Source organism: Lacrimispora brassicae, from assembly GCF_054772055.1.
The window spans coordinates 1-115,343 of record NZ_BRYH01000049.1; the positions used below are offsets into that span (position 1 = coordinate 1).

A 115,343-nucleotide genomic window follows, 5' to 3' on the forward strand; every position below is an offset into this window, starting at 1 on the left:
GGTGTCGCCAGTAAGTCCAATGGGTCCGGTATCACCAGTAGGCCCGGTAGGTCCAGTAAGTCCAATGGGTCCAGTAGGCCCAGTATCACCAGTAGGTCCAATAGGCCCGGTATCACCAGTAAGTCCGATAGGTCCGGTATCACCAGTAGGCCCAATGGGTCCGGTATTGCCAGTAGGTCCTATAGGCCCGGTGTCGCCAGTAAGTCCGATAGGTCCGGTAGGTCCAGTATCGCCAGTAGGCCCAATGGGTCCAGTAGGTCCAATAGGTCCAGGAGGTCCGGTAGGCCCAGTATCGCCAGTAAGTCCGATAGGTCCAGTAGGCCCGGTGTCGCCAGTAGGTCCAATAGACCCGGTAGGCCCAGTAGGTCCGATATCACCAGTAGGTCCTGTAGATCCGATAGGCCCGGTAGCACCGATAGGTCCGGTAGGTCCAGTGGGTCCAGTAGCCCCTACAGGCCCCGTAGGCCCGGTAGGTCCCGTAGGCCCAGTAATTTCGTTTAGTTCATCTTCTTCGACAACCAAAGTTCCTCTTAGCGGAACATTTTGAGAGAAGTATACAATTGATGTACTAATATTCACAAGTGAAAAAGTAACAGGCGGAGCTGTGACCTCAATAATTCCAACCCCATATACCTCTCCTGTTTTTAATGGAGAATTTCCTATTATAGAATCCCCCTGTGATGAAGATATAGTGAAGGCAGCCCCATTTAAAGATGAAGAAGATTGTGTTGCCAGCCACCAATGGATAATATATCTTCCAGACTCAAGAATAAGAACAGTACCAGTTGATGGATCATAGCTGATATTTCCTGAAAGGTATTCGATTGAATCAAAGAGGACATTTGATCCGGTTCCAATTGACATGGCAACATTTAAGTTTATTTGTAGTGCGGAATTGCTCATTGTAATTCCTCCCTATAGTTTACTAATTAACATGAACACAGCGCAAAATAATGCCTGCCATATATTTTATGCGGAAAAGTGAAGTTAGGAAACTTCTGGCGTTTTACATGCATTCAGAGAACTTTCCCCCTGTTTTTTCCACGGAAGTTATTTTATAAAAGCAAGTCAGGATACTGAAAAGAACTGAGTTAGAATAATTGATTGCAATTAGATATCTTTATGAAGTAGCCACAAAGAGGATTTTTCTATAATAAACTAAAAACATCATTTTGAAAGAAAATCAACTATGAATGTGTTTTGCATAAACAGCTTAAGACGTAGAGAAAGACGTAAGCGCTTGTAACTGGTGCAAAGATAATTCGCATGGTTGCAAGGGATATACGTCTTGTTTCTATGGGGGGTTGTTCATAGTTGATAGGAGAACCGTAATTGATTTAGCATATGCTGATCTTTTGCAATTCTTTTTAATTCTTTTCGTGACATATAAGAAGATAAGAGGTTTCAATATGAAGGAAAAAATCTGTAAATGTATTGCAAAGAGCCTGGGGAATATAAGTGAGTGCGAGGTGACGGAGTTAATAGAAATTCCTCCTGAAGACAAAATGAAAGATTTTACCCGTCCTTATTTTTTTCAAGAATATTGCATAAGGAAGATACTTGTAGTTTGCTTGGAATGTTGTGCCCGGAAGAAATGTAGAAGAGAAGTCGCCAGGTCTAAAGTTCTATGATATAATTTGGGAAAACAGGTGTTTAGAGATACAAGAGGGATGATAAAAAAGATCCTGGTTTATTTTAAAAGAAGTATTGCGTAATTTAGGCATCATTATCACAACATCAACACATGCAGAAGTAATTGCCGAAATATATCCAAATGATGAGTGATATTAATATTAAATTTTTGGCGAGATGAAAAGTGGATTTACCAGAATGGCAGAAGAATATAGGCAGAAAAGGTTGTTTCATTCTCATTCTCATGGCAAAGAGCGGTTTGATAACAGCTTTCGGGGGATGTGAATGGAATAAAGTATCTGCTGGTTTCATCGGACTTCTTGAAGTTTAAGCCGGTAAAGATTTTGAATTTGATAAGGAGATGATATTAGAATGAATTTAACTGATACGAGTAGATACATTAGCCTGATACTAAGGCATAAGCCGGATGTCATAGGAATTACAGTGGATGAGCATGGCTGGGCAAATGTAAATGAAATGATTGAGGGTGTAAACAGGACGCATCCTATAAACATGGAAACATTGGAAGAAATTGTACGGACGGATAACAAAAAGAGATATTCTTTCAACGAGGATAAGACACTGATTCGTGCAAATCAGGGACATTCCATTCCTGTAGATGTAGAATTGAAAGAAAAAATTCCACCTGAATATTTATGGCATGGAACCGGCGAAAAATATGTGAAATCCATTGATGAAATAGGGCTGATTCCAAAGAGTCGACTATATGTTCATTTATCAACAGATATGGAAACTGCCGTTAAAGTAGGTAACAGACATGGAAGGCCTGTTGTATATCAGGTTAATGCCGGTGCTATGGCAAAGGCTGGTTATATATTCTATTGTTCTGTAAATGGTGTGTGGCTTATAAAAAAAGTGCCTACAGAATTTCTTAAGAAGGCAGAATAAGATCTTTTTTGTTGGCATGATGAGGAGGAAAAAATAAATGGAGATTTATGTGGATGCAGATGCCTGTCCGGTAGTTCGTATTGTGGAAAAGGTAGCCAAAGAGAATAAGATAAAAGTATATCTCCTATGTGATACAAATCATGTGTTACAGTCTGATTATAGTGAGATAAAGATTATTGGTGCAGGGGCAGATGCAGTCGATTTCGCATTGGTAAACCTGTGTAAATCTGGTGATATTGTGGTAACACAGGATTATGGTGTGGCAGCAATGACACTGGGAAAAAATGCATATGCAATTCATCAATCTGGAAGATGGTATACCAATGACAACATAAACCAGCTTCTCATGGAGAGGCACATAGCAAAAGCCGCAAGGAGAGCAAAATCTAAAAATCATCTGTGTCGGTCAAGAAAAAGAACTGTGGAAGATGACAAGCATTTTGAAGAATCGTTCCGAAAATTAATTACCCATGCTGGAGAAAAATAATCATCAGATTTTTGAAACGAAAAATAATACGGACATTGTGCCGGCATATGAAATTAAGAGCTTAAAAGAGTTATATAAACAATTGTTTAAATAAATCGGAAATATATTCAACACTTAGATATATAAGTCTCAAATGGTATCTTTTTTATCTTCTCAAGTAGAATATTTAATGATGACATGAAATTACTTTCCATTCATTCAGAAGATGAAGCGTAAAATTCAAATAATAAACCCATTATTAAATATGAATTAGATAAAAATATTGATAAAGTAGAAAATAGAAATAAAGGGGAACAATTCATGTAATTCAATTATTGACAATGCAGAAATCTATATTAACGCATTTCTTAATAGTAGAGTGTTAGGAATAAGAAGTATCAGTCGAGTCCTTTGACTCACATATACTTTTTTCAACTTTAAAAAATGAAATATACATTAAGAAAGATGGTGGAAAGAGAAAACTTAATTCTTTTGAAATACAACAAGAATTACGAATTCGTTTAAGCAGCTAAATATAAGTGTATAACTATTCACGGAGAGGGAAGTGGTGAAATTTATGGAAAAGCAATTTTATGAAGAAATTAGCAGAATTCTATTAGAAGCCAGAAATAGAGTTTATCAGACTGCTAATTTTGCAATGGTAGAAGCATATTGGAATATAGGCAGAAGTATAGTGGAGCAACAAGGTGGTGAAGAAAAGGCAGAGTATGGAATTGGCCTTATAAAAGAATTATCGAAGCAGATGTCAAAAGATTTTGGAAAAGGGTTTACAGCAGCCAATCTGAAAAATATGCGTCAGTTTTATCTGACTTTTCCAAAAGGCTACGCACTGCGTAGCGAATTGAGTTGGACTCATTATCGTTTACTCATGCGTGTGGAAAATAAAAATGCAAGAGAGTTTTATCTTGAAGAGTCTATAAAAGCGAATTGGAGTACAAGACAATTAGAACGCCAAATCAACTCCTTCTTTTATGAAAGGTTACTGTCTAGCCAGAATAAAGATAACGTCTCTGAAGAAATCAAAATTTTGGAACCGGCTAAAATGCCAGAAGATATTATTCGCGACCCATATGTGTTGGAATTTCTTGGATTGAATCCGAATGATGATTTTTATGAAAATGATTTGGAACAAGCGCTTATTACGCATCTTCAGAAATTTCTTTTGGAACTTGGTAGAGGATTTTCTTTTGTTGCCAGACAGAAGAGAATTACTTTTGATGGGCGTCACTTTAGGATTGACCTCGTTTTTTATAATTATATCCTAAAATGTTTTGTTCTAATAGATTTGAAAATAGGCGATTTAACACATCAAGATTTAGGGCAAATGCAGATGTATGTACACTACTATGAGCGGCAGTTGATGAATGAAGGGGACAATCCTCCAATAGGAATTGTATTGTGTGCTGATAAGAGTGAGTCTGTAGTGAAATTTACGCTTCCAGAAAATGAAACACAGATTTTTGCTTCTAAATATAAACTATATCTTCCAAGTGAAGAAGAATTGTTACAGGAGTTAAGAAGAGAGTATAATGTGTTGGAAGCAAGCCGACAAGAAGAATAGTATGGAATTATTGCAGATTTTTCACCAGGCGGGTGCAAAATTTATTAAGATAAGTTTTTAGTTGTTGTGAACACTATACTTTTATGCGGAACAAGTTACTTTCGCCATGTAGTATAAAACTTCCGTCCCACTGCATATGGAAACTACCGTATTGCTGGAGCAGAAAACTTATTAAATCAAAGGGTTCCAGGGTTCTGAGAGTAATATGTAGGTGTGCTTTTATATTTGGTTGTACTGAATTATGTTTCCGGTTACTGTAGTGAGGTAAGAGAAATGAATGTTTTGGCAAAAGAGAAAGAAGGGATAGAGATGGAAAAGACATCACCAAGAGAAGCAGTAAAGGAACTGACGCTGGCATTGATGTATTTGACAAGATTTAGCAGCCAGGACAGATTTTCTGCATCAGAAAATAATGCCTGGAAGGGATATCCTTTTAAAGTACTAGATGAGTTGGGAGAACAAGGAATGATTAATCAGGGCAGCCACCGCTCTAAGTCTGTACACATTTATGATAAAGGGATAGAACAGGCAAAACGCCTGCTTGAAAAATACGGTATAGAAGATTGGGAATAATTATAGCTATAAAATTCAGAGTTGGTTTAATAAAGTGCTGGTTTTATCCGGTATTGTAAAAGATAACTCATATGAATTTTAGAAATTTATCATAAAATTTAGTCTAATTGCATAAAAAGCTGCACAGAACTATTTCCATTAGAATAAACTGAACTGAGAATAAAAATGCGTTGCAATTTAAGCAGTTTGCAGGAGTCTATATGGACAATATCAGTTATAGTGAGGAAGCAATGGCAAGTGCAGGAGTACCTTATAATGATATAAACTGGTATAATATTGAAGGTCAGCCTTTTGGTCTTGCCTCCAGATTTAATGTTATTGTATTTAACGATGCCAATAATATTATAGATGTGGAAGGGCCTGTAGCGATAGGTGGAAGTTTTTACAGCCCAAGAGGTTTGAGCGTTGGATTTGCCAGAGATAGTGGCTACAGAGAGGCCAATTACTCCCCGGATTTAGTACGCTTTTTAGTTGGCGGTAATGTATCTATGACAGGCCCTTTGGTTGTAATCGGCCATGTGGTTGTAGGTGGCGGATTCCGGGCAGCCAAGGGAAGTACCTATTTAATTGGAAAAGAGGGTATGACTGATGGAATACAGGAACTAAAGTTTCTGTACCAGGCCAATGGAGGCAGCCAATATTGGACACCAACAGATAAAGATAATCACTACGTGATTTCCAGTTATGATGTACCAAGATATATACCTGCAAGCAGGATCGGTGCTGACTTACCAAGATTTTTTAATGATGCCAGGGAAAGCATCGGATACTACAAAAGCTGTATTGAAGCTTTAGCTCCTAATGGAAGAGTCGTGGATAATAATTACGAATGGATTTTAATGGGCAATGATCCAGTACAGAACGTATTCCTTATTGATGTAAGGCAAAATGGTTTAATCAACAAAGGAATACGTGCAGAAGTTCCACAGGGAAGCAGGGTTATTGTAAGGTTGAGAACCGGAGCAAATGCCCATTTGCAATACGGTGTTTATGGGGAAAAAAGCAAGGCTAATGAAACATTGTATGTATTTGAGGATGCAACGAATATTTATATGGAAAAATCCTCTGATATCTGGGGAAGTATACTGGCACCTCAGGCTATGTTCCATGCACATCCTACAGGCGGCCATGTAAGCGGTAATGCGGCCTTAGGAACTTTTGCCGTAAATGCTGCCAGCGGCTTTGAATTTCATTATTTTCCTTTTGTTGGAGGAGTGATATGTCAAGCCATAGCACCAGCACCAGCTCCCGTGATTCCAGTTCCGGAAGTACCTCAGATATTACCGGAAAGGGAGGAACAGCCTGTTCAGGAATGCCCGGAATGCCCTGTATGTCCGGCACCAACTCCTTGTCCACTGCCAGAGCCCTGCCCGGCGCCCATCCCTTGTCCACCGGCGGAACCCTGCCCGGCACCACCCCCTTGTCCAGCACCAGAGCCCTGCCCGACGTGTCCGGCACCACCCCCTTGTCCACAGCCAGAGCCTTGCCCAACGTGTCCGACACCGCCCCCTTGTCCACAGCCAGAGCCTTGCCCGACGTGTCCGGCACCACCCCCTTGTCCACAGCCGGAGCCCTGCCCAACGTGCCCGACACCACCCCCTTGCCCGACGTGCCCGGAACCACCCCCTTGCCCGACGTGTCCGACACCACCTCCTTGCCCGACGTGCCCGGAACCACCCCCTTGCCCAACATGTCCGGTACCGCCCCCTTGTCCCCCACCGGAACCCTGCCCAACGTGTCCGGAACCTATACCCTGTCCCGCACCGGTTCCATGCCCAGTCTGTCCGGAATGCCCAGCCTGCCCAGAACCGGAAAAAGAATATATTTTCATTCCAATGCCAATTCCTGCAGAGTGTCCGGAACAGGAATCATGCCCTGTATGCCAGGACTGCCTGATCAAACCTTGTATTATTAGGGGATGTATCTGGGGATGCCGCTGCTGTAATTTCCATGAATGGGATGTAAAATTATATATGAGATGCAACGACAACGATATTCTTCTGTGCTGTGTACAGATTTGTGATTGTGGCTGCTTTGAATTTGCAGTTCCTTACGAAGGCTTTTATATCTTAAAGGTAAGGATGTCTGAAAACTGCTGCGAGACATTCCGGTGCAAACCAATCATTGCGTTGAATAATATTGGCGTAGCCAATTTTATGGTTGAATAATTTTATATCAATTTGCTGTGTATTAAATTTTACCAGAGCTGCTGCAAGCGGGGTATACCTTAATTGCAGCAGCTTTTTATTATATAGATAATTCCATGATATTCAATTTAATAAGGAATTTCAGGAAAAGTTACAATTATCAATAAATTCAACTATCTCGATGTTCCAGTTAAAATTACATAATATAGAAAGCAATAAACTTCTTTTTCAATGCGTATATGCTTGATTATAATAAAAAATCATTGAGAAAAACCGCAAAAGATAATATTGCGGCTAGCAGCAATTTAGCGGAAATATTAACAAAGGAATATCTTGCAATAGCAGAGGGTTCATGGCGGCTTTTTCAGTGCCATGAGTGCTGAAAATATCTCATGAAAAAATACTAAACCATATTCTTGACAAAATATAAAAAAAGGAGTAGTGTTTATATAATATGTCTTAACGACATATATAGACTATGATTTCATAAAGGAGTAATTGCATGATAGAGTTGATTATTTTAGGATTTTTATCTTATAATTATCCACTCACCTTATACGACATAAAAAAGGGAATGGAAAGAAGCACTGAATATTTTGCAAGTACAAGTCAAGGCGCAATACATCCGGCCTTAGTGAAACTTGAGAAAAACGGATATGTAACATCAAAAGAAGAAGTTAAGAATAACAGGGCAAAAAAGCTATATAGAATTACCGATTCTGGAAGAGAGCGATTCAGCAAGCTAATGAGACAGGATTTGGGTTCTGATAAATATAAGTCCACACAATTACTAAAGATGTTTTTCTTCAATGAGTTAACCAAAGATGAACAGTTGGAATCGATTAATACCCATATTAAGAACTTTAAGGATATGCAGCAAGATCTCGTTAACATTAGAGAGGGGGGTAAGCTGCGGCTTGAGGGAATGGGGTTATCTTTAGAAAACTGCAAGCCGGCAAAATATGAAGATGATGCACTTGAGTTTGGCCTTGCATATTCCAACTTTGTTATAAAATGGTTTCAGGATTATTTAAAAAAGATTGAGGAGGAATCATGAAGATATCAATTTTTGATTTAGGGAAAGATATAGGAAATGAATCACTGGCTCAAGAAATTCAGAATTATTATAGGAAAATCAATAAAGAAAACGAAGTGATTATTTATAATTCCAATGATACTGAAATAAAGGATTGTATAGGCTGTTGGAGCTGTTGGTGGAAGAGCCCTGGAAAATGTGCTTTGAACGATAATGCTTATCAATTGTATAAGGACTATATAAATAGTGATGAAGTAGTTATTATCTTTCATACAGAAAATGGCTTTATTGATGGCAAGGGAAAAACATTTCTGGATAGATTAATACAACATTATTTACCCTACATTAAATTAAGAAACGGCGAATGTAATCATTTGAAAAGATATGATAAATATCCCGTTATTAATTTCTATTTTGAAAAAAGTGGGTTGAGTAATGAGGAAGTAAATGTCATAAAGAATTATCTTGCCCGGACAGCATACCATTTTCAAAGCATTTGTAAAGAACTTTTGTATGAAAACAAACGCGTACAAACAGCTAACTTAAAAAGCACAAAGCCTATGGAAGAGGTTTTATCAAAGGAAGTTATTGAAAGAAAGCCAAATGGTAAATGGGTGATTTATAATGGCTCTCCCAGAGGCAATCATTCCAACAGTAAGCTGATCATTGAAAAGATACTTGTGGGAATGAAAGCGCAGGGAGTAGGAAATATAGAGGTAAGGAACCTGATAAATATAAAAGAACATAAAATGTGGGCTGAGAATTTCAGTGGCGCTGAAAATAATTTATTTGTTTTTCCCCTTTATGTTCATGCTATGCCGGGTTCAGTAATGAAATTTTTCCAACAACTAAAACCAATAAACAATAAAGAGATACATATGGCATTTTTAGTTCAGTCCGGCTTTCCGGAGGCCGGTCAGTCCTACTATTTGAGACCTTATCTTGAACTGATTACAAAAAGGCTGGGGGTATCCTTTGATGGAACAATTATAAAAGGCGGTGTGGAAGGCATTCAAATGAAACCGGAAAAAGCTAACAAAAAGTTCTTTGATCAAATGGAGTTAATAGGCAGAACCTATGCCGGCAAAGGAATTATGGATTTAACCTTGAAAAAAGAATATGCAAAATCTGAATACCTGCCAAAAGGTACACAATTACTATTTACTATACTTTCATTAACCGGATTGACAAACTACTATTGGGATTTTAATCTTAAGAAAAATGGTGCTTATGAAAAAAGATTTGCAAAACCATATACGGAATGAAAGCAAGGGGGGAGAACTATAGTGAGGCTTGAGAATCCTTCATTCCACTTGTATAGACAAAAATACTCAAGAATGGTATTGAATAGTCAAGTATATTTGCTATAATAGGAATAGCAGAATGATAAGTGAGAGTGATTTCTTTGAATAAATATTATGATATATATTTGGATTTAGTAAAGGATATAAAAGAAAAGAAATATTTGCCGGGAGATTTTTTGCCTGTTGAAATGAAGTTAGTTGAAAAATATCATGTTTCCAGAGAGACGGTCAGAAAGGCTCAGGCACTTTTGATGGAGAATGGCCTTATTCAAAAAAAACAAGGCCGTGGAGCCATTGTTCTGGATATTAATAAGCTTAAATTTTCCAGTTCCGGTCTGGTCAGCTTTAATGAAATGCAAAAAGAGCAGCATTTAAAAAGCGAAACAGCCATCTTAAAAAATAAGAGAGAGAAAATTTCAGGAGAATTAGCTAAAAAACTTAACTTGAGTAAAAAAACGGAAGTGCTTTCCCTTGAAAGATTGCGAAAAATAAATGGAGAAGCTATTATTTTAGATAAGGATTATTTAATTGCTGAAATTATTCCGGAGATTCCATTATCTGCAGCACAACTTTCCATTTACAATTATATTGAAAATGATCTGGGTCTGAATATTGGATACGCCAACAAAGAAATTACCGTTGAACCTGTGACAGAAGAAGACAAAATACTGCTGGATATTCATAATGATACCCATGTGGCGGTTGTCAGAAGTGAAGTTTATTTAGAAGATACAAGATTTTTCCAATATCATGAAGCAAGGCAGCGTGTGGATACATTCCGGTTTGTGGACTTTGCAAGAAGAAAAAATATAGTGGATTTTTAAATGAAATAAGGCTATGAAAAAAATAATTATTTTTTTCATAGCCTTATTTTATTTGCTGAGCATAATATTATTCATCTTGTAATTGCTTCTCAAAAATTTTCATTTTAGAAAATACAATTGTAAGAACAATAGTAATGGTAATGGAGGTTCCCATTGCCAGGAAATACACACCCCAATATTCCGTAAAGATAGAAAGAAATGCAGGTAATCCGGAGATTCCAATGGATCCGGCTTTTACTCCCGCAAGTGAAACAATTCCTCCTGCGACTCCGGCACCAATCATTGATGCAATGAATGGGAAGCGGTAGCGTAAATTCACCCCGAAAATAGCAGGCTCTGTAATTCCCAACCACGCTGAAATAGCGGCTGATACTGCAACGCCTTTCATTTTTTTATTTTTACAGATGAAGAATATTGCCAAAGCTGCTGCGCCCTGTCCAAGACTGGCCATTACCTGGATTGGCCAAAGTGTTGCATAACCAAGTGCCCCAATCATTTGTAAATTAACTCCTAAGAATAAATGATGCATTCCGGTAACAACAAGGGGAGACACAAGAGCTCCAAATACAACTCCGGCTATTACTGGAGAAATATCAAATAAACCAACAACTCCGCCTGTGATCAAGTTTGCGAACCACATTGTAACAGGTCCGATAATTGTAAAAGTAAAGAATCCGGTGATTAACAGTGTCAGAGGAGCAAGAAAAATCAGTTGGACCATATCCGGAATTTTCTTTGATAAGAACTGTTCAGTTTTTGCTAAAAGGAACGATGAGAATAAAATAGGAATTACTTGCCCCTGATATCCGATTTTCGCAATATTCAGCCCCAAAATATTCCAATATTGAACGTCCTCAGGTGTTCTCGCATATTGTGCGCCTGGCATCAATGCAGGGTTTATTAAAATAAGTCCAAGAACAATACCTAAAACAGGATTTCCACCAAACTTTTTAACCGCCGACCAGCCAACTAATGCAGGTAAAAATGAAAATGATGTACTGGCAATAACATTTATCATATTAGAAATGCCGGCCCAGCCAGGATGAACTTCTAAAACAGGCTGTTTATAAAAAATTCCCGGATTGGCAAGAAGATTGTTCAATCCCATTAATATACCGGCGGCAACAATGGCCGGTAAAATCGGGATGAAAATATCAGCCAGGACTTTTACACCTTTTTGAACAGGGTGCAATTTTTTATCACTCTCTTGCTTTACTTCTTCCTTGCTGGCTTCCTTTAATCCTGTTTCCTCAATAAGCGCAGCATATGCTTTGTTTACCAATCCCGGGCCAACAATGACTTGAAATTGTCCATTGGCAGAAAAGCTGCCTTTTACAATTTCTATTTTTTCCAATTCTTTTGTGTCAACCGCTTTCTCATCTTTTAAAATAAATCTTAACCGGGTGACACAGTGGGTTGCGGATGTTATGTTGGAAAGTCCGCCAATAGCATTAATGATTTGTTTGACTTGCTCATTTAAATCCATCGAAACTACCTCCTCCTTATTTATATGTCCTTTGAAATTTGACTAGACAAATTATAAACATAATTTAACATGATTGAATCATGTATGTCAAGATATACTTTCAAAAAAACATTGTAATATATGGATTTTTACTAATGTATTTTTTTGCCTTGCATAAAAGTATTGCTTTTTTTGAAAATAGTGAATATAATTACTATTAAGATTTGTCTAGTCAAATTTCAGGCGAACACCTTTGGAAATAAAAACATTTTAATTTCAGTTAAGAAAAGAAAGATAGAGAAGGAGATTGCAATGAAGCCAAATATTCTATTGATGATTTCTCATGATAGCGGAAGGAAATTTAGCAGCTACGGATACAAAGTAGATACTCCTGCGATTCAACAAATGTCAGAGGAGGGTATTCAATTTAATCAATACTTCTGCACCGCTCCCCAATGCAGTCCTAGCAGGGCGAGCATTCTAACGGGTCTGTATCCCCACAATAATGGAATGATGGGACTGGCACACTTAGGCTTCTGCATTGACGGAAGGCATACAACGTTACCTAAAGAAATGCAGAAGAACGGATATGAAACAACATTGATTGGATTAAGCCATGAAACGATCAACGAAGCCCCCCCTATTGAAAAACGGGTTTTTTCTTCAACTTATGATTTAGGATATGACAACTTTATTCCTGTTCCAGGTGACAGAGCTCCCAGAGTTGCAGAAGAAGTGATTACGTTCTTAGAAAACCATAAGGGTAATCAGGAACAGCCATTTTATCTTAATGTGGGTTTTTTTGAAACTCACAGGAGCTTTGATGAGTATGCACCGTATGCAGACAAATCGGAAGAAGTCAAGGTATTTGACTTTTTGCCGGATACGCCTAATGTAAGAAAAGATATTACATTATTTAACGGTTCTGCGAAAGCATTGGATGCAGCCATTGGAAAGATCAATCATACATTGTCAGAAACAGGATTAGATAAAAATACAATTGTTATTCTTACAACAGATCATGGAGTGGATTTTCCGGGAGCAAAAGGAACTCTAAAGAAAGCAGGTTTGGAAACCGCCTTAATTGTTGTTTTGCCCGGTAGTGAAGAAAAAAATACTCAAAAAGAAGCGCTGCTGTGTAATATTGATTTGCTGCCAACGATTTTAGATTTAATTGGAGCGGAAATTCCTGATAATCTGGATGGAAAAAGCTTTGCTCATTTGTTGAAATCAAATGAGGATGTTGGAAGAGAATCATTTTTTTCAGAGCTGACTTGGCATGACAGATATCATCCAATGAGAGGAATAAGAACCAGGGAATTCAGTTATGTAAAAAACTTCGCAGATGGTCCCAACGTGTACTTGCCCATAGATTCCCATTTGAGTTTATCTGGTGTTGATACCAGAGATAAATATTATATCCCCAATAATGAGGAAGAATTGTATGATTTACAAAAAGATCCTCTGGAGGAAAATAATCTCATCAATCATCCGGAATATCAGCATATTGCTGCTGAGCTTAGAAAGAAAGTAATGGATTGGATGGTTCAGACAAAGGATCCCCTTTTAAAAGGACCTATTGCCGGGACAGGATCAAAAAGATGGGAGAAGGAGATCGAAGAGGGACGGGCATACCCTGGAAGAAAGAAGTATTATGAGCTGCATCCGGAAGAGGAAGGAGTTCAATCATGAAAGATTTCAAAAAAAGTGTTGTGTATCAAATCTATCCAAAGTCATTTAACGATTCAAATGGGGATGGATTTGGAGATTTAAAAGGTGTAACAGAAAAGTTGGATTATTTACAGGAGTTGGGTGTAGATTACATTTGGCTGACTCCATTCTATGTATCACCGCAAAATGACAACGGCTATGATGTTGCGGATTACCGAAATATTGATCCTGCTTTCGGGACGATGGAAGATTTTGAAGAAATGGTAGCTGCCGCCAGGGAAAGAAATATCGATATTATGCTTGATATGGTATTTAATCACACCTCTTCTGAACATGCATGGTTTAAAAAGGCAATTGCAGGAGAGAAGAAATACCGGGACTACTATATCTTTAAAAAGAGTAAAGGCGGTAAGGAACCAACCAACTGGGTATCTAAGTTCGGCGGTTCTGTCTGGGAGCCTGTTGAAGGAACTGATGAGTTTTACCTGCATCTGTTTGACAAGACTCAACCGGACTTAAACTGGGAGAATCAAGAATTAAGAAAAGAAATCTTCGATGTTGTAAACTTCTGGATTGAAAAAGGGATTAAAGGATTCCGCTTAGATGTAATTAACCTTATTTCTAAGCCTGATGATTGGATGGACGATCATAGGGGGGACGGAAGACGTTTCTACACAGACGGTCTGAGGATTCATGAATATTTAAAGGAATTGAACAAAGAAACATTTGGAAAATATGATGATATTATCACAGTAGGGGAAATGTCATCCACAACTATAGATCACTGCAGCCGCTACTCCAATCCAGAGGAAAAAGAATTATCAATGGTGTTTAATTTCCATCATTTAAAAATTGATTATAAAGATGGAGAAAAATGGTCATTAATGGATTTTGACTTTGGGGAGCTTAAAAACATCTTTGATTCATGGCAAAAAGGAATGGCAGAAGGTAATGGATGGAATGCAGTATTCTGGTGCAACCACGATCAACCCCGCATTGTTTCGCGAATCGGGAATGATAAGGAATACCATAAGCAATCTGCAAAAATGCTTGCCACAGCCATTCATATGCTAAGAGGAACTCCGTACATTTATCAAGGCGAGGAAATTGGAATGAAAAACCCTTACTTTGATTCCATTGAACAATATAAAGATGTGGAAAGCTTAAATTATTATGAGATTTTACGGGCACAAGGAGTGCCAAAAGAAGAAGTATTAAATATCTTAAGCGTAAAATCCAGAGATAACTCTCGTACCCCCATGCAATGGAATGATAAAGAAAATGGTGGTTTTACAACAGGAACTCCATGGTTGTCCGTTGGAAAAAGCTATCAATCAATCAACGCCGAAACTGCTTTGGGTGATAAGGATTCTGTGTTCTATCACTATAAGAAGCTTATTAAGCTTCGCAAACAGTATGACATTATTGCATACGGAAGGTATGAAACTTTAGCAAAAGAGCATCCCAAAGTTTACGCATACATGAGAAGTTTTGAGGAGCAGAAATTAATTGTTGTAAATAACTTCTACGGAGAAATTGCCGAATTCCAATTACCCCAGGAAATAGATATAACCGGATATCAATCTAAAATTTTATTATCCAACTATGAAGATTCTCCTGAAGTTGCCCGTTCTATTTCCTTGCGTCCGTATGAATCAATCTGTTATCTGCTTGAGAAATAAAAAACAGAATAAAGAATAGACAAAATAAAACCGCAATTCCTTATAAAAAAGGACTGCGGTTTTTACTTGCAGTTTTGTATCAGGTTATAAAATCTGTGGTGAAGGTTATTTCCATTCCGAAAGCCAGGTCTTGTCATTTGCAATAGCAGTTACGACTTCCTCTCCGGATTTGAAATTATCAAAGGTTCCTTTGCTGATTTCGCTGATAGCCATACCTAACAGGTTTTCATAATAAGCTTCAGGTGTTATATCGGTTGTGGTCTGATGGAAGTGCTGCTGGGATTCCGTAGAGGCTATTCGCGCATATTCATTTTTAACTTGGGCTATGAGCTTATCACGATTCATGGCTTTTGCTCCTTTGCAAAAAAGATTGTTATTTATCGTTACCGGGTTTGTGGCGGCTGCCGGACTGCTTCTTCGTGTTTCGGCTTTCCCCATCTAATGCGCTCTCTGCCATGGTAGGGCCGCCATTGGCTTTTTTCTTTCGAATGGATTTTGGATCAAGTTGCGAGTCTTTTGACATAATGATTCTCCTTCATATTAGTAGGGTTATTATTTGCAGGTAAAAGGATATTATTCAGAAATATATTTGTGAGATTTAATACTCTTGTGTATACTTATATCAAGCAATCTTGTTAATCCAATACCCATATTTTAAGAGATCAAATAACAATACAAAAAAATCAGGAGGTTTATAGGATGCAGAAAATAATTCCACATTTATGGTACGACAAAGAAGCCATTGAAGCTGCCAAATGGTATGTAGAGCTTTTTGAAGATTCAAGAATCATCCATATCGGCACGATCCAGGATACTCCCTCAGGCGATGCGCAAACCGTTGACTTTCAGCTTGCAGGCATGAGGTTTTCCGCCATCAGCGCCGGGCCTTATTTCTCTCTCAACCCCTCCATTTCCCTTATGGTGGCCTGCAGCAGCCCGGAAGAGGTGGATATCCTGCATTCCCGTTTGTCCCAGGGCGGGATCGAGCTTATGCCTTTGGGAGAGTATCCATTCAGCAGACGGTATGTCTGGCTTCAGGACAAGTATGGTCTTAGCTGGCAGCTCATGCTGGATGAGGCGGTGGAAGAGCACCAGAAGATCAGGCCGACGCTGCTGTTTGCAGGAGATGCTTGCGGCAAAGGGGAAGAAGCCATGAATTACTACCTTTCCGTGTTCCAAGGCTCTGCTAAAGGATATGTGAACTACTATCAGGCGGGAGAGGCCATGGATGACAGGGCAAAAGTAAATTACGGTGAACTGAATATTCTGGGAGACCAGATGATCGCCATGGATCATGGACAAGGAGGGGATTTTACGTTCAATGAGGCGTTTTCCTTTATGATTCCTTGTAAAGACCAGGAGGAGATCGATTATTTCTGGGGCAAGCTTTCCTTTGTTCCTGAGGCCGAGCAGTGCGGATGGGTCAAAGACCAGTTTGGTTTATCATGGCAGATCGTGCCTGAGGATATGGATGAGGTTTTGGCTAACGGAACCGAAGAAGAAGTAAGACGAATCACAGCGGCATTTCTGAAAATGAAAAAGCTGGATATGGCTGCCCTTGAAAGGGCCCGGTCAGGGAAATAAGATAATAAAAACTATTTGCTTTCAAAGAGAAAATGGGGGAATTTCCATGGATATGGAATTCGGTATGCCTGCCTTAATTGAGCTTTCCGGCCGGAACCATTGCAGATGTGTGATCGAAACAAAAACCGCTGCAGCGCTTTGGCAGTCCTGCCGTTGGCTGGAAACTCATTTTAAATAATGTTCTTGACAAATAGTCAGCGCTGAGTATAATTATAGTCAGTACTGACTATTTTGTTTTCAGAAAGGTGAACCATATGATCCCTCTTTATATTATTGGATTACTTCAAAGATTCGGCCCCCAGCATGGCTACCAGATCAAGAAAATCATTGCAGAACAGCTTTCCGACTTTACCCAGATCAAGCTGCCTACCATTTATTATCATCTGGAGAAAATGGAAGCAGACGGCCTCCTTTCCGCAAACAGGGAAAAGCCTGGGGGCAGACCGGAAAAGACCATCTACGCAATTACGGATAAAGGAATCGTGGCATTTAAGAACATGATGGTAGGACTCCTGGAATTTGAATACCGGCCAACCTTCCCTTCAGACGGTGTTTTCTATTTTTCCGATTCTATTGAAAAAGCAGAGATCATAAGTCATTTAACGGCTTATACCCACAAACTGAAAACAGCCATATCCCATATAAAAATCCACAAGGAAGAAACCATGAATTTTGTACCGGATGAGCACAGAACAATGGTCCATATTATATTCAGCCATCATGAGCATCATTACCAGGCGGAACTGGATTGGGCGGAAGAATCAATAAAACGTTTGAATCAATAGGGGGAATGTATTATGACAAAGCAAAGGATCATAGAAACAAACGAAGGCATTCAGGATAAGCTGACCGTTGAGATTTTCGACAATTTTGCCAGAATCATGCGGGATAAAAGCTGGAACAATGTAGACAGCTTCATCAAAGCAGGGATCACAAAGGGAAAGGTACTGGAGATCGGCCCTGGTCCCGGATATGTGGGCCTTGAGTGGTTAAAGCGGTTTCCTGATGCCTCCCTTACGGGATGTGAAATAAGCCGTGAGATGATCCGGCTTGCAGAGAAAAACGCAAGGGAGTACGGATTTGAGAAGAGAGCAGACTACGTGGAAGGCAATTGCATGGAGATGCCGTTTTCAGACAATGTTTTTGATGCTGTTTTTTCCAATGGATCCCTTCATGAATGGGAAGACCCTGTGAAGGTGTTTCATGAAATAAACAGGGTCTTAAAGCAGGGAGGACTTTTTTGCATTACAGACATGCGGCGGGATGTCAATCCCCTGATCAAATGGCTTATTTATTTTTCAACCAAACCAAAGGAAATCCGCCCGGGATTTTTAACCTCATTTAATGCAGCCTATACGGTTGGTGAGATGGAACCATTGCTTTGCCGGTCAGAATTAAAAAATACGGTTGTCAGCAAGGAATTTTTCGGCTTATGTGTGACAGGAGAGAAGGCTGTTTCAGGTGGTGCCTGAAAATGATTGTGTTTTCCTTGCGAAAGCCATGAGCGGTCGGGGAGTATGGCAGGCCAGATAGGCCGGAACCGTCTGCCAGTAATGCATGGGAACCGGGCAGCAGGGCCGGATTTCTATTGAATATGATATAAGGCAGAGGGAAAGGTGATTGTGCATCCGCGCAATCACCTTTCCCTCTGCCTTAATTGTAACACACAGAATCAACAACAACAAGACTGTTTTTCTGATTTCAGTTGTGCTAGACTTTTTGAATGGCGGTTTAGGAAACAGCTTTTCTGCCGATTCTAAAAGAGAGGTGGTATTGGTGATGGAAAATAGCCAGTTAGAATTAGAATTTGAAAATACCAGGTTAGAACAGACCATAGCATTGGCAAAGGAACAGCTTGATCAGGCAAGGGAGCGCAACGAGGGAAATAAGTCGGCCATTATTTCTGCCAAGCAGGAATTGCGGGAGAATACTTCACACTCTATATCAAGCCTTTGGAGCAGCGAAGGCTTTGAGGCCCTTGCAGAATTGAACCAGTATGCCAATCCGATTACAGATAAAATCGCAGATTATGAAGCGGTGGAAAACAAGATCCTGCTGTTGGAGAGCATGATCCAATCTCCTTATTTTGCCCGGATTGATTTTCGGTTTGACGATGAGGATACATTTGAAAACATCTATATCGGGCGTTCTTCCCTGAAGAAAGACAGCACAAACCAATTCTATGTGTATGACTGGAGATCGCCCATAGCAAGTGTCTTTTACCGTTTCGTATTGGGGCAGGTATTTTATGATGCACCTGGCGGAAGGATAACTGGAGAAGTCAATTTAAAGCGCCAGTATGAAATTAACAAAGGAAAGCTGGATTATTTTTTCGATGCTGATGTACAGATCGTGGATGAATTTTTAAGAAAGCTTCTGTCCCAAAACACTTCTCCTAAAATGAAAACCATCGTTGAAACCATTCAAAGGGAACAGGATATTGTAATAAGGGATATGGAGAATGATTTGATGATGGTGCAGGGGGTGGCAGGCAGCGGGAAAACTTCCATTGCCCTTCACAGGGCTGCGTACCTGATGTACCAGGGCTTGTCCTCTAAGCTGTCCGCCGATAATATATTGATTATTTCCCCTAACTCTTTCTTTGAGCAATACATTTCCAACGTGCTGCCTGAGCTGGGAGAGGATCATGTGGTTTCCATGGTATTTGAAGATATTATTGCTTCTGTCCTGGTAAATGAACAGGTGCAGTCAAGAAATCAATTTCTGGAAAACTTGATCTCCAATTCCCTGTACAGGGATATAATAAAAAGCACCGTGGAATTCAAAACCTCCCGCCAGTTTCTGGAAATACTGGACCGGTTGATTGATGATCTGCCCCATCACTGGATGGACTTTGAGGATGTGTTCTATGACGGTGAGTGCATCATAAGGAAAGAAGCGCTGAAAGAGAAAATATTATCAGGAAGAAACGAAACTCCTTTGGGAATAAGGCTAAAGCTGATAGAGGAATATATTCTGGAGCTGATCAGCGAGTCCAAGAAATACCGTATCAAAAAGTCGGAACAGGTTCTGATAAAAGAAGAGATGCTAAAATTCATGAAACTGGACCTTAAGGATGTTTACAGAAAGCTGTTTCATGATAAAGAATATTTTTACAACCTGGCAGAAGGTCTGGAGCTTCCCGGCTCTATAGATGATATTCTGACCTTCACCCAGGAAAATCTGGATACCTGTCTGCTGTACTATGACGATGCAGCCGTCCTCACTTACTTGAATATAAAGATAAACGGGGTCAATGGATACAAAACCATAAAACAGGTAGTCATTGATGAAGCCCAGGACTATTATCCCCTGCATTTTGAAATATTCAATTTACTGTTTCCGAAAGCGAAATTTACGATTCTGGGAGACATTAACCAGACCCTTGAAAAAAGAGAAGATTTATCTCTATACCAGGAAATCGGAAGAATCTTCCATAAGAAAAAGTCCTCCCTTGTCACTATGGACAAAAGCTTTCGGTGTACAAATGAAATTTTAAATTATGGTTTAAGGTTCCTTGAGGAACGTTCGGAAATAAAGAGCTTCAACCGAAAAGGAGATGAACCCAGGCTGTATGAGGCAAAGGACCAGTTGTCATTTCATGATGAGATTATTTCTGAAGTAAAGGCTTGTCTTAAAATGGGGTATCAGTCCATAGGGCTGCTTTGTAAAACGGAAAAAAATGCCCTTTCCCTATTTGAGAGTATAAAGGGCAAGGTTGATATCCAATTGGTAAAAAATGGGAGTTCGGCAGATTTACAAGGTGTATTCATAATACCTGTGTATATGTCAAAAGGGCTTGAGTTCGATTCTGTCTTAATATGCGATGCTGATGCAGAAAATTATCACAGTGAAGATGATAAAAAGCTTTTATACATCGCGTGTACAAGGGCGCTTCACAGACTCAGCTTATTCTGCCAGGGAGAGGCCAGTCCCCTGTTGAAGGGAAAGGAATCGTAAGAAAGGAAAGTCAAAGCCAGTCCCAATTCCCGGATTTTCATCCCTTATCATGCCATACGATAACCAACCTGAAAACAAGGAGGAAGGATCCATGTCAAACGAAGAACTGCTCAATGTCCTGAAAAGACGATTTGAGGAAAACAGGAATCGTCACAAAGGCCTTGCATGGGAGAACCTGCAGGCAAGGCTTCAGGGAAATGCCGAAAAGCTTTGGTCACTGAATGAGATGGAAAGGACCGGCGGGGAACCGGATGTTGTTGCCTTTGATGAGGCAGCGGGCGAATACATTTTTTATGACTGTTCGGCAGAAAGCCCGAAAGGCCGCAGAAACATTTGCTATGACCGGGAAGGCCAGGAAGAGAGAGAACGGAAAGGGGTGCATCCGAAAGGCAATGCAATGGACATGGCGGCCGCCATGGGCATTGCATTGTTAACGGAAGAACAATATAGGGAGCTGCAAAAGCTTGGGAATTTCGACCGGAAGACATCAAGCTGGGTGAAGACTCCTTCTGATATCCGGAAACTGGGGGGAGCCGTTTTTGCCGACTTCCGCTACGGCCATGTTTTCCTGTATCATAACAGTGCGCCCAGCTTTTACAGCAGCAGGGCATTTCGCGGCTCCCTGAGGGTATGAAGTTTTTAAATTGGCTTCTCTAACTGATTTCTCTGATTTAAGTATGTAACATCGTAATAGTTATATGGATTAAAAACATGAGAAGTTTTTCGTGCTTTTAATCCATATACTTTTTAGAATGAAGCTTATCCATTATAAATCCAGTTGCATATATAATGCCGTGAGGGCAGGATTATCATTATAACGTTCAATATCATAAAACCCATACCGCCGATACAGTTGAACGGCGCTGTCCATAAAGGGAAAGGTGTCCAGCCGCATATGCTTATACCCTATTAACTTAGCATCATTAATGACTTGGTCAATTAATATTTTCCCAACATGTTTTCCTCGGTAGCCAGGCTTTACATACAGACGTTTTATTTCACAATAAACATCGTCAGTTTTCTTCAATGCAATGCAGCCCACAGCATCCTCCCCCAAATAAGCAAGATATAGACGGCCATTGGGGAAACCGTACTTTTCTTCAAAATCCAGCACTTCGTTGCTATAATTTTGTGCTTCAAGACAGCGTTTCACATCCTCACCTTGTTTGAGAATCATATCCGTATATTCGGTAAACAATTGGGAAACCTCATGCTGTCTGTCATATGCCAATACTAATCGAACCTCCACGTTTTATACCTCCTTACAAATTTCGATTTATAAATTATAACAAACTTCAGCATAAAAATATAGAGGCGCAAAAAGTATGAAGCCGCTGTACATGGATGGCCTTTGGAGATTCATTCTATCAATTATAAGAACTGCTTTAAAATAAGGAGTAAAAATTGTATAATTAGCTTGATCAGGGGGCAGCAATGGGCAAAGACAAGGATGACCAATAGCGCTGAATTATTTTTAAAGAACATATTGGTTCCGGGAGGCCAACGGACATATGAGCCGGCTTTGGAGGATTGCCTGGGCAAATATCAGAGGAACCTGGGAATCCATTGGATTATTCCCGGGCTGGGGATTTGAATGACCTGCCGCAGTGGCAGTCCGTAAATAATTTTGTGAGGTAAAGTAAAATGAATGAGATTATAATGCTGAATATAAGCTTTCCATATGAAAATGAAACCCGGACGATCCATCCGGTTTTATTGTTAAGCGCCAGTGATGTTGTTTTAGTGGATTGCGGATATCCCGGTTTCCTGCCTTTATTAGAGGAGGCAATGGAATCAAAGGGAGTCCATCCCGGTTCCTTAACCAAAGTAGTGATCACCCATCATGACGATGATCACATGGGAGCCTTATATGAAATCAAAGAAAAATATCCTGATGTAAAGGTTGTGGCCGGTTCCTTGGAAAGCGGGTATATTTCCGGTGAGAGAAAATCCCTGCGCTTACTCCAGGCAGAAGAAATGCTTGATGTGCTGCCGGAGGATCAAAAGCCCTTTGGGATCCAATTTTGTGAATCCTTAAGGAGAGTCAGGCCGGTTCCTGTGGATATAATGGTCAAGGCCGGGGATCATTTTGACTGGGCCGGCGGCTGTGAGATTTTAGAAACTCCTGGCCACATGCCGGGACATATTTCCTTATATTTTAAGGAGAGCAATTCCGTTATTACGGGAGACGCCGCAGTTATCCATGGCAATCAACTGGTCATCGCAAATCCACAGTTTACCCTGGATTTGAACAGGGCCAAAGATTCCCTTGAAAAGCTCATATCCTTAAACGGGGATCGTTATTATTGCTATCATGGAGGGATATTTGAAAACCGGAAAAATTGACCATGACCAAAGGCAGGCGCCCTATTGCCTGCACTGAATCATGTTCTTAAAAAGACGGCTTTTGGCGGCAAGAGAAAAGTATGATGATATTTTAACAATGCAGATCACTGCATTTTCCCAAAGCCGGATCGTGTAAAAAGAGAATAAGTTGAATCACACATCAGGAGGCCGTGTTTGCCGGGGGGATCATTACCGGAAAACACGGCCTCTGTTATCATTTTAATAAATGAAAACAGGGGGTGAGCCATAGAAATAACAGAGGATATACATTTCAAAGTTTGGCATGTCACTATTTGTTGAAATATGTCGATTTTTGTGGTAAATTATAGGAAATCAGGATATTATGACCGGATATTTATCAGGGAAAGAAGCTGGAAATAATGGGGTGTTAAAAGCAGTTTCAACGGATGGGGTTAGAGCCGAAGGCGATGCGAAGAAAATCATCAGAGAAATAAAGCTCTGCATCAGTATTTCAGGCAGAAATTCATATTCTCCCCCACCAGAATAGAGGGAAATAGATGCAAAAAAAGTTCAGCCAACAGAATAAGTACTATTTTTCGGAAAAGCTTAAAAGGCAGCTTGATCAGATATCCCGCCACCCATTGACTATTGTGGAGGCGCCATCCGGCTTTGGAAAGACCACGGCTGTCCGGGAGTATTTGAAAGAAAAAATTTCTCATGGAGCCTGTGAATATTGGTACACCTGCCTGGGGGAGTCCGCCACCATGGCGTGGCTGGGAATCTGTGAGCTGTTCTCCAATGTAAATGTTAAGGTAGCCGATGATTTAAAGAACATGCAGATGCCTACCATGGATACGCTGTTCTACATGACGGCTCATCTTCGGGATATTAAGTGTCAGACAGAAACATATTTAGTGGTTGATAACTACCAGCTTGTAAACTGTGATATTCCCCATGAGCTCATAAGTGTATTTTCCATGCATGGAAATCCGAAGCTGCATATGATATTCATCACTCAGCAATTAGAGGTTAATCAGCAGGTTTCCATTCACAATAATAATATTTATACCTTTGATGCATCGTCGTTTTTCTTTGACCGGGAAGGTACGGCCAGCCTGTTTCACATGGAAGGCATCCGCCTTGCCGATGATGAACTGGAAAAAATATTCATGAGCACCGAGGGCTGGGTATCCGCCATTCGTCTGCATATGATAAATTTTATAGAAACCGGTTCCTTTGATCCTGCCGCCGACATTGAACAACTGGTGGAAAGGGCGATCTGGAACAACCTTACGCCGGAAGAAAAAGATTTTTTTCTGTCGGTTTCGATTCTGGACAGTTTTACGGCGCGGCAGGCGGCTATTATGCTGAATCAGGAGAGTCTGCCTGAAAAGATTGATGAGCGTCTTAAGAATAACGACTTCATAAGATATTTGCCAGATAAGTACCGGTACAGCATGCACAGTATTTTGCAGGACTATCTTCGCAACCGCTTCTATAATCAGATGCCGGAGCATCACCAGAAGCGGATATTATGGAAAGCCGGAATCTCCTGTGCAGCCGTGTCCCAGTACTATCCGGCTTCCGAGTTTTTTTACAGGATCAGGGATTTTAACGCTATTTTGTCCCTGCCCTTCAGCCTTGAATATTTAGATAAACAGAGAGAAAAATACCAGTCAGAATTCCTTGTCAGGATCGTTTATGAATGCCCGGAAAAAATATTGTGCCGCCATCCCTTTACCTTGATCATATTTGGATACTATACATTGCTGAACGGGCAGTGGGAGGCTTACCGAAAGCTATGCTGCCTGATTAACAAGGCGGTTCACGTCAAAAGAGATTTCAGCCCCGATGAGATCCGGAGAATCTATGGAGAATATGAGCTTTTGGAGGCCATTGGAGAATTTAATGATATTTCCAGGATGAAGGAGGGGAAAAAAAGGGCATGGAAAATTTTGGGACAGCCTACGGAGGTGATCAAAGAAGGAACTCCGTGGCTGTTTGCTTCCCCAACTGTTTTAGGCATGTTCTGGCGTGAATCCGGGAAACTGGAACATGTGCTGATGGAAATGGAGGAAGGCAGACCCTTATACCGCAGGCTGTTCCAGGGGTATGGTGCCGGAGCCTTTCATGTGATACAGGCAGAGGCAATGCTCATGAGGGGGGAAGACGATGAGGCTGAAATTCAGTGCCATAAAGCCCTCTATGAAGCCCGCGGCAACCGGCAGGCCGGTATCTGCATCTGCGGAGAACTTGTTTTGGCCCGTATTGCCATCCTTCGGGGTGATGTGGAGAGTTATTTTAAATCAATAAGAAATATCCAGAGCTATACCAAGGAAAGTACCAGTCTTTATGTACTGCACATGGTGGAATGCTGCATGTCGGTTATAAGCATTGAACTGGGCATCAAGGATTACGTTGCTCCATGGCTTTATGACATGGAAAGCATTAAAAAGATGCTTTATGCACCTGTGGTCCCCCATGCCCAGATCATTTACTTAAAGCTTCTGCTCATGGAAAAGAGGTATCATGAGCTTTATGGTATTTCACAGCTCATCCTGGATACTTCAAAAAACCCAGGGGGAAACATTAAGTATATGCTGCCCCAGGTATATTATTTAAAATTTCTTGCCATAGCTAAATATAATAATGGAGATGATTTAAAAGCCCAGGAATATTTAAAACAGGCCCTTGCGGCAGCGCTGCCGGACAAGGTTTATCTTCCCCTTGTCCAGGATGCTGATGGGCTGATCCCTCTTTATAAAATGTTAAAGAGCTCTGTTTCGGACAAAGATGGCATCAATGCCGTAATTGAACTTGGCAAACGTTATGAAAGGGGGATGAAGATCATCAGAAAGGCTGTTATTTCAGATAAAACGCCCCTGACCCCAAGGGAAAGGGAGATCGCCCAGCTTGCAAGGGACCGTTTAAGTGCAAGGGAAATTGCCGATAAATTGTATATATCTGAGGCAACTGTCAGAACAATACTTAGGAGTGTATACAGTAAACTTGATATTCATTCGAAAACAGAGCTGGATACAAAGAAATTCTGATAAAAAACTTAAATATACTACATAATGGAGTATGAGAAAAAAAGTAATCTGCTGTATTCTGGATATAGCAGATTACTTTTTCATTCATGGAAAATCACATACGCTCCATAGGGGCAATATGATTCACTGATTCAGGTGTATATAATCGGTTAAAGACAATCAATTAAATGCCTGGTTACGGAAAGATAAACCAGTGCCGAGGTGGCTGCGATGAAAAATAAATATACCAGATATATAGCCGTGCAGACGGTGATTATGCTTATGATTTTCGTGACGATTATTTTTGTTCTTCTGCGTTCCCGGCAGTCAGAAAACAATTATCTTCTTTCAAGCATCGGGCAATCCGTGTCCTATTCTTTGCAGCAGCACATTGCCATAACGGAAGGTGTATTAACCTCCCTGGCTTATAATTATGAGATTGATGATCATATTGATAAGGGCAAATTTGATATTCTGGCAGCCAAATACATGGAGGAAAACCCGGACATTCTCTATATCCAGCACAAAGATAAGGATACGGTCACGGATATGGTGTATCCTGATGTTTTTGCTTACACCCTGGGCGTATCCACTAAGGGGCGTCCTGAGGTGGAGGAAGCCCTTGAAAGTGCCATTAAAAACAGGACGACAACGGCCAATGATCCCGTTATCCTCAAGGACACCAATAATCTGCTGGGGCTGGTGATACGGTATCCCCTTTATAAAGACAGTGAGTTTAACGGATTTTTTGTTGTGGTATTTAACTTTAATACATACATGGACAAGGTGATCAAAGAGGCGTTGCCTAATTCCTATCACATCAGCATTTACAATAAGAACGGAGGGTTAATCTGGGGAGATTCCCCCTGGAAGGACAGGGATTCCTTTATTATCCAGGTCCCGGTCATGGATACTTACTGGACCATGAAGCTTTCAAAGGAAGAGAGCAGCGTCAATGCCAACGGAGCGCTTATCGGTTTCATCTCGCTGCTGGTCCTGTTTTTAATGGGGATCCTTATGTATATGCAGATGGGGCTGTTCAAAAAAGATGAAAACCTCCAGCATCTTGCCAGCCTGCACAAAGAACTGGAAAGGCTGAAAGAAAGCTACACCCTGGCCCTTGACAGTGCCAATGACGCGCTTTGGGAGTGGAACCTTATTACCGATGAGATCATTACTTCCGATAAATGGATCGATATCATGGGAAATGCCCTGGAAGGCCATGGGCTTAGCGGGGTCTTGCAGAAAGAGACCATTCATCAGGAGGATTATCAGGCGGTACGTGCTGCCTTTGACTCCTGTTTAAAGGGAGAGACCCGGGAGTTTCACCGGGAATACCGTATCAGGAACAAGGACGGCACCTATACCTGGGTCTTAAACAGGGGAAAGGTCTATTTTGACGGGGAAGGCCTTCCCGGCAAGGTGGCAGGGGCAGTGTCCAATATTGAGGAGCGGAAGCAGAAAGAATCGAAGATCGAATACATGGCATTTTATGATACGCTGACAGGCCTGCCCAACAAGATGCAGTTTATGAGCACTCTTGAGGACACCCTGGGCGCCATAGAAGACACCTTGTGCAGGGATTCCATACTGATGATCGACCTGGATAACTTCAAGATACACAATGACCTCCTTGGGCTTGATTTCTGTGACCAACTGCTTAAGCAGGTGGGCGACCGGCTGTCACAGATCCTGGGCCAGGAAAATATGGTGGCAAGATTCGGCGGAGATGAGTTTTTAATACTTATCAGGGATCAGGAGAATATAAAAGGGGTGGAAAACCTCTGCCAGAACATCCTCAGTATCTTTGGAGCTCCTTTTGTACTGATGGAAAAGTCCGTTTATTTGTCCGTCAGCATAGGCGTTGTCCATTGCATGGAAGCCGGACAGACGGCAAATGATGTGCTTCGCAATGCGGATACGGCTCTTAACAAGGCCAAGGAAAGCGGAAAAAACCAGTATTGCATCTATGGCACACAACTGCATGATGAAATTATCAGAAAATCCAATGTGGAGGCATGTGTCAGAGAAGCCCTGGCAAAGGACGAGCTTCTCATTTACTATCAGCCCCAGCAGGATTTATTTAAGAATAGAATAAGAGGAGTGGAGGCCCTGGCAAGGCTTCACTCGGAAGAATTAGGCATGATTTCGCCTTTTGAGTTCATAGCGGTGGCCGAATATACGGGACTGATCATTCCCCTGGGCAACTGGATATTAAAAAATGCGTGTATGCAAGGAAAAGCCTGGATTGACAGCGGTTTTAAATTTGGAAAGCTGTCCGTAAATATCTCTGTACATCAGTTGCGAAATGAGAATTTTTATGATCTGGTAAAAGATGTTCTCAATGAGACCCAGTTCCCGGTAAATCAACTGGAACTTGAAATCACGGAAAGCGTTCTTTTGGAATTTTCCCAGAATAACATTGAAATTCTTAAAAAGCTAAGATCCCTTGGCGTCAGCATCGCCTTGGATGATTTTGGTACAGGGTATTCCTCCCTTAACTATTTGACAGTCCTTCCCATCGACATATTAAAAATTGACAAATCATTTTTAGGAAGGGCACTTGAAAGTGAAACGGAGCACCAGGTAATAAAAAGCATCACGGAACTGGCTCATGGCCTGAGCCTGAAAGTGGTGTCTGAAGGAGTGGAAACGGCTGAGCAAAGGCAGATTCTCAAGGATATGGGCTGTGATTATATCCAGGGGTATTATTTTGCAAAGCCAGGGGATGCAAAAAGTGTGGAAAAGTGGTTTCGGAGAGAACAATAACAACTGAGGAGGAAATGAAGTCATGGAGAAAAAAGGAATCAAACAATCCACTTTAAATTTTTTATTGGGAGGTTCAGCGATTTTTCTGTCGGTGATCCTGGTGATCTTAGCCATCCAGGTCATGAGCTCTTTTTTGGGGATGAGGGCTGCTGAGGAAAGAAAAGCAGAGTTTAAGCAATTAGGCATTGACCTTGCCAATGCATCCGATTATTTAACGAATGAAGCCAGGGCATACGTACAATTCGGGGATAAGGTACACTATGATAATTACTGGAGAGAGGTAAATGAAACAAAGACCAGAGATAAGGTGGTAGAACGGCTGAATGAGCTGGGAGCCCCTCAGAATGAGTTGGATCTCCTAGCTGAAGCAAAGAAATCCTCCGATACTCTGGTGGAGACGGAAGATAAAGCCATGAAGGCCGTGGAAAAGGGTGATTTTGAGGAAGCCAGACATCTCATGTTTGATGCCCAATACGACAGCGATAAGAGGGTTATCATGGCTCCTATATCCAAATTTCAGGAAACAATGAATGCCAGGGCTTCCGGTGAGATGAATCAGGCAGTCAGTAAGACTCAGACTTATATCATTGTCATGATCCTGCTGATGGTGTTTACGGCTGTTTTCAACGGTATAAGCCTGCTGCTTTCCCATGTTAAGATCATCAAGCCGATCATTAAGTTAAAAGACGATATGATAACGGCTGCAGAGGGGGATCTGTCACAGTCTGTCAGCGTGGCGGCCGACAATACGGAGATCGGGCAGCTTGCAATGGCATCTGCCACAGCCATTGAGACGGTTCGGAATATCATTCAGGAAATATCCCGCATTCTGACGGAAATGTCAAAGGGAAATCTTGCTGTTGAAATTAAAGGTGATTACAGAGGGGATTACACAGCCATTAAGACCTCCTTAAACCAGATCATCCAGTCTTTTAATGAGGTATTGGGAGATGTCAGGACGGCTGCGGATCAGGTGGCTTCCGGTTCCAACCAGGTTTCCGGCTCCAGCATTTCCCTTTCCCAGGGAGCAACGGAGCAGGCCAGCTCTGTGGAACAGCTTACGGCTTCCATTGAAGAAATTGCGGCCCAGACCAGGCAAAGCGCCGGATTTGCAGGTCAGGCCAATGAACTGGCGGATGCTGCAAAACGGAATGCGGAACACGGAAATGAGCAAATGAGAGGGATGCTTCAGGCAATGGAGGAGATCAATGATTCTTCCGCCAATATCTCAAGGATCATCAAGGTCATTGATGAAATCGCGTTCCAGACCAATATACTGGCTCTCAATGCAGCGGTGGAGGCAGCACGGGCAGGAGAGTACGGAAAGGGCTTTGCGGTGGTTGCCGATGAAGTGAGAAGTCTGGCGGTCCGCTCGGCCGATGCGGCAAAGGAAACCACGGATATGATCGGGAATTCCATTAAAAAGGTGGAAGGCGGTACCAGGATCGCAAAGGAAACGGCAGGTGCACTGATTAAAATTGTGGAGGATGTGGAAAAGGTGGCCAGCCTGATCGGAGACATTGCCATTGCTTCCAACAACCAGGCGGAAGGCATCGCCCAGATCAACCTTGGAGTGATGCAGGTATCCCAGGTAATCCAGACCAACTCTGCAACCTCTGAGGAAAGTGCGGCTGCCAGTGAAGAGCTGGCAGGTCAGGCAGAAATGCTCAAAGATCAGGTGAGCAGATTCCGGCTAAAGAGTGGGGGCAGGATTTAACCTCATCAAGCCGTAAAGGCCCCTTTCCCTTTGATGGATTTACGGTTCGTTATAAGGAGGCATGGAACATGAAAATATTGATTGTGGAAAACCATCCGGCCAGCAAGGATTTCTTTGAAAGATTTTTTGAGAGGTATGGAACCACCGGTTTGGCTGAGAATTGTTTGGAAACGCTGGATGCTTTTCTTATGGCACAAAACAAAGGGAAACCGTATCATCTGATCTTTCTGGGAGCCGGGCTGCCAGTGGAAGATGGAATAGAAATCATAAAGGCAGTCAGGAACATGGAAAAGCAGTACAATGTCCCTAAGGAACATCAGGTAAAGGTCATCCTGGCAGCAGAACTTGCAGATACAAAGATCCTGAAGGCGGCGCCTCTCCATGAAGGGGGAGCCTATAGGACAGAGCCTGTGGACATGGAGAAGTTAAAAGAGATAATGGAAATCATGGAGGTTATGGAGGAAAAAGAGAAAAATACTACAGAGCAGAGTATGAAAAAGAAGGATTTATTTTATAAAGTAAAGGCTGAAAAAAATCAGGCCCATGAGGGATATTTCAAAAGCGTGGAGGCCCAGCCTGATTATCAGTTAAAGGTGATCATGGAGACCGGAACCACCATTCATTTTGACTTTCGTCCCAGACTGGACACCGTACGTTTTGGAATGCTCAAGGATAAAGAATTATTCCAAAGTGTGCACACTGATGGGAATTATCTGATTTTCAGGAAAACCAACCGGATGCCGGTGAGAATTACCGCTTCTGAGTTTATGGATCTTGTCCTGATTGACCGCAGGAAATAAATCTGTAAAAGGAATGCGGAGAAATACGGAAGTAAAATATACTTAATATGTAAGGTATGTAAATGTATCCACTCTTACGATTGAACCAGAACCATGATGGATCATATTCTGAAACCGAAAGAAAAGGGGATATGGTTCAACAGGCTGCCCCATGGCAGAGGGAAACCGGAAGGTTCCGGCTGGATAAGGATACAGGCTGCACAGGTACTTCACAGTATCAGAGAAAATGCTGTGAAGGTAAACGAGAGCATTGTAAAAATCGATCAGGCTTCCGTGGAGCAGGCTGCCACGCTGCGCCTTGAGGTGGAAAAATTTAAGCTAAATACTGAAAAGTGAAAAGGTCGCAGATTGGTTAAACTGCCCGGCTTTTCATGGTGATTTATTTATCGGCTGCATTTCCGGCGTGGTTTAACCTGGATGCAGCCGATTTTGTATAAACAGATGATTACTGGTTATGTCTGAAGATGACTGCTTTTTTTGCGGCTCATAACAATAAGTGATCCGGAAGAACCTCCATAAGAAATTTCATAAATCTATTTGACCGTTCAGCAGAAATCAGATATAAATTTAAAGGAGAGGGTAGCAGATTCCAGACTGTGGCGTGCTCCTCCATCGTATATTAATAAAAAAGAAAATAAACTTATATAAAAAGGGCAGGACAATGGATTTCATATTAAGGTTTATTTAAGGGTTGTTTTGATTTACTATCATATATGGTACCTGGAGGTGAAAACGTGAGGTTTGAAGGTTTTAAATATCATATAGATGAAGAAAATTTAGATGACATGTATATCAGGGCAGTACAGGATGAATATGCAAAAATTGATGAAAGCTGGCTTTTGCTGCATTATAAAACCTCCGTTATCCTGGTTGTTTTTTCTCTTTTGGTGGAGATTGTAATGGGAATGATCCTGGTCAATTCCGATATGCTCTCAACAACGGTTCACAGATATTATATAAAATTTTTGATTGTACCAAGTGCCGTTAATTTCATTTGTATTGCGGTGGAAACACTGATCATGAAATCAAAGCGTTTTTCACAGAACCATAAAGTTTATTCCGTTTCCCTAATTTTCGTGGGGATGGGATTTGTTCTTTTTACGGTACACAGCACCTTCACGGCAACTTACTATATTTTTGCAATTGCCATCATGCTGACGGCGATTTATGCGGACTATCGTGTAACAAGTATTACGGCGCTGGCCAGCATTGCTTCCATCATTATTTCTGAGCTGTTTATGGAATGGGATGCGGATAAGGTCAGTATTTTTAAAAGCACCCACCGGATGGGGGATTTTCTGATTTCTCTTTTCGTATTGATCGCTTTTTCCATTGCCTGTATGGTGGTGATCCGGTTTGAGCGGAGAAAAAACAGTGCAGGCATAGAAAAGGAAATAGAACGGCAGCTTCTGCAGCAAAGTGTCCATATGGATGAAATGACCGGAATATACAACCGGAAAGCGTTCCGGGATGAAATGAAATATGTGGAAGACACGGCATCGGACCGGAGTTATATTCTCGCAATTGTAGATATTGACAGATTTAAAAATATTAACGACACCTGGGGACATCATGTGGGAGACCGCTGCTTAATAGAATTTGCAAAGATCCTGAAAGAATTTCGTTCGGATATGACACCCTTTCGTTACGGAGGGGATGAGTTCTGCTTATTGTTCTGTGATAAGAGCATGGAAGAGGCAGAGTCCATATGCGGGAGGATTCAGTTCAGAGTGAACCACCTGCTTTTTGAAGACTATCCAAAGCTGATGCTGACGGCCAGCTTTGGGCTGGCGTCAATATCAGAACAGGTTGATACGGTAAGGCTTTTTATTCATGCCGACCGTGCTCTGTATGAAGCCAAAAAGGTTCGTAATGCCATCCGTGTTTTTTAACCGATTACGGTTCGTACAGGGATCATTCAGACACAGCAGCTAAAATCAGGAGGTACCCAGAGCTGAAAGGGTATGAAGCTTTGCAGCCTGTTTCTGTCAGCTCTCCTTGCCTGGGGCAATTTCTTCCCTTATTCTTTCCCGGGAGATTTAGCCCTGCTGAAGGAATTCATCCAGCATGAGCTTTTCCACTCCCGCTAAAATGGCGATTCCGATTCCATGGGGGTCATTAAAACGCCACCCAAGCTGCTGATAATAGGAGCGGCTGAAGGAACAGCCGGAGCCCTGGCATACCCCGTAAAGATCGCCCCTTCGGCTGATCACCCGTTGCTTCATCCCTTTCCATGCCCGGTGAATGGCTGAAATGCTTTCCCTGCGCAGCCCTGGGTTTAAGATCCCCAGCCGGATCCCTCTGGAGAGAGCACAGATGAACATGGAGGTGGAGGAAGATTCTTCATAAGTGGAAGGATCGTCCAGAATCTGATGCCACAGGCCGCTGCCATCCTGAAATTCAATGACAAGCCCTGTTTCTTTTCCTGCCTTCTTTTCACAGAGCAGGATGACCTGATGTCTTCCTATGGGCAGGGATACTTCCTTTTCAAAGGCTCCCTCCACCCATTCCAGGGATAGAACCCCGTTAATATAGATCTTAAGGGGCTGGCTTGACCTTCCCTTTATCAGGATTTTGCCGGAATCTCCATGAAAGAAGCTGCTTTTGGCAGCAGCGGTTCCCTGGCTGTCCGGGCCGAAGACCCGGGATAAGGGGCAGGAGGAAACAGGCTCCTCATACTGTTGCCCTGGAAACCATGAAAGCCCTTCATAAGAACCGCTGATAAGGGCGGAGGCATCCACTGATTCCCGGCTGGCAGGAGGGCTGTAGATAAAGCCTGCCTGTCCTTTTCGTTCCGCCAAAGGCGCCGTAAAATGAGAGGGCTGCCATTGGGGCTGTGCATGGCGGAGTAGGAGGCCGAAACCCAGTTCTGTTTTTTCTGTTTCCAAAAGAAAGTGGTTAAGGCCTGTCTGAAGGGGAATGGAAAATGTACAGCACGATTTAAAGCTTTCCTGAGGCGGGGCGGAGTGGAATACTTTTTCTCCGTTTACCCAGCAAACGGTTGGACCGCAGCATTGAATCTGAAACTGGGAAAGGGTTTGGCTGTGGCTGTATAAATCTCCCGCCCCACAGCAGACCTCTCCAACGTCCGCCTGGGAAAAACGGCTGCCAAAGTCGAATTGATACCATCCTTTTGTATCACATGTGATGCCGGAGGTAAAATCCAGCCGGTACTGATAGGGCGCCTGGGGGTTTTGCCCGATAAAACGGTTGGCCATCAGGGCGATTACTTCACGATCTCCCTCTCCATATACGTGGAAAGCGCTTTCTTCCCAATGAAAGTTATTGCTGTTGCTGACTTTGCTGCTTTCGTAGTTCATAAGGGTTTCCTCCTGCTAAAAGAATTCGTTTCATAAAAGGTTTCTTGGACTCTATATTTTATATTATAATGGGTTATAGTATTATAAATCTTATGTAATTGGGACTTTTTTTGATAAAATCATACTTTTGGCTACTTCTGTGAAGGTTGGAATGGAATGGGAAAAATTGTTATAAAATTGTCTTTAACTATTATAAAGAAGATGATAGAATAAACATGTCATTCTGATATGATTAAGTACACATATCCTTTCATTAGGGCTGAGATAAAATATTGAAAAATGGTTAAAACAGGAGGAGTTTTTATGAAGTTTTGCTGGAGCACTTTAAACGTTAAGAATTTAGAAGAATCAATTAAATTTTATGAGGAGATCATAGGCCTGAAAGTGGTCAGAAGATTTCCTGCAGGTCCTGGTACTGAAATTGCATTTTTAGGTGACGGGGAAACACAGATCGAATTCATATGCGGCGGAGACAGGGAGATCCATGTGGGAGACGATATCAGTTGGGGATTTGAAGTGGAGTCTCTTGATCAGACCCTTTCCCTGGCAAGGGAAAAAGGCGTGGCTGCTTTAGGAGAACCGGTACAGCCAAATCCTCAAACGAGATTTGCCTTCATAAAAGATCCCAATGGCATGAGAATACAGCTTGTGGAGAATCTGGGGTAAGGAATGGAAAAAACCAGGCAGCGGCGGAAGCTGCAGAGCAAGGAGCAAAACATATGAAGCATTTGATTGATAAACTGTATGAAACTCATAACCTGGAAAAGGACGAGTTCATTGATCTGCTGGAAAATTATGATAAAGAGGCCAGCGAATATTTATTCTCCCTGGCCCGTACCTACAGCCAGGATCATTTTGAAAAAGAAGTTTATATCAGGGGACTGATCGAATTTACCAATTACTGTAAAAACGACTGCTATTACTGCGGTATAAGAAGAAGCAATAAAAATGCAAGCCGGTACCGCCTAAGCAAAGAGGAGATCCTCTCCTGCTGTGAATCCGGGTATGGATTAGGCTTTCGGACTTTTGTGCTTCAGGGAGGAGAAGACCCTGCATTTACCGATGAGGTGGTTGTGGATATCGTAAAAACCATCCGGGAGGAGTATCCGGATTGTGCCATCACCCTTTCCATAGGAGAAAAAACCTATGACCAGTATTTGAAATATTATGAAGCAGGAGCAAACCGTTTTCTCCTCCGCCATGAAACGGCTGATGAGGAACATTATTCCCTTCTTCATCCAGATTCCCTTTCTCTGGATAACCGGAAGGAATGCTTAAGGAATTTAAAGAAGATCGGTTATCAGGTTGGCACCGGTTTTATGGTAGGCTCCCCTTACCAGACCCCACAGTGTCTGGCTGAGGACCTGGAGTTTATCAAAGAGCTGTCTCCCCAGATGGTTGGCATAGGGCCATTTATTCCTCATAAGGATACTCCCTTTGCCTCCTTCCCGGCAGGAAGCGTTGATCTCACCCTGTTTCTCATAGGGATTATAAGGCTGATGCTGCCCAATGCACTGCTGCCCTCCACAACGGCATTGGGGACTCTTGACCCTAAGGGAAGGGAGAAAGGGATCTTATCAGGGGCCAATGTGCTGATGCCCAATTTATCCCCCATTGGCGTCCGGAAAAAATACGAACTGTATGACAACAAGATCTGTACCGGAGAGGAAGCGGCAGAGTGCAATGTCTGTCTGAGAAACCGCGTCGCTTCCATTGGTTATCAGGTAGTGGAAAAAAGAGGCGATTATAAAGAATGAGCCTGCAATAGCAAAAGCTATCCAGTGAAGTCATAACGAATATACCTACTTTAATGAGGAGACCAGCAATGAAGAAACGGCTATTTTGGATAGCGGTGGGACAGTTCATCTCAGCATGGACCTATTGCCAGATACTCAATGCAAATAATCTGGTAGCTGCCGGCTTTGGAGGCCTTGCAACGGTTATTAACCGGATGACAGGGGCAAATGTTCAGATGCTCCTGATTATAATGGCGCTGCCTGTTTTCTTATGGGCATTTTTGGGATACGGCAGGGATCAGATTTTTTATGCCGCATTCAGTTACTTTATCTTTACCTTTTATGTGGGGATCGTGACCCGGTATCTCCCTCCCGTACATACAGATTCCATTGCAGCGGCCGTCAGCGGCGGTGTTGCAGGCGGAATCGCCGGGGGCCTTGTTATGAAGCAGAGGGTTGCCAATGGCCCGGAAGCCATTGTTGCGTTGTACTTAAAAGAAAAAAGGGGTCTGTCCATTGGGACGTTTTACCTGATCATCAATACGGTGGTCATATGTTCTTCCATCGTTTACGGAAATATGACCATCATCATTTACTCCCTGATCTATACGTACGTACAGAGCATTGTAACGGATAAAGTGATCATGGGGCTTGAAAAGTATTATACGGTGAACATCATGTCGGACCAGTATCTGGAGATAACCCAGTTTATCCGCAAGGATCTGAATCGAGGGGCCACTTTTATACAGGGCATGGACACTTCCAATGTTAAGAAAAAGATGCTGGTTCAATCCGTAGTGAATCAGCAGGAACTGATTGCAATCAGGGAATTTGTAAAAGCGTTTAAAGATGACAGCTTTATATGTGCAAGCAGAAGCAACAGCATTATAGGAAGAGGATTTGATGTTGAATAGGTAAGAGACCGGACCATATTTTAAGGCAGAGCAGGCAGGTTTTTATTGGCCTGTATCTGCCTTTTTCATTGTCTTCCCGGCATGTTTCCGTCTGCCTTCCCTTAAAACATTGGAAAGGTGGTCATTTTCTATTGATTTTACTCTATCAATAGCCTATACTATGCTCACAAAGTGAACATGTATTAGTACGAAAATGCGTCTGAAAATACTGACAAAAGATCAGGACAGTATCCAAACCTTGTAAAGGGAGGTTTTGAAATCAATGTTGAATATATTTGTTTGGTTCATGCTTGCTGCAACCATGGCTTCCGTGGTGCTGATGGTATATGCTGTTGCAAACCATAGCTCCGACCGGTCATTTTTTTTGATTTTTACTTCCATCTGCACCTTTCTGTACTTAGCCGGCTACCTGCTGGAGATCATTTCTACCACCCTGGAAGCCTCCTTTATGGGGATCCGGGTACAGAAAATGGGAACGCCGCTGCTTGTAGTCTTTCACTATCTTTTCGTGCGGGATGTTTATGGAGAAAAACGTTTCAGCGCCAGAAGGTACTGCCTTCTTTTGGCACTTCCTATGTTAAATATGTTCACTGCACAGGCATTTCCCCTGGTGCGGCTGCATTATACGGATATTGAATATTTTTTCAATGGATATTTTGCCAATTGCCAGGGGCATCCGGGACCTATGAGCTATGTGGCCAATGCTTATAACTTTTTTCTGATTTTTCTGAATATCCGGCGTATTCTTTGGCACTTAAGGAAAGGCAGCAGGCTGCAAATGCGTCAGAGCATTTGTCTGCTGGTATCAATCCTGATCCCCCTGTTTGTTAATATTTATCACGCCCTTACCTATGATCACCTTCGGCCTGATTTAGTCCCCTTTGCAGTTTTTCTTTCTCTGGTCCTGCTCCTTTACTCTGTCAGAAATCAAAACCTGCTTAATGTAGTGCCCCTGGCACGGGCCCAGGTAATTGAGTCCATGGCTGATGCATTCATAGTCTGCGGCAAGGATTACAGTTATCTGGATGCAAACCAGGCGGCCAAGGAACTCTTCCCTGAACTGAACACCCTGATCCCCGGTGATCCCATGGAGAAGGTAGATCGGTTTGAGAGCGAGAGCGAATTGTGCCTTCAGATAAACCGGGAGATGCGGTTTTACGAGGTGACCCAGACCCACATCAGGCAAAGCAGCAAGGACAGCGGGATCTGTATCGTCTTCCACGACATCACGGAAAAAGAAACACAGTTGAAACATTTGTATGGCAAGGCGACCTTTGATCCTTTGCTCCATATTTACAACCGTGCCACCTTTTTTGATCTGGCCGGTTTTATGCTGGAGGCCGATGAAGCCAAAAGCCGCTCCTATGCTCTGCTGATGATTGACCTTGACCGTTTTAAAATGGTAAACGATACTTACGGTCACCCTTCCGGGGATATTGTTCTGGAGACCATTGCCGTCATGGTGAAAAACCATTTCACCAAGGAGGACATTGTGGGCCGCTACGGCGGTGAAGAGATCGTGGTCCTGCTGGATAACGTCTCTGTCGGCCAAATGTCTGACAAGGTGGAAAAACTCCGTGCAAACATTGAAAACAAAAGAATCTCCTGCCATGAGTGCACCATTCCCATGACCGTCAGCATTGGGATGGCTCATTCTCCTGCCGGAAACGTTCATTCCCTGGAGAATATGATCGCTCAGGCAGATTTAGCCCTGTATGAGGCCAAAAACGGAGGACGCAACCGTGCCTGCCTGTGTGGAGGGATGGAAGCGTCCTTATGATAGTAATATTAAGTCAGTTTAATGCGGTAAGCAGTGGACTGGGGCGGAATGCTGGCGGTCTGGAAGTTGGCATGCTCGATCCTTACGGTCTGCCCTGGCTGCAGGGCGCTTAATGGAATGGCATTGCCGTTCTTATCCAGGATTTCCGTAGCCTGGGAGACTACAAATCTCATCTGGTCTGACACATCATCGGGATTGCCGGTATAGAGGAAACCGTGTTCAACATCCAAAGAAGCAATTTGGTCCGTTGTAATGCGAAACAGGGGTCTCTGCATGAGTGCAACGATCCGGTATGCCTTTGATTGAGGGGGAATGCTTTTCGTCATGGCAGAGGAGAACTCGGCATTGACCCACATCCCCTTTCTGATGTTGCATAGGGTGATAGGGTCGCCGAATTGATTTATTAAGATTGTGTCCCAGCCTACGTTTAATTGGAGGAGCTCAATAAAGACCATTTCTTTCTGGCCGGGGGAGGCGTAAGAAACCACGATATAACCGGTCCTGCTATTGGGAGTATATATATCTTCTACAAGGGCATTATCCATGCGCAGAATGCTTCCGACCTTGCTGATGCTTCCTCTCTTGCCTGTATTGGTATTATTCATATAAATCCCCCGAAAGGCATGTGATTTAATTAATATTATATGCTGCTCCAGGGAAATATTCCGAATTTATATAGGGGAGGCGAAGTTTCGGGAGAAATATAATTGTCCTTTTTAGATGGGCGTGATATTATAAGATGTATGATACAAATTAATGAGAGAGTTCAGAAAGGAGAAACATGAATAAGAATTCAATCACCCCTTTGTACCAGCAGCTTGCAGATGATATTAAGCAGCAGATTCTGGAAGGCAGATTAAAGGAAAATGACAAGCTTATGACGGAGCAGGAATTCAGCCAGACCTATGATGTCAGCAGGATCACGGTCAGAAAGGCCATTGAGATACTAGCTGACGAGGGATATGTGACAAAGCACCAGGGGATCGGCACCTTTGTTGCTGCAAAGAAGCTGAACCGGGTCATGAATAAGCTTTTAAGCTTTACGGAGATGTGCGAAAATGACGGAAAGACCGCGTCTACGGAGATGGTTTCCCTGGAGTGGACATCGGCCTCAGTTTCCATCAGCCAATATCTTCAGATAGATGAAAAAGACCGTGTTTTAAAGATCATCCGGATCCGCAAAAGTGATAAGGAACCGGTCATGCTGGAAGAAGGGTATTTTCCGTCTAGGTATTCCTATCTCATGGGGGAAGATCTGACAGGCTCCGTGTATTCTGTTCTGCGCCGTCATGATACCGTGCCCTCCCATGCGGTAAAGACTGTGGAAATATGCTATGCAACCAAAGAGGAAGCAGGATACTTAAGGGTGAAGGAAGGCCAGGTCCTCTTATTGCATAAAGATCAGGTGATGGATGAGGAAGGCCAGGTCATCCATTACAGCAAGCTGATCATCAATCCGGAGCGGTACAAGCTGACTATCTTTACGTGAACGGGCCAAATGAACTTAATAAAAGAAATTAACTGCTTAAATGACGAAGAGTTTAAGAAAATAAAACTTTATTTTCTTAAATGTTCGTCATTTTTACTATGAAAAATAGGGATATGCTTAAACCTTGGGATAAAACAGACAATAAAATAAAAAAAGCTATTGCAAAATATAGTATATCATAATATAATGTATTCAAGTTGTAATATAATGTATGCATACAACACATAACCGTAGCAACTATTTTACCGGATACAAGAAAGGAGAGTCAATTATGAAAAAAAGCTTAAAAAAAGCTATGTTTGCAGGCTTATCCTGCATCATGGCAATGTCCATGACCGCCTGCAGCGGCAATACCAGTGAGCAATCCCCTTCTTCCAAAGCCTCCGCCGAATCCTCCCAGTCCGCTTCCGGGGATACAGCAGCAGCCCCAGCAGGAGACAAGAAGGTCATCAAGTTGTTCCACCGGTTTCCTGATGATCCCTGCAACTCGTTTATTGAGAAAAAGGTAGGAGAATATGAAGCAGCCCATCCGGATATTGATATCCAGATCACCAGTGCCCAGAATCAGCCGTATAAGGAAAAGATCAAAGTGGTGGTAGGCTCTGATGAATGTCCTGACATTTTTTTCAGTTGGGGCGGTGAGTTCTCCCAGCGCTTTATCCGTGAAAACCTGATCCTGGATCTGACAACCTACATGGAAAAGGATACGGCATGGAAGGACTCCCTTCTGCCAACCCAGATGGTGGAATATACCACTGATGACGGGATGATTTACGGCGTTCCCTTCCGTCTGGATGGCAAGCTGTTTTTCTATAATAAGGATATTTTTGAAAAAGAAGGTCTTCAGATCCCAAAGACCTGGGATGAATTCATAGCTCTGTGCGATAAGCTGAAAGGGGCCGGGATCACACCCATTGCAGAAGGAAACCAGGATCAGTGGCCTGCCTGCCACTATGTGGGCACATTAAACCAACTGCTTGTGGCAGACGATGTAAGAGCAAAGGATTACAATCCAAAGACAGGGGAATTTACTGATCCCGGTTATGAGAAGGCCCTGGAATATTACCAGCAGCTTGTGCCTTACATGAATCCCGGCGTCAACGGACAGACTCATGATATGGCAAGGCTTGGATTTACCCAGGGACAGACGGCCATGCTGTATGCGGAGCTGGTGGAGATTACCAACGTGAAGCAGGAAAACGGGGACTTGAATTGGGGAATGTTTAACTTCCCGGTTGTGGAAGGCCCAGGAAATCCCGATCTTCTCACCGGTTCCCCGGAAGGCTTTGTTGTCTCTTCCAGGACCAAATACCCGGAGGAATCCGTTGAATTCTTAAAATGGTTCCTTGGACCGGAAGTGGGAGCCGCCCAAGCGGAAGAGGTAGGCTGGTTCAACGCTTCCAAGGGTGTTGATGCAGGCCTTAAGGACCCGTCTCTCGTGGACGCATATAAGGCCATTTCTTCTGCAAAGGAAATGGGGCCATGGTTTGACAGCTCCCTGTATTCAACCGTATGCGATACGTATCTGACCGCTATTTCCGATGTCACCAATGGAGACGTGACTCCGGCGGAAGCCATGAAAAAGGTTCAGGCAACGGCAAAGGAAGCTCAGTCACTGGTCCATTAGCTTTATACATGAATGTCAGCTTAACAGGGAGCGTATGACGCTCCCTGTTCACGAAAAAGGATGGGATCCCGATGAAAAGAAAGAAATTCGTGCCATACCTGTATGTATTGCCGGGGCTCCTCATGGTTCTGGGCTTTGTATACATTCCTATCATAGTCAACTGCATATACAGCTTTTTCCGGCTGTCCTCCTACTCAGCCACCATGAAGTTTGTTGGACTGGATAATTTCAGGCGTTTGTTTACCAATGAAGTATTTCCCATCATGATGCGAAACAACGTGTATTACTGCGTCATATCCCTGGTTGTTCAGGTGGGCTTTGGAACGGTTCTGGCCCTTTTGCTGGAGAGCAGGCTCACCGGCAGGGCAAGCGGGTTTTATAGAAATGTCTATTTTATACCATCCCTGATTTCCCTGACAGCAGTAGGGCTGATGTTTAATTTCGTTTATTCCCCTCAGGTAGGTCTTTTAAACACCTTCTTAAAAAATGCAGGACTTTCCCAGTTCCAACAGGTCTGGCTGGGAGATAAAAGGCTGGCTATCTTCTGCATCATAGCCATGAGCCAGTGGCAGTTTACCGGCTATATCACTCTGCTCATGGTGGTGGCTTTCCAAAATGTGCCTGTGGACTACTTGGAGGCGGCCCTCATTGATGGAGCCGGGCCGGTGAGAAGGGCTTTAAGTATCTCCCTTCCCCTTGCCAAGGAACAGCTTCTGGTGTGCTCCATTATTACCATCATCGGCGCATTTAAATTATTTACCGAGGTCTATTCAACCACCAGCGGAGGCCCTGGAAACAATTCCCAGGTACTGGGTCTGTTTCTCTATCAGAATGCGTTCCTCCATGACGATATGGGCATGGCGGCTACCACAGGGGTATTGATATTTGCCATAACCCTGACTGCCTCCATTATACAACTGAAGGTTTCAAGGTCCGGTGAGGCATAAAGGAGGAATGCAGGATGAAACATTCTGACAATTCAAAGGTTTTTCTATTAAGGGTATTGCTGCATATGTTCCTGGTTTTTCTGGTATGCGTCATTCTTTTTCCGGTCATGTGGCTTATTTTAAACTCATTAAAAACCAACCAGGAGATGTTTTTGAATTCCCTGGCCCTGCCGAAAAAATGGATGGCAGTCAACTATGTGACGGCGTGGAACAAGGGGCTTTTTAGCTACTTTAAGAATTCCATTCTGGTGAGTGCGGTATCCCTGGTTTTTATCCTGTTCATCAGCTCTTTTCTGGCTTATGGACTGACCAGGTTCCAGCTTCCCGGCAGCACCTTTCTCTTTTTCCTGGTGCTGGGAGGCATGGCCCTATCCGAGCAGGTTGCCCTGGTTCCCCTCTACAAAATTTTGCAGTCTGTGAAGCTTTATAATACCCAGTGGGCGATCATCCTTCCTTACGTGGCATTCCGCATTCCATTTACCATGTTCCTGCTTCGTTCTTATTTTATCGCCATCCCAAAGGAACTGGAGGAAGCGGCCATTGTGGATGGCTGCAACAGCCTGCAGCGGTTTTTCCTGATCATTGTCCCCGTCAGCAAGCCGGTCCTGGCTTCCTGCGCCATCGTGAATTTAAACTTTGTATGGAACGAATTTCTGTTTGCCAATGTATTTCTGGAGAGCAAGTCCATTATGACCATTCCTCTTGGGCTGATGGCGTTCCAGGGAGATTTAAAGTCGGATTACGTGGTCATGCTGGCCGGTATTCTGATCGCCTCCCTTCCCATGGTGCTTTTGTTTCTGTGTATGCAGAGGCAGTTTGTCCGCGGGCTTACCCAGGGGGCGGTGAAGGGATGACTATGCTGAAGGCGGACTATCACGTTCATAGCATTTCTCCTGATACAGGGGTCCCTATGGAGAAAATGTGCAAAAGCGCCATAAAAAAGGGACTGACAGAGATGGCGTTTACGGATCATTATGAGTTTTATGCCCATGGGATCGTGAAGGAGTATTTTAATGAGGAATACTTAAGGCAGTACTGGAAGTCCCTGGAAAGGTGCAGGGAAAAATTTGAAGGGCAGTTGGTGATACGGCAGGGGCTGGAGATCGGGCAGATGCACTTATGCCCGGAGAAGGCATTGAAAGTCATTTGCGCATATCCCTTTGACTTTATTATCGGCTCCCTTCATAAGATCGAAAACATCGATGTCAGCCAAATGGAATATACGGAAAAAACCATGCCCCAGATTGCGGAAGCATATTACCGCCACTTATTAAGGCTGTCGGAGGTGGAGGAATTCGACTGCCTGGGACATTTGGACTTAATTAAGAGGCATTCGGCAAAAAAAGGGCTTCCCGATTATTATGACAGACATGAGAAGGAAATAACAAGGATCCTTAAAAACCTGGTTGCCAGGGGAAAGGGCATGGAAATCAACACCTCAGGAATCCGGCAGGAGGCAGGGGAGTCCATGCCGCCATTAAGAACGGTGAAGCTGTTTGCTGAGCTGGGAGGAACGGTGATAACGGTTGGATCGGATGCCCATAAGCCGGAGGATGTGGCGGCAGGTTTTCATGAGGCGGAAAAGCTTTTAAAAGAAGCAGGCATCAGGGAAGTCACGGGCTTTAAAAGGCGGCGGGGCTTTCCTGTAAAGATATAGGACTATGAGGGAAAAAGGAGAACGAACCATGATCAGAGTATTAGGCTTGGGAGATAATGTGGTGGATAAATACATGCACATAATGACCATGTACCCGGGAGGAAATGCCTTGAATTTTGCGGTGTATGCCAATCTCTTTGGCTATGAAGCGGCGTATTTGGGAAATTTCGGAGATGACGGGGAGGCCCGGCACGTATATGAAACAATCGCTGCCCTTGGGCTTGATGTTTCCAGGTGCCGCTTCTGGAAAGGGGAAAACGGCGCGGCTAAGGTAAAGCTGGTGGACGGAGACCGGGTATTCATAGGAAGCAATAAGGGCGGCGTTTCCATGGAACATCCCCTGGAGCTTACCAGGCTGGACAGGGAATATATTGCAGGGTATGACATAGTGCATACCAGCATTTTCAGCTATATAGAAACCCAGCTCCCGGTTCTTAGGGAAGCGGCAGCATTTCTTTCCATGGATTTTTCCAACCGCGCCTCTTCAGAATATTTAAAGGAGACATGTCCTTATATTGACTGCGCCTGTATCTCCTGCGGGGAAGACATGCCGGAGGAGGAGATACGGGATCAGATAAATTCCATCATTTCCTATGGCTGCCGCCATATGGTCATGGCCACCAGGGGGGCAAAGGGAGCGTTTGTGTATGTGGACGGAAACTTATATGAACAGCCGCCCTGCCTGGTAAAGGCTAAGGATACCATGGGAGCGGGGGATTCCTTTATCACCTGTTTTTTGATCAGCTATCTGGATGGAATGAAATATGCGGTGGATTTTCCTGAAAAATCCGGGAAATCCGGCATCACTGGAGCCAAGGAGTATAAGGATCTGGTCATAAAAACCAGCCTTTACAAGGCTGCTGTTTATTCCTCCCAAAACTGCCAGAAGGACGGTTCCTTTGGATTTGGAACGAAATTTGAAGAATAATCCGGTGTATATAAAAAGCCCTGTAAGACAGCCGGCCTTTTCAGTAGCTGTCTTACAGGGAGATTTTTAATTCATGGGAAATTATGTTCTGAAAACCTCAGACCCCTTTGCTCTGGAGGCCCATGGCCCGCATATGGAGCATGGCAGCGGAAGGGGTCTTTCTCCGGTGGAAGAGTCTGGAATGGAGACTATAGGTACTTAATAATCAAGCTTCCACATGTACCGCCTTTTTGTAAGGGGGTGATTGCGAATAGCCGCTAACTGCTCTGCGTAGATTCTTAAGACACCACTGATCAGCATGGGATTAAAATATTCCACAACGGATTTATCAATGTGGGAGCCCAGGCCGAAATCCTTTGCATCCAGGACCGTTGTCTTTGCTCCAAGCCGCTTAAGAAAGGTTAGGGCTCTGGAATCCATGGGCCGGGTCGGTCCGTCATTCATCAGAAGAAGATAGGGCACATCCTGGTCAACGATTTCAAAGGGTCCATGGAAAAATTCTCCGTCATGGAAGGAGCTTGAAGGGATCCACTGCATTTCCATCATGAGGAAGCTTGAGAAGGAGTAGGAAACCATCTGGGTGGCCCCTGAACTCATGACATATAAAATAGGCATGTCCTGATAGCTTTCGGCAAATGCTTTTGCAGCCGGCAGGCTCATGGAAACAGCGGTTTCGATCAGGTCATAAATCTTTGAAAATCCATCCTGCATGGTGTCGTAATGGACGTATCCTTCATAGGTGTTTAAGATTTCCGCAGAAAGTGCCAGGACGCTGGTCATTTTCTCCATCTTTGCTGCGTAGCTGGCCTCAAAGCCATGGATGATCTGGTAATGGGAAGCCAGGGCAAGGGGAGAACCGTCGATATGGGTCACAGAGATGACGGCAGCCCCTAAGTCCATGGCCTTTTTTGAGGCAGCAACTGTTTCCGGAGTGGTTCCGCTTAAGGAGCAGGTCACAACGATTGCAGATCCATCTACGGATACAGGGGTGGAATAGTTAAATTCATTGGCAGTGTAAATGCTCACCCGAAGCTTTCTGGAATTGGCCTCCAGAAAATATTTACCGGGAAATAATTCTGACATGGAAGCCCCGCAGCCGACGAAGCAGACAGAAGTGATGCTTGGGCGCTCAGCCTTGATTGCTGAAACAATTTCTTTGACTGTCATAATATGTTACCTCCAAAAGTAAAGTTTACTTGATTGATAAATACATTATATAACATCATATAACAAGAGTCAACGAATAAATGAAATAAATTCAGGAATATACTTGAAAAATATAATCATGATGTTATAATACATCATATAAGATATTAATAAGAAAATGGAGGATACATTATGACAGTCAAAGAGATCGCAACTGAAATCGTGGAAAAGAAGAAAGAGGTGGGGGGAGTCCGGGAGGTTTATTTTGTTGGATGCGGCGGCTCTCTGGGGGCATTTTATCCGGCTAAAATCTTTCTGGAAACAGAAGCTTCATCCATACGCACCGGCTGGTATAACAGCAATGAATTCATACATAATACGCCCAGGGTTTTAGGGGAAAATTCAGTGGTCATCACAGCCTCCCACAGGGGAGATACTCCGGAAACCGTAAAGGCCGCAGAGCTTGCCAAAAAGGCAGGGGTCACGGTCATAGCCCTTACCTGGTCTTCTGATTCCCCTATCACAAAGGCGGCGGATTACGTGGTTTCCTATACCTTCGGTGACAATAAGGACATTGCAGGAGAAAAGACCATGGTTGGGCTGATGGCCGCGGTGGAGCTGTTGAATCAGACAGAGGGCTATGAACATTATGAGAAGTTCCAGGAGGGAGTGTCCCGCATTGACGGAATCGTAAAGCATGCCCGCCGCCATGTGGAAAAGCGTGCCAGGGCTTTTGCAGAGGAGTACAAGGAGGACAAGGTGATCTATACTATGGGCAGTGGCGCCGGTTATGGGGCAGCCTATATGGAAAGCATCTGCATCTTTATGGAAATGCAGTGGATCAATTCTTCCAGCATCCATACCGGAGAATTTTTTCACGGACCCTTTGAAATTACGGATGCCCAATCCCCGTTCATGATCCAGATCAGCGAAGGGCCTACCAGGGAACTGGATGAGAGGGCTTTGACCTTTTTAAGGAAATATGCCAGAAGGCTGGAAGTGCTGGATGCAAAGGACTTAGGCTTATCCACCATTGATGCCACCGTTGTCTCTTATTTTAACCACTCCTTATTTAATAACGTATATGATGTTTACAATCATGCCCTGGCGGATTTGAGACAGCATCCTCTTTCCACAAGAAGATATATGTGGAAGGTAGAATACTAAACCTGGACGGCTTTGCCGCTTTGGAGGGCATACGCCTGTGTGTATGCAACTGTACCGATGAAGAGCTTGAACGGGCAGTAAAACGAATAAAAGAGGAAATGTCCGCAATAGCGGCAGGCCTGCCATGAACCATATGGCAGGTCTTTTTTAAGGAAAAAGGACCTTGAAAGAAACTTTAAGAAGCAATTATTGACAGGAAAAAGCGACATTTTTCCATGAATGTGATATACTGTTTTTTAAGTGTATCTTTCGCAAAGCATAGGTTACCGTTACAATGATCAACTGGAAAGAAGGGATTTGCATTGAAAAGGTACGACAAATTAGTCAGGGACAAAATACCGGATGTAATTGAGACAGAAGGAAAAAAAGCGGTATGGCGTGTTCTGACTGAGGAAGAATATATGGTGAGGCTGGAAGAAAAGCTTCATGAGGAGGTAAGAGAATATCAGGAGGATAAAAGCCTGGGGGAGCTGGCAGACGTGCTGGAGGTGTTATATTCCATTTGCAGTGCCAGAGGATATACCAGGGCAGAATTGGAGGCTGAACGGGAAAAGAAAGCAATAAACAGGGGCGGGTTTAATAACAGGATTTTTCTGGAATATGCAGATGAGTAGATGAAAATGCTTACATACTATGGTAAAAATATACATTCCAAAAAAGGAGGAATGCGTTATCCGTCGTAAATACACAATATTTCTATCTACGATCATCTGCATCATTTGTACGGTCATGGCCTGCTTTTATTTGTTTTCCATTGACAAGGTGGGCGAAATTTATATTGAGAAATCAGAGGAAGCAATCTATAACATCAAAAAGGATTTTCTAAAGGATACAGTCAATAACCTGATTTCCGAAATTGAGCTGAGGCAGAAAGCCAAATCAGCATACGTGGAAACCTTTGTCTCCAGAACGTCTGAAGTCATTAACATGAAAAAGGATCTTCCTGACAGAGAATTCAATGATTTTTTCATAGAGTTTTTCCAGGATAATCCGGATTATAATTTTATGACTGTGGTCGTGTGGAGCCATGAGGAAAACAAGCCGGTTTATGATCCAGGGAATCTGGCAGCAGCCACCTGGAAGGATACTCTTAAAGCCAATTCCTCTGTCTTATCTTCTTACCGGGTCTTTAGCCATGGAGAGTACGCATTTCTCTTTGGACTCACAAAAAGCTATGTGAATGACCTTGTGAAAGCAGATATGGTCAATGTGATCAAAAATTCAAAATTTGATGGAAATTCCTACATCTGGGTAAACGAGATAGTGAATTATCAGGGGGGTAAGAATTACGCCATCCGAAGGGTTCATCCCAATCTTCCGGAAACGGAAGGAACCTATCTTTCTACGGATATGACCGATATCGCGGGAGATTACCCATACCTGGCCGAGCTTCAGGGGATCAATAAGGATGGAGAACTTTTTTTCTCTTACTATTTCAAAGAGCTGACCAGCAATGAGGTATCCAGGAAGCTGGCTTATGCCAAGCTTTATAAGGACTATAACTGGGTCATTGCCATGGGGGTTTATCTGGATGATGTACAGCCCTATATTAACCAGACCAATAAGGAGAGCAAAGAGCTGGTATCCAGGCTGACCCTGCTTTTGGTTTTATTGCTCATCCTTATACTGATCGTCAGCCTGTTCTCCGTTTCCTTATTGGAGAAACGATATTACCGCCATGCGAAAAAGATGATGGAATCTGAGCTTAACCAGGATGTCCTTACAAAGGCGGGCAACAGGAGGAGCGGAATCAATGATCTGGCCAATGCCTTTAAGGAGTATAAACGGACAGGCTTAAGCCCCGGAATCATGATGTGTGATATGGACCATTTTAAAGAGATCAATGATAAATACGGCCATTACGCTGGGGACACGGCCTTGGCGGAATTTGTGAAGGTAATGAAACGTACGTTAAGAAGCACGGACAAGATCATCCGCTGGGGCGGTGATGAATTCATCGTTATTCTTCAAGGAATGGAGGTGAAGCATGTGCTGGATTTTGGAACCAAGTTTTTGAATTCAATCTCTTCTTTAAAAATACAGGATCACAATGAAGAAATAGGGATCACCGTATCCGCCGGCTTTTCCTTCTTTAAAGAAGGGGATGAAGACTTCCAGGAGGCATTAAGACGGGCGGATGAGGCCCTTTATAAGTCAAAGTCGGAAGGACGGAATCATGCAAATGTTATTTTATAGATAATGAGGCCGGGAAAGGAGAAGGCAGGAAGATGACCATATATACCGCACTGCTCCGTGGAATCAACGTGGGCGGAAAAAATAAGATAAAGATGGCTGAGCTAAGGCTGCTGCTGGAAGGGGCAGGGCTGGTCCGGGTGGAGACTTATATTCAAAGCGGCAATATCATTTTTGAGTCAGAAGAAGGGGAAGAGGAGCTTAAGAAGAAGCTGGAAGATAAAATCAGAGAGAGATTTGGTTTTTCCGTAAGCGTGATTTTAAGAACGTCCGGCCAACTGGAACAGTTGATAAAGAGCTGCCCTTATACGGAGAGGGAGAGACTGGAGGCAGAGGCCGTAAATTCGGAAGGGGAAAGCTTCTATGTCTGCCTTTTGAATCAGGCCCCTTCTGAGGAGGAAGCAAAATGCCTGATCCCCTTTGTAACTGAGCTGGATGATTACCGGGTACAGGGCAGGGAAGTTTATCTTCTGCTCCGTCACAGCATCCGCAATTCCAGGCTTTCAGACAAGCTGTCCCTGTTAGGCGGCCCGCTCACGGTGCGGAACTGGAGAACCATGGAAAAGCTTTATTCCATAGTGAATAAAAGGATGGCCAAAGAGTAAGCCTTACACTCCCTAAAGTGACATGACGACCCGTTACATGGACGGGTCGTCTTATTTTATAGTCTGTTGCGTTCTATAAATCAAAAGACGCTCTTTAAATCTGCGGCCGGGCTGGGGGCAGACAGTGTTTCCATATTTAAGCGGTACATGTCATTGAATTTTTCAATGGCAGCTTTTTTTTGCTCCATAAGGGAGTGGGAATACACATTAAGGGTAATGGACACGCTGGAATGGCCCAGCAGTTCGCTGATGGTCTTAACATCCACTCCCATTTCCAGAGCGCGGGTGGCAAAGGTATGGCGGATGGTATGGAATTTCCGGTCCTGGACATGGGCTTCCTTTAATATTTTCTTATAAAGCTTTTGAAAACAGCGGGGGTCAAAAGGGGTTTCCCCTTGGGAAAAAATATAATGGTCCGGATTTGCATGAGAAAATCCCTGTTCCTCCGACAGCTTTAACAGAAATTCCGGCAAGGGTATTTTTCTTACAGACTTCCGGCTTTTTGGAGCGCCTACAGACAGGGCTGTTTTGCTTTCCTTCTCTTCAAAATCCTTTATTCTGGACACGGTCCTGCCAATGGACAGGGTACCGCTTTCCATGTCAATATCTCCCCATTTAAGGGAACACAATTCTCCCAGCCTGATTCCGGTATAAAAACACAGGATGATCCCTGCCGCCCGTTTGTCTTTGGAATTCAGTGCCGCATGTTCTATGAGTCTTTGCTCTTTCAGGGAAAAGACCCTGACCTCCTTGTCCTCCGGCCTTGGAATTTTCACCTGCTCAATGATGGAAAAGCTCTCCGGTGAGCCCTTCAGTATCTCCTTTAAGGCGATTTTGAAGATGGTAAGATTCTTTTTCCTGGAGGAATCTGCCAGCCCTGTATGCTCTCTCATGGCCTTTACAAAGCAAAGAACAGATTCCTCCGTAATTTTCTGATTCTTATCCTGCTTAAAAAAAGGAATCACGTATTGATTCATACACCGGTAATAGCTTTCATAGGTGGAGGGTTTCACCCGAAGGGCGGCATCTTCCAGCCATGCTTCAAACAGCCGGCAGACATCCTCTGTGCCGACGGAAGGCTTCCCTTTGCCGGACTCCCGGGTCTCCTGATAATTTTTCATTTTCTCTTTTACGCCTTTATAGGATCTGGAGTAAAAATACCGGTATTTTCCATCCTGTTTTAAGCTTCGTCCCTCCCAGCGCCCGTCTTTTCGTTTATAAATATTTTCTCCTCTTCGCGGCATTGTAAAATACTCCTTTGCTTATCATGTATTCATTATATGACGTTTCCAATGACAGCAAATAATCCAAATATTACCAAAAACAACTGGAAAATCTCCGGAAACAAGCAGTACATTTACAGATATTTTTAAGTAAGGTTGACTTTTTTTCCGTCATCGGATACACTGGGTATGTGAACTAAAATTAATATAAAGGAAGTGAAACAATGGAAGGCAGCCCTCGAAGTCCCATATGTGGCTTCAAACCCCAGTATGAAAATATAAACCAATATACCGGCGCATTAGCAGGTGAACGTCCATTGTTTGTTGATACAAATGGGCTTTCTTAGCCTGTGCTTTTAACGCCGTCTATTGGGACGGCTTTTTTTTATTGCTATTTATATTTTCATTGGGGAATCCTATAAAAAGAAAGGAATGATTCCAATGAAATTCATGAAAAACAAAACAATTGGCACACAGATCCAGAAAAACAGAAATGACACGGAGAAAAAGCTCAGGGCCTATGCATTTTTTGAGGAGGAAAAGCTTTTATCCTCCCTATCCGCATCAAAGGCCGGCCTTACCGGTAAAGAGGCCCTGGAAAGACAGGATGAATTCGGGGCAAATGTGATTACGGCAGGAAATAAGAATACCACCCTTCACAGGCTGAGAGAGGCGGTCATCAACCCTTTTAACATCATCCTGCTGTTTATTGCTGCTATTAATTATTTTACAGATGTCATTGCTTCCTCAAGGCCTGACTATGTCACCGTTTCCATCATTATTTTCCTGGTGGTGGTTTCAAGCATGGTGGCTTTTGTCCAGAACCAGCGGTCCAACGCCGCCGCGGAAAAACTTTCTGAGATGATTTCCAACAAGGCGGATGTATGGAGGGATGGAGAACTGACTGAGATTCCCATGGATGAGGTGGTTCCGGGAGACATTGTCAAGCTTTCCGCAGGCCATATGCTTCCGGCAGATGTGCGTTTTCTGGCTACCAAGGACACCTTTTTGGCCCAGGCAGCCCTGACCGGTGAGTCCGCCCCTGTGGAAAAATTCGCTGATGGGGACAATCAGCCCGGCGACGCTTTGACAGATTTGCAGAATATCGGCTTTATGGGATCCAATGTCATAAGCGGAAGCGCCACTGCGGTGGTTCTGGCAACCGGGAATAATACGTATTTTGGTTCCATGGCCCAATCCTTATCAGGCGATAAGGCGAAGACCAGCTTTGAGCGGGGGGTGGAATCAGTCAGCGGGCTTCTGGTGAGACGGATGCTTGTCATGATCCCTGTGGTGTTTTTGATCAACGGCTTTGCAAAGGGAGACTGGGCAGGAGCGCTTCTGTTTGCCATCAGCATTGCCGTAGGACTTACACCGGAAATGCTGCCCATGATCATGACCTCCACCCTTGCAAAGGGAGCGGTTTCCATGTCCAAACACAAGGTGATCGTCCGCACTCTGGGAGCGATCCAGACCTTTGGGGAAATGGATGTGCTCTGCACCGATAAGACAGGAACCCTGACCGAAGACAAAGTGGTCCTGGAAAGATACATGGACTTAAATGGAGATGAAGATGCCAGGATTTTGCGCCATGCCTATTTAAACAGCTATTTCCAGACCGGCCTTAAAAATCTCATTGACTTAGCCATCATAAACCGTGCCGGGCAGAATGGCCTGGAACCTGTTTTAAGCTCTTACAGCCGCATTGATGAGATCCCCTTTGATTTCACACGGCGCAGGATGAGTGTGGTTTTAACCGACCAAAACGGGAAGCTTCAGCTTATTACAAAGGGAGCGGTAGAAGAGATCCTGGAAATCTCCTCCTTTGTGGAGATGAACGGAAAGGTCCTGCCTATGGATGAAGAGACCCGGCGCATTGCCATGGCAACTTATGAAAAGTATAATGACGACGGCTTGCGCATGATCGCCGTCGCCCAGAAGAACGAAGTGCCCGGCGTGGGAGTATTCAGCGTGGACGATGAGCGGGACATGGTTTTAATCGGCTTTGTAGGCTTTCTTGATCCGCCAAAAGAGAGCGCAGGCGCTGCCATTGCCGCCCTTCGGGATCATGGGGTGAGGACTGTGGTCCTTACCGGAGACAGCGAGGGCGTGGCTGCCAAGGTCTGCAGCAAGGTGGGCGTGGATGCGTCGGTCATGATGACGGGCCGTGAGGTGGAGCAGATGGATGACAAGGAGCTTTTACAGGCGGTGGCCACCTGCAATCTGTTTGCCAAATTATCCCCGGCCCAGAAGGAACGGGTGGTAAAAGCTTTACAGAGTGCAGGCCATACGGTAGGCTACATGGGAGACGGCATCAACGATGCGCCGCCCCTGCACCAGGCCGATGTGGGGATTTCCGTTGAAAGCGCCGTGGACATTGCCAAGGAAACCGCTGATATCATTCTTCTGGAAAAGGATTTAATGGTTTTGGAGGAAGGAGTCATAGAAGGCCGCCGCACCTTTGGAAATATCATCAAATACATTAAGATGGCGGCAAGCGGCAATTTCGGAAATATGATTTCCGTCATCGTTTCCAGCCTCTTCCTTCCGTTTCTGCCCATGCTGCCGGTGCAGATATTGACCCAGAACCTGTTGTGCGATTTTTCTCAGATGGGCATTCCTTTTGATGATGTGGATAAGGAATACTTAAAAAAGCCTCATAAATGGGAAACAGAGTCTATCAAATCCTTTATGGCCTACTTTGGCCCCCTTAGCTCTGTTTTTGATATTTTATGCTTTGCAGTTATGTGGTGGGCCATTGGTGCCAATAAAGGGGAGCTGGCTCCATTGTTCCAATGCGGCTGGTTCGTATTCGGGACCATATCCCAGGTGCTGGTCATTCACTTAATCCGTACGGAAAAACTGCCCTTTGTGCAAAGCAGGCCATCTATTCCCCTGTTTCTGTCCACATTTATCGTTGCGGTCATTGCCCTGGTCATTGGATTTACGGATCTTTCCATCGGCTTTGACATGTACCGGCTGCCGGTGGCGTTCGTGCCCTGGCTGGCCCTGATCCTTGTGGGCTATCTTGCAGGTGTGCAGTTTCTTAAAGAGGTGTATAAGCGCCGGTTTAAGGAATGGATGTAACACAGGAAAATAATTCATGAAGCAGCCCGGCTGAAATCAAAGCCGGGCTGCTTTTTTCATAAAGGCCGGAAGGCACTGGGAAGCCGGATGAAAAAGAGAGAAGACCGGTTGATGAAATGGGTCCGGCCTAGCCATAGTGCTGTAAAAGGCCGGCTGACCATTCCCTGGTCAGCCGGCCTCCCGGTTTTCCTTTTTATACTTCTCCGGGGCCGTTCACATGAGCTTTAATGGCTGCAAAGCTTTCCGCGCTTATTACGTGCTCGATCCGGCAGGCATCCTCCAGTGCGGTTTCAGGGGCAACCCCCAAGGCCATCAGCCACTCCGATAACAAGGTGTGGCGTTCGTACATCCTTTCTGCGATTTCCAGTCCTTTTTCCTGCAAAATGATGTGACCGTTTTCATCGATCCCGATGTAACCGTTTTCCCGGAGATTTTTCATTGCCACGCTGACGCTTGGTTTGGAAAAATCCAATTCTTCCGCAATGTCTATGGAGCGCACATAACCGTTGCGCTTCTTAAGCATCAGGATCGTCTCTAAATAGTTTTCGGCAGATTCCTGTATCTTCGTATCATCACCCTCTTTCCTGCTTTCATTGGATATTCTCTTATTTTACCATGGACCGGCATAAGTTTTCAAGATGACTTCTTCCTATAATTATTTTAACGGCTCTTTTTGTTGGTTACAGAAAATTTCTATCTCTATTTTTATGTTGAAATTTGTCGGAATTTTTATTATAATATAATATGGTTGACTTTAATCATTTGGCAGATGACCCATATTGCTCAACATGTATCCCTCATAATCGGGTAGTTAAATGAAAAAACGGCTGAAAAGTGGTAATATTCAGGCAAAATATGCTTAAATTATGAATGTACACGTAACTGGTCCAAATTGAAGCGATCAGTCTGTGCAGATGAAGATACAGGAGGAGGCATATGTTCAATATTTTTCATACAGGAGAAGAGAAGGATTTTTCCTGGGACACAATAGGGAATATCGCAGAGGGGAGAAAAAATCTGGGGGAAGAAATGCCAGTTATGATGTACCGGCTGTTTCAGTATTCCTTGAGAAGTGAACTGTCAGGGAGGTTCGGCGATGAAGCGGCAAGAGACCTTTTCCAAAAAGCGGGAAAGCTTTCGGGAAGAGAATTTGCACTGCATCTGCTTGATTTAACCCTTCCGCTTAATGATTTTCTTGCATCCTTGCAAAAAAGCCTGGAAGTACATAAAATAGGCATTTTAAGATTTGAAAAATTTGATCCCCATACCGGAGAAGTGGTTCTGACCGTTGGGGAAGATCTGGATTGTTCCGGACTCCCTGTGACAGGTGATTATGTCTGCAATTATGACGAAGGATTCCTTGCCGGAGTATTAAAGGAATATACGGGAAAGGAATATGTGGTAAAAGAAGTTGATTGCTGGGCCAGCGGTTCACGTGTATGCAGATTTGAGGCCCGGATCGATCATCAGGCGAAGGTGTAGTGGATGACAGAGAAAGATGCTTCTGTTCTTTTGGAGCAGATCCTCAATATCATTTTAAATAAGCCGGTTTCCGGGGAGCTGGAAGAAAAGTCCCAGGTGTTTTCAGACCTGGAGCAGGCAGTTTCCTATCTTTCTCACTGTCTTATGGAATCCAACGAGTTTCTTAAGAATCTGGCGGAAGGTAATTTGAATGTGCCCCTGCCTGCCCGTCAGAATTTTCAGGCAGGAGAATTAAAGCAGCTTCACGCCGCCTTAAAACATCTGACCTGGCAGACCGATCAGGTGATCAAGGGGGATTATAAACAGCGGGTGACCTTTATGGGAGATTTTTCGCAGGCGTTTAATGAAATGGTGATCCAACTGGGAATAAGGGAAAGCGAGCTGAAAGAGCAGGCAGAAAAGAACAAAAGATTCAATGCTCTGCTGATATCCATCATGGACAGCTTAAAGGAATGGGTCGTGGTAATAGAAGAAGAGAGCGGAAAGGTATTGTATACCAATGAATCGGCCAGAAAGCAGTTTTATGATCCGGGGCCGGGACAGTTTGCCTGCGGGGGAGGAGATTGCCCCTTAATGGCCCGTTTAAAGTCCCAGACCGGCCTGGAACAGGAACTGCGGTATGAATTCAAATGCTTCCGGAATAAGACCTTTCAGATAAAATCTTATTCCCTGCTTTGGGGAGAGAAAAGAGCGGCAGTCCATCTCATGACCGATATCACCTATCAGAGGGAAAATGAAGCCTTCTTAGAGGTTATGGCCTATAAGGATGAGCTGACCGGGCTGGATAACCGGCGCAGCGGCTTACGGGCCATTGACTCCTATATCCAAAAAGGCATTTCCTTTTCCCTTTGCATGATTGATATGGATGGACTGAAGACGATCAACGACCGGTTTGGCCATTTGTGTGGAGATGAATATATAAAGTATGTTTCAGAAGCCCTGAAGAAATCTGCACGGGAGATTGACTTTACCTGCCGGTTCGGAGGCGATGAGTTTGTGGTTTTGTTCCGGGACTGCGGGGAGCAGGCTGCAGAGGAGAAGATGGATTGTGTGGATAAAAAGCTGTTGGCCGGCGGGAAGGTCTACCCAATGTCCATCAGCTATGGAGTTGTTTTGGTTGCAAAGGGTATGGGACTGTCGCCGGAGGCAGCATTAAACATGGCAGATGAAAGGATGTACTGCTTTAAAAGACGGCGAAAGCGTAAAAATAACGTTTCAGACGGTGAAGGAATTTAGTAAGCTCAACTTTTCTTGTATTTTTTATGATTTTACATTATAATGATAGGCAGGCTAAAATGAAATGGGAGCAAGAAAAGAATGAGATTTATTGGGAGCAAGACATTGCTGCTGGACCAGATCAAGCAAGTGATTGATGAAAAGGCGCCGGGAGCGGAAAGCTTTTGTGATATATTTTCTGGAACCGCAGCGGTTGCCAGATATTTTAAACAGTGGTACCAGGTCTGTTCCAATGACCTGCTGTACTTTTCTTATGTGCTGCAAAGGGCTACCGTTGAGAATGATATTATGCCGGAGTTTGCCCGTCTGCAGGAAGAAACCGGGATCAAGGATCCGGTGGATTTTTTTAACGGCAGAGAAAAAAAGGATTTAGAGGAACTACCGGGGGAGCGCCGTTTTTTTCAGAACACCTATGCCCCCCTGGGCGGCCGCATGTACTTAAATGATGAGAATGCCCTGCGGATCGACTATGCCAGGTGTACCGTGGAGGACTGGAAGGCTGCCGGACTTTTAAGCGAGGACGAGTATTATTATCTGGTGGCCTGCATTGTGGAGGGGATTCCCTTTGTTTCCAATACCTCCGGGACCTACGGCGCATTCCACAAAACCTGGGAGAGGCGAAGCTGCAAACGGTATGAGCTGTACCGCCTTCCTGTAACTCATAATGGAAAGAAGAACCGCTGCTTCAACGAAAACGGAACGGATCTTTTAACACAGATTGAGGGGGACATCCTCTACATTGACCCTCCTTATAATGCCCGCCAGTATCTTTCCAATTACCACGTCCTGGAAACAGCAGCCAGATATGACTATCCCCAGGTGCGGGGAGTTACGGGGCAGCGTCCCGGCGAAGGGCAGAAATCAGAGTTCTGTATGAAGCATAAAGCGGTTCCGGCCTTTGAAGAGCTTCTTAAGAATGCCCGGTTTAAGCATATCATATTAAGCTACAGCACGGACGGGCTTATGACGGTAAGCGAGATTGAGGAAGCCATGAAAAAGCACGGAAAGCCGGAGACCTTCCAGATCTATGAGATTCCTTACAGGAGATACAAGAGCCGGAAGGTGAAGGAGACAGAGCGCCTTAGAGAGCTTTTGTTCTACATGGAAAAGCAGGTGCCGCCATGTACATAAAAAGTCCTCTGAACTATACAGGGGGGAAGTTTAAGATCCTGGAGCCTGTTTTTAAGGCATTTCCCAGGGATATCCGCACTTTTGTGGATGTTTTTGCAGGAGGCTTCAACGTAGGGATCAATGTGGAAGCCCGGCGGATCATATGCAATGACCAGATCACCTATGTGATTGAACTGTACCAGATGTTCCGTTCCACGGATGTGGGGGAGATCCTGGAGAGGATCCAGGGCCTGATCTTAAAATACGGGCTGACCCAGCAGAACCAGGAAGGCTATTACGCCCTCCGTTCAGATTATAACAGAACAAAGGATTTAACAGAGCTGTTTGTGCTGGCCTGTTATGCCTTTAACCATCAGATACGCTTTAATAACAGCCATGAGTTCAATTCCCCCTTTGGGAGGAACAGAAGCTCCTTTAACGGCAGCATTGAAAAGAATTTAAGGGAGTTTTGCCATGCCCTTCATGAAAAGAACATTGAGTTTTCAAACCTGGACTTTATGGAGCTGGACTTTACGGGACTGGGGCCGGAAGACCTGGTTTACTGCGATCCCCCCTACCTGATTTCCACAGGGAATTACAACGATGGGAACCGGGGATTTAAGGACTGGAAGGAAGGGGAGGAAATGGCCCTTTTGGCCCTTTTGGACCGGCTTCATGAACAGGGAACCCGGTTTGCCCTGTCCAATGTCCTTTATCATAAGGGATTGTCCAATGACCTTTTGATCCAGTGGAGCAAGAAGTATCAGGTTCATTATATCGATAATACCTATTCCAACTGCAGCTACCAGTTTAAAGAACGGGATGCAGTTACGGTTGAGGTGCTGATCACTAATTTTTAATAAGTCTATGTTTTAGAACAAGGCTGAAAATGGATTTTTTAAGGGAAGTCATGAAAAGACTTCCCTTAATTTACGTTTATAGAACCCGTTTTAATTTTGCTTATTCTTTTGGCTGTCCTTTCCCATTCCGTTCACACCATTCTGATTTCAAAAGGGCGTATTCGTATGTATCAAGCCATACAGGCTCTCCGCTGCTGTTGGTTTTAAAATAAATATTTTCCAGAAGCAGACCTTCCCGCCTCATATGTAAGCGTTCAAGCAGCTTCCAGGAATGGTCATTCTTTGGACTGCACATGGCTATGATACGCCTTGCCCCTAAATGTGTAAAGGCATAGCAAAGCAGAGCCGCCGCGGCCTCTGTGGCATAGCCCTGGCCCTGGTACTTCCTGTTAAATACATATCCTAATTCCCATGTATTATAGTCCTCTTTGCCCAGATACAGGTTTCCTATTAACTTTCCAGTTCCATTTAAGCAGACTGCATAGAAAGAATCATCCGTTGACCTTCTCGCTGCATCTTCTTTGGCCTGAGCTTCTGAATAAATATCATATGGTTCAAATGCAACGGTTTCTTCGTCTGACAGATATTCATACATATCCTGCCAATCGCTTTGTTCAAATTTTCTTATAATCAATCGGTCTGTAACTATGTTTTCCATTTTGGTCTCCTTAATTATCTGATGGGAGAATGTACCTCCTGCAATTTCTTCTTTCAATAAAAACTTCTGACTTTATAATTCCTCCTCCCTGCCTGAAAAATAAGCAAACATACACAGACAATTTTACTTAAGTTCTTTTGTATATAATAATAACATATCCACAGCTATATATGTGGGTTCTCAACATAAAATGAGAATCCCGGACCCAATAAAAAAAGAGCGGAAATTTCCGCTCTTTTATACCCAATACCCATCTCCTGACGGTTAATTGGATTTTACTTCTTTCCAGGCCTCATTGTAAAGGGAATCCACTTCATCCCCCAGATACTTATAGACTTCGCTGTCTTTTAACGTATCTGCATCCGGGAAAACGGCTTTGTTATTCTGCAATTCAGGATCCAGCAGATCAAAGGCCCCTTTATTTGGAGTGGGATAGGTGATGTATTCAAAGTTCTTTTTTGCAATATCAGAACGGCAGAGGAAATTGATCCATTTTTCTGCATTTTCCTTGTTGGGCGCATTGGCAGGAATGACCCAGGAATCCAGCCAGAGGTTGGTTCCATCTTCCGGGATCACATATTCCAGGGAATAGTCAAGGCCAAGATCTTTTACCTCATTCTGGATGTAAAGCATCTCTCCGGAATAGATGACACCTACTGCGGCTTCGCCGCCGATCATCTTATCCCGTACCTGATCGATGACATAGGCCTGAACCAAAGGCTTCTGCTTGATTAGCAGTTCCTTTGCTTCCTGAAGCTCTGCCTCATTGGTGGTGTTGGCGGAATAGCCAAGGGATTTTAATGCAACCATAAAGGCATCACGGACGCTGTCCTGCATGAGGATATTGTTCTTAAACTTTTCATCCCAAAGATCGGACCATTTGGTGGGAACGTCTTTAGGGTCTACCATGCTGGTGTTATAAAGGATCCCTACAGTTCCCCAGCAGTAAGGAACGGAATATTTGTTTTCCGGGTCAAAGCTCTTTGACATTTCCTGGTATCTGGAATCGATTTCCTTTATATTGGGAACATTGTCAAAGTTGATTTCTGATAAAAGGTTGTTTTCGATCATTTTCTGGATCATATAATCGGAGGGGCAAACGGCGTCATACTTTACGCCTCCTGCCTCAATGACCGGATACATTTCTTCATTGGTTTCAAACATGTCATAAACGACCTTGATTCCGGTCTCTTTTTCAAATTCCTCAATTACGGATTCGTCAATGTATTCGCCCCAGTTGTATACGTAAACTTCTCCGGCACTTCCTGACTTGGGAGCAGATTTTCCGCAGCCGCTTAAAAGGGAAATGGAAAGGAGCGAAAGGGCGCTGACCGCCATGATCTTAGATAAAGTTTTTTTCATGTGAGTGATCTCCTATTGTTTTTTACGCTTTGGTGCAAAGTTGGTGATGAGAAGCAGCACCAGCACCGTTATAAAGATGATGTTTGACAAAGCGTACATGGAGGGGCGTATCCCCCGGCGCACTTCGCTGTAAATTAAGGTTGAAAGGGTATTGATGCCTGCTCCCCTGGTAAAGTGGGTGATGATAAAATCATCCAGGGACATGGTAAAAGCCAGGAGAAAACCGGAAAGCACGCCGGGCAGGATATCCGGGAACACCACCTTAAAAAATGCGGTGACCGATGTGGCGCCTAAATCCATGGCGGCTTCGTAAGTGCTTTTATCCGTTTGCTTTAACTTTGGCATGACACTTAAAATGACATAAGGGATATTAAAGGTAATGTGGGAAATCAGTATGGTCTGAAATCCCAGGGAAATCTTAAAGGCGATAAACGCCAGCATGAGAGAGATTCCCGTAACAATATCCGCGTTCAGCATGGGGATGTTGGTAATTCCCATGAGAAGAGACCGGGGGATCCGGTTCATGCCGTTAATGGCAACGGCCGCTGCAGTGCCGATGATGACCGCAATGAGAGATGACAGGAATGCGATCAGCAGGGTGTTGTAAAGGGCCGTCATAATGGTGCTGCTTGAAAACAACTCCCCATACCATCTGGTGGTAAAGCCGCCCCACTGGGTACGGGATTTGGAGCTGTTAAAGGACAGCACACCCATGGTGGCAATGGGGGCGTATAAAAATATCATAATGATCACCAGATAAAAATCCTGGATAAAGCGTTTGATATAACTCTTTCTGTTCATCAGAATGCAGTCCCCTCCCCATTTTTATCGTATTTGGCTATAAGTGCCATGCTGATCAGAATAAAAATCATGAGAACAAGGGAAAGACCGGAGCCTAAATTCCAGTTGCTTCCCTTGGTAAACTCCTGCTCAATGACATTGCCGATCAGAAGGATCTTGCTTCCTCCCAAAAGGTTTGAGATGACAAAGGTAGTAAGGGCCGGAACAAATACCATGGTGATCCCGCTGACAATGCCGGGAACGCTTAAGGGAAGCAGGATCCGGAACAGGACCTGGACCGTGTTGGCCCCTAAGTCTCTGGCAGCGTTTATCACATTGTCATCAATTTTCATCAGTACATTGTAAATAGGGAGAACCATAAACGGCAGAAAGTTGTAAACCATGCCAAGGATAATGGCTCCCGGTGTATTGATCAGATTCTGGCTGGGCAGATGGAGGGCGTTCAGCACGCCGTTTATGACGCCGTTCTTTTCCAGCAAAGTCTGCCATGCCAGGGTCCGAAGAAGGAAATTCATCCACATGGGAAGGATGAAGATAAAAACGATAAAGCTTCCCTGCCCCATTCCCCTGGAACGAAGGACCATGGCCAGAGGATAAGCAAGGATCAGGCAGAGGACCGTGCTGACAAGGGAAAGCCCCATTGAGAGCCAAAGGGCCTTTGAGTGCTCCGCCGTTGTTATGGACAGGACATTTGCCAGGGTAAAAGCCCCGGACCGGTCCGTGAGCCCGTAAAACACAATCAGCGCCAGCGGGATCAGGATGAAGCCGATCATCCACAAAATATATGGGCCGGATAATAATTTTTTACTCATTGATTCCCACAGCCTCCTCATCCTCAGAAGCCGGTTTGTTCATGATCTGGATGTCAAATGGGTTCACATGGATGCCCACCTTTTGTCCCACCGGGAACATATCCGTGCTGTGTACCAGCCATTCAAAGCCGTCAGGCGTGGTCACTTCCATTTCATAGTGGACGCCCTTGAAGATTAAGTGGGTCACAATGCCTGTCAGGGTGCCGTTCTCAGGAGGTACCAGGTCAATGTCCTCCGGGCGGATGACCACGTCCACCGGGGCGTTGGTTCCAAAGCCTTTATCCACGCAGACGAATTTGGCGCTGAAGATCTCCACCAGCTCATCCCGGACCATAATTCCGGGCACAATGTTGCTTTCTCCGATGAAGTCAGCCACAAAGGCATTTTCCGGCTCATTGTAGATGTTTTCCGGGGAACCCATTTGCTGGATATAGCCCTGGTTCATGACAACGATGGTATCAGACATGGTCAGGGCTTCCTCCTGGTCATGGGTAACGTAGATAAAGGTGATGCCCAGTTCATTTTTCAGACGGATCAGTTCATACTGCATATCCTGGCGGAGCTTTAAGTCCAAAGCGCCCAAAGGCTCGTCAAGGAGAAGGACCCTTGGCTCGTTTACAATTGCCCTGGCAATGGCGATCCGCTGCTGCTGGCCGCCGCTTAAGGAGCTTACGGAGCGGTTTTCATAGCCGTCTAAATTGACCAGCTTTAAGGCATATTTGATTTTATCCTGTATATAAGTTCTTGGTTTATTTTTGATTTTTAAGCCAAAAGCGATGTTTTCTGCAATGGACATGTGGTTAAACAAAGCGTATTTCTGGAAAACCGTGTTAAGCTGCCGCTTGTTGGGAGGCAGGTTGGTGATGTCCTGCCCGTCAAAAATCACCTGCCCACGGTCAGGGCCTTCAAAGCCGCCGATAATCCGAAGGGTTGTAGTTTTACCGCATCCGCTGGGTCCTAACAGGGTAACAAATGCGTTCTCCTTTACGGAGAGGTTTAAATCATCCAGTACCATGGTACCGTCAAAGCTTTTTGTAATATTCCTTAGATTGATTAATGGCTGACCCATAACCCTTTATCCTCCTGTCAAAAGCTTGGCGGAGAGCTGACCCAGATAAGGGCAGCGCCGGCCTTGCTGCTTAAGTAATGTTTTTTGTCTGATACAAAGTAAAAGGATTCCCCTTTTCTGGCTTTATATGTTTTATTTCCTATATGGATGGAGATGTTACCCTGCAGCACATAGCCGAATTCCTCGCCCTCATGAGGATTGTCCGGATAGGTTTCTCCGCCGGCCTCCAGGGTGAGAAGGATGGGCTCCATCATGTTTTTCTGGGCATTGGGAATGATCCATTTGATGTCATTCTTAAGCTCTGCATCATGCTTTTCAAAGTAATCAGTTTTTCCGAATACGATCTGTTCCTCCGGGCTTTCATTAAAGAACTCGCCAACTGAGGTTCCAAGGCATTGCAAAATATCTAAAAGGGTAGCAATGGAGGGGGAGGTCAAGTCCCTTTCCAACTGGGAAATGAACCCCTTTGACAGCTCTGCGCGGTCAGCCAGCTCTTCCTGGGTAAGTCCCTTTAAGACCCGAAGCTCTTTTAGTTTTGCACCGATATCCATATGCTCCTCCTTTTTGTTAATAATAAGCCGAAAGTTTACCTATACTAACTGACGATAAATATAACTAAAAAGTTTAGTAATGATAAACAGGCAGCAAGATACATTATACTGTTTTTTCATTGTATGTCAATAGTTTTTAAGGAAGTTTTTCCTTAACAAACGGGGAAATTTATGATATGATAGTTTTACGTTATGCAAGGAAGTTCGATTCGCCTGACGGCTCGTCGAACGGCTGTTTTCTTAGGGCGGGCGAGCCTGTATTTAGGAAATCATGCCAAGGAAGATATCAGGAGGAAATGTATGATGAAAGGCAAGTATATGGCTTATGTAGGTTCTTATTCCTACAATGGACAGGCAAAGGGGATCACCGTATACGATGTTGATGTGGAAAAGGGCCGTTTTATTCCAAGATGTGAGGTGGAAGTTGATAATGCTTCCTATGTGATTGCTTCAAATGACGGGAAGACCCTGTACTCCATTGCAGACGAAGGCGTCGTGTCCTTCCGCATTCATGAGAACGGGGCGATTACAAGGCTTAATTCCGCCAATATAAAGGGAATGAGAGGCTGCCATCTGTCTACGGACCCGGAAGATAAATATATCTTCGTATCAGGCTACCACGATGGAAAGTCCACGGTGCTGCGTCTGAATAAGGATGGCTCCGTAGGGGAGATCGTGGCAGGAGTGTTCCACAAGGGCCTTGGCAGTGTGGCGGAGAGAAACTTCCGCCCCCATGTAAGCTGTTCCAGGAGAACCCCTGACGGAAAATTCATCATGGTGGCTGATCTGGGAATCGACCAGATCAAAATCTACCGTTTTAATGAAAAGGACGAGGAAATGATCCTGGTGGATGCCCTGCACTGCGAGCTGGAGTCGGCTCCCAAGTGCTTCCGTTTCAGTTCCGACGGAAGGTTTTTCTACCTTGTTTCCGAGTTAAAGAATGTGATCGATGTGTTCACCTATGAAACAGGAGAGCGCCAGCCGAAGATCGAGAAGATACAGACCATCTCCACTGTGGGCCCCAAGCACAGCCAGCTTACCTCGGCATGTTCCATGCGTTTATCCAATGATGAAAAGTATGCATTCTGCGGCAATGCCGGGGACAATTCTGTTTCAGTTTATATGAGGGACAAGGATACAGGGCTTTTAGAAGCCTTATGCTGTCTTCCCATAAGCGGCGGTTATCCAAAGGATATCTGTATTTTTCCGGATGATAAGCATATCGCTTCCATTAATCATGACACAGGCAGCATCACATTTTTTTCCATTGATTATGTAAAAGGTCTTCTTGTTATGAACGGCAAGGAGATCAAGGTCAATGAGCCTAATAGCTGCGTGATCGTGAAAGTCGGAAAATAAATACCTTGCAGGTATATCTTTACACCCGGTAAAGCGGGGAGGCTCTGCCCGGAAAGGGTGGGCAGGCGACAGGAAAGGAGAGACATACATGGCGGGTTCAACACTGGGAACAATATGGAAGGTGACAACCTGGGGGGAATCTCACGGAAAGGCCATCGGCGTTGTGGTAGACGGCTGTCCGGCGGGACTTAAACTGGAGGAAGCGGATATCCAGGAATATCTAAACCGGAGAAAGCCGGGACAGAGCAAATTTACTACAAAGCGCCAGGAAGCTGATCAGGTAGAGATCCTGTCCGGGGTTTTTGAGGGGATGACAACGGGAACTCCCATTTCCATGGTCATATGGAACACGGACCAGCGTTCTAAGGATTACGGAAACTTAATGGAGGTCTACCGTCCGGGCCATGCAGATTTTACCTTTGATGAAAAATACGGGATCAGGGATTACCGGGGCGGCGGGCGCTCCTCCGGAAGGGAAACCATCGGAAGGGTAGCTGCCGGCGCTGTTGCAGCCTGCTTTTTAAAAAGCCTGGGGATCACCGTGACCGCCTACACCAGGTCTGTTGGGCCTTATGAGGTAAAGCAGGAGAATTTTAATATAAAAGAGCGGGACAATAATAATCTTTTCATGCCGGATCAGGAAACGGCTGCCAATGCAGAGGAATACTTAGAAGAGATGATGGGAAAACTGGACTCCGTGGGAGGTGTGGTGGAATGCCTCATTGACGGTGTACCGGCCGGCATTGGAGATCCGGTATTTGAAAAATACGATGGGGCTCTTGCAAAGGCGGTCATGTCCATCGGAGCTGTCAAGGGCTTTGAGATCGGTGACGGTTTTTCGGCCGCCCGTGCCCTGGGCTCCCAGAACAATGACGGATTTTGTAAGGGGACCCATAAGAATATGGAGAAAATCACCAACCATGCAGGAGGGATCCTTGGAGGGATCAGCGACGGTTCCCAGGTGGTTCTCCGCGCAGCCTTTAAACCAACGCCGTCTGTGGCCCAGCCCCAGAAGACCGTGACACGCCAGGGAGAGGAAACAGAGATCCAGATCAAAGGACGCCATGACCCCATTGTGGTTCCCCGTGCAGTGGTGGTGGTGGAAGCCATGGCGGCTCTTACCACCGCAGACTTACTCCTTGCCAACATGGCTTCCAGAATGGACAGGATCCTGGCCTTTTACGGCAGACAGGAGCCAGGGAACGGTGACGGAGGTTCAGGAACTTGATAAAATCCGGCATTTATGATATGTTAAATGCCGGATATATTTTGCGCAAGCAACGACAGAATGACAGGAGAATAGCCATGAAGATAGCAATGGGAAATGACCATACGGCCATAGAAATGAAGAATTACATCAAGGAATTTATAGAGAGCAAGGGATATGAGGTAATGGATTTTGGAACCAATTCCACAGAAAGCTGCGATTATCCGGAGTATGGGGAAAAGGTAGGGCGCGCCGTTGTGAACGGAGAGGCTGATTTAGGAATCGCCATCTGCGGGACAGGAGTGGGAATCTCCCTTGCCTGCAACAAGGTCCGTGGAGTCCGGGCATGTGTGTGCAGCGAACCCTACACGGCAAAGCTTTCCAGGATGCATAATGATTCCAATGTCCTTTGCTTTGGTGCCCGGGTCATTGGGCCGGAAATGGCGAAGATGATCACGGAAGAATGGCTGGATGCCAAATACGAAGGCGGAAGACACCAGCGCCGGGTGGATATGGTAATGGATATCGAAAAAAGAAATTAAAAATTGGGGAAGGGGAAAACATATGAAAAAGATCGGATTTATCGGTATTGGGATTATGGGAAAATCCATGGTACGCAATTTAATGAAAGCCGGCTATGAGGTGGCGGTATACACCAGAACCAGAAGCAAGGCAGAGGATGTCATTTCTGAGGGAGCCATATGGTGCCAGGATATCAGGACCTGCTCCAAGGGCAGGGATGGAGTCATCACCATCGTGGGATATCCGGAGGATGTGGAAGAGGTGTATTTCGGGGAAAATGGGGTCATTGCAAATGCTGACCAGGGAACCTGCCTGATTGACATGACCACCACCAGCCCAAAGCTTGCGGTGCGTATCTGCGAAGAGGCCGGGAAAGCAGGGCTGACGGCGTTAGATGCCCCTGTAACAGGAGGGGATACGGGCGCAAGGGAAGGGACCCTTACCATACTGGCAGGAGGAGACCGGGAGACCTTTGACCGTTGCCTTCCTGTATTTGAGGCGATGGGAAAGGCCATCCGGTATGAAGGAAAAGCCGGCAATGGCCAGCACACCAAGATGTGCAACCAGATAGCCATTGCAGGAGCCATTTCCGGCGTTTGTGAGGCAATGGTATATGCAAAGGCCAACGGGCTTGACACAGAGGTTATGGTGGATTCCATTGCCACCGGCGCCGCAGGAAGCGCCCAGTTAAGCGCCATGGCTCCCAGGATTCTTTCCGGGGATTTTGCTCCCGGATTTTTCATCAAACATTTTATCAAGGATATGAAGCTTGCGGCCGGGGAGGCCAAGGACGCGGGCATCAGCCTTGGCGTGCTTGATCACGTGCTTTCCATGTATGAGGAAATGGCTGCTTCCGGCCATGAGAATGAGGGAACACAGGCCCTGGTTAAATATTACCAGTGGTAAAAGGACAAATAAAAATGCAGGCAGGGAGAGGGCTCCGGGCCTGCGTTTTTTTCTTATTCAATTTTTTTAATGGAGGGGAAATACCGGAACAGGACTTTTGCGATGATCTTATCCTTTTCTACGTATTTATGCTTCCATCTTCTTGCGTCTGCAGAGAAATTCCGGTTGTCCCCAAGCATGAAGTAGCTGTTTTCCGGCACTTCGTAATGGGCGTCAGGTTCCGGATCCATTGGCTCAGGAAGATAGGGCTCTTCAAGAGGAGTTTCGGAATTATTTAAGTAAACCTTACCGTTCCGGATATCGATGATGTCGCCGGGAAGGCCGATGACACGTTTGACGTAATAGGTCTTACCGGTGGGATCATCGGGGAAATGGAAGATGACTATATCTCCCCGCTTGGGATCGCCAAAATAATAGGACAGCCTGGAGCCGATGACCCGGTCCCCTGTCATAATGGTCTGTTCCATGGACCCGCTGGGTACCCTGCTGTTTGCAATGATGAAATTGTTGAGCAAAAATGCAATGACAGCGGCAGTGATGATGATCTTGATCCAACTGATGATTTCTTCTCTCCAGCTAAAAGATTCCCGTTCTTTTGGCATGTTATCGTCTCTTTTCATATTATTTCACTTCTTTTCCTTATTATTGTCCACGTTTTCTGGGCATGAAGGTATACCCGCAGGGTGTTTCCTTCCTGATGGTTCCTTTACAAAGTTTAAATGAGATTGATTTATAACGCAAGGGGTTTCACAAAATGGTAAGAAAATATTCACAAATACTCTACGGATTGTCCATAAAATAATGATACTATAAAATCAATATAAAAAACTTACATCAGGGGGAGCCGGATCATGGGAGGGATAGGCCGGAATAAGGATAGGAGGCTTTTAGCAGTCTCCGGGTTATTGTTTGCAGTTTCATTGCTGCTTCAGATCCTGGCAAGAAAGGTTCCGGGTTTCGGGGACTGGTATGCCAGGCGGGTTTACCGGATCATGGTAGGAAGCATGGGAAGGCTGTCAGGGATGTTTCCCTTTGCCCTTGTGGAGGCAGCCACTTTTTTGTTCATCCTGTACGCCGTCTATTACATCTTTATCCACCGCAGGGAGGGGAAGCGGATTCTTATAAGAGCCGTGCTTCTTGTTACCGGCCTTTTTTTGCTGTTTACCCTTAACTGCGGAATCAACTATTACCGGAAGCCCTTTTCCAGCTATTCGGGGCTGGAAGTTAGAAAGTCTTCCCTGGAGGAGTTAAAAGACCTCTGCCTGCAGCTTACGGCTGATGTAAACCAGTTGTGCGGAGAAGGCATCAAACGGGAAACGGACAGAAAAGTCCTGGGGAAGGAAAGTGTGAAGGCCATGAAGGGGCTGGGAGAGACTTATCCGGAGCTGGCAGGCTATTACCCGCCACCAAAGCCTTTGATATGGTCTTACTTCTTTTCTGTCCAGCAGCTTTGCGGCCAGTATTCCCCCTTTACGGTGGAGGCCACTTATAACCGGTTCATGCCGGAGTACAACATTCCCCATACGGTCTGCCACGAGCTGTCCCATTTAAGAGGGTTCATGAGGGAGGATGAAGCCAACTTCATCGGATATTTAGCCTGCATCGGCTCTGAGGATGAGGGATTTCGCTACAGCGGAAATCTCACCGGCTGGATCTACGCCACCAATGCCCTGGCAAAAGCGGACCAGGAGGCTTATTGGGAGATCTGCGGACAGCTTAGTGAAAGAGCCTGGGAGGATTTAAGGTACAACAATGAGTTCTGGGGGAAGTACGAGGGAAAGACCGCCGAGGTTTCCAACCGGATGAATGATACTTATTTAAAGCTTAACAGCCAGTCGGACGGAGTCAACAGCTATGGCAGAATGGTTGATTTAATGCTGGCTTACGCAAGGGCCAAATGATCCTCAATTCCTGGCAGACTCTTGAAAATTACATGCCTGAGTGATAAAATATCTCCATAAAGAGGGAGCAGGAGGGCTATGTATGGATGGAAAATTGTATGATTTAATGGATTGGGCCGGAATTGAGGAAATTGTATATTCAGAAGCAGCGAATCCCCACAAGATTCTGGGACCCCATGTCACAGAAGAGGGATTGCTTATCCAGGCATTTATTCCTACGGCAGAATCGGTGACAGTCCGGTTTAAGGAAAGCGGTAAGGAATACCCTATGGAGCTTGCAGATGAAGCCGGCTTTTTTGCGGCTCTCATACCGAGGAAAACAATAGCAGCTTATACCCTGCGGATCACTTATGACAACGGGACATCAGAGGAATGTCTGGATCCCTATTCTTACCCATCCTTCTACACAGAAGGAGATATTAAAAAGTTTGAATCCGGAATTCACTACAGCATCTATGAAAAAATGGGGGCGCACCCTATGACTGCCGGCGGAGCGGAAGGGGTATACTTTTCCGTGTGGGCGCCATGCGCCATGCGTGTCAGCGTGGTAGGGGATTTTAACTTATGGGATGGCAGGCGTCACCAGATGAGGAGGCTGGGGAATTCCGGTATTTTTGAGTTATTCATTCCCGGACTAAAGGCAGGGCTGATTTACAAGTATGAGCTGAAGCATAAAAACGGGAAGCCTCAGCTCAAAAGCGATCCCTACGGCAATTACTGTGAGCTGCGCCCTGATACTGCTTCCGTTATCTGGGATATCAACCAGTATCCATGGAGTGACCAGGAATGGATGAAAAGAAGGGCAGGGACTGATTCCAAGCAAAACCCCATGTCCGTTTATGAGGTTCACTTAGGCTCCTGGCTTCGGAAGGAAGCGGAGTTTGATGAGGACGGAGGCCAGGTCGTTGGCTCTGAATTTTATAATTACCGTGAGATCGCAGAAAAGCTGGCGGAATACGTGAGGGATATGGGTTACACTCATGTGGAGCTTCTTCCCATTATGGAGCATCCCCTGGATGCCTCCTGGGGATATCAGGTGACCGGCTATTATGCGCCTACCAGCCGTTACGGAACGCCCGATGATTTTATGTATTTCATGGATTACATGCATAAACAGGACATTGGCGTGATTTTAGACTGGGTTCCGGCTCATTTCCCAAGGGACAGCTTTGGACTGGCCAGCTTTGACGGGACCTGTGTTTATGAGCACAGGGATCCAAGACAGGGGGCTCATCCCCATTGGGGTACCCTGATTTATAATTACGGCAGGCCGGGAGTCAGCAATTTCCTCATTGCCAATGCCCTGTTTTGGGCGGATAAGTACCATGCCGACGGGATCCGCATGGATGCGGTGGCTTCCATGCTGTACTTAGATTACGGCAAAGAACCGGGAGAATGGGTCCCCAATATTTACGGCGGCCATGAGAACCTGGAAGCCGTTGAGTTCTTAAAGCATTTGAATTCCATATTCAAGGGCAGAAAGGATGGGGCGGTTCTCATTGCGGAAGAATCTACGGCATGGCCCAGGATCACGGCTGATGTTAAGAATGAAGGTCTGGGCTTTGATTATAAATGGAACATGGGCTGGATGAACGACTTTACCGGTTACATGCAGTGTGACCCTTACTTTCGCAAGCACCATTATGGAGAGATGCTCTTCAGTATGCTTTACGCCTACAGCGAGAATTTCGTCCTTGTATTCTCCCACGACGAGGTGGTTCATGGAAAAGGCTCCATGATCGGCAAAATGCCGGGGGATACCCTGGATGCCAAGGCAGCCAATTTAAGAACCGCCTACGGCTTTATGATGGGGCATCCCGGTAAAAAGCTTCTGTTCATGGGACAGGATTTTGCACAGGTCAGCGAATGGAATGAAAATAAAAGCCTTGACTGGGAGATCCTTGAAAACCCCCTTCATAAGCTGACAAAGGATTACGTAAAAGCATTAAACCATCTTTATAAGAGCCAGCCGGCCCTGTACCAGATGGATTATGACCCGGACGGCTTTGAGTGGGTGAAGTGCACGGATTCTAAGGACAGCATCACAGGCTTTTTAAGAAAGACAAAGAAAAAGGAAGAAACCCTTCTATTCCTCTGCAACTTCGATACTGTGCTCCATGAGAAATATCCGGTGGGAGTTCCCTTTGAAGGAAAGTATAAGGAGATCTTAAACAGTGACGACAAGGCCTTCGGCGGACAGGGCCGTGTAAATCCCCGGGGAAAAACCTCTAAGAAAAAAGAGGCGGACCAAAGGCCGGATTCCATGGAAATCACCCTTGCCCCCTTAAGCGTTGTGGTCTTTACCTGTACCCCTGAAAAAAAGAAACCGGCATTGGCAGGGAAAAATGCCAGGAAGCCCGCATATACTAAAAAAGCAAAAGCTGAAAGTAAAAAACTTTCAGCCAGGGATTTATAAATCAACCGGATATGCAGGCTTATCCGCTTGATTCATCAGGCGCAAAAATATGATAATGAGTCAGGAGGTTTTTAAATGATATTCCATATGGTTTCCGGTGTGCTGCCGGGGGAGTCCCTGGCGGAGCTCCAGCAGGAGGTACAGGAAAACTTAGACCAGCTAAGGCCCAATGCCGTGCTGGAAACCTTAAAGAGCTGGGCTCCTGAAATGATCGCATTCGGGATAAAGCTTTTGATCGCCCTGGTGATTTTTTTCATAGGTTCCAGGATCATTAAGATCATCTATCGTATGCTGAACCGCTCCTTTAAGAGGGTGGATATGGAGGTCAGCCTAAGAAAGTTCCTTCTGTCAGTTTTAAATGCCACCATGTACTGTCTGCTGGTTTTTATTATAGCAGGTCAGATCGGAGTGAATTCGGCTTCCATTGTGGCCTTGCTGGGGTCTGCAAGTATTGCCGTGGGTCTGGCAGTTCAGGGAAGCCTGGCTAATTTTGCAGGCGGGGTGCTGATCCTTCTTATGAAGCCCTTCCGGGTGGGCGATTATATCGTATCAAAGGATGGAGAAGGCACGGTCCGGACCATTGGGCTTGTGTACACAGTTTTGAATACAGGCGATAACAAGCAGGTGGTCATTCCCAATGGGACTCTTTCCAATTCTCCCCTTACCAACGTGACCGCCATGGATAAGAGACGGCTGGATGTTCTGGTAGGGATCGGATACCATTCGGATTTAAAGAAGGCAAAGGAAATCATGGAGAGCATTTTTTACCGCCAGGAGAAGGTCCTCAAAGAGGAACCCATAGATATTTTTGTCAGTGACTTAACGGAAAATGCCGTTACCATCGGAGGCAGGGGCTGGACCACCATAGACGATTACTGGCCCGTGAGATGGGAGATCCTGGAAAGGGTTAAGCTTGAATTTGAAGAGGCAGGAATCGAGATTCCTATCAGCCGGATGGAGGTTCAGGTAGAAGACCGCCGTTCCTGATACGAAAAAAGGTTCCAAGGGAAAATGGATTGCTGAGAATGATCCTCAATTACAGACGGTACAGCAATACAGCATTCATGGCATAAAAAAGGAGCTTTGAATATGGTCTTTAAGACCAATTCAAGGCTCCTTCTTTATACGGTTCTTCTGCGGAAGAATTTTGCGGCAGCCCCTTTATACGGGAATGCCTCTTTTTTATTTTACCCGGTAGGTCACGGTCACCTGGGCTTCCACACCGATCTGGCCAGGCTCTACAACCACGGACTTGGCTCCTGCAGCAATATCTTCTTTTGCAACGGAGGAGGAGTATCTGATATTGGCATAGGTGTTCATCTCTTCAATGTGAGCGAATCCATCCAGGGTAACGCCGCTGGCGGCTGCAATGGCCTCTGCCTTGACCTTAGCGGCTTCCACTGCCTTTTTCAAGGCTTCCCTGTAGGTTTCATCGTATTTGCTGGAAAGATAATTCACACTGTCAATGCAGTTAATGCCTGCATCTATGCTGGAAGAAAGCAGAGTGCTTACCTGATCCAGGGGAAGGTCGGATAAGGTGATGCTTGTGCGCATCTGGTATCCGGTGATCTGCTGGCCGGAATTGTTCCAGTCATACATTGGCTCAAGGCCGTAGCTGGAGGTCTGAATGGATTTTTCATCAATGCCGGAATTCTTTAAAAAGGAAATGACATTGCTGGTATCTGCGCTGTTTTTCTCCTGGCAGGTTTTAGGGTCTTCGGACTGGGTGAGCACTGCATAATTGATCTGAGCCATATCAGGAACCACCTTGATACCCTCTGTGCTGTTTACCTGAATGGTATTGGTATCTTTGGTGCTGACGGTGGTCACATTGGCTCCCGGAACGGAAGCGGTCCCTGTCTGGGCGCATGCAGTCATGGAAAGTACGGCTGCGGCAGCGACAATGGCCGCCAGTGGTTTGTTCATTTTTCTCATAAATATATCCTCCTTTTTATAATTTGCCTCCTGATGAATCAAACGAATATGCCTGCATATCCAATTGACGCCCGATGAAATGGGGTCTGTTGTGCCCGGTGAAGCGGGACACGCTGTTCACAAATTCAAGGCTGAAAGACGTTTTTCTTTCAATCTCATTCTACAGGAAAATGGAAGATTTTGTATTTCTTTTCTCTTAACATTCCGGGTCAAATTTCCTAGGTTTTGCTTACGAAAATCTAACTATGGAAAGAAATGGGCTTAAGAGCCTAAAAACCATAGGAACAGGCTGATACAGGGGAAATATTGTGCATAATGCATAAAAAAAAGAATAAAAATGTATTGTATTAACGAAAAAAGAAAGTTTGGCTAAATCTATTGCATTTTTTTGTGCATTGTGATATCTTATAGCCATAAGGTTATTGGAAACGTTACCGATATCGTTACCGAAACAAAGGGATCCAATGACCGGGAAAAGATAAAGCCCGGAAACAAGGGGGTGCAACAAGCTTCTGTATGAAAGGTATACAGGAAAAAATTGGGGGTTGTGTGGACCATCCATCAACCGGAATGTGCGTAAGCACGGAAGGAGGATATTATGAAACTAAGGAAACTGGCAGTACTTACCCTGGCGGCGGCAATGGCGGCAGGAACACTTGCGGGCTGTTCTTCAGGCAAGGCCCCGGAAACAACAGGGGCAGAGCAGAAAACCCAGGCAGCGGAAACCACAGCAGCAAAGGCCGGTGATACGGCAGAAGCAAAGGGACAGATTTATTATCTGAACTTTAAGCCTGAGGTGGCAGACACATGGGTGGAGCTTGCGGGAAAGTACACAGAGGAGACCGGCGTGCCCATGAAGGTGCAGACAGCGGCAGCAGGAACCTATGAGCAGACCTTAAAATCAGAGGTGGCAAAAAAGGAACCGCCTACACTGTTCCAGATCAACGGACCTATCGGTTATAAGGCCTGGGCAAAATACTGCAAGGATTTAAAGGATGCGGCAATTTACGGACATCTGGTTGATAAAGATATGGCTGTGAAGGACGGGGACGGAGTTTATGGCATTCCTTACGTAGTGGAAGGCTATGGCATCATTTATAATGACGCCATCATGAAGAAGTATTTTGCTCTTGACGGTGCAAAGGCAAAATCCATTGATGAGATCAATAGTTTTGCTTCTCTCAAAGCTGTTGCAGAGGATATGCAGGCAAGAAAGGCTGACCTTGGAATCGAGGGCGTGTTCGCTTCCACTTCCTTTGCTCCTGGCGAAGACTGGAGATGGCAGACTCATCTGGCAAACCTTCCGGTTTACTATGAATATAAGGATGACAACGTAACCGATAAAGATGCCCTTGACTTTAAGTATGCAGACAGCTACAAGAACATCTTTGACTTATACATTAACAACTCCTGTACCGATCCCAAGATGGTAGGTGCAAAAACCGTTGAGGATTCCATGGCGGAATTTGCTCTGGGCAAGGTTGCCATGGTGCAGAACGGAAACTGGGGCTGGGGACAGGTGTCCGGTGTTGACGGAAACACGGTAAAGGAAGAGGATGTGAAATTCCTTCCTATCTATACCGGAGTAACCGGCGAGGAAAAGCAGGGACTTTGCATTGGAACGGAAAACTTTTTCTCCATCAACAGTCAGGCAAAGGAAGAGGACCAGAAGGCCTCCCTGGATTTCCTGGAGTGGCTCTTTACTTCTGAAACAGGAAAGGATTATGTAACCAACAAGCTGGGCTTTATCGCTCCCTTTGATACCTTTGCGGCAGACGAAAAGCCAACCGATCCACTGGCAAAGGAAATTGACCGGTATATGAATAACAAGGACTTATATTCCGTATCCTGGAACTTTACCTCCTTCCCAAGCCAGACCTTTAAGGATGACTTCGGAGCTTCCCTTCTTGAATATGCACAGGGCGGCAAGGACTGGCAGGCCGTTGTGGATGATATGAAGGCCGACTGGGCAAACGAGAAAGCCATGACAAAATAAGAGAATCAAAATAGTTTCAAAAGGAAATGGGTGAGCGCGAGGGAGATGCCTCACCCATTTTTATACAAGAAAACTCCATCGGCTTAGGCTTATCCAAGGTTTTTTGCCTAAACGGAGAAAGAGTTATAGAAGGAGAGCTGCTATGCAAAAGTCAATGAAACGGTACTTTCCAATATTTGTTCTTCCCACACTGGCCGCATTTACTATTGCATTTCTGTACCCGTTTGTCATGGGTATTTATTTATCCTTTACAGAATTCACTACGGTAAAGGATGCGACCTGGGTGGGAATTTCCAATTATAAAAAAATATTTATGGACCGGAATTTTATCAATGCCCTGGTATTTACCGTAAAGTTCACCCTTGTGTCCGTGGTGACCATTAATACCCTGGGGTTTCTGCTGGCCTATGTCCTTACAAGAGGGATCAAAGGGACCAACCTTTTCCGGACCGTATTTTTCATGCCAAACTTAATCGGCGGCATTGTGCTTGGTTATATCTGGCAGCTACTGTTAAACGGGATCCTTGCAAAGTTTGGGGTGACCCTTTCCTTTAGCGCCAAGTACGGCTTTTGGGGCCTGGTGATCCTGATGAACTGGCAGCTCATCGGGTATATGATGATCATTTACATTGCAGGGCTTCAAAATGTTCCTGGAGAGCTGGTGGAGGCCGCCAGGATCGACGGGGCCAGCAGATTCCAGATCTTAAAGCGGATCATGATTCCCATGGTCATGCCATCCTTTACCATCTGTCTGTTTCTGACCCTGACAAATTCCTTTAAGCTGTTTGACCAGAACCTGGCATTGACGGCAGGGGGACCGGGAAGGCAGACCAGTATGCTGGCCCTTGATATTTACAGTACCTTTTACGGCAGAGTGGGCTGGGAAGGGGTGGGCCAGGCAAAGGCCACGGTGTTCTTTCTCATGGTTGCGGTTATTTCCCTGACCCAGCTTTCATTAACACGGCGTAAGGAGGTGGAGAACTGATGAGCAGAAAGGCAAAAAATGTGGAAATCCAGCAAATGGAGGTAGGAAAAACCGCGGGAGCATTCCTTACGGCCGGGCTTACGGTCCTCTCTCTGGCGTTTTTATTCCCCATTGTCCTGGTTCTCATAAACTCTTTTAAGAGCAAGCTGTTTATCAGCGATGCGCCCTTCCAGCTTCCAAAGGCAGGCACTTATGTGGGGCTTGCCAATTATGTGGAAGGCATCCGGAAAACAGGTCTTTTCCCGGCCTTCGGCAGATCCCTGTTTATTACCGTAGCTTCTGTGGCAGTGATCATCCTGTTCACTTCCATGACGGCCTGGTATTTAACCAGAGTGAAATCCGCATTTACCGGAATATTTTATTATGTTTTTGTATTTGCCATGATCGTGCCCTTTCAGATGGTCATGTTCACCATGTCAAAAACGGCCAATGATTTGAACTTAAACTCCATCTACGGCCTGGTGCTTCTTTATCTGGGCTTTGGAGCAGGGCAGGCGGTATTTTTATTCTGCGGCTTTGTAAAGGCCATTCCCCTTGAGATCGAAGAGGCAGCCATGATTGACGGCTGTTCTCCCATTCAGACTTATTTTCATGTGGTATTCCCCATGTTAAGGCCTACGGCAGTGACTGTTGCCATTTTAAATGCCATGTGGATCTGGAACGATTATTTACTTCCAAGCTTGATTCTTCCCCAGGAAAAAGGTACAATACCAATGGTTATTCAGAACTTAAAGGGCGGATACGGCTCCATTGATATGGGGGCCATGATGGCAATGCTGGTTTTAGCCATCTTTCCTATTATTGTTTTTTATTTAAGCTGTCAGAAATATATCATAAAGGGCGTGGCTGCAGGTGCGGTAAAGGGATAGAAAGCCAAATATCCTGCAGCAGGCTGCGGAACATTTGACCCTTGCAGCATTGGCCGGATGCAGAATACAGGCATTCCTGCGCCTGGCTCATTGTCTGCAGAGATAAACAAAAAAAGGAGACTGATTATGCGGGAATGTGGTATGTTGCTTCCGGTTGCAAGCCTTCCGTCAAAATACGGGATCGGGGCATTTTCAAAAGAAGCATATAAATTTATTGATTTATTAAAAAAAGCAGGGCAGCAGTACTGGCAGATACTCCCTTTAGGCCCTACCGGTTATGGGGACTCTCCCTACCAGTCATTCTCCGCATTTGCGGGAAATCCCTATTTCATTGATTTAGATGAGCTGGTGAAGGAGGGGCTGCTTACCACTGCAGAATGTGAGGCAATGGATTTTGGAGATGATCCCAGGGACATTGACTATGGAAAAATCTACAGTAACCGCTTTCCCCTGTTAAGAATGGCTTACGGACGGTGGAAGGAACTGGGGCATACGCCGGAAGAGCCGGGAAAGCTCCTTGGAGAGGAAACCGCCGGGTACTGCTTCTACATGGCGGTTAAGGATCATTTTAAAGGGAAAAGCTGGATCTATTGGGATGAAGACATCCGCCTTAGAAGGGAGGAGGCTGTTTCCCGGTATGAAAAAGAGCTGTCAGATGAGGTGGGATTTTACGGTTTCCTTCAGATGAAATTTGAGGAGCAGTGGAGCCGGTTAAAGTCCTATGCCAAAGAACAGGGTATCAGGATCATCGGAGACATTCCTATCTATGTGGCATTTGACAGCGCGGATTCCTGGTTCCATCCGGAGCTGTTTCAGTTTGATGAAAGCTGTGAGCCTGTTGCTGTGGCAGGATGCCCGCCGGACGGATTTTCCGCCACCGGACAATTGTGGGGAAATCCCCTTTACCGCTGGGAGTACCATGGGGAAACTGGGTATGAATGGTGGATGGAGCGGATGGAATACAGCTTCCGCCTCTACGATGTGGTGCGGGTGGATCATTTCCGCGGCTTTGATGAGTATTATTCCATTCCTGCCGGAAGTGAGAATGCCGTAAACGGCGTCTGGGAAAAAGGGCCAGGTATTGATATTTTCAACCGGATAGGGGGAAAATTCGGAAAGCTGGATATCATAGCGGAAGATCTTGGCTTTTTGACTCCGTCGGTTTTAAAACTGGTAAAGGATACGGGATTTCCAGGCATGAAGGTGCTGGAATTTGCCTTTGATTCCAGAGAAGAAAGCGATTATCTGCCGCATAACTATACGCAAAACTGCGTGGTATATACGGGAACCCATGACAACAACACCATCAGGGGCTGGTATGAGGACTTATCAAATGAGGACCGGCAGCTTTCCATTGACTATATGAATAACGGAAATACGCCGAGAGAAGAGATCCACTGGGATTTTATCCGTCTGGCCTTAGCCAGCATTGCCAGGCTGGCTGTGATACCGGTTCAGGATTATCTGGGGCTTGGCGTGGCGGCCAGGATCAATGAGCCTTCCACCCTGGGGAAAAACTGGAGATGGCGCATGCTTTCAGGGGAAATAACAGAAGAGCTTGCGGAAAAATGCAGAAAAATTGCCAGGCTTTACGGCAGGGCGTGACGAAAGGGGATGAGTATTTCTGATGGACTCCATAAACATTAAGGATATAGCCAGATTATGCGGGGTGGGTGTCAGCACCGTGTCCCGGGCCATCAACAACCATCCGGATATCAATCCAGAGACAAAGAACATGATCATGCAGGTGATCAAGGAAAACAACTATATTCCCAACAACAGCGCCCGGAATTTAAAACGCACCGATTCCAGGGCCATTGCTGTGCTGATCAAAGGAATCGGCAATCCCTTTTTCAGCAAGATGATCCGTGTCTTTGAAGAGGAGATCCAGAAAAAGAAATACTCATTCATCCTGCAGCGGGTGGATGAGCAGGAGGATGAAGTAGATGTGGCTTTGGAACTGATTAAGGAAAAGAAGCCAAGGGGAATCGTATTCCTTGGAGGATATTTTTCCCATAGCAGGGAGGAGTTAGAGCAGCTTACTGTTCCCTATGTGCTGAGTACCATCGGAATAAGGTCGTACTCTGGAGAATTACCTGATTTTTCCTGCGTATCCGTAGATGATTATGCGGAAAGCTATAAAATGACGGATTACTTATGTAAACTTGGTCATGAAAAGATCCTCATCCTCACTGCTGCTTCTGATGATGAGAGCATCGGCCGCCTTCGGCTGGAAGGGTACAAAAAGGCCCTTGCAGACAACGGCATCACTCCTTCCCAATCCCTGATCATCTTTTCTCAGGAATGTGAGGAATGCTATACCATGGATAACGGGTACCGGATGATGAACCGGGTTCTGAAAGAGAAACCGGATTTTACGGCTGTATACGCTATTTCAGACAGCATTGCCATCGGCGCCTGTAAGGCGATCTTTGAGCATGGGGGGAAGATCCCTGAGGACTATTGTGTGGCCGGCTATGACGGCCTTGACATTGCCCGTTACTATAATCCTTCCATCACAACCATCCGCCAGCCGGTAGAGGAGATGGCAAAGGCCACCATTAAGATCTTATTTGATGTGATCAAAAATAAGGCAGAGCATCAGAAAAAGGTTTTTAAAGCCGAACTGGTAGAGGGAGAGTCTACCAGAAGGATAAAATAAGTATGTATTGAAAAAGTCGATTCAGGTAAAACCCGGATCGACTTTCTTTTTTGATTTTAATTAACAAGTCTTATTTTTATAGCACCAGAACCAATCCACACAATTTAAACCCGCTGTTTCAGGATCATTGATACGATCTAAGGTTTGCTCATAAGTGCCGGGCGGAGGAACCATTGCGGGATTGCCGGGTTCCCAATTAGCAGGAGTTACAACGCCGCATTTGTCTGTTGTTTGCAGAGCGGTTAACAGACGCAGTATTTCAGAAATATTTCTGCCGTTGGTTAAAGGATAAATGAGGATAGCGCGAATTACCTGATTCGGGTCAATGAAATAAACATTTCGAACGGTTTCCTGCTTAGAGACATCAGGAGCAATCATGCCATAAAGGTTTGCAACTTCAGCCATGCGGTCTGCAATAACTGGAAAAGGAATTTGAATACCCGTTAATAAACGGATTTGATTTACCCATGCCAGATGGGAAGGGTTACTGTCTATGCTTAAGCCGATCAGCTTTGTATTTAATGCTTCAAACTGATCGTTGGCCTGTGCAAAAGCAATAAATTCGGTAGTGCATACAGGCGTAAAATCGCCTGGGTGGGAAAATAAAATAACCCATTGTCCTTTGTAATCGGACAGCTTTAATGGCCCGAATGTTGTCATAGCAGTAAAATCAGGGGCTTTCATACCAATGCTAACGTTCATAACGGTTCCTTGTATAATAAGTCATGTTATTATATGACAGTATAAATGACGTGTTTCAGATTTGTTGTCAATTATAATTAGGAACAACCTCAAAATTTGTTGATCAATTACAGAAGGTTCCTTTTTATTTCCAGGATGGTTTGTCTGACATTTGGACATCTTGTGGTAATACGTTTCTGTTTCCAGACATGAAGATATGCTCCCCTTGTGGTATGCAGTTTTTATTATTTAAACTGCTTATCACAAGGGAAGCATATCGCGGGAACTGCACTTTATTCATATTCTTGGTATTTACTTATGATATGGCCATGGCTTAAGATTCCGTATCAATCTCTGCCGCACCGTTTTCCGTTTCCTCATCAATGCTTTCTCCCTGGGGAGTAAAGGTTACATGAAGCTCGTTGCCGATCTTGTCTTTTGCCTTAATGGTCAGATTTTCATTTTTAAGCTCAAAGCTCACAAGTCCCGTATTCCGGTCGATGGACAGGGGAAGAATCTCCGGGTGTTCCTCATCACAGCCAAAAACGGAAGAAAAATCCACGCCGGACTGGCTGTCTTCCAAACGGAAGGAAAGAACTCCGTCTTCAAATACATTGTCCTTAATGGTCGGCGGTGTGTCATCCAAAACATCTACCTGTTCATATAAAGCGGTCTTCATTTTGTTGAAGGATGTAAGCTTTACCTCAAGAACTCCGTTGTTTGTAAGAACTGCGGTATAGGTCTTAAGACCTGATTTCTTCACTTCAACGGAAGCGCCGTCTAAAGCCACCTCTATGCTTTTTACAGGAAGCAGGGAGTTGATCTTAAGCTCCATGGTCGTGGAAATATAATCGCTGCTTTCACCGATGGTAACCTGGCCCTTTGGTTTGGCTGTCACCAGAAAAAAGATCAGGCCATTGATGACGATGAAAGGAAGCACATAAAACAGAAGGACCGTTAGAAAGCCGTTTTGCCCGGCATCGTGTCTGTTGCCAGAGCGTTGGTTCCTGCGGTTTGGTCTGATTTGATTGTTATACTGGTTCATACTGATTCCCTTTTCCTCCTGATGGTATTTACGCCTATAAGCATATCAGAAAAAGATGAATCTTACAAGATTATCTATTAAATCGTAATAATTTGTGTTAATATATTAAGGAAGTTCGAGTTGCCTTTGGCTGACCGAACGGTTATTTTTCTAAGAAAGAACAAAAGGAGACTCAGTATGGTCAAGAAAGCTGTTGCGTTTGCAACCAAGTCCCATGAAGGGACCTTTCGAAAAGGGACGAAGATCCCCTATATCGTCCACCCCCTGGAGACGGCAGTCATCGTTGCCTTGATGGTCACAGATGAAGAGATGATCTGTGCTGCTCTTCTTCACGATGTGGTAGAGGATACAGGTGTTACGGAAGCGGAGCTTAAGGAAGAATTCGGACCCCGGGTGGCTGAACTGGTTATGGAAGAGACAGAAGATAAAACAAAGTGTTGGAAGGAACGTAAATGTGCGACTCTTGATCATTTGGAACAGGCTTCCAGGGAGAGCAAGATCCTTGTTTTGGCGGACAAGCTGAGCAATTTGCGGGCGACGGCAAGAGATTATTATTTAATGGGAGATGACCTTTGGCAGCGTTTTAACGAAAAGAACAAGTCAGAACACGCCTGGTATTACAAGGGAGTTGCAAAACGCCTTACAGGCCTGGAGGAGTTTCCTGCTTATCAGGAATATGTTAAATTGTGTGAAAAGGTTTTTGGATAGAACTTGACTGACAGAAAAAAGAGGCAGGGTTTATTTGTGGAAAAAGCCCTGCCTCCTGTTACGTTATAGAAAAGACCCTTACAGGGTCTTTGCCCGGTCTGCAATGTTTTTGTTAAAGTTGATGATCTGATGCTCGTAGATCTCATCCATAAGGGGAGAGGTGATGATGAAGTCTGCAGTTGCCCTGGTGTTGGCGATAGGAATATCATAAACCTGAGCAATGCGTAAAAGCGCCTTTACATCCGGATCATGAGGCTGGGCAGTGAGAGGGTCGGAGAAGAAAATCACCAGGTCCACCCTTCCTTCCACGATCTTTGCGCCGATCTGCTGGTCTCCTCCCAGAGGCCCGCTGTTGTAGCCCTTTACGGGAAGGCCTGTCTGGTCCGTGATCATGCGGGCCGTTGTCCCGGTACCGCAGAGCGTATGTTTTTCAAGGGCATCCCTATGCTCCTTGCACCACTCTATCAGCGCGTGCTTTTCGTTATCATGAGCGATCAGCGCGATGCTTTTTTTCTTTTCCAGTGTAAGTGTGATAAAGTCATCTATCAGCATTCTGTTCCTCCTGTAAGCGCTTGTTCTTATATGTATCTCTGGGCTGTAACCTTAGTTTGGTATGATACTCTGCAATGAATACGTAATGGACAGGTCTTTTCTTGAATATTCCTTTTTAAAGTTCTGAATAATGCGCTTTAAGACCATCTCGCCGTTTTCATAGGTTGCCGTAGGCAGAAGCATCAGGTATTGGCTTACGCTGTACCGGCTGAAGATATCCCCTCTGCGAAGAGATTTGCGGATGGAATCCCCCAGCTCGTCCATGGCCCGTGTCTGGACCGCAGGCTTAAGAAGCTCTCCCTTTAGATTGCTGATGGTTAAAAGGCATAAGAAGATAGAGTCGCCGGTTCGTTGAATGGCCCTTGTCTGCAACTGGTAAATGTCCCGGAATACAGAGGGTTCACAGCAAAAAGCCCCGTTGTCCATGCCGCCATCTAAAAGGATCTCCTGTATGGAGCTTAAATCCATGGTGATCCCGTGTTTTTTATCGCTGATGAGCTTGTATAAATCTTTAAAGCGAATGGAAGGTGTGATGGCAAATTCATTATAGAACATGTCCGTCACATGATGATAATGCTCCATGGCCATAAGCTGGTTTCCGCTCTGGTACAGGGAAAAGATCAGGTAATAATGAGCATCTTCGCTGTAGGGATCAATGGCAATAGCCTGCTGGCATACATCGATGATGGTTGGAAAATCTTTTCTTTCCTCCAAAAGGAGCAATGTTTTCTGGATCAGTTTTTGATAGAGAGTGTGATAATAGGTATGGATCGGTACAACCCAGGACTCCCACTCAGATTTTGGGAGAAAGTTTCCCTTGTACAGGGCAAAGGCCTCCAGACAAAGGGACAAACGGGCTTCCTCGGAAAGATCGGCGGCTTCTGATTGGACACACAGGTCTTCAAAGCGGTCGGTATCACAGACCGTCGTAAGATCCTTTGTCCAGCCATAAGCCTTACGGTTCTGGAAAACAAGCTCTTGTGTGGGATATCCCAAGGGCTCTAAAAGTTTGCGGACGCGGAACATTAAGGTCTTTAGGGCTCCTGCCGGGTTATTACTGGCTTCATCCTTCCAAAACAGATCAATAAGTTCTTCTACCGGAATATCCCGGCCTCGAAAAGTAATAAGATATTCTAAAAGGCTCCAGGGCTTTTTTGCCTGATTGTTCTGGTCTATGATCGTCCTGTCTCCCATGGATACGGAAAATCCTCCCAGCATATTTACATGAATGATAGATTCTTGATTTTTCATAAATGTCTCCATAAATAACATTTTCTTTCTTAAAGTATATAGAAAAAAAGTGGAAAAGTCTAGCACTGCTTATAAAAGATTGAGATTTTTGCAAAAATATTGTATACTTAGAGAGGTTTAAAAACATTAAGAAAGCGGGAATAAGCATGAAAAATAAAAAATTGGCCTTTGGCGTTCTTATTCTGGCCTTTATTTTTCTGGCTGTCGGCGCAGGAATGCTTTATTCTGATTTTCAAACGAGAAATCGTGCCGAACAGCAGTATGAAAGTCTTGCTGAGCTTGCAAGGGAGACTACGGCTCCAGAGACAGAGGCCAGCACCACAGAGGCAGAAACAAGTGCTGCCTATGCTTCCCCCATTGATTTTGAAAAACTGAAAAAAATCAATCCGGACATCGTAGGCTGGATCAGGATCGAAGGTACGGCCATTGATTATCCCATTGTACAAACGGATAACAACGAAACTTATCTGGATACGGATTTTGAAGGCAAGAAAAGCGTAGCGGGAGCCATTTACCTTGATTATGAAAGCGAACCTGATTTTTCAGGCAGGCATAACATAATATACGGGCATCACATGAAGAACGGTACTATGTTTAAGGATATCATAAAATACAAGGATGAGTCTTTTTTTAAGGAACATCAGGATATTTTTATTTACACGCCGGAGAGGGAATATCATTTACGGCCGGTAACCGCCCTTTATACGGATGCCTCTGCCATTCGCCGGAAAACCGTGTTTGAAACAGAGGAAAGCTTTCAGGCATATGTGGAGGAAATGACAAAGCAAGGCCGGTTTTTGCAGAAGCCGGAGGAACCGGTGAAGCAGCTATGGTCTTTTGTAACCTGCAGCTATGAGTTCAATGATGCAAGAACCATTCTATACGCCTGTGAAGTGCCTCAGGAGGAAAATTAGAGGGTTTTGAGCATGGTACATATTTATTTACATGACCAGCAGACTGGTGAAAAGGAGATATTATAATGGGAAAATATTTTGGAACCGACGGTTTTCGGGGAGAAGCTAATGTAACACTGACAGTGGAGGATGCTTATAAGGTAGGACGCTTTTTAGGCTGGTATTATGGGCAGAAGAATCCGGAGGAAGTGTGCAGGGTGGTCATAGGAAAAGACACAAGGCGCAGCAGCTACATGTTTGAATATTCTCTGGTGGCGGGTCTTACCGCATCAGGAGCCGACGTATACTTGCTTCACGTTACCACAACCCCAAGCGTTTCCTATGTAGTGCGTACCGAAGGATTTTCCTGCGGGATCATGATTTCCGCCAGCCATAATCCGTACTATGACAATGGAATCAAGGTAATCAACGAAAAGGGCGAGAAGCTGGAAGAAAGCGTTATTATTGAAATTGAGAAATACCTGGATGGGGAGATGGAGGAGCTGCCTCTGGCAAAGCGCGACAAGATCGGCCGTACCGTGGACTTCGCAGCAGGAAGAAACCGGTATATCGGCTACTTAATTTCCATAGCCACCAGGTCCTTTAAGAATAAAAAGGTGGCCTTGGACTGTTCAAATGGCAGCGCTTCCTCTATTGCCAAAAATGTGTTTGACGCTCTGGGCGCTGAAACCCATGTGATCAGCAATGAGCCAAACGGCTTAAACATCAATACAGGCTGCGGCTCCACCCATATCGAACAGCTTCAAAAGTTTGTAAAAGAGGTGGGAGCCGATGTGGGCTTTGCCTATGACGGAGATGCGGACCGGTGCATAGCTGTGGATGAGAACGGGGAAGTGGTGGATGGAGATGCTATCCTGTACATTTGCGGCAAGTATATGAAGGAACAGGGAACCCTTAAGAACAACAAAGTGGTGACCACCATCATGTCCAACTTCGGCCTATACAAGGCTTTTGAGAGGGAAGGCATTGAATATGAGAAAACAGCGGTAGGCGATAAATATGTATATGAAAATATGGTGACAAATGGAAACTGTCTGGGCGGGGAACAGTCCGGCCACATTATTTTCAGCAAGCACGCTACCACGGGAGACGGGATCCTGACCTCCTTAAAGGTGATGGAAGTCATTCTGGAAAAGAAGGAGAGCCTTGGAAAGCTGGTATCTGAGCTTGAGATTTATCCCCAGGTGCTTAAAAATGTCCTCGTCCATGATAAGGCTGCGGCCCAGGAGGATGAGGCGGTAAAGGCTGAAGTGGAAAAGGCGGCAAAAAGCCTGGGAGACAGCGGAAGGATCCTTCTGCGCCAGTCCGGTACAGAGCCGGTTGTGCGGGTCATGGTAGAAGCCGCCGATATTGATACCTGTAAGAAGTATGTGGATCAGGTGATAGAGGTAATGAAAGAGAAGGGCCATCTGCTTTCCTAGAAGATTGTTAAAAAAATAGAAAGTGATCCAAGAATCTGGAAAAGGTTTCCGGTTTCGGTTGCTTTCTATTTTTTTGCAGGTATGTGTAATTGTAAATCAGGACAATTCATGATATGATAAAGTTCTGAACTGTGACAAAATGATTTTGGGAGACCAGGAATATGGATAATAGAGAATTTTCAAATTTAGGAGATCAAATCAGGGATTCGGTGCAGAATGCCATTGATTCCATGGATTTTAACCAGTTGAACAGAACCATATCCGATACGGTTAATTCTGCCCTGGAGGAAGCCAGGAGCCAACTGATGAAGGGGGCGGAGTTTGGAAAGAACCCGCCGCCGGGAAGTTTTTCCAGCCAAAGAAGAGAGAAAACAGAAAGAACGGAAAGAACGGTGACCTACCGGAAGACCCAATGGGGGGGAGACCCTATCCAGGGGGGAGAAGGAGAAAGCGGGCCGGGCTACCGGGCGTTTCAGACCAGCCGGGATGTGAGGAGAAGGAATGGCGATGAGCAGGGAGAACTGGTGCAGTTAAACCAGGCAGGCCGTGTATCAGGTATCCTGTATACGGTATTTGGCAGCATTGGCCTTGGCCTGATCTTGCTGCTTCTTTTCGTGGTCTGGATCGTGGCACTGGTGGTGAAGCCGGTCATCTGGGCAGTGGCAGGCTCTACCCTGCTCCTGCTTTTCTTAGGCGGCGCTTCCGGTTTCATGCTCCGCACCGGCGTCTCCATCAGAGACCGGTTAAAGAGGGCCAGGATTTATGCAAAGCAGACTGGAAAGAGGATGTACTGCAGCATTGAGGAACTGGCGGGAAGCATTGGAAGATCCCGTGATTTTGTATTAAAGGACGTCCAGAAGATGATCAAGCTTGGGATTTTTAAGCAGGCTTATCTGGATGAGCAGAAAACCTGCCTGATCTTAAGCGAAACCACCTACAGGCAGTATCTGGAATGCCAGAAAGCCCTTAAGGAAAGAGAGCTTGAAGTGGTCAGTGAAAAAGCGAAGGAAGAGCCTCCTTCCGATGAAATGAAACAGATGATGGCCGAAGGCCAGAATTATTTAAGGATTTTAAGGGAAGCCAACGATGCCATTCCAGGCGAAGTGATTTCCCAGAAGATTTCAAACCTTGAACATGTGATCCGAAGAATTTTTGAATCTGTTTCCAGACATCCCCGGCGGATGCAGGAGATGGAACGCTTTATGGAGTATTACCTTCCCACAACGGTAAAGCTGGTTAATGCATACCGTGATTTTGACAGCGTGGGGACCCAGGGAGCCAATATTACTTCTGCCAAGGCGGAGATTGAGAGAACCCTTGATACCATAAACCAGGCCTTTGAGCGGCTGCTTGATGATCTTTACCAGGATGCCGCCTTGGATGTTTCCACAGACGCATCGGTGATCCAAACCATGTTAAAAAAGGATGGCTGGGCGGAAAGTGATTTTACAGGAGGAACGAAGAATGAGTAAGGATATTGAAGAGATGTTAAAGGAAGCGCCGGGGCTGACACTGGCTCCCCTTGAGGCAGGAGTAATGGAAGAAACCCAGATTGTCCATACAGTAAGCACTTTAAAAAAGGTGGAAGAAGTGCCTGTGGCAGACTTGACGCCGGAAGAAGAAAGACAAGTGGCCGATTTTTCAGAAAAGATCGATTTAAAGGATTCTAATCTGATCCTTCAGTATGGAGCAGGTGCCCAGAAAAAGATTGCCGATTTTTCAGAAGCGGCCCTTGATAATGTAAAGTCAAAGGATCTGGGGGAAGTGGGCCAGATGCTGACGGAAGTGGTCGTGGAGCTTAAGAGCTTTGAGGTGGAAGAGGAAGAAAAGGGTCTTTTCGGATTTTTCAAAAAAAGCGTAAACAGGGTGGAGGGCATTAAGGCCAAGTATGCCAAGGCGGAAACCAATGTAAACCAGATCTGCAAGGTCCTTCAGAACCATCAGATCCAGCTTTTAAAGGACATTGCTCTTTTAGATAAAATGTATGATCTCAACACCACCTATTTCAAAGAGCTGACCATGTATATTCTGGCGGGAAAAAGGAAGCTTGCAAGGGTGCAGCAGGAGGAGCTGCCGGCACTTTTGGACCGGGCGGCAAAAAGCGGGCTTCCTGAGGATGCACAGGCTGCCAATGACTTATCCGCCATGCTGAACCGTTTTGAAAAGAAGATTCATGACTTGGAGCTTACCCGGATGATATCCATTCAGATGGCTCCCCAGATCCGCCTTGTCCAGAACAATGACACCATGATGACGGAAAAGATACAGTCCACATTGGTGAACACCATTCCCCTCTGGAAGAGCCAGATGGTTCTTGCCATTGGGATCAACCATTCTGAGCAGGCTGCAAAGGCCCAGCGTGAGGTGACGGATATGACCAATGAGCTTCTGCGGAAAAATGCAGAGGTATTAAAAACCGCCACGATTCAGACTGCAAAGGAATCAGAGCGGGGCATCGTGGACATAGAGACCCTTAAGAAGACCAATGAATCTCTTATAACCACCTTGGATGAAGTGGTCCGCATCCAGGCAGAAGGCAGGACAAAACGCCGGGAAGCAGAGGCAGAGTTAGGCCGGATGGAAGGCGAGTTAAAGTCCAAGCTTTTAGAACTGAGCAGATAAGAACGGTTAAATAGACTTGCAGCAGAAAATTAATTTTCCTGTTGTAAGTCTTTTTTAGTCGTGCTATAATAACATAACACTTTACCGTGATGTACTGTCAGAGCACGGGATGTGATTTTAATGCAAAGGAATGATGATAGATGGGGTTAGACCTATAAAAGCCACGTTGTTCATTGTCAAAAAATACAGCGTGATTTACCGACTCCAAAGCCTGCGATGATTTTTTATGAGGCAGAACAAGGAAATTTTGTCCTGTTTCAGAAATGAATCCGGCAGTCCGCCGGGCAGGACAGACGATTAAATGATGATGGAGGAGATAAAACATGTTGAATTATCAAAGATATAAAAGAGTACCGGTAGTCAGTTATCCGGAGAGACAATGGCCGTGCAATGAGATTAAGAAAGCACCCATCTGGTGCAGCGTTGACTTAAGAGATGGGAACCAGGCCCTTACGGAGCCTATGGTCGTGGAAGAGAAGATTGAGATGTTTGATCTCCTCATTAAACTGGGATTTAAGGAGATTGAGATTGGTTTTCCGGCAGCTTCCCAGATTGAATATGATTTCTTAAGGCAGCTTGTAGAGCGAAAGCTGATTCCTGATGACGTGGTCATTCAGGTTTTGGTTCAGTGCAGGGAGCATTTGATCAAAAGGACTTTTGAAGCCCTTCAGGGAGTTAAGAAGGCGATTGTACATATTTACAATTCCACTTCAACCCTGCAGAGGGATGTAGTTTTTAATAAGAGAATGGATGAGATCAAGGAGATCGCCGTTCAGGGCACCCAATGGGTGAAGGAGTATATGCAGGGCTTTGACGGAGAGCTGACCCTTGAATATTCACCGGAAAGCTTTACTGGAACAGAGCTTGAGTTTGCTCTGGATATCTGTACCGCTGTCCAGGAAACCTGGGGCGCATCACCGGATAAGAAGATCATTATTAACCTTCCGTCAACCGTGGAGATGACGACTCCCAATGTTTATGCGGATCAGATCGAATGGATGAACACCCGTTTCAAGAACCGTGACAGCATTATTTTAAGCGTTCACCCTCACAATGACCGGGGAACCGGCATTGCAGCTACGGAGCTTGCCCTGCTGGCAGGAGCCGACCGGGTGGAAGGCACGCTTTTAGGAAACGGCGAGCGGACCGGTAATGTGGATATTTTAACGGTTGCATACAATATGTTCTCTCAGGGGATCAATCCGGAACTTCACATTGAAAATATCCGTGAGATTGTTGACGTATATGAGCGGTGTACCAAGATGGAAGTGGAGCCGAGACATCCATATGCAGGAAAGCTTGTGTTTACCGCCTTTTCCGGCTCTCACCAGGATGCCATCAACAAGGGCATGCAGGCCATGCGTGACCGGAAGAATTCCCACTGGGAGGTTCCTTACCTGCCCATTGATCCGTCGGACATTGGCAGGCAGTATGAGCCTATCGTGCGGATCAACAGCCAGTCCGGCAAGGGCGGCGTAGCATTTGTTATGGATACCTTCTATGGTTTCAAGCTTCCAAAGGGAATGCACAAGGAGTTTGCAGATGTGATCCAGGCGATTTCCGAAAAGCAGGGTGAGGTCGCTCCTGAGCAGATCATGGATGAGTTTAAAAGCAACTACACCGAGAAAAAAGAGCCTATTCACTTCCGCAAGAGCCAGATTACAGAGGCGGAGGATGATGTGGAATTCTCAACCCTTGCCAAAGTACGCTACACGGATCACGGCATAGAGAAGATCTTCGAGGGCGTAGGAAACGGACCCATCGACGCAGTGCAGAAAGGCCTGGAAAAAGAACTGGGCATCGAGATCCGGGTTCTGGACTACTACGAGCATGCTCTTACTTCCGGTTCCGGAGCACAGGCGGCTTCCTATATCCATCTGCTGGATGTGAAGACAGGAAAGGCAACTTACGGCGTGGGAATCAGTTCCAACATCACAAGAGCATCTATCCGCGGTATCTTCAGTGCGGTCAACCGGTTATTCTATTCATAAAATAAAGGAGAGTGCCGCTCAATGGCATGAAATCATCATGATTCCATGCCAGGAGCGGTGCTCTTGTTCTTTTTAAGTTGAAAATCCGGTTGGATTTTCAGTTCATGATCTTTTTTTTCTATGTTGTTTTTAATTTATACAGATGGTTCCGGAGCTTTTTCTCTGGATTTTTGAGTGCAGTTTATTAATGTCATATCCTATGGTCAGTAAAAGAAGCTTGATTATTGCATTGATTCTTTCCCATGTCAGGCAGAAGGCTGTGTAATTGTTGTGATGCGTCTGTAAAGCGGTATGTTTTATTGGAAGATTATAACCATGATGATCTATCAATCTATGAACGGAGAAATTGACTGCGCTTGCGATAATCAAAATGAGCCGTGTTGGCAATTGGTTTGGCTTGCATTGGAATCCTACAGTTTTGCAACAGTCAAATGAAAAGGTTATTTAGCACTGATGAGTGCATAAAAATGCCGATTTAAATAGTAAAAACGACGAAAATAATTTAAAAATAAAAAAATAATTTAAAAAGATTATTATAATACACAAGAAAAATATAAGGAAAATGTTGACTTTTTAAAAATGACATGTTAATATCTATCCATCAGTTAAGGGGGCTGTCACAGATAGAAGGTAAATCCAAATCGAAAAAGTGAACAGATGAAAACTTGTTATTATCAGGAAGCACAGTTGGATCGTGAATATGGCTTGAACATATACGAAACCTGCTTGGTTCAGGGGATTTTTATCCCTGCGAATCAGGCGGGTTTTCTTTTTTGGGAGGATCAGGAAGATGAAAATTATCAAATATTTAAACAATAATGCTGCACTGGTCTTAGACGGACAGGAGCGTGAGCTGGTTGTCATGGGAAAAGGAATCGCTCATTTATCCCATAAAAATGAGGAGATACCACGTGAATTGATTGATAAAACATTCATTTTAGACGACCGGTCACAGCTTGCACAGTATACCCAATTATTTTCGGAAATTCCGGGGACGATTTTTGAATTGGCTGGCCGTTATGTAACGAAAGCAAAAGAGGATTTGAACCGTACTTTACAGAATTCTCTTTTCATATCCCTGGCAGACCATTTAAACAGCATGGTTGAGCGTGGAAAGCTGGTGGCTTATCTGGAAAACAGAATGCTTTGGGATATCAGGAGAATGTATCAGGATGAATTTCGCCTAAGCAGGGAGTTGGTGGCTGAATTTAATAAGCTCTATGATACCTGGTATGATGACCATGAATCAGCAACACTTGCCATGCATTTTGTCAATGCGGAATTGGAATCAGGTTTAGAAACTGCAGGGAAGATAACAAAGCTCATTGGAGAGATTTTAAATATAGTAAAATACCATTCTTTAATTGATTATAACGAAGAAAGTTATGCTTATTACCGTTTTGTGACTCACTTGCGTTTTCTGGCCCATCGGATTTTTCAGGGTTCACAATTAAATGATGCCGATATGAGCGAGATGTTAAAAGACCACTTAAGCCAACGCTACGAAGATACTTTTCAGTGCGTGGAAAAGATCAGGCAATTTATCTGGAACCATTATCATTACTGCTTCACAGAACAGGAAGGATTATATCTGGCTATTCATATCATTAAGATTCTTGATGATAGTATACAAATAAATTAGAAAGGGGAGATTTGCCATGGGAAAATATGAAGAATTGGCAAAGAAAATCGTCAAGGAAGTAGGAGGGAAAGAAAATATTGCGTCTTTGACCCATTGCATTACCCGCCTTCGTTTCCAGCTAAAGGATGAGAGCAAGGCACATGATGAAGTTTTGAAGAAAATGGAAGGAGTCGTTACGGTTATGAAAAGCGGCGGCCAATACCAGGTGGTAATTGGTAACCATGTACCTGCCGTATACGAAGACGTCTGCCAGGTGGCAGGAATCAGCACGGAAGGGGAGGCGGAAGAAAGTACATATAAAAAGAGTACATTTGACAGGCTGATTGATATTATCAGCGGCTGCTTCCAGCCGTTTCTGGGAGTTTTGGCAGCAGGCGGTATCATAAAGGGTTTGAATGCGCTTTTAGTATTTCTGGGTGTTTATCCGGCGGCGTCCGGATCATATGCGATGCTCAATGCCATCGGTGATTCTGTGTTCCAGTTTATGCCTGTAATCATTGGCTTTACTGCAGCAGCTAAATTTAATGTAAGTAAATTAACAGGTATGGCACTTGGTGCGGCCTTATGCTATCCGGGGATCCAGTTATCTGCCATGCAGGGAGGAGAACCGCTGGGCGTGTTATTTCAGGGAACTATTTTCCAAAGCGCTTATTACTTAAAGGCATTTGGGATTCCCTGGGTAGCCAATAACTATTTAAGCAGTGTAATTCCGGTTATTATCGTAGTTTGGTTCGCAGGTTATGTGCAAAAAGCAGCAAAAAAGGTAATTCCTGAGATGATCCAGAACTTTTTTGTTCCGTTTACGGTGATGCTTGTATCCATGACCGCAGGATTTTTGCTGATAGGACCAGTGGTATCCATTGCAACAAGTCTTTTGAGCACGGGATTTTCTGCTGTCTTTGCTGCCTCCCCCATTTTATTTGGTATCCTCATGGGATTCGTATGGCAGGTACTGGTTATTTTCGGACTGCACTGGGCTGTAATTCCCATGGCTATCATACAGTTGTCTGAACTTGGATACAGCAACGTATTAAGCGGAACTTTTGGAGCAAGTTTTGCACAGACTGCGTGTGTACTGGCCATGTACTTCAAGCTCAAAGACAAAAAAACAAAATCACTCTGTATCCCTGCAGTGATTTCCGGTATCTGCGGTGTAACGGAGCCGGCCATTTATGGTATTACCCTTCCGAAAAAGCTGCCGTTTATTTTTTCCATGATCGGCGGCGCGGCAGGCGGTGCCGTAATTACTGCCATGGGTACAAATTCCTATACCATGGGCGGTCTTGGAATCTTTGGTGTTGTAAACTTTATTAACAATGAAACGGGAGATGCAAGCGGCATGTTTCACTCATTTATCTGCATCATTGTTTCTTCCCTGGTGGGATTCCTGCTTACGTTCTTCTTTTGGAATGATAAAGAAGAGCCGGTTGAGGAAAGTATGGGAACCGATGCATCAAAAGGTGCGCAAAATGGTCCTGGGGAGATTCTTTCTATAGAGGTTCTTTCTCCGGTAGAAGGCGATATCGTTCCATTGGAAAATCTGGAGGATGCTGCATTTTCCAGCGGTACATTGGGAAAGGGAATTGCAGTAGAGCCATCAAAAGGAGTTGTTGTTTCACCGGTAGATGGTGTGATCAGTGCTTTTTTCCATACAAAGCACGCATTGGGCATTAAAGGGGATAATGGTTTGGAGATTCTGATTCACGTAGGTATGGATACCACCAGATTAGAGGGGGAAGGATTTACTGCTAAGGCAGAACAGGGGCAGAACGTAAAAAAAGGCCAGGTCTTATTGGAATTTGATATGGATTTTATTCATTCCAAAGGATATTCCCTGACCACACCGGTATTGATTACGAACTTAAGTGAACATGACGGTATGATTTTGTGGAAAGAAAAGAAGGTTACTACAGAGGATTGCCTGATAGGAATTGAGAGGGCAGTCAGCCGGCAATGATCTGTATGCCTGAAGAACATGGGCAGAAACGTATAAAAGAAAGGAGTTATCATATGGCATTAAGAGAGGATTTTTTATGGGGTGGTGCAACTGCTGCCAACCAATGCGAAGGGGGGTATTCAGAGGGAGGCAGAGGTCTTGCCAATGTGGATGTGGTTCCCCATGGCAAAGATCGTTGGGCTGTGGCTACTGGAGAGAAGAAAATGTTCGATTTTGATGAGGAACACTACTACCCGGCAAAAAAAGGCATTGATATGTATCATCATTATCTTGATGATATTAAATTATTTGGGGAAATGGGGTTTAGAACTTATCGCCTTTCCATCGCATGGAGCAGGATTTTTCCTGACGGGAACGATACAGTTCCCAATGAAGATGGGTTGAAATTTTACGAAACTATTTTTAAAGAATGCCATAAGTACGGCATTGAGCCGCTTGTTACTTTGGTACATTTTGACTGTCCCATGCACTTGATCACAGAATACGGCGGCTGGCGGAACAGAAAGGTCATGGACTTTTTTGTAAATTACTGTAAGACCGTATTTACCCGTTACAAAGGCCTGGTAAAATATTGGCTTACCTTTAATGAAATCAACATGATTCTCCATGCCCCTTTTATGGCGGCAGGATTATATTTTGAGGAAGGGGAAGACAGAACGCAGATTCAGTACCAGGCAGCTCATCATGAACTGGTAGCCAGTGCTTTGGCAGTCAGACTGGCTCATGAAATCGACCCGGAAAACCAGGTGGGCTGTATGCTGGCGGCAGGACAATATTATCCCTTTACCTGCAAGCCTGAGGATGTATGGGCAGCATTTGAAGGAGACAGAGAGGGGTATTTCTTTGTTGATGTACAGGCAAGAGGCGAGTATCCTGATTATGCATGGAAACGTTTTGAGAGAGAAGGAATTAAGCTGGATCTGGCAGACGGTGATTTGGAAATATTGAAAGAAAACCCGGTTGACTTCATTTCTTTTTCTTATTATTCCTCGAGAGTAGCCAGCGGGGATCCAACTGCTGCAGGAACAACGGAAGGCAATGTATTTGCTTCCTTGAAAAACCCTTATTTGGAAGCCAGCCAATGGGGATGGCAGATCGATCCTCTGGGGCTTCGAATTACTCTGAATGCTTTATATGACCGTTACCAAAAACCGCTGTTTATTGTGGAAAATGGCTTAGGTGCAAAGGATGTGGCCGATGTAAATGGATATGTAGAAGACGACTACCGAATCGAATACTTAAAATCCCACATTGAGGCCATGAAAGATGCGGTTACAATGGATGGCGTGAATTTAATGGGATATACGCCTTGGGGCTGTATTGATTTAGTAAGTGCTTCCACGGGAGAGATGAGTAAACGCTATGGATTTATTTACGTAGACCTGGATGATTGGGGAAATGGAACCGGAAAACGCTCCAGGAAAAAATCCTTTTATTGGTATAAGAAAGTCATTGCTGCCAATGGGGAAGATCTGGCCTTCTGAAACCCAACCCTGTCATGCCTGTCAAGAGGGGGCGGGCCGGCAGATATCCGGAGGAAAATGAACATTAGGGGTATTTGATATTAAGGATGAGGAGAAAAAAATATGAAAAAGCTTAGTAAATATATATCGGCGTTTTTACTTGGATCCATGCTTATCACAGGCTGTCAGGCGGCATCCGTGAAGCAGCCGGAAACGACAGCGCAGACCGAACCGGAGAAAGTATCTGCAGAAGAGCCTGGGGCAGCGGTTGATACGGTGACGCTTTATATTACACGTCACGGTAAGACCATGTTAAATACTACCGACCGTTCCCAGGGCTGGATTGATGCACCGCTGACACCTGCCGGAGTAGAAGTGGCAGAAGCTTTGGGGAGAGGCTTAAAATCAGAGGGAGTTGAATTTGATGCTGTGTATACAAGCGATAGCGGACGGGCCATTGAGACTGCAGAAATCGTACTGAAGGAAATAGGCCTTGACCTGGAGATTCATAAAGACAAAAGGCTCAGGGAGTTTAACTTTGGTACTTATGAGGGAATGCCAAATGAGGAGATGTGGGAAGCGGTTGCAGTAGCCCAGGGCATGACACTGGAGGATATGATGGCTTCCATGCAGACAGGGAGTTTTATGGATACCGTTGCACCTTTTGCGGATACCCTGGCACAACTGGATAAGGATAAGTCAGCGGAACAGGGCAATTGGCCTGCGGAAGATATTGCCACGATCCAGGCTCGTTTACAGGCGGTATTTGGTGATATGGTAAAGGAATCCATGGATAAGGGCAATGCTGATGTTTTGGTGGTTTCTCACGGATTAAGCATCGGAACATTTCTTGCAACAGCCGATGCAAATGCAGAAGTGCCGGCAGCAGGACTGAAGAATGCCAGTGTATCAAAGGTAGTTGTCAAAGATGGCATATATACGGTGGAAACGGTGAATGATTTGTCTTATGTTGAAAAAGGAAAGTGATCATAAAAGCAAAAATAGAAAACTCTCAGGAGCCTTACGCTCTTGGGAGTTTTCTGTTTTTGTTTTTATAACTTTACGGGAGTTTGCCATATCGGAAACCGTATTAACACAAATACTGCTGTTACGAAAGTTTCCTGGTCAACCGAAGACCCTCGTAAACTTCGACAGCCAGGTGCTATATCAGATTTTTGCCGTTGATTCCCGGATCACCAGTTCCGCATCCAGGATCAGGGATTTTGGGGAACTGGAGGGATTTTCCATCATTTCCAGCAGCATTTCACAGGCGCTGTACCCAAGCTGCAGCCGGGGCTGGTTGACCGTTGTGATGGAAGGGCAGGTCATTGTGGAAAATTCGATGTTGTCAAAGCCCACCACCATAATATCCCTGGGCACATTGAGCTTAAAGCGTTTTGCAGCCCGGATGACCGCAGCCGCAAAAATATCAGAAGCCACAAAGAAGGCATTGGGTCTTGGTTCGCTGTTTAACAGGCGGCAGATGGCGGCGTAAGCCATCTGGTAGTTGATCTCCGGAAGCTGTATGATCCAGTTTTGAGGCACAGAGATCTCCGCTTTTTTTAAGGCGCTTAAATATCCCTCCTGCCGTTTTACCGCATACTTAAAGCTTAAGGGGCCGTTGATCAGAGCGATTTTATTGCAGCCGCAGTTGCATAAGTATCCGGTGGCAGTCTCCGCGGCGGAAAAGTCGTCAATGCTCACATATGGGTATCCGGTGGCATCCTCATTGTATTCGCAGCATTGTACCAGAGGGGTGATGGCGCGTATCTGTTTCAGTTGTTCTTCCGATGCCCGGTTTAAAAGGATGGAACCGGCAGCGTTGACCCGGTGGAGCAGGTTGCAGAAGTTGCGGATGGACCCCCGGTCCAAGGGAGATTCATTGATGAGAAGGTGGCAGCCATGGGCTTTTGCAGAAACTCTGGCCCCTTTTATGACCTCCTGGTAGAACACATTCTCAATTCCGGGAATATTTAAAACGATCAGCGGCTGTTCTTCAATGGATGATGGGGCGGTGGATTCAAACGCATATCCAAGGGCAGCCATGGCGCTTTCCACCCGTTTGATGGTATCCGCCTTGACCAGCTCTCTGTGGTTTAACACACGGGAGACGGTGGCCGGTGAGACCCCTGCCTGTCTGGCAATTTCTTCTATTGTAATTTTTTCCTGTTTCATTCCCCTGTTCTCCCTTTGTACGGTTATTACTTTTGTTTATATCACGGGAAAGGATTCTTGTAAATAAAAAGTTTTCAAAATTATGAAAACTTTTCAGAAAAATAAGAAGACGATTGTGCAGTTTGTTTATATTATCACAATAAAATATGGATATAACATGGAAAAACTATTAATAACGCCCAAAAACTTGAAAACAATGCGGGGAAATGTTAAAATCACCTTGAAAAAATGAAAGAAATGAAACGCAATATGAAAACCAATCGGTAGAGGAAGAGAGGAAGCTATGAAGGTAGGAATCATTGGGTGCGGAAGGATCGCACAGACAAGACATATCCCTGAATATGCAGAGCATCCTGGAGTCCAGATCGCAGGCTATTATGATTTTAATGTGGAAAGGGCAAAGGAACTGGCTGCCGCTTACGGCGGAAAGGTGTATGATTCCGCAGATGCTCTGCTGGCCGACCGGGGAATTGATGCGGTGAGCGTTTGTACAGTCAATCATACCCATGGGGAAATTACCGTCAAGGCTCTTCGGTCAGGAAAACATGTGCTGTGTGAAAAGCCCATGGCAATAAGTCTTGGAGAATGCAAGGAAATGGTGCACGCGGCGGCGGAAAACAACCGGAAGCTGATGATCGGACAGAATCAGAGGTTTGCCAGGGCTCATGTAAGGGCAAAGGAGCTTCTTTCAGAGGGCCTGATCGGAAAAATCCTCACATTTAAGACCACATTCGGCCACGGAGGTCCGGAGACCTGGAGCATTGACGGGGGAGCCAACAATTGGTTTTTTGATAAAGAGAGAGCTTCCATGGGGGCAATGGCTGATCTGGGAGTTCATAAAACGGATCTGATTCAGTTCCTTCTGGGCCAGAAGGTAGCAGCAGTGACTGCCCAAATGCTGACCCTGGATAAGAGATATGAGTCAGGAGAGCTGATTGGCGTAGATGATAACGCCATTTGCATTTACGAGATGGAGCATGGAGCCATAGGAACCATGACAGCCAGTTGGACCTATTACGGAAGAGAAGACAACTCTACGGTCCTTTACGGGACCAAGGGAATCATGAAGATCTACGACGATCCGGACCATTCCATTTCCGTGGTTTTAAAAAATGGGGAACAGATTTTATACGATATTGATAAGATACAGACCAATGACAGTCAGACAAAATCCGGGATCATTGATGCATTTGTGGATGCCCTGGAAGCAGGGAAAGAAGTGCCGGTCAGCGGCGCTGATGTGTTAAACGCCATGGAAGCTGTGTTTGCATGTCAGGAGTCCAGCAGGGAGAAGCGGAGGATCGTGATCAGGGAAAAAGGGGGAGAGATGGGATGAAACTGGGATTTGTCAGTGCAATTCTGGGTGAATGGACCTTTGAAGAAATGATCGATACAGCAGCAGACATGGGGTTTCAGTGCGTGGAAGTGGCCTGCTGGCCCCAGGGAGAGGCAGAGCGCAGATATGCGGGAGTCAGTCACATTGACGTGGACTGCCTGACAGCAGAAAAGGCGAAGTACATAGGGAACTACTGCAGAGAACGGAATGTAGAGATTTCTGCTCTTGCCTTTTATCCCAATGTGATGGATGTGGATGAGGAAAAGAGGCAGGCAAATATTTCTCATCTTAAAAAGGTGATGGATGCCAGCGCCAAGCTGGGAGTCGGGCTTGTGACCACCTTTATCGGCAGGGATCAGACAAAGTCTGTGGAAGAGAACCTGGAGCTGGTGAAGGAAATATGGCCGCCCCTTCTTGCCCATGCAGAGGAAAAAGGGGTGCGGGTTGCTATTGAAAACTGCCCCATGCTGTTTGGCAGGGAGCAGTGGCCAGGCGGGCAGAACCTGATGACAACACCGGTCATCTGGGAGGAGATTTTTAAAATCCTGCCCAATGAAAACCTTGGGATCAATTATGACCCATCTCATTTCATCTGGCAGATGATGGATTACATCCAGCCTCTTTACCAGTTTCAAAAGAAAATCTTCCACGTTCATTATAAAGACATTAAGCTGTATGAGGATAAGCTGAAAAAAGTGGGTACCATGGCATATCCCCTGGCCTATATGTCGCCCAAGCTTCCCGGTCTTGGGGATGTGGACTGGGGGAAATATGTCAGCGCATTAACTGATATCGGGTATGACGGGTTTACCTGCATTGAAGTGGAGGACAGAGCCTTTGAGGGCTCCAGGAAAAAGATCCTGGACAGCTTGAAACTGTCTAAGAAATATATGGACCAGTTTATTATTTAAATTAAGGCAGCAAAGCTGCTTTGATAGAGAAGGAAAATGTAAAAGGAGGAAACAGCAATATGAAAAAAGCAGCAGCAATTATTTTAGCGGCATTGGTGGCGGTGGGAGGAACTGCATGTTCCCAGGTAAAACCGGCAGACACCACAACAGCGGCAGCAAAAGCGGAGACAACAGCAGAGACTACAGCGGCGGATACTGCAAAAGAAACGGAAGCCCTTAAGGAAGGCTCTCATATTTATGTACTGACCGTACCTGAGGATCACGGCTGGACCGGTTCCGTGGCTACCTTTGCCAAAGAAAAGATCGAAGAAGTAAACGGGAAAGGCACCTACACGGCGGAGCTGATCACCTCTGCCAATGCAGCGGAGCAGATCCGTAACATTGAGGATATCATTTCCAAGGGAGAAAAGAACATTGCAATGGTTATTCAGCCTATTGACGATACGGTGCAGTCCGCCATTCAGGGCGTGATTGACGCAGGAATCCCCTATGTGGCCTTTGACCGGATCATTGACGGTGTGTCAGAAAAGGCCGTGTCCAATGTAAAAGGCGACAACTCCGGCATCGGCGCAGGTGCAGCCGCTTATTTCGTCTCCCTGGGACTTACACCGGGAGAATCCATCTATGTGTATGAAGGCGATACCTCTTCCGTAACGACCTTAAGGGACGAGGGCTTTACCAAATATTTGACAGGGGAGCTGGAATTCGGCGGAGTGACCATTGCAGAAGATAAGAAATGGACTGAGGATGACTTAAAATCCATTACATTCTCCGGCGCCATGAACTGGAGCCGTTCAGACACAAAAACAGCCTTTGAATCTCTTCTGGGAGACAGCAAAAATGCCAAGATCAAATGGTTCTATGCAGAGGATGACGAGCTGGCCATGGGAATCTTGGAGGCCCTTTCCGGAGGCGGAATCGATGAGGCCACCAAGGAGACCTTCCTTTCCGGTAAACCGGTCATCACCGGCTGCGGAGGCCTTGACGAACTGTATGAGGTTCTTCGCGGAGAGACCTATGAGGATATTGCTTCAAAATGCGGCGGCATCATGTCCGTCACCTACAGCCCGTCCATGATCCAGACAGCCATTGAAGACATGGTTGATCATCTGGATGGAAAGCAGGTCACCCAGGATCATGTAATTGCCTGTGAAAATGTAACATCAGATAATGTAACTGAGTACCCATCCTTTTAGGAATAATGGTCTGAGGGACAAAAGGGGCCGTTCGCCGCTTAAGGAACGGCCCCTTTTAAAAAACCGGAGGTTGCGATATGAGTTTATTGGAAATGAATGGGATCTGTAAGGCATTTAACGGAGTCCAGGTATTAAAGGAAGTCCGCCTAAAGGTAGAGCAGGGAGAGGTCCATGCGCTGTTGGGAGAAAACGGGGCGGGGAAATCCACCCTGATGAATGTGCTGACAGGAGTATTTCCCAAAGACAGCGGAACCATTGCATTTGACGGAAAAGAGATCCATACCATCACCATCAGACAATCGGAGGAACTGGGAATTGCCTTTGTCCATCAGGAACTGAATCTGTTTAACGACCTAAAGGTTTATGAAAATATTTTTCTTGGAAAAGAGTATAAGAACAGGCTGGGAAAGCTGAACAAACGGAAGATGATGGAGGAAACAAAAGAGCTGTTTCATGAACTGGGAGTTGACATAAACCCCGGAGAGCTGGTGGTAAATTTAAAGACCAGCCAGAAGCAGATGCTGGAAATCGCAAAGGCATTGTTTTTCAAGGCAAGGCTGCTGATTCTGGATGAGCCTACCACATCCTTAAATAACGAGGAAGTAAAGCATTTGTTTGGAATCGTCAATCACTTGAAAAAAACAGGGACCTCCTTTATTTTTATTTCCCACAAAATGCCGGAGATCTTTGAACTGGCTGACCGGTATACTGTATTCCGAAATGGGGAGTTTATAGGTGACGGAGCCATTGGGGATACGACTCCGGAGGCGGTGACCGGGCTGATGGTAGGAGAGAATTATTCTGCCGGAGAAGTCTATGAGAAGCGGAAACCGGGGGAAGTGGTGCTGGAGCTTAAGGATTTTTCAGGACCTGGATTTGAACTTGTGTCCCTGCAGGTGAAAAAGGGACAGATCATCGGACTGACCGGGCTTCAAGGTTCAGGAAGCAGCGAACTGATGCAGTGTATGTTCGGCGTTACAAAGGCCATGTCAGGGGAAATGAAGATCAGGGGCAAACGGGTACCTTCCTATTCCATCCATAAGGCCATGAAGTCTAAAATTGCCATGCTGGCTTCCAACCGGAAGGAAAATTCCGTCATTCCTGACATGAATTTGCTGGAAAACATGTATCTGGCGGAACACACCTTATCAGCGACCAGGCCTCACATCCAAAAGCAAAGGGAAGAAGAGCGGTTTGAAGGGTACAAAGCCCTGCTGAATATCAAAGCCGGAAGCAGCCGGGATTCCATTCTGTCTTTAAGCGGAGGAAACCAGCAGAAGGTGTTTATTGCCAGATGGCTGAATACTGATGCGGATATTCTCCTGTTTGACAATCCCACCCAGGGAATTGACGTAGGAGCCAAGGCAGAGATTTACAAGCTGATACTGGAAATGGCAAAAAAGGGAAAGACAATTCTCATCAATACCCTGGAAATACCGGAGATCCAGAAGGTGGCTGATTGCTGCGCGGTTTTTTATAACGGCAGAATCATCAAAATTCTGGATCATGATGAAATCAATGAGACAACGGTCATGCTGTATTCCACAAATGCCGTGAACCAGGAAATAGGAGGATAAAGAAATGAAGGCAGGAGAAAAGAAAAACGGAATGTCCCTGGGCGTTCTATCCAGATGGTGCGGGGAATTCAGCTTTATTATCGTATTTGTGCTGATTTTTATGGTGTATGCCTTAACCAGCAACGGGCTGACCTGGAGCGGTACCATGAATATTTTCCGCCATTCGGCAGTGGTTGGGATCATCGGGCTGGGGATGGGCCTGGTTTGCATGACAGGGGAAATCGATTTGTCGGTAGGCTCCATGCTGGCTTTAAACAGCGGGCTGTCGGTGATTCTGTTTAACATTACGGACAATATTCTGGCCACATTGGTGTTTGCACTTTTATTTGGTGCGGCCTGCGGCCTGGTCAACGGTCTGCTGGTGGGATACGTTAAAATGCCGGCCTTTATCGTTACCCTGGCCACCATGCTGATCTTCCGTTCCTTTGCTCAGTATATCTGCCAGCATATTGACAAGGCTCTGGCAGGAGGAGGAAGCAGTGTGTACCGGATGATCAAGGAGCTGTCTTCCTATCAGCCGTTTTACGGCCTGGGAAACGGGAAGGTCTTTACAGTTCCCATTGTGGGGCTGATCCTGATTTTAATTACCGCATTATTTGTTTACATAACTACCAGCACCAAGTACGGAAAAAAGGTCTATGCTGTTGGCAGCAATGCAAAGGGCGCCCAGATGGCAGGAATCAATGTGAGCCTGATGAAGGTATCTGTATTTGTGATTGGGGGAATTTTGACAGGACTTGCCTCCTTTTTGTGGGTGGCCATGAATGCCTCCTCTGACCCGGCCACAACGGGAAACAGCTATGAAATGTATGCCATTGCAGCAGTGGTATTAGGCGGAATCAGCATGTCAGGAGGGAAAGGCAAATGCCTGGGAATTTTGTTTGGAGCCATGTCCTATACCATCATTGATAAGATCATCGTTGCACTGAAGATGGATTCCTTAATTAATGATGCCATTAAAGGGATCATTCTGATTCTGGTGATCGTAGTTCAGATTATAGGGCCGAGGATTAAGGAAAGGATGACAAGGCATAAATAATCTGGTTCATAAGCTTTATGGATAGAGACAAAAGAGTGGGAAGGGAATTTGGTGATCGTACCAGAAGGGGAAACTGGTATCATCACCAAATTCCCTTTTTCCATCTGGCTATATCCTCCCGGCCGTTTTCATGGAAATCGGGATTTTGCAAGAAGAATTTACTTTTTACGGTGACTTTAGTATAATGGAAACAGTTTATAACCAAGACAGGAGAAAGAAACCATGAAAAAATATGATTATGTGCTGGCAGGCAGCGGCCTCTATTCCGGTGTTTTCGCATACATGGCAAGGCAAAAAGGGAAAAAGTGCCTTGTGGTAGAGAAAAGGGATCACATAGGGGGCAATATTTACTGTGAGGAAACAGAAGGAATCCATGTGCACCGTTACGGAGCCCATATTTTCCATACCAGCAACAAGAAGGTTTGGCAGTTTGTCAATGAACTGGCAGAGTTCAACCGCTATACCAATAGCCCGGTGGCAAATTACAAGGGCGAAATGTACAACATGCCCTTTAATATGAACACCTTCAGCAGGATGTGGGGAATATCCACCCCTGGGGAGGCAAAGGCAAAGATCGAAGAGCAGAAAGCTTCCATAACCGGAGAACCACAGAACCTGGAGGAGCAGGCCATCAGCCTTGTGGGAAGAGATATTTATGAAAAGCTGGTGAAAGGTTATACAGAAAAACAGTGGGGCAGAGACTGCAAGGATCTCCCAGCCTTTATCATCAAACGCCTTCCCGTTCGATTTACCTATGACAACAATTATTTTAATGACTTATATCAGGGAATACCCATAGGCGGATATAATGTAATCATTGAAAAGCTGTTTGAGGGCTGTGACGTGGAAATGGGCGTGGACTATCTGGAAAATAAAGAATATTATGATGGATTGGGAGAAGTGGTCGTTTATACAGGAACCATTGATGCATACTATGACTACCGGTTTGGAAAACTGGAATACCGGAGTCTGTGCTTCGAGACAGAAGTGGCCGATATGGAAAATTACCAGGGAGTGGCCGTGGTCAATTATACAGACCGGGAGACACCCTATACCAGGATCATCGAGCACAAACATTTTGAATTCGGAACCCAGCCAAAGACAGTGATCACGCGGGAGTATCCGGTGACATGGAAGGAAGGCCTGGAACCTTATTATCCTGTTAATGATGAAAGGAACCAGGCATTATATAAAAGGTATGCTGCCCTGGCTGATAAAGAGCCGAATGTAATTTTTGGCGGCCGCCTGGGAGAGTATAAATATTATGATATGGACAAGGTGATTGAGTCAGCCATGGAGAAGGTAAAAACTGAATTAATGTAAAAATCTTGCAAGAAAGACTGCTGAACCGGAAATCAGCAGTCTTTTTTTTCCTAGTGAGGGGAAAACAATGGGTAAGCATAAGGATTATATAAAAGTTATACTTTTATTATAAAAACAGAAAGGGTAAACAAGATGCAGGAACTGGAATTAAAATGCTTTCAGATCATTTCGGCGGCGGGGGTTGCAAAGTCTGATTTTATCGAAGCGATCAGCCAGATTAAGAACGGGGACATTTCCCGGGCAATGGAGCTGGTGAAAGAAGGAGAAAAAAGCTATGTGCAGGGACATGACGCACATACCGAATTACTGGCGTTAAAGGATGCGGTGGAATCCGTAAATTCTATGGTTCTTGTGATGCACGCGGAGGATCAGCTAATGGCAGCAGAACTGTATAAGACCATGTTTATGGAATTCAAAAATGTCTATGGGAAATTATCAGAACTGGAAAAAGAGGTGGGGAAATGAAAAGGATTTATCTGTTTTGCAGTGCCGGAATGTCTACCAGCATGCTGGCAGGAAATATGCAGGAGGTTGCGGATGAGCACAAGATATCTGTTGAAGTGAAGGCGTTTTCCATTGCCAAAATGGAAGAGATCTATGAAGAATTGCACCCGGACTGTATCCTGCTGGGGCCGCAGGTGAAATTTCTGTATTCAGACACCAAAAGTATCTATGAAAAAAAGAATACACCAGTCGGCGTAATTGATGCAAAGGATTATGGAATGATGAATGGGGAAGCTGTATTAAAATATGCAGTTAAATTAATTAAAAGGGGTATTTCATAGGAGAGGAAGGATCATCAAAAAAAGATAAGGAGAGGGAAATATATGAATAATAAATTAATGGAAAAATTAGAATCCAGGTTAATGCCAGTTGCCCAGGTTATAAGTAAGAACAAATATTTGCTGTCCATAAGAGATGGTTTTTTGATCAGCATGCCTCTGCTGGTCGTGGGTTCATTCTTTATGCTGATTGCAAACTTTCCCATTCAGCCATGGATCGATTTGCTGAAAAATACCTATATCAGCGGAGAATCCATATCATCAGTCTTATCGGTGGTAACAGACGCCACATTTTCATTAATGGCAGTTTTTGTTGTAATGGGTATCGGTTATAATTATGCAAAGTATGAGGAGACAAACAAGATATTCGGTGCAGCAGTTGCACTGATGAGCTGGTTCATGCTGATGCCGCTGACGACCTCTTACATTCCGGAAGGAGCGGAAAAAGTCTATGAGGTTGCAAGTATTCCCCTTAACTGGGTTGGATCAAAAGGCATTTTTGTGGGTATTTTATGTGCCATATTCTCAGTTAAGATATATAAACAGATCGAAAAAAAAGGCTGGGTCATCCGTATGCCAAAAGGAGTACCTCCCACAGTGGGACAGTCATTTGCGGCTCTTTTACCTGCCGCGATTGTAGCAGTGGCATTTTTGATTATTCATATTATTTTTTCATTTACACCCTGGGGCAATGCATTTGATTTTATTTTTAATATCCTTCAGATGCCGCTGCAACAAGTTGGAGATTCCTTGGGGGCTATGCTGGGAGTTTACTTTTTTGCCCACATCCTATGGCTTTTCGGTATACATGGAACCAACATCACAGATTCTGTATTCCGTCCCATCCTGTATGCCTTATCTGCAGAAAATCTAAGTGCCCTGCAGGCAGGACTGGAGCTTCCTCATATTATTAATGTTCAGTTCCAGGATTTATTTGCAACCTATGGCGGAGGAGGCTCCACCTTATCCATGCTGATCATTATGTTCTTTTTCTGTAAATCAAAGAGAATCAAAGAATTAGGCAAACTGTCCATTATACCAGCCATATTTGGCATTAATGAACCCATTATTTTCGGTTTACCAGTGGTTCTGAATCCGGTGATTGCGATTCCATTCGTAATTGTTCCCATGTTTAATATTTTCGTAACTTATGTCTGCATGAGCATGGGCATCGTACCGATCTGCAACGGCGTCGTAATGCCCTGGACCACACCGCCTATCATTTCGGGATTTTTGTCTTCCGGGTGGCAGGGAGCTTTGCTCCAGGCCGTACTGATCGCATTGGGCGCAATTATTTATATGCCTTTTGTCAAATCAATGGATAAGAATTATATCATGGAGGAATCAAGCAGTAAAGACGACGGAGAAGAAATATCATTGGATGAACTGTCCTTTGATGATTAGGAGCGTGTTATGATTAAAATAGTTATGATCTATGACCAGATCCAAGCCGGACTTGGTACGAAAGCAGATACCATGATACCCCTTGGAGCTAAAAATGTGCCCATTGGGCCAAGTATCATGATGGAGCGGTTCTTAAAGGAATATGACGAGAAGATCATGGCCTGCTTTTTCTGCGGTACAGGAACCTATTATGAAAATAAACAGGAGATCAGCCGCAAAATATGTAATAAGATCGAAACGATCAAACCGGATGTGGTTCTTTGCGGACCGGCATTTGATTACAAGGATTATGCAAAGATGTGCGCGGAATTGGCATATGAGATCAATGACCGGACATCAGTTCCGGCTTTTGCTTCCATGGCAAAGGAGAACGAAGAGGTAATTGCTGCATTCAAAGAAAAGGTGAATATTGTGAGATGTCCCAAAAAGGGAGAGGCCGAACTGAATAAAAGTCTGAAAAACATATGCAGTATGGCGAAAATATTAGCAGAGAAGTCAGAAGCAAAAGAACAGTACAAGGAGTATGTTTACTAGAAAGGAACGTTCATGCATAGATTTGGTATATCCGTTTATCCGGAACATTCGACACCTGAAAAGGATCTGGCTTATATAAAGCTGGCGGCAAAATACGGTTTTACAAGGATATTTACCTGTCTCCTGTCAGTAGAAGAACCTCCCCAGATTATTGTGGATCAGTTCGGAGGCTGGATTAGGAAGGCGGCTGAATTGGGATTTACGGTTGGTGTGGACACTAACCCGGAGGTATTTACCTATTTGAATGCAAAACCGGACAATTTGAAGGTGTTTGCAGACATGGGGGTAAAGATCATCCGCCTGGATGGGCATTTCAGTGACCGTGAAGATATTGCCCTGACACATAACCCCTATGGAATCGCCATTGAGTTCAATGCCAGCTCCAACATCAGCCTGGATCTGATGCTGGAGCGCGGGGGTGATATTCATAATATGGTCACATGCCATAATTTTTATCCGCAGAAATATACCGGGCTGGGCTGGGACCGGTTCATGAAGTTTACCAATCAGTATAAAAATTCAGGAATGATGGTTGCTGCGTTCATATCCAGCAATAACCAGAATACTTTTGGCCCCTGGCCTGTCTATGAGGGCTTGCCAACCTGTGAGATTCACAGAGGCATGCCGATCGACCTGCAGGCAAGGCATTTACTGGCAACCGGGAAGATCGATGACATATTGATCGGTAATGCATTTGCGGATGAAGGGGAACTACGGGCACTGTCCCGGATTGATACAAGCAGGATCACTCTCCGCATTGAAACTGAAAAAGATATTCTGCCGGAAGAGGAGAAGATCTTATATTCCTATTCCCATTTCGACCGGGTGGATACTTCCGATATTCTCATCCGGAGCAGCATCGGAAGAAAGGATTTCGGGAATGTGGGGATACCGGAAAGAGAATGTGCAAAGGCTGTATTAAAACCAGGTGACATCGTGGTAGTAAATGACCGGCTTTCTCATTACAGAGGTGAGATGCAGATCATCAAAAAGGAAATACCCTTACAGCCGTATTGGAATTACGTTGGTAAAGTAAAAGACGAAGAAAGAATGCTGTTAGACTTGTTAGAACCGGAATATTTATTTGGATTTATTAAAGAATAGTACATAGAAGAGGGAGAAAGGAGGAAAGATGAGAGAGTTCAATTGTACCATAAAGGATCGGCTGGGACTCCATGCAAGACCTGTCAGCAAGCTGGTGACGATCCTGGAAAAATATAATATAGAGGTGACGATCATAAAAGGGGATATGTCTGCCCAAGCCGATCATCTGCTTGCCCTGATGCAGCTTGGGGTGAAAAAAGACGATACAATCACCGTAAAGATAGAAGGACCGGACGAAGAAAATGCAGAGAAAGAAATTAAAACATTTTTTCATAAAAATCTGTAATAAAGTCAGGAAGTGATATAATGAAAGAATACTACGGTAATGCTGCATCAGGCGGGATTGCGGTTGGCAAGATCAAGAAGCTGCAAATAAAAAATATTCCTATTGATCAACAGGAAATTACTGATACAGCTCAGGAGAGAAAGAGGCTTGAGGATGCAGTTTGCCGGGTGGACCAGAGATTGGGACTTTTATATGAAAATGCATTGCAAAAAGCCGGTGAAGAACATGCGGAAATTTTCTCAATGCACCGGATGATGCTGAAAGATAAAGACTATCTGGCACATATCAATCAGTGCATTGAGGGGAAAAAAGAAAGTGCAGAAAAAGCAGTCCGGTCGGCTGAATCTATTTTCTCAGAGGTATTCCGTCAGATGCCGGATGATTATATGCAGGCGCGGGCAATTGATATCGTGGATATTTCCAGACATCTGATAGAAGCACTGACCAACAGCGAAAGTGATGTGCAGTTATACGAGCCTTCAATTATTGTTGCAGAAGACTTGACGCCGAGCCAGACGATGAGATTAAATAAGGATATGGTTCTGGCATTTGCAGTGAGACGCGGAAGTCAGAATTCCCATACTGCAATTTTGTCCAGAATGCTGGAGATACCAGCGATTTTAGGAATGGATTTCGATCTGGCTGATATCAGGGAGCAGGAACTGGCATGTGTGGATGGGAATAACGGCACATTTGTGATTGATCCGGATGAAGAGACGATTCGTAAAATGGAAGATCTGGATAGGATCGAAAAGAAAAAGAAGGAAATACTCCGGCAGTTCTTAAAATGATCCAGATGACCGTAGAAAATGGGCATAGCGAAAACTGCTGGGTAGGAATCTGCGGAGAGCTGGCCGCAGACCGGTTCATGACAGAGACATTCTTAAAGATGCAGGTAGATGAGCTGTCAGTTTCCCCGGCTTTTCTTCTGGAAGTCAGAAAGACAATCAGGGAAGCCAGAGCATATATTTAACAACGTCGTTAAAAAGTCGTTTGTTTTCAAGTGTTTGAAAGCAGACGGCTTTGGTTGGTTTCAAACAGGGTACCATGATTGGGAGTGGGGTTATGTTGAACGACAGACAGGAAAAGATTATTTCTTTACTAAGAAGTGAGAAAAAATGGAAAACCGGACAGGAATTATCGGCGATTCTTAACGTTTCTGACAGAACCATACGTTATGATATCGAACGGATCAACAGCAGCAGAAAACCAGCGGTAATAGAATCAAATATCAAATTTGGATACCGCTTTTGCTTTCATGCATTGGAAGAGTACAAAGCTTGTGAAGAAATAAGGATTCCCCAGACAACAGAACAGCGGTGTCATTATGTGATAAAAAAATTACTGTTCTGCACAGATAAGATCAGCCTTTTTCAATTATCAGAGGAAATATTTATCAGCCAGAATACATTGGAAAAGGAACTGAGGGAACTGAAAAAGTTGACTGATACATATAAATCCCTAAAAATACTGCGTAAAAAAAATTGCATCAGCCTGGAAGGAGATGAACAGGAGAAGAGAAGATTTTACCGGGATTTAATCATTGACAAGCGTAAAAACAATATCCTGAACCTTGACAGCCTGAGCAGGGAGTTTGAAGGAATTCCTGCTTCCATAATATCGGAGAAACTGAGTTTGTTGTGGGAAAAGTATAAATATAAAATAAGAAAAGAAGAAATCCCCAAATTACTCATAAGCGTAGCAACCGGACTGAAGAGGATGATACGTGGGAAATACATCAGCGAAGAGGAGGTGGAAGGCTGGAAAGACATGAAGAACAGATTTCCATTGGAATACCGGATCGCAGATGAATTCTTTCAGGAAATGGAGCGGCAGTCTATCGTTGGGAAATACGAGGGAGAAGTTATTTATCTGGCATCACTGATTGCGGTAAAAAGGGAAGATATGCTTTTGGAAGATCAGGACAGGATCGGTAATCCGGATCCGGATCTGTGTCTGCTGGCCGAAGATATTCTACAGGAGATAAAAAGAAATTTCAGCACGAATCTATGTGATGATGAAGAACTGAAATCAGGACTTGGAGCGCTTGTGCTGCAGATGATCGTCAGGAAACGAAAGAAAATAGATATCTCTGATTTTTACACAGGCGAGATCAAAGGGAAATATCCTAAGATCTTTGAAATGGCAATCTGCGCCGGAAAGGTTATACAGGAAAAGGAAAAGATAAAAATTGATGAGGATGATATCAGTTATCTTGCACAGTATATCGGCGCTTCTTTAGAAAAAAGGGAGGTCAGGAAGAAATACCGGGTACTGATGATATACCCCATGAATCAGGCCTTGTCCAGTTTATGCGTAGATAAGATTGAGAAAGTATTCCGGGAACGGATCTACATTGTAGACTGCCATAATTTTTTTGAAAGGAAAAAGGTTCTCAGTGAAAAGCCGGATTTAATTCTGACGACTCTTCCCCTCCAGCACGACTTAAATATTCTTACTGTACAGATTTCCATCTTTGTGCGGATAGAGGATGAAGGAAAGATATTCCAGGCATTGAACTATCTGGATGAGAAGAGATATCAGGCGGATTTTACCAGAAGCATTGCCGATATTATTGAGAAACGGTTGTTTTTTACCGGTCTGGATTTTAAGACCCCGCTGGAGGTGATTGGTTTTCTGAGTCAGAAGCTGGTACAGGCCGGAGTAGTGGATGAAACGTTTCAGGAAGAGGTTATAAAGAGAGAGCAGATGTCTCCTACCTCCTTTGTATATTCCTTCGCAGTTCCCCATCCCATTTCCTTGCAGAGCCTGGAATCGAAAATCGCTGTGGGGATCCTGGAAAAACCTATTAAGTGGGGAGAATATTCCGTCAAACTGGTCCTGATGCCTGCGATCAGTAAGAATGGGAGACATAATCTGAGCACTTTTTTTGAATGGCTGGGAAGTACTGCAAATGATTATCAGAAAATATCCTTTCTGATGAAATCAGACAGCTATGAAACATTTATGGAGAAGATAAACGAATGATGCAATGCCCCTAAGCGGTTTACTTTTTATGCGAGATATAGTACAATACAACGGAAATAGAATGAGACCGGAGGACTTTATGAACGTTGTATATGCTTCGAATGACAACTATGCCAGACATCTGGCTGTGTCGCTTTATTCCCTTTTAGAACATAACAGGGAAGAACAGGATATCCATGTTTTCATTTTGTCTATGGGCCTGTCAAAAGAAACGGAAGAGAGGCTTAAGTCGGTAGCCAGTCGGTTCAGGCGGAAGCTGACAATCATGGAACTGGGAGATATAAAGGAGCGCTTCTCTTATGAAGTGGATACGGGAGGCTTTGATTTAAGCATTATGGCCCGGCTGTTTGTGGGAGAGGTCCTCCCGGAGGAAACCAGCCGGGTGCTGTATTTAGACTGTGATACGGTGGTGCTCTCTTCCTTAAAAAAGCTTTGGGAGACAGACTTAAAGTCCTTTCTTTTA

General features: G+C 44.6%; 109 protein-coding genes and 1 pseudogene (1 of these 110 running past the window's edge). 87 read left to right on the forward strand and 23 right to left on the reverse strand.

Annotated elements, in window-relative coordinates; all coding sequences use genetic code 11:
* Positions 1–522, reverse strand: a 522-nt coding sequence (locus ACYVD3_RS22385; protein ID WP_460644721.1) for a hypothetical protein, incomplete at its 3' end; no start/stop codon positions are given.
* An 82-nt stretch (positions 523–604) separates the two neighbouring features.
* Here ACYVD3_RS22385 and ACYVD3_RS22390 point away from each other — a divergent pair.
* From ACYVD3_RS22390 to treR, 12 genes and pseudogenes are all read left to right on the forward strand, one after another.
* Entirely contained in the window at positions 605–799 is a 195-nt protein-coding gene (locus ACYVD3_RS22390; RefSeq protein ID WP_460644722.1) for a hypothetical protein, read from the forward strand.
* 610 nt (positions 800–1,409) lie between these two features.
* A complete protein-coding gene (locus tag ACYVD3_RS22395) occupies positions 1,410–1,631 on the forward strand; it encodes a hypothetical protein (protein ID WP_460644723.1) in 222 nt (73 codons plus the stop codon).
* Between the two features lie 373 nt (positions 1,632–2,004).
* A complete protein-coding gene (locus ACYVD3_RS22400) occupies positions 2,005–2,541 on the forward strand; it encodes an RNA 2'-phosphotransferase (protein ID WP_460644724.1) in 537 nt (178 codons plus the stop codon).
* Positions 2,542–2,578: 37 nt separating this feature from the next.
* A complete protein-coding gene (locus tag ACYVD3_RS22405; RefSeq protein WP_460644725.1) occupies positions 2,579–3,028 on the forward strand; it encodes a YaiI/YqxD family protein in 450 nt (149 codons plus the stop codon).
* Positions 3,029–3,584: 556 nt separating this feature from the next.
* Positions 3,585–4,589: a PDDEXK nuclease domain-containing protein gene (locus ACYVD3_RS22410; protein ID WP_460644726.1), complete on the forward strand. Its 1,005-nt coding sequence runs from the start codon at positions 3,585–3,587 to the stop codon at positions 4,587–4,589.
* A 273-nt stretch (positions 4,590–4,862) separates the two neighbouring features.
* Positions 4,863–5,162 carry a DUF6429 family protein gene (locus tag ACYVD3_RS22415; RefSeq protein WP_460644727.1) on the forward strand — a complete coding sequence of 100 codons (300 nt, stop codon included), beginning with the start codon at positions 4,863–4,865 and terminating at the stop codon, positions 5,160–5,162.
* A 230-nt stretch (positions 5,163–5,392) separates the two neighbouring features.
* A pseudogene (locus ACYVD3_RS22420) lies at positions 5,393–6,361 on the forward strand (collagen-binding domain-containing protein); the annotation flags it as partial.
* Between the two features lie 20 nt (positions 6,362–6,381).
* Complete coding sequence (locus tag ACYVD3_RS22425; RefSeq protein WP_460644959.1) at positions 6,382–7,077, forward strand: hypothetical protein; 696 nt, start codon at positions 6,382–6,384, stop codon at positions 7,075–7,077.
* Positions 7,078–7,135: 58 nt separating this feature from the next.
* On the forward strand, positions 7,136–7,330 hold the full coding sequence (locus tag ACYVD3_RS22430) for a hypothetical protein (protein ID WP_460644960.1): 195 nt from the start codon (positions 7,136–7,138) through the stop codon (positions 7,328–7,330).
* A gap of 481 nt (positions 7,331–7,811) precedes the next feature.
* The gene (locus ACYVD3_RS22435) at positions 7,812–8,366 is read left to right on the forward strand and encodes a PadR family transcriptional regulator (RefSeq protein WP_460644728.1); all 555 of its coding nucleotides are present in this window, start codon (positions 7,812–7,814) and stop codon (positions 8,364–8,366) included.
* Positions 8,363–9,610, forward strand: a complete 1,248-nt coding sequence (locus ACYVD3_RS22440; RefSeq protein ID WP_460644729.1) for a hypothetical protein — start codon at positions 8,363–8,365, stop codon at positions 9,608–9,610. Before ACYVD3_RS22435 ends, ACYVD3_RS22440 begins: the two co-directional genes overlap by 4 nt.
* A gap of 140 nt (positions 9,611–9,750) precedes the next feature.
* Complete coding sequence (gene treR, locus ACYVD3_RS22445) at positions 9,751–10,473, forward strand: trehalose operon repressor (protein WP_460644730.1); 723 nt, start codon at positions 9,751–9,753, stop codon at positions 10,471–10,473.
* Between the two features lie 67 nt (positions 10,474–10,540).
* Here the strand turns inward: treR and treB are convergent, their stop codons facing one another.
* Positions 10,541–11,959 carry a PTS trehalose transporter subunit IIBC gene (treB, locus tag ACYVD3_RS22450; protein WP_460644731.1) on the reverse strand — a complete coding sequence of 473 codons (1,419 nt, stop codon included), beginning with the start codon at positions 11,957–11,959 and terminating at the stop codon, positions 10,541–10,543.
* Positions 11,960–12,139: 180 nt separating this feature from the next.
* Between treB and ACYVD3_RS22455 the strand changes: the two genes are divergently transcribed.
* Positions 12,140–13,630, forward strand: a complete 1,491-nt coding sequence (locus ACYVD3_RS22455; protein WP_460644948.1) for a sulfatase family protein — start codon at positions 12,140–12,142, stop codon at positions 13,628–13,630.
* Positions 13,627–15,291, forward strand: coding sequence for an alpha,alpha-phosphotrehalase (treC, locus tag ACYVD3_RS22460; RefSeq protein ID WP_460644732.1), 1,665 nt, complete (start codon positions 13,627–13,629; stop codon positions 15,289–15,291). The genes ACYVD3_RS22455 and treC overlap by 4 nt, the downstream gene beginning before the upstream one ends.
* A gap of 105 nt (positions 15,292–15,396) precedes the next feature.
* On the opposite strand, the gene ACYVD3_RS22465 is transcribed toward treC, so the two are convergent.
* Both ACYVD3_RS22465 and ACYVD3_RS22470 read right to left on the reverse strand, forming a co-directional pair.
* Positions 15,397–15,636, reverse strand: a complete 240-nt coding sequence (locus ACYVD3_RS22465; protein WP_460644733.1) for a hypothetical protein — start codon at positions 15,634–15,636, stop codon at positions 15,397–15,399.
* Between the two features lie 28 nt (positions 15,637–15,664).
* Positions 15,665–15,814 carry a hypothetical protein gene (locus ACYVD3_RS22470; RefSeq protein ID WP_013274485.1) on the reverse strand — a complete coding sequence of 50 codons (150 nt, stop codon included), beginning with the start codon at positions 15,812–15,814 and terminating at the stop codon, positions 15,665–15,667.
* A gap of 176 nt (positions 15,815–15,990) precedes the next feature.
* Between ACYVD3_RS22470 and ACYVD3_RS22475 the strand changes: the two genes are divergently transcribed.
* The 6 genes from ACYVD3_RS22475 to ACYVD3_RS22500 all read left to right on the forward strand — a co-directional run bounded on the left by ACYVD3_RS22475 (position 15,991) and on the right by ACYVD3_RS22500 (position 21,469).
* The gene (locus ACYVD3_RS22475; protein WP_460644734.1) at positions 15,991–16,875 is read left to right on the forward strand and encodes a VOC family protein; all 885 of its coding nucleotides are present in this window, start codon (positions 15,991–15,993) and stop codon (positions 16,873–16,875) included.
* A 46-nt stretch (positions 16,876–16,921) separates the two neighbouring features.
* Entirely contained in the window at positions 16,922–17,053 is a 132-nt protein-coding gene (locus tag ACYVD3_RS22480) for a hypothetical protein (RefSeq protein WP_460644735.1), read from the forward strand.
* 76 nt (positions 17,054–17,129) lie between these two features.
* Positions 17,130–17,660, forward strand: coding sequence for a PadR family transcriptional regulator (locus ACYVD3_RS22485; RefSeq protein ID WP_460644736.1), 531 nt, complete (start codon positions 17,130–17,132; stop codon positions 17,658–17,660).
* Positions 17,661–17,672: 12 nt separating this feature from the next.
* On the forward strand, positions 17,673–18,347 hold the full coding sequence (locus ACYVD3_RS22490; RefSeq protein WP_460644737.1) for a class I SAM-dependent methyltransferase: 675 nt from the start codon (positions 17,673–17,675) through the stop codon (positions 18,345–18,347).
* A gap of 307 nt (positions 18,348–18,654) precedes the next feature.
* The gene (locus ACYVD3_RS22495) at positions 18,655–20,835 is read left to right on the forward strand and encodes a HelD family protein (protein ID WP_460644738.1); all 2,181 of its coding nucleotides are present in this window, start codon (positions 18,655–18,657) and stop codon (positions 20,833–20,835) included.
* Between the two features lie 91 nt (positions 20,836–20,926).
* Positions 20,927–21,469, forward strand: coding sequence for a DUF4256 domain-containing protein (locus tag ACYVD3_RS22500; RefSeq protein ID WP_460644739.1), 543 nt, complete (start codon positions 20,927–20,929; stop codon positions 21,467–21,469).
* Positions 21,470–21,601: 132 nt separating this feature from the next.
* Here ACYVD3_RS22500 and ACYVD3_RS22505 read toward each other — a convergent pair whose 3' ends face one another.
* Positions 21,602–22,066, reverse strand: a complete 465-nt coding sequence (locus ACYVD3_RS22505; RefSeq protein WP_460644740.1) for a GNAT family N-acetyltransferase — start codon at positions 22,064–22,066, stop codon at positions 21,602–21,604.
* A 413-nt stretch (positions 22,067–22,479) separates the two neighbouring features.
* Between ACYVD3_RS22505 and ACYVD3_RS22510 the strand changes: the two genes are divergently transcribed.
* From ACYVD3_RS22510 to ACYVD3_RS22545, 8 genes are all read left to right on the forward strand, one after another.
* Positions 22,480–23,181, forward strand: coding sequence for an MBL fold metallo-hydrolase (locus tag ACYVD3_RS22510; RefSeq protein ID WP_460644741.1), 702 nt, complete (start codon positions 22,480–22,482; stop codon positions 23,179–23,181).
* A 343-nt stretch (positions 23,182–23,524) separates the two neighbouring features.
* Positions 23,525–23,689 carry a hypothetical protein gene (locus ACYVD3_RS22515; RefSeq protein WP_460644742.1) on the forward strand — a complete coding sequence of 55 codons (165 nt, stop codon included), beginning with the start codon at positions 23,525–23,527 and terminating at the stop codon, positions 23,687–23,689.
* Positions 23,690–23,699: 10 nt separating this feature from the next.
* Entirely contained in the window at positions 23,700–26,195 is a 2,496-nt protein-coding gene (locus ACYVD3_RS22520) for a helix-turn-helix transcriptional regulator (RefSeq protein ID WP_460644743.1), read from the forward strand.
* Between the two features lie 210 nt (positions 26,196–26,405).
* The gene (locus tag ACYVD3_RS22525; protein WP_460644744.1) at positions 26,406–28,943 is read left to right on the forward strand and encodes a bifunctional diguanylate cyclase/phosphodiesterase; all 2,538 of its coding nucleotides are present in this window, start codon (positions 26,406–26,408) and stop codon (positions 28,941–28,943) included.
* A gap of 22 nt (positions 28,944–28,965) precedes the next feature.
* On the forward strand, positions 28,966–30,660 hold the full coding sequence (locus ACYVD3_RS22530) for a methyl-accepting chemotaxis protein (RefSeq protein ID WP_460644745.1): 1,695 nt from the start codon (positions 28,966–28,968) through the stop codon (positions 30,658–30,660).
* Positions 30,661–30,728: 68 nt separating this feature from the next.
* Positions 30,729–31,460 (forward strand): hypothetical protein, encoded by a 732-nt coding sequence (locus ACYVD3_RS22535; protein ID WP_460644746.1) that lies wholly within the window; start codon positions 30,729–30,731, stop codon positions 31,458–31,460.
* A gap of 93 nt (positions 31,461–31,553) precedes the next feature.
* Complete coding sequence (locus ACYVD3_RS22540; protein ID WP_460644747.1) at positions 31,554–31,796, forward strand: hypothetical protein; 243 nt, start codon at positions 31,554–31,556, stop codon at positions 31,794–31,796.
* 398 nt (positions 31,797–32,194) lie between these two features.
* The gene (locus ACYVD3_RS22545; protein ID WP_460644748.1) at positions 32,195–33,352 is read left to right on the forward strand and encodes a GGDEF domain-containing protein; all 1,158 of its coding nucleotides are present in this window, start codon (positions 32,195–32,197) and stop codon (positions 33,350–33,352) included.
* A gap of 147 nt (positions 33,353–33,499) precedes the next feature.
* Here the strand turns inward: ACYVD3_RS22545 and ACYVD3_RS22550 are convergent, their stop codons facing one another.
* On the reverse strand, positions 33,500–34,780 hold the full coding sequence (locus tag ACYVD3_RS22550; protein WP_460644749.1) for a glycoside hydrolase family 88 protein: 1,281 nt from the start codon (positions 34,778–34,780) through the stop codon (positions 33,500–33,502).
* A gap of 303 nt (positions 34,781–35,083) precedes the next feature.
* Between ACYVD3_RS22550 and ACYVD3_RS22555 the strand changes: the two genes are divergently transcribed.
* The 4 genes from ACYVD3_RS22555 (at position 35,084) to ACYVD3_RS22570 (ending at position 39,210) form a co-directional block, all read left to right on the forward strand.
* Complete coding sequence (locus ACYVD3_RS22555) at positions 35,084–35,446, forward strand: VOC family protein (RefSeq protein WP_460644750.1); 363 nt, start codon at positions 35,084–35,086, stop codon at positions 35,444–35,446.
* A 53-nt stretch (positions 35,447–35,499) separates the two neighbouring features.
* Entirely contained in the window at positions 35,500–36,537 is a 1,038-nt protein-coding gene (gene hydE, locus ACYVD3_RS22560; protein WP_460644751.1) for a [FeFe] hydrogenase H-cluster radical SAM maturase HydE, read from the forward strand.
* A 68-nt stretch (positions 36,538–36,605) separates the two neighbouring features.
* A complete protein-coding gene (locus ACYVD3_RS22565) occupies positions 36,606–37,430 on the forward strand; it encodes a YitT family protein (RefSeq protein WP_460644752.1) in 825 nt (274 codons plus the stop codon).
* A gap of 262 nt (positions 37,431–37,692) precedes the next feature.
* Complete coding sequence (locus ACYVD3_RS22570; protein ID WP_460644753.1) at positions 37,693–39,210, forward strand: histidine kinase N-terminal 7TM domain-containing diguanylate cyclase; 1,518 nt, start codon at positions 37,693–37,695, stop codon at positions 39,208–39,210.
* A gap of 8 nt (positions 39,211–39,218) precedes the next feature.
* Here the strand turns inward: ACYVD3_RS22570 and ACYVD3_RS22575 are convergent, their stop codons facing one another.
* The gene (locus ACYVD3_RS22575; RefSeq protein ID WP_460644754.1) at positions 39,219–39,815 is read right to left on the reverse strand and encodes a hypothetical protein; all 597 of its coding nucleotides are present in this window, start codon (positions 39,813–39,815) and stop codon (positions 39,219–39,221) included.
* Positions 39,816–39,991: 176 nt separating this feature from the next.
* Between ACYVD3_RS22575 and ACYVD3_RS22580 the strand changes: the two genes are divergently transcribed.
* The 7 genes from ACYVD3_RS22580 (at position 39,992) to ACYVD3_RS22610 (ending at position 46,060) form a co-directional block, all read left to right on the forward strand.
* The gene (locus tag ACYVD3_RS22580) at positions 39,992–40,699 is read left to right on the forward strand and encodes a GntR family transcriptional regulator (protein WP_460644755.1); all 708 of its coding nucleotides are present in this window, start codon (positions 39,992–39,994) and stop codon (positions 40,697–40,699) included.
* A 271-nt stretch (positions 40,700–40,970) separates the two neighbouring features.
* Positions 40,971–42,326, forward strand: a complete 1,356-nt coding sequence (locus tag ACYVD3_RS22585; RefSeq protein ID WP_460644756.1) for an ABC transporter substrate-binding protein — start codon at positions 40,971–40,973, stop codon at positions 42,324–42,326.
* Positions 42,327–42,397: 71 nt separating this feature from the next.
* Entirely contained in the window at positions 42,398–43,273 is an 876-nt protein-coding gene (locus ACYVD3_RS22590; RefSeq protein ID WP_460644757.1) for a carbohydrate ABC transporter permease, read from the forward strand.
* A 14-nt stretch (positions 43,274–43,287) separates the two neighbouring features.
* Entirely contained in the window at positions 43,288–44,127 is an 840-nt protein-coding gene (locus ACYVD3_RS22595) for a carbohydrate ABC transporter permease (protein ID WP_460644758.1), read from the forward strand.
* Positions 44,124–44,930 carry a histidinol-phosphatase HisJ family protein gene (locus ACYVD3_RS22600; protein WP_460644759.1) on the forward strand — a complete coding sequence of 269 codons (807 nt, stop codon included), beginning with the start codon at positions 44,124–44,126 and terminating at the stop codon, positions 44,928–44,930. Before ACYVD3_RS22595 ends, ACYVD3_RS22600 begins: the two co-directional genes overlap by 4 nt.
* 28 nt (positions 44,931–44,958) lie before the next feature.
* Positions 44,959–45,858 (forward strand): PfkB family carbohydrate kinase, encoded by a 900-nt coding sequence (locus ACYVD3_RS22605; protein ID WP_460644760.1) that lies wholly within the window; start codon positions 44,959–44,961, stop codon positions 45,856–45,858.
* A 73-nt stretch (positions 45,859–45,931) separates the two neighbouring features.
* Positions 45,932–46,060, forward strand: coding sequence for a hypothetical protein (locus ACYVD3_RS22610; RefSeq protein ID WP_460644761.1), 129 nt, complete (start codon positions 45,932–45,934; stop codon positions 46,058–46,060).
* Here ACYVD3_RS22610 and ACYVD3_RS22615 read toward each other — a convergent pair.
* On the reverse strand, positions 46,057–47,025 hold the full coding sequence (locus ACYVD3_RS22615; protein ID WP_460644762.1) for an SIS domain-containing protein: 969 nt from the start codon (positions 47,023–47,025) through the stop codon (positions 46,057–46,059). The two genes, ACYVD3_RS22610 and ACYVD3_RS22615, sit on opposite strands and share 4 nt — an antisense overlap.
* A gap of 171 nt (positions 47,026–47,196) precedes the next feature.
* On the opposite strand from ACYVD3_RS22615, the gene ACYVD3_RS22620 reads away from it, so the two are divergent.
* The 5 genes from ACYVD3_RS22620 to ACYVD3_RS22640 all read left to right on the forward strand — a co-directional run bounded on the left by ACYVD3_RS22620 (position 47,197) and on the right by ACYVD3_RS22640 (position 50,969).
* Entirely contained in the window at positions 47,197–48,171 is a 975-nt protein-coding gene (locus ACYVD3_RS22620; protein ID WP_460644763.1) for an SIS domain-containing protein, read from the forward strand.
* Positions 48,153–48,299 (forward strand): hypothetical protein, encoded by a 147-nt coding sequence (locus ACYVD3_RS22625; RefSeq protein ID WP_460644764.1) that lies wholly within the window; start codon positions 48,153–48,155, stop codon positions 48,297–48,299. The genes ACYVD3_RS22620 and ACYVD3_RS22625 overlap by 19 nt, the downstream gene beginning before the upstream one ends.
* Positions 48,300–48,473: 174 nt before the next feature.
* Entirely contained in the window at positions 48,474–48,785 is a 312-nt protein-coding gene (locus tag ACYVD3_RS22630) for a phosphoribosyl-ATP pyrophosphohydrolase (RefSeq protein ID WP_460644765.1), read from the forward strand.
* Positions 48,786–48,804: 19 nt separating this feature from the next.
* A complete protein-coding gene (locus tag ACYVD3_RS22635; protein ID WP_460644766.1) occupies positions 48,805–50,367 on the forward strand; it encodes a diguanylate cyclase in 1,563 nt (520 codons plus the stop codon).
* A gap of 32 nt (positions 50,368–50,399) precedes the next feature.
* The gene (locus ACYVD3_RS22640; RefSeq protein ID WP_460644767.1) at positions 50,400–50,969 is read left to right on the forward strand and encodes a DUF1697 domain-containing protein; all 570 of its coding nucleotides are present in this window, start codon (positions 50,400–50,402) and stop codon (positions 50,967–50,969) included.
* Positions 50,970–51,049: 80 nt separating this feature from the next.
* On the opposite strand, the gene ACYVD3_RS22645 is transcribed toward ACYVD3_RS22640, so the two are convergent.
* On the reverse strand, positions 51,050–52,213 hold the full coding sequence (locus tag ACYVD3_RS22645; protein WP_460644768.1) for a tyrosine-type recombinase/integrase: 1,164 nt from the start codon (positions 52,211–52,213) through the stop codon (positions 51,050–51,052).
* Between the two features lie 420 nt (positions 52,214–52,633).
* On the opposite strand from ACYVD3_RS22645, the gene mgtA reads away from it, so the two are divergent.
* Positions 52,634–55,279, forward strand: a complete 2,646-nt coding sequence (mgtA, locus tag ACYVD3_RS22650) for a magnesium-translocating P-type ATPase (RefSeq protein ID WP_460644769.1) — start codon at positions 52,634–52,636, stop codon at positions 55,277–55,279.
* Between the two features lie 193 nt (positions 55,280–55,472).
* On the opposite strand, the gene ACYVD3_RS22655 is transcribed toward mgtA, so the two are convergent.
* Entirely contained in the window at positions 55,473–55,802 is a 330-nt protein-coding gene (locus ACYVD3_RS22655; RefSeq protein WP_460644770.1) for a metal-dependent transcriptional regulator, read from the reverse strand.
* A gap of 413 nt (positions 55,803–56,215) precedes the next feature.
* Between ACYVD3_RS22655 and ACYVD3_RS22660 the strand changes: the two genes are divergently transcribed.
* The 4 genes from ACYVD3_RS22660 to ACYVD3_RS22675 all read left to right on the forward strand — a co-directional run bounded on the left by ACYVD3_RS22660 (position 56,216) and on the right by ACYVD3_RS22675 (position 59,967).
* A complete protein-coding gene (locus tag ACYVD3_RS22660) occupies positions 56,216–56,761 on the forward strand; it encodes a V4R domain-containing protein (protein ID WP_460644771.1) in 546 nt (181 codons plus the stop codon).
* A 3-nt stretch (positions 56,762–56,764) separates the two neighbouring features.
* Positions 56,765–57,997 carry a GGDEF domain-containing protein gene (locus ACYVD3_RS22665; RefSeq protein ID WP_460644772.1) on the forward strand — a complete coding sequence of 411 codons (1,233 nt, stop codon included), beginning with the start codon at positions 56,765–56,767 and terminating at the stop codon, positions 57,995–57,997.
* Positions 57,998–58,078: 81 nt separating this feature from the next.
* On the forward strand, positions 58,079–59,128 hold the full coding sequence (locus tag ACYVD3_RS22670; RefSeq protein ID WP_460644773.1) for a DNA adenine methylase: 1,050 nt from the start codon (positions 58,079–58,081) through the stop codon (positions 59,126–59,128).
* Entirely contained in the window at positions 59,119–59,967 is an 849-nt protein-coding gene (locus tag ACYVD3_RS22675; protein ID WP_460644774.1) for a DNA adenine methylase, read from the forward strand. The genes ACYVD3_RS22670 and ACYVD3_RS22675 overlap by 10 nt, the downstream gene beginning before the upstream one ends.
* Positions 59,968–60,067: 100 nt before the next feature.
* Here the strand turns inward: ACYVD3_RS22675 and ACYVD3_RS22680 are convergent, their stop codons facing one another.
* From ACYVD3_RS22680 to ACYVD3_RS22705, 6 genes are all read right to left on the reverse strand, one after another.
* Positions 60,068–60,625 (reverse strand): GNAT family N-acetyltransferase, encoded by a 558-nt coding sequence (locus tag ACYVD3_RS22680; RefSeq protein WP_460644775.1) that lies wholly within the window; start codon positions 60,623–60,625, stop codon positions 60,068–60,070.
* Between the two features lie 264 nt (positions 60,626–60,889).
* Entirely contained in the window at positions 60,890–61,987 is a 1,098-nt protein-coding gene (locus tag ACYVD3_RS22685; protein ID WP_460644776.1) for an ABC transporter substrate-binding protein, read from the reverse strand.
* 12 nt (positions 61,988–61,999) lie between these two features.
* On the reverse strand, positions 62,000–62,791 hold the full coding sequence (locus ACYVD3_RS22690; RefSeq protein WP_460644949.1) for an ABC transporter permease: 792 nt from the start codon (positions 62,789–62,791) through the stop codon (positions 62,000–62,002).
* A complete protein-coding gene (locus tag ACYVD3_RS22695) occupies positions 62,788–63,600 on the reverse strand; it encodes an ABC transporter permease (RefSeq protein ID WP_460644777.1) in 813 nt (270 codons plus the stop codon). Before ACYVD3_RS22695 ends, ACYVD3_RS22690 begins: the two co-directional genes overlap by 4 nt.
* On the reverse strand, positions 63,593–64,669 hold the full coding sequence (locus tag ACYVD3_RS22700) for an ABC transporter ATP-binding protein (protein WP_460644778.1): 1,077 nt from the start codon (positions 64,667–64,669) through the stop codon (positions 63,593–63,595). The genes ACYVD3_RS22695 and ACYVD3_RS22700 overlap by 8 nt, the downstream gene beginning before the upstream one ends.
* Positions 64,670–64,686: 17 nt before the next feature.
* Complete coding sequence (locus tag ACYVD3_RS22705) at positions 64,687–65,220, reverse strand: helix-turn-helix domain-containing protein (protein ID WP_460644779.1); 534 nt, start codon at positions 65,218–65,220, stop codon at positions 64,687–64,689.
* Between the two features lie 303 nt (positions 65,221–65,523).
* Between ACYVD3_RS22705 and ACYVD3_RS22710 the strand changes: the two genes are divergently transcribed.
* From ACYVD3_RS22710 to ACYVD3_RS22725, 4 genes are all read left to right on the forward strand, one after another.
* Positions 65,524–66,579, forward strand: a complete 1,056-nt coding sequence (locus tag ACYVD3_RS22710) for a lactonase family protein (protein WP_460644950.1) — start codon at positions 65,524–65,526, stop codon at positions 66,577–66,579.
* A gap of 88 nt (positions 66,580–66,667) precedes the next feature.
* Positions 66,668–67,807 (forward strand): chorismate synthase, encoded by a 1,140-nt coding sequence (aroC, locus tag ACYVD3_RS22715; protein WP_460644780.1) that lies wholly within the window; start codon positions 66,668–66,670, stop codon positions 67,805–67,807.
* 77 nt (positions 67,808–67,884) lie between these two features.
* Positions 67,885–68,328, forward strand: a complete 444-nt coding sequence (rpiB, locus tag ACYVD3_RS22720) for a ribose 5-phosphate isomerase B (protein ID WP_460644781.1) — start codon at positions 67,885–67,887, stop codon at positions 68,326–68,328.
* 22 nt (positions 68,329–68,350) lie between these two features.
* Positions 68,351–69,214, forward strand: a complete 864-nt coding sequence (locus ACYVD3_RS22725) for an NAD(P)-dependent oxidoreductase (protein ID WP_460644782.1) — start codon at positions 68,351–68,353, stop codon at positions 69,212–69,214.
* A 53-nt stretch (positions 69,215–69,267) separates the two neighbouring features.
* On the opposite strand, the gene lepB is transcribed toward ACYVD3_RS22725, so the two are convergent.
* Complete coding sequence (gene lepB / locus ACYVD3_RS22730; protein ID WP_460644783.1) at positions 69,268–69,834, reverse strand: signal peptidase I; 567 nt, start codon at positions 69,832–69,834, stop codon at positions 69,268–69,270.
* 231 nt (positions 69,835–70,065) lie between these two features.
* Between lepB and ACYVD3_RS22735 the strand changes: the two genes are divergently transcribed.
* From ACYVD3_RS22735 to ACYVD3_RS22745, 3 genes are all read left to right on the forward strand, one after another.
* Positions 70,066–71,115 carry a DUF3810 domain-containing protein gene (locus tag ACYVD3_RS22735; protein ID WP_460644784.1) on the forward strand — a complete coding sequence of 350 codons (1,050 nt, stop codon included), beginning with the start codon at positions 70,066–70,068 and terminating at the stop codon, positions 71,113–71,115.
* A gap of 82 nt (positions 71,116–71,197) precedes the next feature.
* A complete protein-coding gene (gene glgB / locus ACYVD3_RS22740) occupies positions 71,198–73,531 on the forward strand; it encodes a 1,4-alpha-glucan branching protein GlgB (RefSeq protein WP_460644785.1) in 2,334 nt (777 codons plus the stop codon).
* A gap of 75 nt (positions 73,532–73,606) precedes the next feature.
* On the forward strand, positions 73,607–74,518 hold the full coding sequence (locus ACYVD3_RS22745) for a mechanosensitive ion channel family protein (RefSeq protein ID WP_460644786.1): 912 nt from the start codon (positions 73,607–73,609) through the stop codon (positions 74,516–74,518).
* A 195-nt stretch (positions 74,519–74,713) separates the two neighbouring features.
* Here ACYVD3_RS22745 and ACYVD3_RS22750 read toward each other — a convergent pair whose 3' ends face one another.
* Positions 74,714–75,466: an SIMPL domain-containing protein gene (locus ACYVD3_RS22750; RefSeq protein ID WP_460644787.1), complete on the reverse strand. Its 753-nt coding sequence runs from the start codon at positions 75,464–75,466 to the stop codon at positions 74,714–74,716.
* Positions 75,467–76,064: 598 nt separating this feature from the next.
* On the opposite strand from ACYVD3_RS22750, the gene ACYVD3_RS22755 reads away from it, so the two are divergent.
* The 5 genes from ACYVD3_RS22755 (at position 76,065) to ACYVD3_RS22775 (ending at position 81,978) form a co-directional block, all read left to right on the forward strand.
* Positions 76,065–77,462, forward strand: a complete 1,398-nt coding sequence (locus tag ACYVD3_RS22755; protein ID WP_460644788.1) for an ABC transporter substrate-binding protein — start codon at positions 76,065–76,067, stop codon at positions 77,460–77,462.
* Positions 77,463–77,604: 142 nt separating this feature from the next.
* Positions 77,605–78,447: a carbohydrate ABC transporter permease gene (locus ACYVD3_RS22760; RefSeq protein WP_460644789.1), complete on the forward strand. Its 843-nt coding sequence runs from the start codon at positions 77,605–77,607 to the stop codon at positions 78,445–78,447.
* Positions 78,447–79,316: a carbohydrate ABC transporter permease gene (locus ACYVD3_RS22765; RefSeq protein WP_460644790.1), complete on the forward strand. Its 870-nt coding sequence runs from the start codon at positions 78,447–78,449 to the stop codon at positions 79,314–79,316. Before ACYVD3_RS22760 ends, ACYVD3_RS22765 begins: the two co-directional genes overlap by 1 nt.
* A 126-nt stretch (positions 79,317–79,442) precedes the next feature.
* The gene (gene malQ / locus ACYVD3_RS22770; RefSeq protein WP_460644791.1) at positions 79,443–80,921 is read left to right on the forward strand and encodes a 4-alpha-glucanotransferase; all 1,479 of its coding nucleotides are present in this window, start codon (positions 79,443–79,445) and stop codon (positions 80,919–80,921) included.
* A 22-nt stretch (positions 80,922–80,943) separates the two neighbouring features.
* Positions 80,944–81,978: a LacI family DNA-binding transcriptional regulator gene (locus ACYVD3_RS22775; RefSeq protein ID WP_460644792.1), complete on the forward strand. Its 1,035-nt coding sequence runs from the start codon at positions 80,944–80,946 to the stop codon at positions 81,976–81,978.
* 60 nt (positions 81,979–82,038) lie between these two features.
* On the opposite strand, the gene ACYVD3_RS22780 is transcribed toward ACYVD3_RS22775, so the two are convergent.
* Entirely contained in the window at positions 82,039–82,680 is a 642-nt protein-coding gene (locus tag ACYVD3_RS22780; protein WP_460644793.1) for a peroxiredoxin, read from the reverse strand.
* Positions 82,681–82,993: 313 nt separating this feature from the next.
* Positions 82,994–83,704 carry a hypothetical protein gene (locus ACYVD3_RS22785; RefSeq protein ID WP_460644794.1) on the reverse strand — a complete coding sequence of 237 codons (711 nt, stop codon included), beginning with the start codon at positions 83,702–83,704 and terminating at the stop codon, positions 82,994–82,996.
* Positions 83,705–83,881: 177 nt separating this feature from the next.
* Between ACYVD3_RS22785 and ACYVD3_RS22790 the strand changes: the two genes are divergently transcribed.
* Entirely contained in the window at positions 83,882–84,412 is a 531-nt protein-coding gene (locus ACYVD3_RS22790; RefSeq protein ID WP_460644795.1) for an HD domain-containing protein, read from the forward strand.
* A 78-nt stretch (positions 84,413–84,490) separates the two neighbouring features.
* Here ACYVD3_RS22790 and ACYVD3_RS22795 read toward each other — a convergent pair whose 3' ends face one another.
* Positions 84,491–84,964, reverse strand: a complete 474-nt coding sequence (locus ACYVD3_RS22795) for a methylglyoxal synthase (protein ID WP_460644796.1) — start codon at positions 84,962–84,964, stop codon at positions 84,491–84,493.
* Between the two features lie 51 nt (positions 84,965–85,015).
* Positions 85,016–86,215, reverse strand: coding sequence for a BTAD domain-containing putative transcriptional regulator (locus ACYVD3_RS22800; protein ID WP_460644797.1), 1,200 nt, complete (start codon positions 86,213–86,215; stop codon positions 85,016–85,018).
* A 146-nt stretch (positions 86,216–86,361) separates the two neighbouring features.
* Here ACYVD3_RS22800 and srtB point away from each other — a divergent pair, with 146 nt between their 5' ends.
* The 9 genes from srtB (at position 86,362) to ACYVD3_RS22845 (ending at position 99,212) form a co-directional block, all read left to right on the forward strand.
* A complete protein-coding gene (srtB, locus tag ACYVD3_RS22805) occupies positions 86,362–87,129 on the forward strand; it encodes a class B sortase (protein ID WP_460644798.1) in 768 nt (255 codons plus the stop codon).
* A gap of 65 nt (positions 87,130–87,194) precedes the next feature.
* Positions 87,195–88,550 carry a phosphoglucosamine mutase gene (glmM, locus tag ACYVD3_RS22810; protein ID WP_460644799.1) on the forward strand — a complete coding sequence of 452 codons (1,356 nt, stop codon included), beginning with the start codon at positions 87,195–87,197 and terminating at the stop codon, positions 88,548–88,550.
* Positions 88,551–88,711: 161 nt separating this feature from the next.
* Positions 88,712–90,022, forward strand: coding sequence for a 5-bromo-4-chloroindolyl phosphate hydrolysis family protein (locus ACYVD3_RS22815; protein WP_460644800.1), 1,311 nt, complete (start codon positions 88,712–88,714; stop codon positions 90,020–90,022).
* On the forward strand, positions 90,015–91,172 hold the full coding sequence (locus ACYVD3_RS22820) for a toxic anion resistance protein (protein ID WP_460644801.1): 1,158 nt from the start codon (positions 90,015–90,017) through the stop codon (positions 91,170–91,172). Before ACYVD3_RS22815 ends, ACYVD3_RS22820 begins: the two co-directional genes overlap by 8 nt.
* A 323-nt stretch (positions 91,173–91,495) precedes the next feature.
* Positions 91,496–93,163 carry a 2-isopropylmalate synthase gene (gene leuA / locus ACYVD3_RS22825; protein WP_460644802.1) on the forward strand — a complete coding sequence of 556 codons (1,668 nt, stop codon included), beginning with the start codon at positions 91,496–91,498 and terminating at the stop codon, positions 93,161–93,163.
* 790 nt (positions 93,164–93,953) lie between these two features.
* Positions 93,954–94,805 (forward strand): PRD domain-containing protein, encoded by an 852-nt coding sequence (locus ACYVD3_RS22830; protein ID WP_460644803.1) that lies wholly within the window; start codon positions 93,954–93,956, stop codon positions 94,803–94,805.
* A gap of 16 nt (positions 94,806–94,821) precedes the next feature.
* The gene (locus ACYVD3_RS22835; RefSeq protein ID WP_460644804.1) at positions 94,822–96,762 is read left to right on the forward strand and encodes a beta-glucoside-specific PTS transporter subunit IIABC; all 1,941 of its coding nucleotides are present in this window, start codon (positions 94,822–94,824) and stop codon (positions 96,760–96,762) included.
* Between the two features lie 53 nt (positions 96,763–96,815).
* Positions 96,816–98,246, forward strand: coding sequence for a 6-phospho-beta-glucosidase (locus ACYVD3_RS22840; RefSeq protein ID WP_460644805.1), 1,431 nt, complete (start codon positions 96,816–96,818; stop codon positions 98,244–98,246).
* A gap of 102 nt (positions 98,247–98,348) precedes the next feature.
* On the forward strand, positions 98,349–99,212 hold the full coding sequence (locus tag ACYVD3_RS22845; protein WP_460644806.1) for a histidine phosphatase family protein: 864 nt from the start codon (positions 98,349–98,351) through the stop codon (positions 99,210–99,212).
* A 180-nt stretch (positions 99,213–99,392) separates the two neighbouring features.
* Here ACYVD3_RS22845 and ACYVD3_RS22850 read toward each other — a convergent pair whose 3' ends face one another.
* Positions 99,393–100,400, reverse strand: coding sequence for a LacI family DNA-binding transcriptional regulator (locus ACYVD3_RS22850; protein ID WP_460644807.1), 1,008 nt, complete (start codon positions 100,398–100,400; stop codon positions 99,393–99,395).
* 283 nt (positions 100,401–100,683) lie between these two features.
* On the opposite strand from ACYVD3_RS22850, the gene ACYVD3_RS22855 reads away from it, so the two are divergent.
* The 16 genes from ACYVD3_RS22855 to ACYVD3_RS22930 all read left to right on the forward strand — a co-directional run.
* Complete coding sequence (locus tag ACYVD3_RS22855; protein WP_460644808.1) at positions 100,684–101,736, forward strand: Gfo/Idh/MocA family protein; 1,053 nt, start codon at positions 100,684–100,686, stop codon at positions 101,734–101,736.
* The gene (locus tag ACYVD3_RS22860; protein WP_460644809.1) at positions 101,733–102,647 is read left to right on the forward strand and encodes a sugar phosphate isomerase/epimerase family protein; all 915 of its coding nucleotides are present in this window, start codon (positions 101,733–101,735) and stop codon (positions 102,645–102,647) included. Before ACYVD3_RS22855 ends, ACYVD3_RS22860 begins: the two co-directional genes overlap by 4 nt.
* Before the next feature lie 59 nt (positions 102,648–102,706).
* Positions 102,707–103,843 carry a substrate-binding domain-containing protein gene (locus ACYVD3_RS22865; protein WP_460644810.1) on the forward strand — a complete coding sequence of 379 codons (1,137 nt, stop codon included), beginning with the start codon at positions 102,707–102,709 and terminating at the stop codon, positions 103,841–103,843.
* A 77-nt stretch (positions 103,844–103,920) separates the two neighbouring features.
* On the forward strand, positions 103,921–105,420 hold the full coding sequence (locus ACYVD3_RS22870) for a sugar ABC transporter ATP-binding protein (RefSeq protein ID WP_460644811.1): 1,500 nt from the start codon (positions 103,921–103,923) through the stop codon (positions 105,418–105,420).
* Positions 105,421–105,424: 4 nt separating this feature from the next.
* Positions 105,425–106,459, forward strand: a complete 1,035-nt coding sequence (locus tag ACYVD3_RS22875; RefSeq protein ID WP_460644812.1) for an ABC transporter permease — start codon at positions 105,425–105,427, stop codon at positions 106,457–106,459.
* A gap of 222 nt (positions 106,460–106,681) precedes the next feature.
* Positions 106,682–107,782 carry a UDP-galactopyranose mutase gene (gene glf / locus ACYVD3_RS22880; RefSeq protein ID WP_460644813.1) on the forward strand — a complete coding sequence of 367 codons (1,101 nt, stop codon included), beginning with the start codon at positions 106,682–106,684 and terminating at the stop codon, positions 107,780–107,782.
* Between the two features lie 132 nt (positions 107,783–107,914).
* Positions 107,915–108,247: a PTS lactose/cellobiose transporter subunit IIA gene (locus ACYVD3_RS22885; protein ID WP_460644814.1), complete on the forward strand. Its 333-nt coding sequence runs from the start codon at positions 107,915–107,917 to the stop codon at positions 108,245–108,247.
* Complete coding sequence (locus ACYVD3_RS22890; RefSeq protein WP_460644815.1) at positions 108,244–108,567, forward strand: PTS sugar transporter subunit IIB; 324 nt, start codon at positions 108,244–108,246, stop codon at positions 108,565–108,567. Before ACYVD3_RS22885 ends, ACYVD3_RS22890 begins: the two co-directional genes overlap by 4 nt.
* Before the next feature lie 42 nt (positions 108,568–108,609).
* Positions 108,610–109,968, forward strand: coding sequence for a PTS sugar transporter subunit IIC (locus ACYVD3_RS22895; protein WP_460644816.1), 1,359 nt, complete (start codon positions 108,610–108,612; stop codon positions 109,966–109,968).
* Between the two features lie 9 nt (positions 109,969–109,977).
* Complete coding sequence (locus tag ACYVD3_RS22900) at positions 109,978–110,502, forward strand: GrdB-related putative oxidoreductase (RefSeq protein WP_460644817.1); 525 nt, start codon at positions 109,978–109,980, stop codon at positions 110,500–110,502.
* A 12-nt stretch (positions 110,503–110,514) separates the two neighbouring features.
* Positions 110,515–111,606, forward strand: a complete 1,092-nt coding sequence (locus ACYVD3_RS22905; protein WP_460644818.1) for a DUF871 domain-containing protein — start codon at positions 110,515–110,517, stop codon at positions 111,604–111,606.
* 28 nt (positions 111,607–111,634) lie between these two features.
* A complete protein-coding gene (locus ACYVD3_RS22910) occupies positions 111,635–111,892 on the forward strand; it encodes an HPr family phosphocarrier protein (RefSeq protein WP_460644819.1) in 258 nt (85 codons plus the stop codon).
* Positions 111,893–111,912: 20 nt separating this feature from the next.
* Positions 111,913–112,683: a phosphoenolpyruvate-utilizing N-terminal domain-containing protein gene (locus ACYVD3_RS22915; protein ID WP_460644820.1), complete on the forward strand. Its 771-nt coding sequence runs from the start codon at positions 111,913–111,915 to the stop codon at positions 112,681–112,683.
* The gene (locus ACYVD3_RS22920) at positions 112,680–112,865 is read left to right on the forward strand and encodes a putative PEP-binding protein (protein WP_460644821.1); all 186 of its coding nucleotides are present in this window, start codon (positions 112,680–112,682) and stop codon (positions 112,863–112,865) included. Before ACYVD3_RS22915 ends, ACYVD3_RS22920 begins: the two co-directional genes overlap by 4 nt.
* Positions 112,866–112,957: 92 nt before the next feature.
* Complete coding sequence (locus ACYVD3_RS22925) at positions 112,958–114,880, forward strand: BglG family transcription antiterminator (RefSeq protein ID WP_460644822.1); 1,923 nt, start codon at positions 112,958–112,960, stop codon at positions 114,878–114,880.
* 79 nt (positions 114,881–114,959) lie between these two features.
* On the forward strand, positions 114,960–115,343 hold the beginning of the coding sequence (locus tag ACYVD3_RS22930; protein ID WP_460644823.1) for a glycosyltransferase family 8 protein. The gene runs 594 nt beyond the window's last position; the window shows 384 of its 978 coding nt (coding positions 1–384); it begins with the start codon at positions 114,960–114,962; its stop codon lies beyond the right edge, outside the window.

What these genes read in the sequence shown, in the direction of transcription:
- ACYVD3_RS22395 (WP_460644723.1), top strand. Translation starts at nt 1,410, where the DNA reads ATGAAGGAAAAAATCTGTAAATGTATTGCAAAGAGCCTGGGGAATATA.
- ACYVD3_RS22400 (WP_460644724.1), top strand. Translation starts at nt 2,005, where the DNA reads ATGAATTTAACTGATACGAGTAGATACATTAGCCTGATACTAAGGCAT.
- ACYVD3_RS22405 (WP_460644725.1), top strand. Translation starts at nt 2,579, where the DNA reads ATGGAGATTTATGTGGATGCAGATGCCTGTCCGGTAGTTCGTATTGTG.
- ACYVD3_RS22410 (WP_460644726.1), top strand. Translation starts at nt 3,585, where the DNA reads ATGGAAAAGCAATTTTATGAAGAAATTAGCAGAATTCTATTAGAAGCC.
- ACYVD3_RS22415 (WP_460644727.1), top strand. Translation starts at nt 4,863, where the DNA reads ATGAATGTTTTGGCAAAAGAGAAAGAAGGGATAGAGATGGAAAAGACA.
- ACYVD3_RS22425 (WP_460644959.1), top strand. Translation starts at nt 6,382, where the DNA reads ATGTCAAGCCATAGCACCAGCACCAGCTCCCGTGATTCCAGTTCCGGA.
- ACYVD3_RS22430 (WP_460644960.1), top strand. Translation starts at nt 7,136, where the DNA reads ATGAGATGCAACGACAACGATATTCTTCTGTGCTGTGTACAGATTTGT.
- ACYVD3_RS22435 (WP_460644728.1), top strand. Translation starts at nt 7,812, where the DNA reads ATGATAGAGTTGATTATTTTAGGATTTTTATCTTATAATTATCCACTC.
- ACYVD3_RS22440 (WP_460644729.1), top strand. Translation starts at nt 8,363, where the DNA reads ATGAAGATATCAATTTTTGATTTAGGGAAAGATATAGGAAATGAATCA.
- treB (WP_460644731.1), bottom strand. Translation starts at nt 11,959, where the DNA reads ATGGATTTAAATGAGCAAGTCAAACAAATCATTAATGCTATTGGCGGA.
- treC (WP_460644732.1), top strand. Translation starts at nt 13,627, where the DNA reads ATGAAAGATTTCAAAAAAAGTGTTGTGTATCAAATCTATCCAAAGTCA.
- ACYVD3_RS22465 (WP_460644733.1), bottom strand. Translation starts at nt 15,636, where the DNA reads ATGAATCGTGATAAGCTCATAGCCCAAGTTAAAAATGAATATGCGCGA.
- ACYVD3_RS22470 (WP_013274485.1), bottom strand. Translation starts at nt 15,814, where the DNA reads ATGTCAAAAGACTCGCAACTTGATCCAAAATCCATTCGAAAGAAAAAA.
- ACYVD3_RS22475 (WP_460644734.1), top strand. Translation starts at nt 15,991, where the DNA reads ATGCAGAAAATAATTCCACATTTATGGTACGACAAAGAAGCCATTGAA.
- ACYVD3_RS22480 (WP_460644735.1), top strand. Translation starts at nt 16,922, where the DNA reads ATGGATATGGAATTCGGTATGCCTGCCTTAATTGAGCTTTCCGGCCGG.
- ACYVD3_RS22485 (WP_460644736.1), top strand. Translation starts at nt 17,130, where the DNA reads ATGATCCCTCTTTATATTATTGGATTACTTCAAAGATTCGGCCCCCAG.
- ACYVD3_RS22490 (WP_460644737.1), top strand. Translation starts at nt 17,673, where the DNA reads ATGACAAAGCAAAGGATCATAGAAACAAACGAAGGCATTCAGGATAAG.
- ACYVD3_RS22495 (WP_460644738.1), top strand. Translation starts at nt 18,655, where the DNA reads ATGGAAAATAGCCAGTTAGAATTAGAATTTGAAAATACCAGGTTAGAA.
- ACYVD3_RS22500 (WP_460644739.1), top strand. Translation starts at nt 20,927, where the DNA reads ATGTCAAACGAAGAACTGCTCAATGTCCTGAAAAGACGATTTGAGGAA.
- ACYVD3_RS22510 (WP_460644741.1), top strand. Translation starts at nt 22,480, where the DNA reads ATGAATGAGATTATAATGCTGAATATAAGCTTTCCATATGAAAATGAA.
- ACYVD3_RS22515 (WP_460644742.1), top strand. Translation starts at nt 23,525, where the DNA reads ATGACCGGATATTTATCAGGGAAAGAAGCTGGAAATAATGGGGTGTTA.
- ACYVD3_RS22520 (WP_460644743.1), top strand. Translation starts at nt 23,700, where the DNA reads ATGCAAAAAAAGTTCAGCCAACAGAATAAGTACTATTTTTCGGAAAAG.
- ACYVD3_RS22525 (WP_460644744.1), top strand. Translation starts at nt 26,406, where the DNA reads ATGAAAAATAAATATACCAGATATATAGCCGTGCAGACGGTGATTATG.
- ACYVD3_RS22530 (WP_460644745.1), top strand. Translation starts at nt 28,966, where the DNA reads ATGGAGAAAAAAGGAATCAAACAATCCACTTTAAATTTTTTATTGGGA.
- ACYVD3_RS22535 (WP_460644746.1), top strand. Translation starts at nt 30,729, where the DNA reads ATGAAAATATTGATTGTGGAAAACCATCCGGCCAGCAAGGATTTCTTT.
- ACYVD3_RS22540 (WP_460644747.1), top strand. Translation starts at nt 31,554, where the DNA reads ATGATGGATCATATTCTGAAACCGAAAGAAAAGGGGATATGGTTCAAC.
- ACYVD3_RS22550 (WP_460644749.1), bottom strand. Translation starts at nt 34,780, where the DNA reads ATGAACTACGAAAGCAGCAAAGTCAGCAACAGCAATAACTTTCATTGG.
- ACYVD3_RS22555 (WP_460644750.1), top strand. Translation starts at nt 35,084, where the DNA reads ATGAAGTTTTGCTGGAGCACTTTAAACGTTAAGAATTTAGAAGAATCA.
- hydE (WP_460644751.1), top strand. Translation starts at nt 35,500, where the DNA reads ATGAAGCATTTGATTGATAAACTGTATGAAACTCATAACCTGGAAAAG.
- ACYVD3_RS22565 (WP_460644752.1), top strand. Translation starts at nt 36,606, where the DNA reads ATGAAGAAACGGCTATTTTGGATAGCGGTGGGACAGTTCATCTCAGCA.
- ACYVD3_RS22570 (WP_460644753.1), top strand. Translation starts at nt 37,693, where the DNA reads ATGTTGAATATATTTGTTTGGTTCATGCTTGCTGCAACCATGGCTTCC.
- ACYVD3_RS22575 (WP_460644754.1), bottom strand. Translation starts at nt 39,815, where the DNA reads ATGAATAATACCAATACAGGCAAGAGAGGAAGCATCAGCAAGGTCGGA.
- ACYVD3_RS22580 (WP_460644755.1), top strand. Translation starts at nt 39,992, where the DNA reads ATGAATAAGAATTCAATCACCCCTTTGTACCAGCAGCTTGCAGATGAT.
- ACYVD3_RS22585 (WP_460644756.1), top strand. Translation starts at nt 40,971, where the DNA reads ATGAAAAAAAGCTTAAAAAAAGCTATGTTTGCAGGCTTATCCTGCATC.
- ACYVD3_RS22590 (WP_460644757.1), top strand. Translation starts at nt 42,398, where the DNA reads ATGAAAAGAAAGAAATTCGTGCCATACCTGTATGTATTGCCGGGGCTC.
- ACYVD3_RS22595 (WP_460644758.1), top strand. Translation starts at nt 43,288, where the DNA reads ATGAAACATTCTGACAATTCAAAGGTTTTTCTATTAAGGGTATTGCTG.
- ACYVD3_RS22600 (WP_460644759.1), top strand. Translation starts at nt 44,124, where the DNA reads ATGACTATGCTGAAGGCGGACTATCACGTTCATAGCATTTCTCCTGAT.
- ACYVD3_RS22605 (WP_460644760.1), top strand. Translation starts at nt 44,959, where the DNA reads ATGATCAGAGTATTAGGCTTGGGAGATAATGTGGTGGATAAATACATG.
- ACYVD3_RS22610 (WP_460644761.1), top strand. Translation starts at nt 45,932, where the DNA reads ATGGGAAATTATGTTCTGAAAACCTCAGACCCCTTTGCTCTGGAGGCC.
- ACYVD3_RS22615 (WP_460644762.1), bottom strand. Translation starts at nt 47,025, where the DNA reads ATGACAGTCAAAGAAATTGTTTCAGCAATCAAGGCTGAGCGCCCAAGC.
- ACYVD3_RS22620 (WP_460644763.1), top strand. Translation starts at nt 47,197, where the DNA reads ATGACAGTCAAAGAGATCGCAACTGAAATCGTGGAAAAGAAGAAAGAG.
- ACYVD3_RS22635 (WP_460644766.1), top strand. Translation starts at nt 48,805, where the DNA reads ATGGTAAAAATATACATTCCAAAAAAGGAGGAATGCGTTATCCGTCGT.
- ACYVD3_RS22640 (WP_460644767.1), top strand. Translation starts at nt 50,400, where the DNA reads ATGACCATATATACCGCACTGCTCCGTGGAATCAACGTGGGCGGAAAA.
- ACYVD3_RS22645 (WP_460644768.1), bottom strand. Translation starts at nt 52,213, where the DNA reads ATGCCGCGAAGAGGAGAAAATATTTATAAACGAAAAGACGGGCGCTGG.
- mgtA (WP_460644769.1), top strand. Translation starts at nt 52,634, where the DNA reads ATGAAATTCATGAAAAACAAAACAATTGGCACACAGATCCAGAAAAAC.
- ACYVD3_RS22655 (WP_460644770.1), bottom strand. Translation starts at nt 55,802, where the DNA reads ATGCTTAAGAAGCGCAACGGTTATGTGCGCTCCATAGACATTGCGGAA.
- ACYVD3_RS22660 (WP_460644771.1), top strand. Translation starts at nt 56,216, where the DNA reads ATGTTCAATATTTTTCATACAGGAGAAGAGAAGGATTTTTCCTGGGAC.
- ACYVD3_RS22665 (WP_460644772.1), top strand. Translation starts at nt 56,765, where the DNA reads ATGACAGAGAAAGATGCTTCTGTTCTTTTGGAGCAGATCCTCAATATC.
- ACYVD3_RS22670 (WP_460644773.1), top strand. Translation starts at nt 58,079, where the DNA reads ATGAGATTTATTGGGAGCAAGACATTGCTGCTGGACCAGATCAAGCAA.
- ACYVD3_RS22675 (WP_460644774.1), top strand. Translation starts at nt 59,119, where the DNA reads ATGTACATAAAAAGTCCTCTGAACTATACAGGGGGGAAGTTTAAGATC.
- ACYVD3_RS22680 (WP_460644775.1), bottom strand. Translation starts at nt 60,625, where the DNA reads ATGGAAAACATAGTTACAGACCGATTGATTATAAGAAAATTTGAACAA.
- ACYVD3_RS22685 (WP_460644776.1), bottom strand. Translation starts at nt 61,987, where the DNA reads ATGAAAAAAACTTTATCTAAGATCATGGCGGTCAGCGCCCTTTCGCTC.
- ACYVD3_RS22695 (WP_460644777.1), bottom strand. Translation starts at nt 63,600, where the DNA reads ATGAGTAAAAAATTATTATCCGGCCCATATATTTTGTGGATGATCGGC.
- ACYVD3_RS22700 (WP_460644778.1), bottom strand. Translation starts at nt 64,669, where the DNA reads ATGGGTCAGCCATTAATCAATCTAAGGAATATTACAAAAAGCTTTGAC.
- ACYVD3_RS22705 (WP_460644779.1), bottom strand. Translation starts at nt 65,220, where the DNA reads ATGGATATCGGTGCAAAACTAAAAGAGCTTCGGGTCTTAAAGGGACTT.
- ACYVD3_RS22710 (WP_460644950.1), top strand. Translation starts at nt 65,524, where the DNA reads ATGAAAGGCAAGTATATGGCTTATGTAGGTTCTTATTCCTACAATGGA.
- aroC (WP_460644780.1), top strand. Translation starts at nt 66,668, where the DNA reads ATGGCGGGTTCAACACTGGGAACAATATGGAAGGTGACAACCTGGGGG.
- rpiB (WP_460644781.1), top strand. Translation starts at nt 67,885, where the DNA reads ATGAAGATAGCAATGGGAAATGACCATACGGCCATAGAAATGAAGAAT.
- ACYVD3_RS22725 (WP_460644782.1), top strand. Translation starts at nt 68,351, where the DNA reads ATGAAAAAGATCGGATTTATCGGTATTGGGATTATGGGAAAATCCATG.
- lepB (WP_460644783.1), bottom strand. Translation starts at nt 69,834, where the DNA reads ATGAAAAGAGACGATAACATGCCAAAAGAACGGGAATCTTTTAGCTGG.
- ACYVD3_RS22735 (WP_460644784.1), top strand. Translation starts at nt 70,066, where the DNA reads ATGGGAGGGATAGGCCGGAATAAGGATAGGAGGCTTTTAGCAGTCTCC.
- glgB (WP_460644785.1), top strand. Translation starts at nt 71,198, where the DNA reads ATGGATGGAAAATTGTATGATTTAATGGATTGGGCCGGAATTGAGGAA.
- ACYVD3_RS22745 (WP_460644786.1), top strand. Translation starts at nt 73,607, where the DNA reads ATGATATTCCATATGGTTTCCGGTGTGCTGCCGGGGGAGTCCCTGGCG.
- ACYVD3_RS22750 (WP_460644787.1), bottom strand. Translation starts at nt 75,466, where the DNA reads ATGAGAAAAATGAACAAACCACTGGCGGCCATTGTCGCTGCCGCAGCC.
- ACYVD3_RS22755 (WP_460644788.1), top strand. Translation starts at nt 76,065, where the DNA reads ATGAAACTAAGGAAACTGGCAGTACTTACCCTGGCGGCGGCAATGGCG.
- ACYVD3_RS22760 (WP_460644789.1), top strand. Translation starts at nt 77,605, where the DNA reads ATGCAAAAGTCAATGAAACGGTACTTTCCAATATTTGTTCTTCCCACA.
- ACYVD3_RS22765 (WP_460644790.1), top strand. Translation starts at nt 78,447, where the DNA reads ATGAGCAGAAAGGCAAAAAATGTGGAAATCCAGCAAATGGAGGTAGGA.
- malQ (WP_460644791.1), top strand. Translation starts at nt 79,443, where the DNA reads ATGCGGGAATGTGGTATGTTGCTTCCGGTTGCAAGCCTTCCGTCAAAA.
- ACYVD3_RS22775 (WP_460644792.1), top strand. Translation starts at nt 80,944, where the DNA reads ATGGACTCCATAAACATTAAGGATATAGCCAGATTATGCGGGGTGGGT.
- ACYVD3_RS22780 (WP_460644793.1), bottom strand. Translation starts at nt 82,680, where the DNA reads ATGAACGTTAGCATTGGTATGAAAGCCCCTGATTTTACTGCTATGACA.
- ACYVD3_RS22785 (WP_460644794.1), bottom strand. Translation starts at nt 83,704, where the DNA reads ATGAACCAGTATAACAATCAAATCAGACCAAACCGCAGGAACCAACGC.
- ACYVD3_RS22790 (WP_460644795.1), top strand. Translation starts at nt 83,882, where the DNA reads ATGGTCAAGAAAGCTGTTGCGTTTGCAACCAAGTCCCATGAAGGGACC.
- ACYVD3_RS22795 (WP_460644796.1), bottom strand. Translation starts at nt 84,964, where the DNA reads ATGCTGATAGATGACTTTATCACACTTACACTGGAAAAGAAAAAAAGC.
- ACYVD3_RS22800 (WP_460644797.1), bottom strand. Translation starts at nt 86,215, where the DNA reads ATGAAAAATCAAGAATCTATCATTCATGTAAATATGCTGGGAGGATTT.
- srtB (WP_460644798.1), top strand. Translation starts at nt 86,362, where the DNA reads ATGAAAAATAAAAAATTGGCCTTTGGCGTTCTTATTCTGGCCTTTATT.
- glmM (WP_460644799.1), top strand. Translation starts at nt 87,195, where the DNA reads ATGGGAAAATATTTTGGAACCGACGGTTTTCGGGGAGAAGCTAATGTA.
- ACYVD3_RS22815 (WP_460644800.1), top strand. Translation starts at nt 88,712, where the DNA reads ATGGATAATAGAGAATTTTCAAATTTAGGAGATCAAATCAGGGATTCG.
- ACYVD3_RS22820 (WP_460644801.1), top strand. Translation starts at nt 90,015, where the DNA reads ATGAGTAAGGATATTGAAGAGATGTTAAAGGAAGCGCCGGGGCTGACA.
- leuA (WP_460644802.1), top strand. Translation starts at nt 91,496, where the DNA reads ATGTTGAATTATCAAAGATATAAAAGAGTACCGGTAGTCAGTTATCCG.
- ACYVD3_RS22830 (WP_460644803.1), top strand. Translation starts at nt 93,954, where the DNA reads ATGAAAATTATCAAATATTTAAACAATAATGCTGCACTGGTCTTAGAC.
- ACYVD3_RS22835 (WP_460644804.1), top strand. Translation starts at nt 94,822, where the DNA reads ATGGGAAAATATGAAGAATTGGCAAAGAAAATCGTCAAGGAAGTAGGA.
- ACYVD3_RS22840 (WP_460644805.1), top strand. Translation starts at nt 96,816, where the DNA reads ATGGCATTAAGAGAGGATTTTTTATGGGGTGGTGCAACTGCTGCCAAC.
- ACYVD3_RS22845 (WP_460644806.1), top strand. Translation starts at nt 98,349, where the DNA reads ATGAAAAAGCTTAGTAAATATATATCGGCGTTTTTACTTGGATCCATG.
- ACYVD3_RS22850 (WP_460644807.1), bottom strand. Translation starts at nt 100,400, where the DNA reads ATGAAACAGGAAAAAATTACAATAGAAGAAATTGCCAGACAGGCAGGG.
- ACYVD3_RS22855 (WP_460644808.1), top strand. Translation starts at nt 100,684, where the DNA reads ATGAAGGTAGGAATCATTGGGTGCGGAAGGATCGCACAGACAAGACAT.
- ACYVD3_RS22860 (WP_460644809.1), top strand. Translation starts at nt 101,733, where the DNA reads ATGAAACTGGGATTTGTCAGTGCAATTCTGGGTGAATGGACCTTTGAA.
- ACYVD3_RS22865 (WP_460644810.1), top strand. Translation starts at nt 102,707, where the DNA reads ATGAAAAAAGCAGCAGCAATTATTTTAGCGGCATTGGTGGCGGTGGGA.
- ACYVD3_RS22870 (WP_460644811.1), top strand. Translation starts at nt 103,921, where the DNA reads ATGAGTTTATTGGAAATGAATGGGATCTGTAAGGCATTTAACGGAGTC.
- ACYVD3_RS22875 (WP_460644812.1), top strand. Translation starts at nt 105,425, where the DNA reads ATGAAGGCAGGAGAAAAGAAAAACGGAATGTCCCTGGGCGTTCTATCC.
- glf (WP_460644813.1), top strand. Translation starts at nt 106,682, where the DNA reads ATGAAAAAATATGATTATGTGCTGGCAGGCAGCGGCCTCTATTCCGGT.
- ACYVD3_RS22885 (WP_460644814.1), top strand. Translation starts at nt 107,915, where the DNA reads ATGCAGGAACTGGAATTAAAATGCTTTCAGATCATTTCGGCGGCGGGG.
- ACYVD3_RS22890 (WP_460644815.1), top strand. Translation starts at nt 108,244, where the DNA reads ATGAAAAGGATTTATCTGTTTTGCAGTGCCGGAATGTCTACCAGCATG.
- ACYVD3_RS22895 (WP_460644816.1), top strand. Translation starts at nt 108,610, where the DNA reads ATGAATAATAAATTAATGGAAAAATTAGAATCCAGGTTAATGCCAGTT.
- ACYVD3_RS22900 (WP_460644817.1), top strand. Translation starts at nt 109,978, where the DNA reads ATGATTAAAATAGTTATGATCTATGACCAGATCCAAGCCGGACTTGGT.
- ACYVD3_RS22905 (WP_460644818.1), top strand. Translation starts at nt 110,515, where the DNA reads ATGCATAGATTTGGTATATCCGTTTATCCGGAACATTCGACACCTGAA.
- ACYVD3_RS22910 (WP_460644819.1), top strand. Translation starts at nt 111,635, where the DNA reads ATGAGAGAGTTCAATTGTACCATAAAGGATCGGCTGGGACTCCATGCA.
- ACYVD3_RS22915 (WP_460644820.1), top strand. Translation starts at nt 111,913, where the DNA reads ATGAAAGAATACTACGGTAATGCTGCATCAGGCGGGATTGCGGTTGGC.
- ACYVD3_RS22920 (WP_460644821.1), top strand. Translation starts at nt 112,680, where the DNA reads ATGATCCAGATGACCGTAGAAAATGGGCATAGCGAAAACTGCTGGGTA.
- ACYVD3_RS22925 (WP_460644822.1), top strand. Translation starts at nt 112,958, where the DNA reads ATGTTGAACGACAGACAGGAAAAGATTATTTCTTTACTAAGAAGTGAG.